General features: G+C 58.4%; 93 protein-coding genes, 4 tRNA genes and 1 pseudogene (1 of these 98 only partly in view). 69 read left to right on the top strand and 29 right to left on the bottom strand.

Annotated elements, in window-relative coordinates; all coding sequences use genetic code 11:
* Positions 1-184 (top strand): annotated as a pseudogene (locus tag WG915_RS05750) (UDP-glucose 4-epimerase); the annotation flags it as partial.
* Positions 185-190: 6 nt separating this feature from the next.
* Here the strand turns inward: WG915_RS05750 and WG915_RS05745 are convergent.
* From WG915_RS05745 to WG915_RS05700, 10 genes are all read right to left on the bottom strand, one after another.
* The gene (locus tag WG915_RS05745) at positions 191-1,366 is read right to left on the bottom strand and encodes an HNH endonuclease signature motif containing protein (protein WP_339564416.1); all 1,176 of its coding nucleotides are present in this window, start codon (positions 1,364-1,366) and stop codon (positions 191-193) included.
* Between the two features lie 161 nt (positions 1,367-1,527).
* On the bottom strand, positions 1,528-2,391 hold the full coding sequence (locus WG915_RS05740; RefSeq protein WP_339564415.1) for a DsbA family protein: 864 nt from the start codon (positions 2,389-2,391) through the stop codon (positions 1,528-1,530).
* On the bottom strand, positions 2,392-2,748 hold the full coding sequence (locus WG915_RS05735) for a DUF2304 domain-containing protein (protein WP_339564414.1): 357 nt from the start codon (positions 2,746-2,748) through the stop codon (positions 2,392-2,394).
* Positions 2,745-3,455: a glycosyltransferase family 2 protein gene (locus WG915_RS05730; protein WP_339564413.1), complete on the bottom strand. Its 711-nt coding sequence runs from the start codon at positions 3,453-3,455 to the stop codon at positions 2,745-2,747. The genes WG915_RS05735 and WG915_RS05730 overlap by 4 nt, the downstream gene beginning before the upstream one ends.
* Positions 3,456-3,481: 26 nt before the next feature.
* Positions 3,482-4,300: a glycosyltransferase gene (locus WG915_RS05725; RefSeq protein ID WP_339564412.1), complete on the bottom strand. Its 819-nt coding sequence runs from the start codon at positions 4,298-4,300 to the stop codon at positions 3,482-3,484.
* 20 nt (positions 4,301-4,320) lie between these two features.
* Entirely contained in the window at positions 4,321-5,514 is a 1,194-nt protein-coding gene (locus WG915_RS05720) for a hypothetical protein (protein ID WP_339564411.1), read from the bottom strand.
* Positions 5,511-6,899, bottom strand: a complete 1,389-nt coding sequence (locus tag WG915_RS05715; RefSeq protein WP_339564410.1) for a M1 family metallopeptidase — start codon at positions 6,897-6,899, stop codon at positions 5,511-5,513. Before WG915_RS05715 ends, WG915_RS05720 begins: the two co-directional genes overlap by 4 nt.
* Entirely contained in the window at positions 6,896-8,872 is a 1,977-nt protein-coding gene (locus WG915_RS05710; protein ID WP_339564424.1) for a prolyl oligopeptidase family serine peptidase, read from the bottom strand. Before WG915_RS05710 ends, WG915_RS05715 begins: the two co-directional genes overlap by 4 nt.
* A 73-nt stretch (positions 8,873-8,945) precedes the next feature.
* Positions 8,946-10,007 (bottom strand): alpha/beta hydrolase, encoded by a 1,062-nt coding sequence (locus WG915_RS05705; protein WP_339564409.1) that lies wholly within the window; start codon positions 10,005-10,007, stop codon positions 8,946-8,948.
* 97 nt (positions 10,008-10,104) lie between these two features.
* Complete coding sequence (locus WG915_RS05700) at positions 10,105-11,154, bottom strand: alpha/beta hydrolase (protein WP_339564408.1); 1,050 nt, start codon at positions 11,152-11,154, stop codon at positions 10,105-10,107.
* Positions 11,155-11,783: 629 nt separating this feature from the next.
* On the opposite strand from WG915_RS05700, the gene lpdA reads away from it, so the two are divergent.
* Entirely contained in the window at positions 11,784-13,178 is a 1,395-nt protein-coding gene (lpdA, locus tag WG915_RS05695; RefSeq protein ID WP_339564407.1) for a dihydrolipoyl dehydrogenase, read from the top strand.
* Positions 13,179-13,403: 225 nt separating this feature from the next.
* Complete coding sequence (locus WG915_RS11595) at positions 13,404-13,577, top strand: DUF6767 domain-containing protein (RefSeq protein ID WP_445227785.1); 174 nt, start codon at positions 13,404-13,406, stop codon at positions 13,575-13,577.
* On the opposite strand, the gene ramB is transcribed toward WG915_RS11595, so the two are convergent.
* A complete protein-coding gene (gene ramB, locus WG915_RS05690) occupies positions 13,574-15,001 on the bottom strand; it encodes an acetate metabolism transcriptional regulator RamB (protein WP_339564406.1) in 1,428 nt (475 codons plus the stop codon). The two genes, WG915_RS11595 and ramB, sit on opposite strands and share 4 nt — an antisense overlap.
* A gap of 414 nt (positions 15,002-15,415) precedes the next feature.
* On the opposite strand from ramB, the gene WG915_RS05685 reads away from it, so the two are divergent.
* The 6 genes from WG915_RS05685 (at position 15,416) to WG915_RS05660 (ending at position 21,210) form a co-directional block, all read left to right on the top strand.
* Positions 15,416-16,171, top strand: coding sequence for a succinate dehydrogenase cytochrome b subunit (locus WG915_RS05685; protein WP_339564405.1), 756 nt, complete (start codon positions 15,416-15,418; stop codon positions 16,169-16,171).
* An 18-nt stretch (positions 16,172-16,189) separates the two neighbouring features.
* Positions 16,190-18,196, top strand: a complete 2,007-nt coding sequence (locus WG915_RS05680; RefSeq protein ID WP_339564404.1) for a fumarate reductase/succinate dehydrogenase flavoprotein subunit — start codon at positions 16,190-16,192, stop codon at positions 18,194-18,196.
* Positions 18,196-18,945, top strand: a complete 750-nt coding sequence (locus WG915_RS05675; protein ID WP_339564403.1) for a succinate dehydrogenase/fumarate reductase iron-sulfur subunit — start codon at positions 18,196-18,198, stop codon at positions 18,943-18,945. Before WG915_RS05680 ends, WG915_RS05675 begins: the two co-directional genes overlap by 1 nt.
* Positions 18,946-18,986: 41 nt before the next feature.
* Positions 18,987-19,331 (top strand): hypothetical protein, encoded by a 345-nt coding sequence (locus tag WG915_RS05670; RefSeq protein ID WP_339564402.1) that lies wholly within the window; start codon positions 18,987-18,989, stop codon positions 19,329-19,331.
* Positions 19,332-19,586: 255 nt separating this feature from the next.
* Positions 19,587-20,870 carry a DUF445 domain-containing protein gene (locus tag WG915_RS05665; protein ID WP_445227784.1) on the top strand — a complete coding sequence of 428 codons (1,284 nt, stop codon included), beginning with the start codon at positions 19,587-19,589 and terminating at the stop codon, positions 20,868-20,870.
* 49 nt (positions 20,871-20,919) lie between these two features.
* Positions 20,920-21,210: a DUF2516 family protein gene (locus WG915_RS05660; RefSeq protein ID WP_445227783.1), complete on the top strand. Its 291-nt coding sequence runs from the start codon at positions 20,920-20,922 to the stop codon at positions 21,208-21,210.
* A 3-nt stretch (positions 21,211-21,213) separates the two neighbouring features.
* On the opposite strand, the gene purU is transcribed toward WG915_RS05660, so the two are convergent.
* On the bottom strand, positions 21,214-22,107 hold the full coding sequence (gene purU / locus WG915_RS05655; protein ID WP_339564400.1) for a formyltetrahydrofolate deformylase: 894 nt from the start codon (positions 22,105-22,107) through the stop codon (positions 21,214-21,216).
* 36 nt (positions 22,108-22,143) lie between these two features.
* Between purU and deoC the strand changes: the two genes are divergently transcribed.
* Positions 22,144-22,794 (top strand): deoxyribose-phosphate aldolase, encoded by a 651-nt coding sequence (gene deoC / locus WG915_RS05650; protein WP_339564399.1) that lies wholly within the window; start codon positions 22,144-22,146, stop codon positions 22,792-22,794.
* Here deoC and WG915_RS05645 read toward each other — a convergent pair.
* Genes WG915_RS05645 through WG915_RS05635 form a run of 3 tightly spaced genes read right to left on the bottom strand, consistent with a single transcriptional unit; the run spans position 22,791 to position 24,950 of the window.
* Complete coding sequence (locus tag WG915_RS05645; protein WP_339564398.1) at positions 22,791-23,603, bottom strand: LmeA family phospholipid-binding protein; 813 nt, start codon at positions 23,601-23,603, stop codon at positions 22,791-22,793. The two genes, deoC and WG915_RS05645, sit on opposite strands and share 4 nt — an antisense overlap.
* Positions 23,604-23,629: 26 nt before the next feature.
* On the bottom strand, positions 23,630-24,433 hold the full coding sequence (locus WG915_RS05640; RefSeq protein ID WP_339564397.1) for a class I SAM-dependent methyltransferase: 804 nt from the start codon (positions 24,431-24,433) through the stop codon (positions 23,630-23,632).
* 16 nt (positions 24,434-24,449) lie between these two features.
* Positions 24,450-24,950 carry a DUF2505 domain-containing protein gene (locus tag WG915_RS05635; RefSeq protein WP_339564396.1) on the bottom strand — a complete coding sequence of 167 codons (501 nt, stop codon included), beginning with the start codon at positions 24,948-24,950 and terminating at the stop codon, positions 24,450-24,452.
* A gap of 38 nt (positions 24,951-24,988) precedes the next feature.
* On the opposite strand from WG915_RS05635, the gene WG915_RS05630 reads away from it, so the two are divergent.
* Positions 24,989-26,098 carry a UDP-N-acetylmuramate dehydrogenase gene (locus WG915_RS05630; RefSeq protein ID WP_445227787.1) on the top strand — a complete coding sequence of 370 codons (1,110 nt, stop codon included), beginning with the start codon at positions 24,989-24,991 and terminating at the stop codon, positions 26,096-26,098.
* Positions 26,099-26,128: 30 nt separating this feature from the next.
* The gene (locus WG915_RS05625) at positions 26,129-26,818 is read left to right on the top strand and encodes a metal-dependent transcriptional regulator (RefSeq protein WP_339564394.1); all 690 of its coding nucleotides are present in this window, start codon (positions 26,129-26,131) and stop codon (positions 26,816-26,818) included.
* Here WG915_RS05625 and WG915_RS05620 read toward each other — a convergent pair.
* Positions 26,815-27,066 carry a hypothetical protein gene (locus WG915_RS05620; RefSeq protein WP_339564393.1) on the bottom strand — a complete coding sequence of 84 codons (252 nt, stop codon included), beginning with the start codon at positions 27,064-27,066 and terminating at the stop codon, positions 26,815-26,817. The genes WG915_RS05625 and WG915_RS05620 overlap by 4 nt on opposite strands.
* A 130-nt stretch (positions 27,067-27,196) precedes the next feature.
* On the opposite strand from WG915_RS05620, the gene nrdI reads away from it, so the two are divergent.
* Genes nrdI through WG915_RS05605 form a run of 3 tightly spaced genes read left to right on the top strand, consistent with a single transcriptional unit; the run spans position 27,197 to position 29,296 of the window.
* Positions 27,197-27,682, top strand: coding sequence for a class Ib ribonucleoside-diphosphate reductase assembly flavoprotein NrdI (nrdI, locus tag WG915_RS05615; RefSeq protein ID WP_339564392.1), 486 nt, complete (start codon positions 27,197-27,199; stop codon positions 27,680-27,682).
* A complete protein-coding gene (gene nrdF / locus WG915_RS05610) occupies positions 27,682-28,680 on the top strand; it encodes a class 1b ribonucleoside-diphosphate reductase subunit beta (RefSeq protein WP_339564391.1) in 999 nt (332 codons plus the stop codon). The genes nrdI and nrdF overlap by 1 nt, the downstream gene beginning before the upstream one ends.
* Positions 28,681-28,708: 28 nt before the next feature.
* A complete protein-coding gene (locus WG915_RS05605) occupies positions 28,709-29,296 on the top strand; it encodes an NADPH-dependent FMN reductase (RefSeq protein WP_339564390.1) in 588 nt (195 codons plus the stop codon).
* Here the strand turns inward: WG915_RS05605 and WG915_RS05600 are convergent.
* A complete protein-coding gene (locus WG915_RS05600; RefSeq protein WP_339564389.1) occupies positions 29,274-30,980 on the bottom strand; it encodes a long-chain-fatty-acid--CoA ligase in 1,707 nt (568 codons plus the stop codon). The genes WG915_RS05605 and WG915_RS05600 overlap by 23 nt on opposite strands.
* Before the next feature lie 109 nt (positions 30,981-31,089).
* The gene (locus WG915_RS05595; protein WP_339564388.1) at positions 31,090-32,799 is read right to left on the bottom strand and encodes a long-chain-fatty-acid--CoA ligase; all 1,710 of its coding nucleotides are present in this window, start codon (positions 32,797-32,799) and stop codon (positions 31,090-31,092) included.
* Between the two features lie 110 nt (positions 32,800-32,909).
* On the opposite strand from WG915_RS05595, the gene mshA reads away from it, so the two are divergent.
* The 4 genes from mshA to WG915_RS05575 all read left to right on the top strand — a co-directional run bounded on the left by mshA (position 32,910) and on the right by WG915_RS05575 (position 36,932).
* Positions 32,910-34,175, top strand: a complete 1,266-nt coding sequence (gene mshA, locus WG915_RS05590) for a D-inositol-3-phosphate glycosyltransferase (protein ID WP_339564387.1) — start codon at positions 32,910-32,912, stop codon at positions 34,173-34,175.
* A gap of 77 nt (positions 34,176-34,252) precedes the next feature.
* On the top strand, positions 34,253-34,999 hold the full coding sequence (locus tag WG915_RS05585; RefSeq protein WP_339564386.1) for a phosphoglyceromutase: 747 nt from the start codon (positions 34,253-34,255) through the stop codon (positions 34,997-34,999).
* Between the two features lie 10 nt (positions 35,000-35,009).
* Positions 35,010-36,242 carry a sensor histidine kinase gene (locus tag WG915_RS05580; protein ID WP_339564385.1) on the top strand — a complete coding sequence of 411 codons (1,233 nt, stop codon included), beginning with the start codon at positions 35,010-35,012 and terminating at the stop codon, positions 36,240-36,242.
* The gene (locus WG915_RS05575; RefSeq protein WP_339564384.1) at positions 36,243-36,932 is read left to right on the top strand and encodes a response regulator transcription factor; all 690 of its coding nucleotides are present in this window, start codon (positions 36,243-36,245) and stop codon (positions 36,930-36,932) included.
* Here WG915_RS05575 and WG915_RS05570 read toward each other — a convergent pair.
* A complete protein-coding gene (locus WG915_RS05570) occupies positions 36,914-37,777 on the bottom strand; it encodes a hypothetical protein (protein ID WP_339564383.1) in 864 nt (287 codons plus the stop codon). The genes WG915_RS05575 and WG915_RS05570 overlap by 19 nt on opposite strands.
* Positions 37,778-37,810: 33 nt before the next feature.
* On the opposite strand from WG915_RS05570, the gene WG915_RS05565 reads away from it, so the two are divergent.
* The 5 genes from WG915_RS05565 to WG915_RS05545 all read left to right on the top strand — a co-directional run bounded on the left by WG915_RS05565 (position 37,811) and on the right by WG915_RS05545 (position 41,291).
* Positions 37,811-38,740 carry a Ppx/GppA phosphatase family protein gene (locus tag WG915_RS05565; RefSeq protein ID WP_339564382.1) on the top strand — a complete coding sequence of 310 codons (930 nt, stop codon included), beginning with the start codon at positions 37,811-37,813 and terminating at the stop codon, positions 38,738-38,740.
* A gap of 5 nt (positions 38,741-38,745) precedes the next feature.
* Complete coding sequence (locus tag WG915_RS05560) at positions 38,746-39,555, top strand: hypothetical protein (RefSeq protein WP_339564381.1); 810 nt, start codon at positions 38,746-38,748, stop codon at positions 39,553-39,555.
* A 36-nt stretch (positions 39,556-39,591) separates the two neighbouring features.
* Positions 39,592-40,452 (top strand): pyrroline-5-carboxylate reductase, encoded by an 861-nt coding sequence (gene proC, locus WG915_RS05555; protein ID WP_339564380.1) that lies wholly within the window; start codon positions 39,592-39,594, stop codon positions 40,450-40,452.
* 225 nt (positions 40,453-40,677) lie between these two features.
* Entirely contained in the window at positions 40,678-40,869 is a 192-nt protein-coding gene (locus tag WG915_RS05550) for a helix-turn-helix domain-containing protein (protein WP_339564379.1), read from the top strand.
* 320 nt (positions 40,870-41,189) lie between these two features.
* Positions 41,190-41,291, top strand: a complete 102-nt coding sequence (locus WG915_RS05545) for a 30S ribosomal protein bS22 (RefSeq protein WP_003855542.1) — start codon at positions 41,190-41,192, stop codon at positions 41,289-41,291.
* A 183-nt stretch (positions 41,292-41,474) separates the two neighbouring features.
* On the opposite strand, the gene WG915_RS05540 is transcribed toward WG915_RS05545, so the two are convergent.
* A complete protein-coding gene (locus WG915_RS05540; RefSeq protein ID WP_339564378.1) occupies positions 41,475-42,521 on the bottom strand; it encodes an HAD-IB family hydrolase in 1,047 nt (348 codons plus the stop codon).
* Positions 42,522-42,634: 113 nt separating this feature from the next.
* Here WG915_RS05540 and WG915_RS05535 point away from each other — a divergent pair, with 113 nt between their 5' ends.
* From WG915_RS05535 to WG915_RS05490, 10 genes are all read left to right on the top strand, one after another.
* Positions 42,635-42,859 carry a glutaredoxin family protein gene (locus WG915_RS05535; protein ID WP_339564422.1) on the top strand — a complete coding sequence of 75 codons (225 nt, stop codon included), beginning with the start codon at positions 42,635-42,637 and terminating at the stop codon, positions 42,857-42,859.
* Between the two features lie 127 nt (positions 42,860-42,986).
* Entirely contained in the window at positions 42,987-44,351 is a 1,365-nt protein-coding gene (locus tag WG915_RS05530; protein WP_339564377.1) for a glutamyl-tRNA reductase, read from the top strand.
* Positions 44,348-45,250 (top strand): hydroxymethylbilane synthase, encoded by a 903-nt coding sequence (gene hemC / locus WG915_RS05525; protein WP_339564376.1) that lies wholly within the window; start codon positions 44,348-44,350, stop codon positions 45,248-45,250. Before WG915_RS05530 ends, hemC begins: the two co-directional genes overlap by 4 nt.
* 143 nt (positions 45,251-45,393) lie before the next feature.
* The gene (locus tag WG915_RS05520) at positions 45,394-47,091 is read left to right on the top strand and encodes a bifunctional uroporphyrinogen-III C-methyltransferase/uroporphyrinogen-III synthase (RefSeq protein ID WP_339564375.1); all 1,698 of its coding nucleotides are present in this window, start codon (positions 45,394-45,396) and stop codon (positions 47,089-47,091) included.
* A gap of 14 nt (positions 47,092-47,105) precedes the next feature.
* Positions 47,106-48,110 (top strand): porphobilinogen synthase, encoded by a 1,005-nt coding sequence (hemB, locus tag WG915_RS05515; RefSeq protein ID WP_339564374.1) that lies wholly within the window; start codon positions 47,106-47,108, stop codon positions 48,108-48,110.
* 10 nt (positions 48,111-48,120) lie between these two features.
* Entirely contained in the window at positions 48,121-48,666 is a 546-nt protein-coding gene (locus WG915_RS05510; protein ID WP_339564373.1) for a hypothetical protein, read from the top strand.
* A 19-nt stretch (positions 48,667-48,685) separates the two neighbouring features.
* The gene (locus tag WG915_RS05505) at positions 48,686-49,180 is read left to right on the top strand and encodes a hypothetical protein (RefSeq protein ID WP_339564372.1); all 495 of its coding nucleotides are present in this window, start codon (positions 48,686-48,688) and stop codon (positions 49,178-49,180) included.
* Positions 49,181-49,182: 2 nt separating this feature from the next.
* Entirely contained in the window at positions 49,183-51,822 is a 2,640-nt protein-coding gene (locus WG915_RS05500) for a heavy metal translocating P-type ATPase (protein WP_339564371.1), read from the top strand.
* 31 nt (positions 51,823-51,853) lie between these two features.
* Positions 51,854-52,912, top strand: a complete 1,059-nt coding sequence (gene hemE, locus WG915_RS05495; RefSeq protein WP_339564370.1) for a uroporphyrinogen decarboxylase — start codon at positions 51,854-51,856, stop codon at positions 52,910-52,912.
* 12 nt (positions 52,913-52,924) lie between these two features.
* On the top strand, positions 52,925-54,325 hold the full coding sequence (locus WG915_RS05490; protein ID WP_339564369.1) for a protoporphyrinogen oxidase: 1,401 nt from the start codon (positions 52,925-52,927) through the stop codon (positions 54,323-54,325).
* A gap of 405 nt (positions 54,326-54,730) precedes the next feature.
* Here WG915_RS05490 and WG915_RS05485 read toward each other — a convergent pair whose 3' ends face one another.
* On the bottom strand, positions 54,731-54,961 hold the full coding sequence (locus WG915_RS05485) for a hypothetical protein (protein ID WP_339564425.1): 231 nt from the start codon (positions 54,959-54,961) through the stop codon (positions 54,731-54,733).
* A gap of 1,225 nt (positions 54,962-56,186) precedes the next feature.
* Positions 56,187-56,678, bottom strand: coding sequence for a hypothetical protein (locus WG915_RS05480; RefSeq protein WP_339564368.1), 492 nt, complete (start codon positions 56,676-56,678; stop codon positions 56,187-56,189).
* 255 nt (positions 56,679-56,933) lie between these two features.
* Here WG915_RS05480 and WG915_RS05475 point away from each other — a divergent pair, with 255 nt between their 5' ends.
* From WG915_RS05475 to rfbA, 11 genes are all read left to right on the top strand, one after another.
* Positions 56,934-57,248 (top strand): DMT family transporter, encoded by a 315-nt coding sequence (locus WG915_RS05475; protein WP_339564367.1) that lies wholly within the window; start codon positions 56,934-56,936, stop codon positions 57,246-57,248.
* Between the two features lie 9 nt (positions 57,249-57,257).
* The gene (gene hemL / locus WG915_RS05470; RefSeq protein ID WP_339564366.1) at positions 57,258-58,574 is read left to right on the top strand and encodes a glutamate-1-semialdehyde 2,1-aminomutase; all 1,317 of its coding nucleotides are present in this window, start codon (positions 57,258-57,260) and stop codon (positions 58,572-58,574) included.
* A 3-nt stretch (positions 58,575-58,577) separates the two neighbouring features.
* Positions 58,578-59,186: a histidine phosphatase family protein gene (locus WG915_RS05465; protein ID WP_339564365.1), complete on the top strand. Its 609-nt coding sequence runs from the start codon at positions 58,578-58,580 to the stop codon at positions 59,184-59,186.
* Positions 59,187-59,774, top strand: a complete 588-nt coding sequence (locus WG915_RS05460) for a TlpA family protein disulfide reductase (RefSeq protein WP_339564364.1) — start codon at positions 59,187-59,189, stop codon at positions 59,772-59,774.
* Positions 59,775-60,560, top strand: coding sequence for a cytochrome c biogenesis CcdA family protein (locus WG915_RS05455; RefSeq protein ID WP_339564363.1), 786 nt, complete (start codon positions 59,775-59,777; stop codon positions 60,558-60,560).
* A 7-nt stretch (positions 60,561-60,567) separates the two neighbouring features.
* Complete coding sequence (locus WG915_RS05450; protein WP_339564362.1) at positions 60,568-62,145, top strand: cytochrome c biogenesis protein ResB; 1,578 nt, start codon at positions 60,568-60,570, stop codon at positions 62,143-62,145.
* 76 nt (positions 62,146-62,221) lie between these two features.
* On the top strand, positions 62,222-63,184 hold the full coding sequence (ccsB, locus tag WG915_RS05445; RefSeq protein WP_339564361.1) for a c-type cytochrome biogenesis protein CcsB: 963 nt from the start codon (positions 62,222-62,224) through the stop codon (positions 63,182-63,184).
* 468 nt (positions 63,185-63,652) lie between these two features.
* Positions 63,653-64,009 carry a CPBP family intramembrane glutamic endopeptidase gene (locus tag WG915_RS11590; RefSeq protein ID WP_445227782.1) on the top strand — a complete coding sequence of 119 codons (357 nt, stop codon included), beginning with the start codon at positions 63,653-63,655 and terminating at the stop codon, positions 64,007-64,009.
* Positions 64,010-64,038: 29 nt separating this feature from the next.
* Positions 64,039-65,025, top strand: a complete 987-nt coding sequence (gene rfbB / locus WG915_RS05440; RefSeq protein WP_339564360.1) for a dTDP-glucose 4,6-dehydratase — start codon at positions 64,039-64,041, stop codon at positions 65,023-65,025.
* 5 nt (positions 65,026-65,030) lie between these two features.
* Entirely contained in the window at positions 65,031-65,645 is a 615-nt protein-coding gene (rfbC, locus tag WG915_RS05435) for a dTDP-4-dehydrorhamnose 3,5-epimerase (RefSeq protein ID WP_339564359.1), read from the top strand.
* Positions 65,642-66,508 carry a glucose-1-phosphate thymidylyltransferase RfbA gene (gene rfbA, locus WG915_RS05430; RefSeq protein WP_339564358.1) on the top strand — a complete coding sequence of 289 codons (867 nt, stop codon included), beginning with the start codon at positions 65,642-65,644 and terminating at the stop codon, positions 66,506-66,508. Before rfbC ends, rfbA begins: the two co-directional genes overlap by 4 nt.
* Here the strand turns inward: rfbA and WG915_RS05425 are convergent.
* The 3 genes from WG915_RS05425 to WG915_RS05415 form a co-directional block, all read right to left on the bottom strand.
* Positions 66,495-67,640: an HNH endonuclease signature motif containing protein gene (locus WG915_RS05425; RefSeq protein ID WP_339564357.1), complete on the bottom strand. Its 1,146-nt coding sequence runs from the start codon at positions 67,638-67,640 to the stop codon at positions 66,495-66,497. The genes rfbA and WG915_RS05425 overlap by 14 nt on opposite strands.
* 119 nt (positions 67,641-67,759) lie before the next feature.
* The gene (locus WG915_RS05420; protein WP_339564356.1) at positions 67,760-68,116 is read right to left on the bottom strand and encodes an ArsR/SmtB family transcription factor; all 357 of its coding nucleotides are present in this window, start codon (positions 68,114-68,116) and stop codon (positions 67,760-67,762) included.
* 52 nt (positions 68,117-68,168) lie between these two features.
* Positions 68,169-68,405 carry a hypothetical protein gene (locus WG915_RS05415; RefSeq protein WP_339564355.1) on the bottom strand — a complete coding sequence of 79 codons (237 nt, stop codon included), beginning with the start codon at positions 68,403-68,405 and terminating at the stop codon, positions 68,169-68,171.
* A 39-nt stretch (positions 68,406-68,444) separates the two neighbouring features.
* Here WG915_RS05415 and WG915_RS05410 point away from each other — a divergent pair, with 39 nt between their 5' ends.
* Positions 68,445-68,771: a DUF4229 domain-containing protein gene (locus WG915_RS05410; protein WP_445227781.1), complete on the top strand. Its 327-nt coding sequence runs from the start codon at positions 68,445-68,447 to the stop codon at positions 68,769-68,771.
* Here the strand turns inward: WG915_RS05410 and WG915_RS05405 are convergent.
* Complete coding sequence (locus WG915_RS05405) at positions 68,757-69,644, bottom strand: 1,4-dihydroxy-2-naphthoate polyprenyltransferase (RefSeq protein WP_339564353.1); 888 nt, start codon at positions 69,642-69,644, stop codon at positions 68,757-68,759. The two genes, WG915_RS05410 and WG915_RS05405, sit on opposite strands and share 15 nt — an antisense overlap.
* Positions 69,645-69,766: 122 nt before the next feature.
* Between WG915_RS05405 and WG915_RS05400 the strand changes: the two genes are divergently transcribed.
* Positions 69,767-70,633 (top strand): glycosyltransferase, encoded by an 867-nt coding sequence (locus tag WG915_RS05400; protein WP_339564421.1) that lies wholly within the window; start codon positions 69,767-69,769, stop codon positions 70,631-70,633.
* Here WG915_RS05400 and menE read toward each other — a convergent pair.
* Positions 70,630-71,760 carry an o-succinylbenzoate--CoA ligase gene (menE, locus tag WG915_RS05395; RefSeq protein ID WP_339564352.1) on the bottom strand — a complete coding sequence of 377 codons (1,131 nt, stop codon included), beginning with the start codon at positions 71,758-71,760 and terminating at the stop codon, positions 70,630-70,632. The two genes, WG915_RS05400 and menE, sit on opposite strands and share 4 nt — an antisense overlap.
* A gap of 287 nt (positions 71,761-72,047) precedes the next feature.
* Between menE and WG915_RS05390 the strand changes: the two genes are divergently transcribed.
* Positions 72,048-73,439, top strand: a complete 1,392-nt coding sequence (locus tag WG915_RS05390; RefSeq protein WP_339564351.1) for a YkvI family membrane protein — start codon at positions 72,048-72,050, stop codon at positions 73,437-73,439.
* Here the strand turns inward: WG915_RS05390 and WG915_RS05385 are convergent.
* Positions 73,436-74,362: a 1,4-dihydroxy-2-naphthoyl-CoA synthase gene (locus tag WG915_RS05385; RefSeq protein WP_339564350.1), complete on the bottom strand. Its 927-nt coding sequence runs from the start codon at positions 74,360-74,362 to the stop codon at positions 73,436-73,438. The genes WG915_RS05390 and WG915_RS05385 overlap by 4 nt on opposite strands.
* 427 nt (positions 74,363-74,789) lie before the next feature.
* Between WG915_RS05385 and WG915_RS05380 the strand changes: the two genes are divergently transcribed.
* The 6 genes from WG915_RS05380 to WG915_RS05355 all read left to right on the top strand — a co-directional run bounded on the left by WG915_RS05380 (position 74,790) and on the right by WG915_RS05355 (position 82,185).
* Positions 74,790-77,048 (top strand): excinuclease ABC subunit UvrA, encoded by a 2,259-nt coding sequence (locus WG915_RS05380; RefSeq protein WP_339564349.1) that lies wholly within the window; start codon positions 74,790-74,792, stop codon positions 77,046-77,048.
* Positions 77,045-78,064 carry an o-succinylbenzoate synthase gene (locus WG915_RS05375; RefSeq protein ID WP_339564348.1) on the top strand — a complete coding sequence of 340 codons (1,020 nt, stop codon included), beginning with the start codon at positions 77,045-77,047 and terminating at the stop codon, positions 78,062-78,064. The genes WG915_RS05380 and WG915_RS05375 overlap by 4 nt, the downstream gene beginning before the upstream one ends.
* 11 nt (positions 78,065-78,075) lie before the next feature.
* Positions 78,076-79,692, top strand: a complete 1,617-nt coding sequence (gene menD / locus WG915_RS05370) for a 2-succinyl-5-enolpyruvyl-6-hydroxy-3-cyclohexene-1-carboxylic-acid synthase (RefSeq protein ID WP_339564347.1) — start codon at positions 78,076-78,078, stop codon at positions 79,690-79,692.
* Positions 79,693-79,699: 7 nt separating this feature from the next.
* Positions 79,700-80,122, top strand: coding sequence for a DUF3592 domain-containing protein (locus tag WG915_RS05365; protein ID WP_339564346.1), 423 nt, complete (start codon positions 79,700-79,702; stop codon positions 80,120-80,122).
* 135 nt (positions 80,123-80,257) lie between these two features.
* Positions 80,258-81,457 (top strand): glycosyltransferase family 4 protein, encoded by a 1,200-nt coding sequence (locus WG915_RS05360; protein ID WP_339564345.1) that lies wholly within the window; start codon positions 80,258-80,260, stop codon positions 81,455-81,457.
* 41 nt (positions 81,458-81,498) lie between these two features.
* Entirely contained in the window at positions 81,499-82,185 is a 687-nt protein-coding gene (locus WG915_RS05355) for a demethylmenaquinone methyltransferase (RefSeq protein ID WP_339564420.1), read from the top strand.
* On the opposite strand, the gene WG915_RS05350 is transcribed toward WG915_RS05355, so the two are convergent.
* A complete protein-coding gene (locus tag WG915_RS05350; protein WP_339564344.1) occupies positions 82,182-83,420 on the bottom strand; it encodes a geranylgeranyl reductase family protein in 1,239 nt (412 codons plus the stop codon). The genes WG915_RS05355 and WG915_RS05350 overlap by 4 nt on opposite strands.
* 143 nt (positions 83,421-83,563) lie before the next feature.
* On the opposite strand from WG915_RS05350, the gene WG915_RS05345 reads away from it, so the two are divergent.
* From WG915_RS05345 to rpoB, 15 genes are all read left to right on the top strand, one after another.
* Positions 83,564-84,634: a polyprenyl synthetase family protein gene (locus WG915_RS05345; RefSeq protein WP_339564343.1), complete on the top strand. Its 1,071-nt coding sequence runs from the start codon at positions 83,564-83,566 to the stop codon at positions 84,632-84,634.
* Positions 84,635-84,709: 75 nt separating this feature from the next.
* Positions 84,710-84,794: transfer RNA gene (locus WG915_RS05340), tRNA-Tyr, on the top strand.
* Positions 84,795-85,078: 284 nt separating this feature from the next.
* Positions 85,079-85,151, top strand: a tRNA-Thr gene (locus tag WG915_RS05335).
* A 41-nt stretch (positions 85,152-85,192) separates the two neighbouring features.
* A tRNA-Met gene (locus tag WG915_RS05330) sits at positions 85,193-85,264 on the top strand.
* A 155-nt stretch (positions 85,265-85,419) separates the two neighbouring features.
* Positions 85,420-85,492 (top strand) — tRNA-Trp (locus WG915_RS05325).
* A gap of 32 nt (positions 85,493-85,524) precedes the next feature.
* Positions 85,525-85,851, top strand: coding sequence for a preprotein translocase subunit SecE (gene secE / locus WG915_RS05320; RefSeq protein ID WP_339564342.1), 327 nt, complete (start codon positions 85,525-85,527; stop codon positions 85,849-85,851).
* 137 nt (positions 85,852-85,988) lie between these two features.
* Positions 85,989-86,789: a transcription termination/antitermination protein NusG gene (gene nusG, locus WG915_RS05315; RefSeq protein ID WP_339564341.1), complete on the top strand. Its 801-nt coding sequence runs from the start codon at positions 85,989-85,991 to the stop codon at positions 86,787-86,789.
* Between the two features lie 201 nt (positions 86,790-86,990).
* A complete protein-coding gene (rplK, locus tag WG915_RS05310; RefSeq protein ID WP_339564340.1) occupies positions 86,991-87,425 on the top strand; it encodes a 50S ribosomal protein L11 in 435 nt (144 codons plus the stop codon).
* A gap of 73 nt (positions 87,426-87,498) precedes the next feature.
* On the top strand, positions 87,499-88,203 hold the full coding sequence (gene rplA / locus WG915_RS05305) for a 50S ribosomal protein L1 (RefSeq protein WP_339564339.1): 705 nt from the start codon (positions 87,499-87,501) through the stop codon (positions 88,201-88,203).
* A 301-nt stretch (positions 88,204-88,504) separates the two neighbouring features.
* Positions 88,505-88,945, top strand: coding sequence for a CD225/dispanin family protein (locus WG915_RS05300; protein ID WP_339564338.1), 441 nt, complete (start codon positions 88,505-88,507; stop codon positions 88,943-88,945).
* Between the two features lie 55 nt (positions 88,946-89,000).
* Positions 89,001-89,357, top strand: coding sequence for a DUF2752 domain-containing protein (locus WG915_RS05295; protein ID WP_339564337.1), 357 nt, complete (start codon positions 89,001-89,003; stop codon positions 89,355-89,357).
* Between the two features lie 266 nt (positions 89,358-89,623).
* Complete coding sequence (rplJ, locus tag WG915_RS05290) at positions 89,624-90,142, top strand: 50S ribosomal protein L10 (RefSeq protein ID WP_339564336.1); 519 nt, start codon at positions 89,624-89,626, stop codon at positions 90,140-90,142.
* A gap of 86 nt (positions 90,143-90,228) precedes the next feature.
* Entirely contained in the window at positions 90,229-90,615 is a 387-nt protein-coding gene (gene rplL, locus WG915_RS05285; protein WP_339564335.1) for a 50S ribosomal protein L7/L12, read from the top strand.
* 347 nt (positions 90,616-90,962) lie between these two features.
* The gene (locus WG915_RS05280) at positions 90,963-91,904 is read left to right on the top strand and encodes a DUF3068 domain-containing protein (RefSeq protein ID WP_339564334.1); all 942 of its coding nucleotides are present in this window, start codon (positions 90,963-90,965) and stop codon (positions 91,902-91,904) included.
* Positions 91,905-92,243: 339 nt separating this feature from the next.
* Positions 92,244-94,672: the 5' portion of a DNA-directed RNA polymerase subunit beta gene (rpoB, locus tag WG915_RS05275; RefSeq protein WP_339564419.1), read on the top strand. Its footprint extends 1,072 nt past the window's final position; only the first 2,429 of its 3,501 coding nucleotides appear in the window; it begins with the start codon at positions 92,244-92,246; its stop codon lies beyond the right edge, outside the window.

Below are 94,672 nucleotides of genomic sequence, written 5' to 3'. Positions count from 1 at the left end.
GCACTCTTTGGTAGCAGCTGCTGCGGGTGCGGTTGACGATCCGGAGTTTGCGCCCGCGCGGCTTGGCGACGTTCCTCGCTCTGCCTTATCTTTCGAGCGGGCTAAGGACGTGTTGGGGTGGCAGCCGGAGGTTGCCATTGTTGATGGCGTCCAAAAGACTGTCGATTACTTCCGCGCGGTTTAGGTCGCGTTAGCCTGGGGGTTTGGTTCTGATTCGTTTCCCGGCGGCTTTCTTGGCTGCTGGTGAGGTGTTTTCTGCCATGCCGAGTCGGTCTATCCATCGGGCGTGACCGGCTCGCTTTTCCATGTGTGGGCCATCCCAGTCGTCGTGGTTGCGCCGGTGGTGATTGCGGCACATGAGTCCGAGGTTCTCGAGGGCTGTTTTATGGCACTGTGACCACGGGATAATGTGGTGGGCTTCGCATCTACCGGCGGGGACATCACATCCTGGGTATTGGCAGACTAGTTGCTCGGCCAGGAGCGCGATACGGAGATAGAAGCCAGCGGTTCGTCGTGCGCTAACCAGCTTCTTCACCGCTCCGGTGTGGGTGTGGACTGCAATGAAGTCGGTGATCCGAGAATGCCCTAGATTGGCGAGTTCGAGCAGGTTTAGCTCAAACGCAGTGTTGGTAGGAAAGCGCCGATAAAGGTCGAATTCATCATCCTCGGTCACCGATACTACGAGGCTGGCATGTCCAGTGGCTTCTACTCGATTGCTGCTGGCCCAACGCACTACGCGGGCGAAGGCATCATGCTGCCGTTGTCTTATGGTGCGAGTCTCATCGCCGTCTTTCGGAGTGGCACCGAAGGATTGGTCCAACATGGATTGGAGCAGTGCGCCGATTTCTGGGGTGACATAGCCGGAAAATTTTGCACCCCCATCTTCGTCTGGAGCATGCAGTGTGAATCGTCGTTGCGCACGTGCTTGGAGTGGATCTTTGGCTAGCCGCTGGTTTTCCGCAAGCACTTGGTCACGAGTAAACTTCCAGGTTTGGTCTGGGTGGGTCGGGCGGTTGTAGTTTCGCACTTCCTGTGCAGCGGCGTCGTAGATTTCCTCACGTCTTTTAGAGTCGGGAGATAGATTGCTGAGTGCCCGCAGAATCTCATCTTGATGGGCTACGGGGACGTCATCGTCCCAGAAGGAACTTGCGCGTCGAATAAGCGTTCGTGCTTCGCGTGGATTCACGTTGCATTCATGAAGAGATTTTGGGGTCATGTTGGCGGCCAGATTCGTCTCAAAGCGAGCCAGGAACTCTTTGAGTGCGGAAACCTCCGACATGGCAGATTCAACATCGAAGGGCCTGCTCATATCAATGTTTTCGGCGGCAACCCGCAATCTGTAATGGGCGACTTTAAGCTCGTTCACTGTACAGCACCCCCTAGTTCGCATCCCCAATACGACTGTTTCTTAACTACTATTCTAGCTCGAAGCCAGACCTAGTCAAGAGGAAATTCAAACACGTATGCGAATGGTAGGGTCTAAAAAATCCCAAGGCCGAAACCTTGGGATAGTGATGGGCGGAGCCGCTAAACCGTCATCGCCAGCTGCTCGTCGATAGTGGCTTTAAAAACTTCCCAGGGCTGCGCACCGGAGACAAACTTGGTGCCCACCAGGAACGCTGGGGTGCCATTGACACCTAGCCCGCTGCCGTACTGGACGGCCTGGGAAATCGCGCCGTCGTACTTGTCGGATGCAGCGTCAGCCTTGAACTTCGCCATGTCCGGGACTCCGGCTTCGGTGGCAAAACGCTCAAAGTCGGCTTCGCCAAAGTTCGGGTGACCGTCCTTTTTCGCGGCCTCTGCGAACAGTGCGTTCTTGAATTCATTGAACTTGCCTTGTTCGGCGGCGGCGCGGCCAGCCTTGGCGGCGGCCTCAGCGGCGGGGCCGTTGATCGGCAGGTCGTTCCATTCGATGCGCACGAGGCCCTTGTCCACGTATTCGGACATGATCTTGGGGTCGGTCTCAGTGGCGTAGCGGGCGCAGAATGGGCACTCGAAGTCGGAGAACTCGGAAATAACGACGGGTGCGTCAACTGCACCAATCGCGAAGGGGTCTTCGGCGTTGCGACGGTGCACATTAGTGATGTCTTCTTGCGACTGCAGCGGTCCACCAGAGCCTTGGATCTGGGCATTGTACGTTCCGTCGGCAAGCGGCTTAGCGGTCTTATCGCCGGTGCCTGCCTTGACGTCCTTTAGCTTTGCCTTGATTGCTGTGGCAGAGGAGGGGTTCTCGGCGATGAACTGCTTCGTCGCCGCGTTGCCGCCCATCATGTAGCCGAGGAGCCCGGCGATGGCCGCAATCAGTGCCACTATGACAACCAGGAGAGGCGTGCGGGAACGGGCAGCAGCTGGCTTATCGACGACAACAGCCGATGCTTCTGTTTCAGTCAACTAACTCAACTCATCTTCCGGTTTGATGGCGTTTCGCAATGCAATGGCACGCGCGAGGCGGGCATAGCGTAGCTCCTGCTCGCGGAAGCGAACATAAGAGCTGAGGGTGGTGAACATAAAGGCTACTACTAATGCGTATAGCAGCAGGTCGGTGCCCCGAGAGACCCCGAGCCAATTGGCCACTATGGTCAGGTCGTCGGGACGCAGCACTGCCCAGATACAGGCAAGTACAAACACGATGAATCCGAGCTTGACCCCTGCTTTTGCGCGGGCCTTGCGGCGGTTGCCCAAAAAGTAGACCACCAAGAATGCGGTGGCGATGAGCAGAAGAATCTGGATGAAAAGCTGTCCGCTCATGGCAGTTTCCTTGCGAGTAGTCCGTCGGCGAGGATGTTGACGCCATTGATGAGCGATTGTCCCTTGCTCAACGAATATTCGGTGTACAAGATGTCAACGGGGTGCTCAGAGACCCGCCATTTCTTCTCGTCCATCGTAGCGACGAACTCAGAAGCGTGGCTCATACCGTTCATGCGGAGGTTGAGCTCGGTGGCGACCTTCTTGTTGAATACGCGCAGGCCGTTGTGGGCGTCGCTCAGCCCCAGGCGACGGGTGCGTGAGGAGAGCAGCACCACGGTCTTCAAGACGATGCGCTTGATGAGCGGGACCTGATCGTCTTCCTTACGGGGCCGACCGAAGCGCGTGCCCACGATGATATCCACCGGCTCCGCACGCAGACGCTGCAGCATTGCCACTACATCTTTGACTTGGTGCTGGCCGTCAGCGTCGAAGGTAACAAAGTACTCCGCACCCGGCTGCATTCTGGCGTATTCGACACCAGTTTGAATCGCAGCGCCTTGGCCTAAATTCACAGGATGATTGACAAGATGCGCGCCAGCCGCGTGGATGCGGGCGGCAGAATCATCGGCAGAGCCATCGTTGACGGCGACGATGTTCGGGAAGGTTTTCCGGGCGTTTTCGATGACTTCTTGGATCACTGAGCCTTCGTTGTAACACGGAATCACCAGCCAGGTATCCAGGTTTGACTGTGAATTCGAGGTATCCATGATGGGAATTAGCCTAACCTATGGCCCTAGCCGCGGTGGAACAACTTGCCGTATGCCGCCTTGAGAGCATTACTAGGTAGGAGACGAAACGCGGTCCGCGCCAACAGGTTAAACGCCGCCCGAGGTTTGGATATCAGGCCGTAGTGCACGAGGTTGCGTTGCATCTGGCGCTCGGCTGCGAACATTCCCGAGCCGGTCCGCCTCTCGAATACATCGTCACTGGAGCGGAAATAGGTGAGTGGCTCCTGCAAGTTGTGGAAGCGCTTTCCGCTGGCCAATAGTCGCGCATAGAGATCGTAGTCCTCCATGTGGTGCACATTTTGATAACCGCCCGCATCCTTCACGGCCTGGGTTCGCATCATCACGCTCGGATTGTTGATAGGTGAATTGATCAGCGCATACTTAGCGAGCTTGGTGTGGGTCTCCGGGAGCGTCCGAACACCAACGATGTTGTCTGGTGTGCCGTGAAACTCTGCGAGGGCGGTTCCCAGCACATCTACGGCGGGGTGCTGCTCGAAGAAGGCCAGCTGTGTGGCGAAGCGTTCGGGGTAGGCGATGTCATCGGCGTCGAGACGCGCGATGAAGTCGGTAGAAATAGACTTCAGCCCAGCCTGGGATGCGGGTCCGGCCCCCTGGTTGCGGGCCAAAACGAGGGTGCGGGCGGAGGGAGTGTTGGCGACAAAGGTATCGATGACCTCGCGTAGCTCGGATCCTACTGGACCGTCCTCCACGATCACGATCTCATCCGCCGGTCGCGTTTGTGCAGTGAGCGACTCGAGTGCTTGGCGCAGCTCAGTGGCGTTGATGCGATGATAGACGGTCACGAGGGCAGAAAGCGTCGGCATGACTGTAGATCCTAGCGGTTTTAGGCCTTGAGCAACCCGACGACTTGAAGCACCGCACCACTAATCGGGCCTGCCAGCAATGCGGCGCACACCGCAACAGGCATACTCAGCGGCAGGAGCAGGATTCCGAACGCCACGATGGAGGCTAAAATCCAGCCGCCGATGTAAAGGCGGTACAACTCTGTTGCGAGGGCAGCCGTGCTGGTGATCATGAGGGAACCGGTGCATGCCGAGGCAAAGGTGAGGATCGCGAGGATGGAGCCGGGAACGAAGAAGTCCGGCTTAAAGAAGGTATGTAGGATCCATGGTCCGATCAACCACGCAGCCACTGCCCCGAGCATTCCGACACCGAGAACTGCAGCGACAGGTCGCGCCAAAGCGCTCAGTAGTGCTTCTCGACGCTCCACAAAGTTCACGATCAGCGCAGATTGGAATCGCTGGAGTGGCACCAATATCGGTGCCCTGGTCAGGGTAATGGAGAACATCAGACCGGCCATGGTCACACCGCTTTCCGGGGCATCGGCTAGCGTGAACTTCATGGCGGTGGGAAACCCGGTGATGAGTATCGCCGTGGCGCCGGTCGCCAGCATCGCCTGCATCGCGTTGACACGAAAGACACGCATGTCTACGTCCGTGTGAGCGCTCAGTGCTGCGCGTGCCCGGGGTGAGGAAAACAGGATGACAGCCCAGCTTAGTGCGCCAATCACGGTGATTACCAAGAACGCTGGTAGTCCCCAAGCAAACCACCAGGCAAGTCCCATCAGTACCATGCGGATGCCGGAATCTAGGGCTAGCAGTCCCGCGTATTGCTCCCATAGTTTCAAGCCGGAGAGCAAACCAGAGAGCAAAGCTTGAAACGCATAAGACAACAGTCCCGCGGTGAGCAGCGCCGTTGCGGACGCCGTGTGCCCCTCAACCAGCCGATCCATCCACAGCCAACTCGTGCCAACGATCAGTGCCGACACCACGATGCCGATCAATATCGCAAACCGCAACGGCTTGGCGTTGCCAACCTTTCCCGTCTCTTGGGAAGCGGACACCGCCCGGGTGGTTTCTTGGGTGAGGCCGTCGATAAGCCCGGTGCAGGCGAAGAACAGGCCCCAAATCGCCATGAACTGTGCGTTGACCTCGGTGCCGAGGAGGTGCGAAGCGCCGATGACGATCGCAAAGCCGGAGAGAGCTGCGAAGACGGTTGCTAGGGAGAGGGCTTTCATGGGTGGCCGCCGCAGTCCCCGGTTGAAACCCTGTGGGCGGGGAAACTCGGCAAAGCAGGAGCATGCAACCAGGCTTGCCATAGCTTCTCCAGTTCTGCGGCGGGCACATCCATAGTGGAGCAGGCCAGCAGCGCCTCCGCGCGGAGGTCGTGCGGCTCCACCACGCCGTGGCGGCCGGCCTCCACGTAGCGGCGGAGCATAGCGAAAAAGGCTTCATCACCCAACAGGGTGCGCAGGCAGTGGACGGTCAGCGCGCCCCGCTTGTACACCCGGTCATCGAACATGTCCTTCTTGCCAGGATCGGCGAGCAACAGATCTTCGTCCTTATGGGCAAGCTTCTCATAGTGTTCGCGAGCGGAGGCTTCCGCCGAGGTGCCGGAGGAGTGTTCGAACCACAACCATTCGGAGTAGCAAGCAAAGCCCTCGTTGAGCCAGATGTCATTCCACTGCGCTAGCCCCATGGAGTTGCCGAACCACTGGTGGGCAAGCTCGTGTGCGATGAGTCGCTCCCAACGGCCGTGCCCGCGGGCATGGTTAGCGCCAAATATGGACAGTCCCTGTGCCTCCAGGGGAATTTCCAGCTCGTCTTCGGTGACCACAACGGTGTAGGACGCGAAAGGGTAGTCGCCGAAAGTAGCGGCGTAGAACTGCAGCATTTCTACCTGCTGCGCGAAATCTTTCAGGAACCCGGCTTTCAGCGCGGGTGGCACGTAAGCCACCACTGGTACGGGGTCGGTGCCCAGTTCAATCCGCTCGAACTCGCCCACCATCACGGTAGCCAGGTAAGTGGCCATCGGATGCTCCATCCGGTAGGTCCATCGGGTGCGCGAACCTAGGCGTCGAGTAGCGCTCAGCGTGCCGTTGCACACCACGGTGAAGGGATTGTCCGCGGTGACGGTGATCTCGTAGACGGCCTTCTCATCCGGGGTGTCATCGCACGGATACCAGGTCGGGGCGCCACAAGGCTGCGAGGCCACGAGGGATCCGGAGGATAGTTCCTCCCAGCCGATCTCCCCCCAGGCAGTTCGCAAAGGGCGCGGTGACCCCGAGTAGCGGATAGTTAACCGGAACTCGGTATCGGCTGGTAGCTCTTCCGAAAACGTCAGGCGGAGCTTATTTCCAGACTGCTTGAACCGCGCAATCCGTGCCCCGTGGCCCTGTACTTTGCTCACGCGCAGCGAGTCGACCAAATCAAGGGTCATCGCAGCTAAGGGCTCATAGTTTTCTACGTGCAGGGTTGCTGTGGCGCTGAGATTGTTCGGTAGGACTCGGTAGTCCAAGTCCAACTCATACCGGCTGATATGAAAGCCGAGGTTGAAGTCAATCCCGGTGTAGCTATCGCGGGTGCCGGGAATGGGTGTTGAGCGCAGGCGTTGAGTGGTCATCGTTTCTTTAGGGTACTCCAGAGCCAGGAATGGATGAGCGCCTCCAAGTGCGCTACTTGACTATTGTCGGCGGCACCCGCATGACCGCCTTCTGTGTTTTCGTAGTAGTCGACGGGCTGCCCGGCCTCGCGCAGTGCAGCGGCGAAGAGGCGCGCGTGGGCGGGGTGGACGCGGTCGTCCCGGGTAGAGGTGGTCACCAGCGCCGGCGGGTATGCCGGTTGCTTATCGACGCCAGCAAGCGGCGACCACGTGGCAATAGCTTCCCTTTCCTCCGGATTGTCAGGGTCGCCGTACTCCGCCATCCAGGACGCACCGGCGCTCATCGTGTGATAGCGCAACATGTCAGTGAGAGGTACCTGGACCACCGCAGCTCCAAACAACTGCGGATAGCTTACAAGGGCGCCCGCGGTGAGCAAGCCACCGTTCGAGCCACCGCGGATAGCCAATAGCTCTGGGGTGGTGTAACCCCGGGCTACCAGGTCTTTGAGCACTGCCTCGTGATCTTCCCACACCTTATGGCGGTTCGACTTGGTCACCTGGGAGTGCCAGGAGGGGCCGAACTCGCCGCCGCCTCGCAGATTTGCCTCTACGAACAGTCCGCCACGTTCCAACCAGCCAATACCGCGGGTGGCGGAGTAGTAGGGGCGCAGGGACACCTCGAAACCGCCGTAGGCGTGCACCAAAGCTGGCTGTGGCTGCGTGTGAAAAATGCCGGTGATGAAGTAGGGAATCTGGGTGCCGTCTGCCGAGGTAGCCCAATGTTGGCGCGTGTCAAAGTCTGTAGTGCAGAACAACTCTGGAGCTCGTTTCACCGCTTCCATGGCGCCTCCTGCAAAGCCGTGCAGCAGGGTGGCGGGCTGATCAAAGCTGGTGGTGCTCAACCAGAGTTCGTCGTCGCGAAGCGGGCTGGTGCCGATGACGGTCGTCGTGGCTAGCGGATCGACAGCCAACTCCGTTGACTCCGCCCACTGTCCCAGCCGGATGAGCTGAATCTTGCTGGCCACATTATCGAGCAGCGTCAAAACCGCGTGATTCTTGGTGAAGGTTAGGCCCTGGAGCGAGGTAGCAGGCGAAGGGCTGAATACTAGCTGAAATTCGCGCGCCCCGGCGAGGAAGGCCTCGAAATCAATGACGCCTAATCCGCCTGCGGGTACGCCGGAAAACTCGGTGCGGGGAGCAATGAACATCCACTCTCGAAATGTGGAAAAGCCACAGTCACTAGGGATCTCAATCAGCTCCAACCCATCTCGATCCAAGTAGGTGTAGCTGTTGTAGAAGTCGAGGGAGCGAGTGACAAAGGTTCTTTCAAATCCCGGCATCGAGTCATGCCAGCCACCTACAGCGACATCCGAGGCCTCGCCGGCGAAAAACAACTCAGCCGCCGCCAGTTCTTGGCCGCGCTGCCAGCGGTAAACGTGGGCCGGATAGCCGGACGAGGTCAAAGAGCCCTCGCCCATGTCAGTGCCGACCAACAGAGTATCTAGATCCACCCAGGAAACGTCGGTCTTTGCCTCTGGGATGCTGAAACCGTCCGCAACGAAGCAGCCTCGTTCCAGATCGAACTCACGGATCTCGGTGGCATCAGCTCCACCACGGGAGAGCTTGATCAGGGCACGGTCATATTCGGGAGAGCGCACGTGAGCACCCTTCCACACCCAGTTTTCGCCCTCGGCGGCGGCAAGGGAATCGACGTCGATAAGCGTGCGCCACTGCGTATCGCCCAGGTAGCTATCTAGCGTGGTGCACCGCCAGATGCCGCGGGGATGCTCCGCATCGCGCCAGAAGTTGAAGAGCAGTTCGCCGCGGCGGCGAGGCAGCGGGATGCGAGCATCTGTGTTCAAGGCCGCCAGCATGCGCTCTTGCAGCTCTAAGCGGGAGCTGGGCAGCTGCGCGATCGTGCGATCAGACCACTCCCGCGCCCACTGCAGCGCCTCCGGGGAATCGATCTGCTCGAGGAAAGAATTATCAGCCACCATGACAACCAATGTTAGCTAGCGCCTGCTCGCTGCATGGATCGGGGATGAGATGTAAGCCCTTCGAGAGCTACTACATGCCGAATGCGTAGCGAAAGGTCTCCCAGGAAGCGTGCATGTCTTCCTCCCAGTAGGCCCAAGAGTGGGTGCCCACTGGGCGGAACACCCAGTCAGCGCCGATGCCCTGGGAATCGAGCTTAGCCTTGAGGTCGTGGGTGCACTTATTGCTGCCAGCTTCAATGGCGGCGCCCTCCGTGTTGAGTAGTGCGACGTTTGCAGAGTTGCCCTGGACGCGCTCGCCGCTCCACAGATCATCTGGGCCGGCGAGGCCGGAAGCGTTAGAGATGTACATCGGGGTGCCGCGCAGCTTCTCGGAATTGGTCAGCGCGTCGTTGTAGTGCCAGGTGCCAGTGCCCAGTGGGCCCCACATCTGTTCCCTGGTGGCTCCGCCTCGTTTCAGCGTCTGGTCGAGGCCGAACAGGCCGGCACCTTGGGAGGTCTGGGCGCAGCCGGAGAAGGAACCGATGGCGTCGTAGAAGCCCGGCTGGTGCTGCGCGTACAGCAGGGTGGTGGTTGCGGTCATGGACATGCCGAAGATGGCGCGCTGATCGTTGGCGTTGAGGTTGTCTTCGATAGCCTGTGGGAGTTCCTTGGTCATGAAGGTTTCCCACATCTGTTTGCCGCCGAGGTGGGGAACCTCCTGCTGCCAGTCGGTGTAATAGGAGAACTTGCCTGCCATCGGGATAACGAGGTTGACATCTTTGTCGGCGTAGAAGTCGAGGATGTCGGTCTGCATGACCCAGTTCGCGCGACCTTCGCCGCCGTCGCCACCGTTCAAGGCGTACACAGTTGGGCGGCCTGGGTTAGCAGCGCGCTTGACGACGAGCGGGATCCAGCGATCCATGGATGGGGAATAGGCCCACATTTCCTCCGCTTGTGGGTGTTCTTCCACCTTCTGGCGCCACTTTGGTGCGGTATCGCCCATCGGGCCTTCGTGGATCTGGGCAGGGGTGATACCTGCGGCAACCTCGGCGACAGGCGTGCCGGCGAAAGCGGCAGGCGCACCGAGTGTGAACAGGGCCGCAGCAGAGATCGTAGCGATGAGGTTTCGAGTGATATGCGGAGCTAGTTTCATATTAAGAGTTGCGCATCTTTCTCAGGAGACACATGTGCGGCCAATCCCTGGTGAGAGGAATTGGCCGCACAATGTTAGAACGATTTCTTAGAGCCGACTACATGCCGAATGCGTAGCGGAAGGTTTCCCAGGAGCCGCGCAGGTCTTCCTGCCAGTAGGCCCAAGAGTGGGTGCCCACTGGACGGAAGGCCCAGTCAGCGCCGATGCCCTGGGAATCGAGCTTAGCCTTGAGATCGTGGGTGCACTTGTTGGTAGCGGCCTCGATGGCGCCACCCTCAACGACCAAGACACCGACGTTTGCAGAGTTGCCCTGGACGCGCTCGCCGCTCCACAAGTCCTGCTGGCCGGCGAGGCCGGAAGCGTTAGAGATGTACATCGGGGTGCCGCGCAGCTTCTCGGAGTTGATCAGAGCGTCGTTGTAGTGCCAGGTGCCAGTGCCCAGTGGGCCCCACATCTGCTCCTTGGTTACGCCGCCACGCTGCAAGGTGAGATCGATGGCTGGCAGGCCAACGCCACCGGAAGTCTGGGCGCAACCGGAGAAGGAGCCAATGGCGTCGTAGAAGCCCGGCTGGTGCTGCGCGTACAGCAGGGTGGTGGTTGCGGTCATGGACATGCCGAAGATGGCGCGCTGATCGTTAGCAGCCAAGTGAGTCTCGATAGCCTGTGGGAGCTCCTTGGTCATGAAGGTTTCCCACATCTGCTTGCCGCCGAGGTTGGGGGCATCCTGCTGCCAGTCGGTGTAGTAAGAGAACTTGCCGGCCATTGGCATGACCATGTTGACATCTTTGTCGGCGTAGAAGTCGAGGATGTCGGTCTGCATGACCCAGTTCGCGCGACCTTCGCCGCCGTCGCCACCGTTCAAAGCGTAAACAGTTGGGCGGCCTGGGTTAGCAGCGCGCTTGACGACGAGCGGGATCCAGCGATCCATGGATGGGGAGTAAGCCCACATCTCTTCCGCCTGTGGGTGCTCTTCCACCTTCTGGCGCCACTTTGGTGCGGTATCGCCCATCGGGCCTTCGTGGATCTGGGCAGGGGCGATACCTGCGGCAACTTCGGCTTCTGGCGTGCCGGCGAAGGCTGCAGGCGCGCCAACGAGGATCATTGCGGCTGCTGCGGCAGACGCTGCAATGCGACGGAAGTTCTTCATAGATGCAGTCTTTCCTTGAAATTATGGATGCTGGGTGAAAGGACACAGCGAAACCGAATTGAATATCGAAATTAATTTAAGACTTCGATTGGGTTGTCGGGTTTTGGTGTCCAAACGTTAACACTCGGCCAATCTTTCCGTGAAAAGCCACAAGATTCAATAGCATGAAGCGTTTTTTCTATCGAAAAGCTAACCACTTAATAAAATAGCAGGAAACCTGTGGCGGATGTTACTCAATGTCACTATTGTTACAAATGGTGTTAATGTGGGCCGTGCTAATAAAGGTGGCTCGGGCGCCGCACACGTGTAACAGAACGAGGCGGAGCACCGCTTCAATATAGGTACAGCGCTTCCACGCGGCACCTTCAACAAGGAAAACGTAAAGGAAAAATTATGCAGATCCTCGAACAGATCATCCTCTTCATCAACAACGGTCTCGGCCCAGCTCTTCATGCAGGTTCCTCCGGATCCAGCCAGCTGGCACTGGCTCTCGGCCTGCTCTAATAAGGCTTTCAGCTTCACTTCTTCTGGGCGTCGAAAAGCGGCATTGACCGCCGTTCGGCGCCCTTTTTGTGCCTAACGGGGCCAAACACACGACATCGTGGGCGTAGGCACGTATCCTAGGAACCGTGACTGAACATTATGACGTAGTAGTACTCGGCGCTGGCCCTGGTGGCTATGTGTCCGCCATTCGCGCAGCCCAGCTCGGACTGAAGGTTGCTGTTATTGAAAAGCAGTACTGGGGAGGTGTCTGTCTCAACGTCGGTTGTATCCCGTCCAAGGCCCTGCTGAAGAACGCGGAAGTTGCCCACATCTTCAACCACGAAGCCAAGACCTTTGGTATTTCCGGTGATGTCTCCTTCGACTTCGGTACCGCGCATGCCCGCTCCCGTAAGGTTTCGGAGGGCATCGTCAAGGGTGTGCATTACCTGATGAAGAAGAACAAGATCACCGAGATCGATGGTTGGGGCTCCTTCAAGGACGCAAAGACCATCGAGGTAGATGGCAAGACCATCACCTTTGACAACTGCATCATCGCTTCCGGTTCCGTAGTGCGCTCCCTGCCAGGCGTGGAACTGTCCAAGAATGTCGTCTCCTACGAGGAGCAGATCCTCAACCCAGAGGCACCGAACTCCATGGTTATCGTGGGTGCGGGCGCCATTGGCATGGAATTCGCTTATGTCCTGGCCAACTATGGTGTTGACGTCACGATCGTCGAGTTCATGGATCGTGTGCTGCCTAACGAGGACGCAGACGTCTCTAAGGTCATTGAAAAGGAATACAAGAAGCTCGGCGTCAAGCTGCTCACCGGCTACAAGACCACCGCTGTGCGCGACAATGGCTCTTCCGTTGAGGTGGATGTCGAATCCAAGGACGGGTCTAAGAAGGACACCCTCACCGTCGACCGTGTCATGATCTCCATCGGCTTCGCACCTCGCGTAGAGGGCTTCGGCCTAGAGAACACCGGCGTCAAGCTCACCGAGCGCGGCGCCATCGATATCGATGACTTCATGCGCACGAATGTCGATGGCATTTACGCCATCGGCGACGTCACTGCGAAGCTACAGCTGGCGCACGTGGCTGAGGCTCAGGGCGTTGTCGCTGCTGAGACCATCGCCGGCGCTGAGACCATGGAGCTCGGCGACTACATGATGATGCCGCGCGCCACCTTCTGCAACCCGCAGGTCGCCTCCTTCGGCTACACCGAGGAACAGGCCAAGCAGAAGTTCGAAGGTCGCGAAATCAAAACCGCGATGTTCCCATTCTCCGCGAACGGCAAGGCTGCAGGCCTCGCCGAGACCGCAGGCTTTGTAAAGCTGGTGGCTGACGCTGAGTTTGGCGAGCTTCTCGGCGCCCACATGGTCGGTGCTGGTGTCTCCGAGATGCTCCCAGAGCTCACCTTGGCCCAGAAGTTCGACCTTACTGCTGAGGAAATCGGCCGTAACGTGCACACCCACCCGACGCTTTCTGAGGCAATGAAGGAAGCCGCAGAGGGCATCATGGGGCACATGATTAACCTCTAAGGGTTTGGCTTTCGCTCCCGTCTGGCAATGCGCCGGGCGGGAGCTTTTGCATGCCGCTTCTCGACGGCAATAGTGGCGGGGGCTGTGAGCTGGACGGACTTCGCGAACATCTCTTGCCGAACTTCCCAGGATGTCAGTCATTTTCAATAGTGGTCACCAGGGAAGTTCGGCAAAAGAAGTTCGGCGGAAAGGTGCGCTGAGTGTGGGCGTACCATCGAACCCGCAATGAAACACCACAATCCGAACCCCAAGTGCCCTATTCGGTATGGCGAGCCCTGCACTGCGTGCCAACCGGGGACGAACGGGCCCAATGACTGTCAGCTCGTACAGCTTGTTCGCGAGGACCCGGATCTCAAGGAGCTTATGGTCGAGATGATCAAGAAGGGGCGACAGACTTAGTAGGGTGCCACCGTCGATTCGTGTGCATCGATATGAATGTTGCGATGGACCGGAGGGAAGGCCCGCTGGGCGCAATTGTCGCGAGTACAGACGCGGCATCCTGCGCCGATCGGGGTTATGGCAGTCATGTCCTCTAGGTCCAGGCCTTCGGCGTAAATCGTGCGTTCTGCATGTCGCGCCTCGCAGCCGAGTCCAATGGCAAAGAGCTTTCCCGGTTCTCCATAGCGGCCCCGGTGATGGCGTACCGTGCGGGAGACCCACAGGTAATTGCGTCCGTCTGGCATCTGAGCTAGCTGACGCATGATCGTGCCGGGGTTGGTGAAAGTTTCGTAGACATTCCAGAGCGGGCAGGTGCCGCCGGAATGGGTGAAGTGAAAACCCGTGGCAGATTGGCGCTTTGACATGTTGCCAGCGCGGTCAACTCGCACGAAGGTGAAAGGGATGCCGCGCAGTTGCGGTCGCTGCAGCGTCGAAAGGCGGTGGCATGTTGTTTCGTAGCCAACGCCGTAGAGCTGACAGAGATATTCGATGTCGTATCGAGACTTTTCAGAGTCAGCATGGAAGCTGCGGTAAGGCAGCATGAGGGCCGCCGCGAAGTACTGGGCGACACCACGCAGTGCCAACTCATAGGACTCGGGTGAGGTGAAGTGTCCGTCGTCGACATACGAGCGGATCATCTCTGATGCTTCTAGCTGACCAAGCTCGGAAGCCATGCGGAATGCCCGCTGTCCTGGGTGGAGGCGCGTGGACAAGGTGAGCTCGCGGGTGTCGGGGTCGAAGCGGTGCAAAATGCCGCCGACTTCGTTCGAAGAGTTGATTTGGACGCCATGCAAGCTGGTCAATCGGCGTGCGATGGAGTCTTCGGTGGCCCGGATATCGTGCGGCCCGATGTGTAGCTCCGTTGCGATGCGCTCAGCCTGCGTATCGACGCCGTCGAGGTAGTTTTGACGTGCATAGAAGAAGTCGCGGACTTCCTCATGCGGCATGGAGAGGGCTTGGGCGCGGGGCGTGGGGGCGTCGGGAGTGGGGGAGTGTCGCGTATCGACGGCGAGATTGAGCTTGTCACGCACATTTCGGTAGCGCCGGTGCATATCCACCATTGCGCGGGCGAGAGTGGGGTGGTTGTAAACCATCTCGGATATTTCTTGTAGCTCAACCGCTGAGGGGCAGATTTCTTTATCAAGTACTACGTCTTGTACCTCGGCGAGAAGTCGGGAGTCGTCATCGCGTGAGAAGAACGTTGCATCGACCCCGAATGACTCCGTGATGCGAAGTAGCACTGGCACAGTGAGTGGGCGAACGTCATGTTCGATTTGGTTCACGTAGCTAGCGGAGAGGCCAAGGGTCGCTGCGAGTGAAGCTTGGCTGAGGTCGCGTTCACGGCGTAGTTGGCGGAGGCGTGAACCCACATATGTCTTACCCATGAACGCACTATAGCGTGATGGGAGTCACGTTTGCTGGAAAACTTCACAACATTTTACAAAGCTAAATTTGCAATTCGCTAAACTAACAAAATTCCAGCTAGAAACGCCATTTAGCGAGCACTTTTGTTGCCATATATGGAAAATGGCAGCTACAACTTTTGAATGAGTTGCATTGGGGGGTGCTGGTGTCCGTTTTTGGAATTTGTGACCAAGCGCACATTATGGCCACAACTGTTGGCAAAGTTCCAGTTGGGCAACGGTTGTTACGCGTGGGAATGGATGGCAGTGGCCAAAAAAGATGCTATTTCGGTGATATTTCCTCCGAAAACACCGGTGCCACAGATCACTTAGGCGGTCATTGAGTGGTTGATTAGCCCTGCTTGGCCGTAGAGTAATAGCGACACTGGAGGTGCCATGACTGTTAAATTTGATGACCGTGACGCAGTTGTTCACGGTAAAATTACTGAGAAGCCGCTTCGAGAGAAGCCAACTATCCCATCTTGGGCGCTTAAGCTGACCATGGCGGTCACGGGCGTTATCTTTGGTCTTTTCGTGCTGGTCCATATGATCGGCAACTTGAAGATCTACCTGCCTGACGTTGACGGCAAGAAGGATCTTGACGTTTACGCGGCATTCCTGCGCGAACTGCTCGTTCCGCTGCTGCCACACGGCTTGTTCCTGTGGATGTTCCGAATCGTATTGCTGCTCTGCCTCGTGCTGCACATCTATGGTGCTTTCGCACTGTCCGCTCGTGCGCGCCAGTCCCGCGGCAAGTTCCGCCGTACGGGCATGATTGGTGGACTGAACTCTTTCACCGCTCGCTCGATGATCGTCACCGGCATCGTGCTGCTGGCCTTCATCATCTTCCACATTTTGGACCTGACTGCAGGTGTGCAACCAGCAGCAGCTGACACCTTCGAACACGGCGCCGCATACGCAAACGTCGTCGCTTCCTTCAGCCGGCCAGGCGTAGCAATCTTCTACGTCATCGCAATGGTTGTCCTGTTCCTGCACCTGTCCCACGGCCTGTGGACTGCAGTGAGCGACCTCGGTATCACCGGCAAGCGCTGGCGTGCCATCCTGCTTTTCGTGTCCTACCTGATCCCAGCTGCAGTGCTGGTAGGTAACAGCACGATTCCGTTGGGCGTCATGTTCGGCTTGATCGGTTAAGGCTAAGGAAACTAAACAATGAGCATTAATTCTGAAACCGCAATCAAGCCGGAGTTCAACGCTCCCGCTTCCGTCGTCTCTGGCGTTGCCGTTGGCTCCGTGCTGGATTCCGCACTGCCTGAGGGCGTCTCTTACAAGGAGGCCTGGGAGTACCAGAAGGATCACTACAACCTGGTTTCCCCGCTGAACCGTCGTAAGTTCCGTATCCTCGTCGTCGGCACCGGCCTATCCGGCGGTGGCGCAGCTGCCGCTTTGGGTGAGCTGGGCTACGACGTCAAGGCCTTCACTTACCACGATGCCCCACGCCGTGCGCACTCCATTGCTGCACAGGGTGGCGTTAACTCCGCTCGTGGCAAGAAGGTCGACAACGACGGCTCTTACCGCCACGTTAAGGACACCGTCAAGGGTGGCGACTACCGCTCCCGTGAGGCTGACTGCTGGCGTCTTGCTGTCGAGTCTGTTCGCGTCATCGACCACATGAACGCCATCGGCGCACCATTCGCTCGTGAATACGGTGGCGCTCTGGCTACCCGTTCCTTCGGTGGTGTGCAGGTCTCCCGTACCTACTACACCCGTGGCCAAACCGGTCAGCAGCTGCAGCTTTCCTGTGCAGCAGCGCTGCAGCGTCAGATCCACAAGAAGACCGTGGAAATCTTCACCCACAACGAGATGGTCGACCTGATCATCAATGAAGTTGAGGGTAAGAAGGTCTGCCAGGGTGTCATTATGCGCAACCTGATCACCGGCGAGCTCACGGCCCACACCGGCCATGCTGTGATCCTGGCAACCGGCGGCTACGGCAACGTGTACTACATGTCCACGCTGGCTAAGAACTCCAACGCTTCCGCCATCATGCGTGCGTACGAGCGTGGCGCTTACCTCGCATCGCCTTCCTTCATTCAGTTCCACCCAACCGGCCTGCCGGTGAACGCTGAATGGCAGTCGAAGACGATTCTGATGTCTGAGTCCCTGCGTAACGACGGCCGCATTTGGTCCCCAGTGAAGCCAAAGGACGACCGCCCAGGCAACGACATCCCTGAGGAAGAGCGTGACTACTTCCTAGAGCGTCGTTACCCTGCATTCGGTAACCTGGTGCCTCGCGACGTTGCATCCCGTGGTATCTCCCAGCAGATCAACGCTGGTCTCGGTGTCGGCCCACTGCACAACTCCGTGTACTTGGACTTCCGCGATTCCATCCAGCGTCTCGGCGAGGATGTCATTCGCGAGCGCTACTCCAACCTCTTCGAGATGTATGAAGACGCTATTGGTGAAAACCCATACAAGGAGCCAATGCGTATTGCTCCAACCTGTCACTTCACCATGGGTGGCCTGTGGACCGACTTCGATGAGATGACTTCCATCCCAGGTCTGTTCGCAGCCGGCGAGTGCTCTTGGACCTACCACGGTGCGAACCGTCTGGGTGCAAACTCCCTGCTCTCCGCATCTGTCGACGGCTGGTTCACCCTGCCATTCTCCGTGCCTAACTACCTGGCACAGCACTTGAATGAGCCACGTCTGCCGGAAGACAGCCCAGCGGCTGTACAGGCGCTGAAGGAAGCTCAGGCTCGCATCGACAAGCTGATGAGCATCAACGGCGAGCACGGTCCTGAGTACTTCCACCGCCTGCTTGGCGATATCCTCTACTTCTCCTGTGGCGTTGCTCGTAACGTCGAGGACCTCAAGAAGGGCATCGAGGACATTCGCAAGCTGCGCAAGGACTTCTGGTCGAACCTGCGCATCACCGGTTCGCCAGAAGAGATGAACCAGGTTCTCGAGTACGCGAACCGCGTCGCTGACTACATTGACCTCGGCGAACTCATGTGCGTCGATGCTCTCGACCGCGACGAGTCCTGTGGTGCTCACTTCCGCGAGGATCACCTCTCCGAGGAAGGCGAAGCAGAGCGCGACGACGACAACTGGTGCTTCGTGTCCGCATGGGAGCCAGCCGGCGAGGACAAGTTCATTCGCCATGCTGAGCCTCTCTACTTCGAAGCCGTCCCGCTTCAGACAAGGAATTACAAGTAATGAAACTGACTCTTGAAATTTGGCGTCAGGCTGGACCAAACACCGAAGGACACTTCGAGACCGTCCAGGTCCCTGACGCAGTAGAGCAGATGTCCGTCTTGGAGCTGCTCGACCACGTCAATGAAGGCATGATCGAGGCTGGCAAAGAACCATTCGCTTTCGCCTCCGACTGCCGTGAAGGCATCTGTGGTACCTGTGGCGTCAACGTCAACGGGCGCCCACACGGTGCAGACAAGAACAAGCCTGCCTGCCAGCAGCGCATGTACAACTACAAGGATGGCGACACCCTTAAGATCGAGCCAATGCGCTCCGCTGCATTCCCTGTCATCAAGGACATGGTTGTGGACCGCTCCGCATTGGACCGTGTCATGCAGCAGGGCGGCTACGTCTCCGTCGATGCAGGTACTGCACCAGATGCAGATACTTTGCACATGAACCACCAGATGGCCGAGCTGGCCCTGGACCACGCAGCCTGCATCGGCTGTGGTGCTTGTGTCGCTGCTTGCCCTAACGGTGCGGCACACCTGTTCACCGGCGCAAAGCTCGTTCACCTCTCCCTCATGCCTATGGGTAAGGAAGAGCGTGGCAAGCGTGCTCGCCAAATGGTGGATGAGGTGGAAACCTCCTTCGGTCCATGCTCGCTCTACGGAGAGTGCAGCGATGTCTGTCCTGCTGGTATCCCATTGACCGCAGTTGCAGCGATCAACAAGGAGAGGGCACGTGCTTTCTTCTCCGCTAAGGACAACTAAGCTGTAAGCAACTGCAGCTTTTGAGAAAGGCGACTAGCACAATGAATGACAGCAAAGCTATTCAGGATTTCCGGGTTTACGAGGGTTCAATCGAGTCGAGCTACGTTGAGGGCTACACTCCAGTGAGCTACGAGGCACCACACTCCTCTTTGCTCAAGTCCATCACGTGGATTGGCATGGGCTTGCTCCTGGTTTCCCTCCTCGGCTTCGGCATCCTCATCTTTGCCATTGGGTCCAAGACAGTGGGCTCTCAGGCGAATTGGGATCTGTACGCTATGGTCGGTGGCATTCTTGCCGCAGTACTGGTTATTGCGGGCTTTGCAGCCATCTACGCTGGTCGAGCTGATCTCCGAAAGTGGCGCGCACGCACTGGTCGTAACGACTAACCCGCACGCGCAACTCGCTAAATAGCAGCGGCCTCGGCCCCCTTGGTTTTCCTTGGTGGCCCGAGGCCGCTGCTGCGTTCGTTTACAGTGGTGGCATGAACTCACGCAACCTCATTCTGGTCTTGATCACCCTCATCACCGTGCTCTCAGTGCTATTGATGGGTAAGTACTGGTGGGCGATGTACGGGGGCTAGTGCGTGCACTGTGTATTCGGCAAAATTTCACACAACGCGTAGATAGGCGATAATGGCAGGTATGTCTTTTCGACCTATGCCAGTCCCATCCGATGAAGCCGAGCGACGCGCCGCGCTTCGCCGGCACAAGCTCCTGGCTACGGCGTTGCTCGGAGTTGCCGCAGTCATTTTCCTGAGCATGCAATACCTGGAGATCAAATCCGGTTTAGATGCAGCATGGGTTGGATATGTGAGGGCTGCTGCTGAGGCTGGAATGGTCGGTGGCCTCGCAGACTGGTTCGCGGTGACGGCGCTGTTCAAATACCCGATGGGGCTGAAAATTCCGCACACCGCGATAGTAAAGAACAAGAAGGATCAAGTCGGCGTCGCTATGTCGGAGTTCGTGGGGGAGAACTTCCTCAACGCCGAACTCATCACCGATAAGGTTCGTCAGTATGGCATCCCGGATCGCCTGGCGGTGTGGCTATCCGAGCCCGATAATGCTCAGAAAGTCTCCGCAGAATCCGGCAAGCTGATCGCCAATGTAGTGCGGGCCCTTGACCCCGCAGACGCAGAGCACCTCATAAGGAAGGCGCTGATTGAAAAAGCAGCAGAGCCGACCTGGGGGCCACCAATTGGCCGAGTTTTAGAGCAGCTGATAGCCGATGGAAAAACTGAGCCCATGGTGGAAGAGGCGGTGCAGTGGATGCACCGCAAGGCCGTCACCTCCGAGGACTTTGTGGTTAACGTCATCGATGAACGGATGCCTACCTGGGCTCCCCGCTTCGTGCATGACCTCGTGGGTGAACGTGTGCACCGCGAGGTGGTGCAGTGGACAGCGACCGTAGCTGCGCAACCTAACCATGAGGCACGCCAGGCGATCCGTAAGTTCATCAACAACCTCGCACAGGACCTCCAATTCGACTCGGTGATGATCAGCCGTGTAGAAGAATGGAAAGCCGAGATCATGGGCTCGCGCCAGGTAGAAGCCGCTCCGGCGCTGCTGTGGGAATCTGCCGCGAAATCCATCATCGCTGCTGCGGAAGATGCGGATTCACTCCTGCGCGCCAAGATCGCTGAGCTCTCCCTGGTGTGGGGAAACAATTTGCGAGATGATTCCGCGCTCCGTGACTCCTTGGACCGCCGTATCACCGGCGCTACCCGATTCTTGGCTGACAACCTTGCCCCTGCGGTTTCTGAGATCATCTCGGAAACGGTGGAACGGTGGGACGCCGAGGAAGCTTCTGACAAGATCGAGCTGATGGTGGGGAAAGACCTACAGTACATTCGCTTGAACGGCACGATCGTCGGTGCGCTGGCAGGTCTGGCTATATACACTCTCTCTCAACTCATCTTCGCAGCCTAGCTGTTAGGATGAGCTTTCGAGCAACCGTCGTCGCAAAGGATTAGCCCTCGTGTTCCAGAACATCAGCATCATGACGAGCATCATCATGTACGTGCATTACGCCTTGACGCTGTGTGCGCTCTTTGGTGCGGTGCAAGTAGCCATGACGCGTGAGGACGCATTTCCGGCAGCTGATCGGCAGAGCAAGTGGATGTGGTTCGGCATCCTGATTGGTTGCGCGTTTGCTATTTTTGCCGGATTGCCAATCCTCAGCTGGATCGCCATCGTTGCGGTGGGCGTGTACTTCTTTGATGTTCGGCCCCAGATCAAGGACCTCATCAGCGGAAACTACCGCTGGTAGTTCCTACACCAGGATCACAGTGTGGTTGCCGTGGATCAGCACGCGATCCTCTAGGTGGAAGCGCAATCCACGCGCTAGTACTTGTTCCTCGGCATCGCGACCTATGCGTTGCATGTCCGCAGGGGTGTCCTTATGGGAAATTCGGATGACGTCTTGCTCGATGATCGGGCCGTCGTCTAGATCGCTGGTGGCGTAGTGACATGTCGCACCGATGAGCTTCACGCCACGCTGATACGCCTGGTGGTACGGGCGCGCACCCATAAATGACGGTAGGAAACTGTGGTGGATGTTGATCGCGCGACCAGCCCACATTTCGCACAAGTCGGCAGGCAGTATCTGCATGAAGCGGGCGAGCACGATGGCATCCGGTTCATGAGCATTAACGAGTGCCGCAACTTCGTCGAAAGCCTTGCGCTTGCCGACGGCATCCTTCGGGAACGGCACGTAGTGGAAATCGATCCCGTGTGCCTCCGCTAGCGGGCGAAGATTCTCGTGGTTGCCGATGACGGCGGCAATCTCCATCGGGTAGTCATTCTGCGCGACGCGACCAAGCAGGTCATGCAGGCAGTGACCTTCTTTAGACACCAGAATAACGGCCTTCTTCCGCTGTGCGTTGTCGTAGAGGCGCCACTGTGCGTTGTCACCGATGGTGTCTGCGATGGCGGCGAACTTGGCCTTGAACTCCTCGAAAGGGATGGAGATGGAGGAGGCCCGCACAGCTTGGCGAGTAAAGAACCAGCCTGAGTGAGCATCGGTGAAGTAGTCAGCCTCCACGATCCAGCCGCCGCATTCCTCTAGGAAGGCGGAGATGCGTGCCACGATGCCGGTGGTATCTTGGCAGCTCAGCGTGAGGATGTACTGGTGCTCGTCAGTTTCTGGCAGTGCTACAGGGGTCATGAGCGCATTTTACCCCGCCGTGTATAAGGTGAGAGCATGAGTCTCACCCCAGAATCTTTGGCACCGAAATTGGAGTACGAGCTGCTGGATCCGCTGGCCACGGCTGTGGACGTCGAGAAGCTGCTCGCCACGGCGCAGGACCTCAGTGTGCCGGCGATCTGCGTGGCCCCGCATCTACTTCCCGCAGTGCCGGAAACTGAGCTCCAGCTAGGCACGGTGTGTGGTTTCCCTACCGGGATGCACCACAGCCTACTCAAAGCCACGGAGGCACGGTTCGCTGTGCAGTGCGGTGCGATCCAAGTGGACTTGGTGCCGAACCTAGGTGCGGTGCAGGCGGGGGACTGGAACACCCTATTGGCGGAGATTGTTGCGGTGCGGGAAGCAATCACCGATCATGTGCAGCTTACGGTTGTGCTGGAAAACGCGGTGTTCTCGGAGGAACAGCTGGTGCAAGCAGCGCGAACTGCGGTGCAGGCAGGGGCAAACAATGTGAAAGCCGCCACCGGTTTCCATCCTGCTGGTGGTGCGACGGTGGCGGCAGTGCGGGCGCTCGCGGGTGCTGTCCCAGCCGGCATCGGCGTCAAGGCCGGGGGCGGGATCGAGACTTTTGAGCATGCCGCGGCGCTTATCGACGCCGGGGCAACTGCCCTCGCGGTTTCACGCGTACGCGAGATTCTCGCGGGTTAGGAGCGTGGCGTCCCAGATTGGGTTGCACCTTCAACTTGGCTCAACGGGACGTCATCGCCGGAAAAGCGTAGGTGAACTGCTTCGTCAGAGACGCTGATATCCTCAATCTTCAACTGGCCGGACATCTCGGTGGCTTGGCGTTCAAAGGCCTGTGTGATCGCAGTGGTGGCCGATTCCGGTAGATCCATGCCGAGCACGTTAGCTTTCTCTGCGGTGAACTTGACCTTGTCGCCCTCCATAGTTGGGCGCAGGGTCAGGGAAGCGGCACCGTCAGTGAACTCCACCTTGACGGCCTGTTCTGCCTCGATGGCATCGATCTTCGAGACCTTGATCAGGCCACTGAGTAGCTGCGAAGCGAGGCTATCGCCTGTTTTTCCGGCCTGCTCGGCCATCGAAGCTTGTGCTTGGGCAAGCAGATAGTCTTCTTTGATATCGGTGTTGACGAGCAGATGTCCCGCGATTGGGTTGTTCTTGTCTTTGATGTTGAGGTCTTTGACAGAAATGTCGGCAGCCGGAGCCCCCTCAATCACTGGGGCGCCGTCCTTGCCCTCGAAAACGGAGTAGGACGCTGGCATTGACATATCCAAAGACGGTATGGTGCCCGTCAACTGCGAAAGCAGGACCGGGGTTGGGCCGAAGGATATCAAGGGATCTTCCGCGGCCGGAGCCGTGCTGGCGAATTCCTTCTTCAAGTTGTCGCTGATCATCCAGCGCACGCCAAATTCTGCTGCTACGAGCAGCAGAAGCGCTAGCAGGATGAGGCTGACAAGGACTTTCCACACTATTGAACCGGTTCGTTTAGTAGTCACGGTGTACCAGTGTGGCAAAAGTAGCGTCAATTTGCCACGAATTCCCAAGGAACTGTGATCAGGTTGTCCCGAATCCGGCGCCGAATCGGCGCGAGCGGAACACCACTTGTGGCTAGTAAATCGCGAGCTTCGCGCCAGCGGATGCGGGGGCCGTGCGGTGCCCACCCGGCGGTGCGAATCCAGGCGTCATCCATGGTGTGGAGCAAATCATGAATGGCGGTTCCAGGGACATTGCGATGGATGAGCTTCTTGGGCAGCCGCTCAGCCATTTCGCTCGGCAGCGTCACATCGAGTGGATCCCAGGCGAGTGTGAGGGAGCGGGGGCCTGTGTCGTCGAGCAGCACCCAGCTGGAGCGTCGTCCAAGCTCATCGCAGGTACCTTCCACGAAGAGGCCACTCGGTGCTAGTCGGGAGCAGACCTCGGCCCAGGCGTCGTCGACTTGCTGGACATCGTATTGGCGCAGCACGTTGAAGGCGCGCACTAGGTTCGGGCGGTATCCGGCTAACTCGAAACCGCCCAACTCGAAGGTGACCCCACTGCGAGGTGGCAGGATCCGTTCTGGATTGATTTCCAGCCCTGTCACCTGGATATCCGGGCGAATACGTCGCAGCCAGCCGGCCCATTCGACGGTGGTGGTGTGGGAAGCCCCGTAACCCACGTCGAGCGCTAAAGGGTGTGGCACATTCAGGGCGGTCTGCACTTGTGGGTGGTAGCGCAACCATCGGTCACAGCGCCGAAGCCGGTTGATGTTGGTGGTGCCCCGGGTGATAACGCCAAGAGGCCGACCACGCGCAGCGCTGAAGCGCAGATTGTGAGCGTGATCGGCCATGATGAACTAGCGGAACTTAAAGGTTTTCAGCGATCCACTTTTCAGTGAGGGCTGCTTCGTTGTTGAAGAAGTCAACGAGGGCCTCGGCCACCTTTGGCTCGATAGCAGGTCCCATGAACGGGATGTCCACCTTGACCTCGTTGTTGTAAGCCAGGGTGGTGGAATCGGTGCCGGAGATGGTGATGTCGCCCTTGAAGTCGACCGGGGTGCCCTTGACGTCAGCAGCATAGGAAGCCTGGGCGGTGTCGCCGATCAGCTGGCCCACCTTGATGGTGCGCTTGACCTTCAGTGCCTGAGAGATCATGGCGCGAGCTGCTTCTGGCATGAGCTCTTGTGGCAAGACCTCGAACAGGACGACCTCGATGCCTTCATCGGTCTTGTTGAACTGGTTGACCTCACCAGGTTCGGTGGAGAAGTTAGCTACGTTGTACGCCCAGTAGTCGGCGCTGGAGTAAGCTTCCAGGACTTTTGCGGGTGGAAAATTAATAGTTGCGGTGTTCTCGCTACGCTTAGCCATGGTTACAGACTACCGTTATTGGTGTGCATGACCTACTGATGACCCAGAAACTCGCCGAAATCCGCCCAGAAATCGATCGAATTGCTGGTCTTGAGCTGCGCGAAATGGAATTGCGGGAGCTGACCACGCTGCATCTAGGTGGCCGCCCACTGCTCACGGCGCGCTGTCTTAGCCAGGATGCGGCCACCGCGCTGATCACGCTTCTCGACGCCCATTCCCTCCCGCTGCTCGTCATCGGTGGTGGATCCAACTTGGTGGTCGCCGACGGGGACCTCAACTTGGTGGCCGTGGTGTTGGCTTTCCAAGAGATCTCCAGCGAGCCAGAGACAGGGATGATCCGGGCAGAGGCAGGCGCGGTGTGGGATGACGTGGTCCTGCATGCTGTGGAAGCCGGGCTTGGCGGTATCGAGTGCCTTTCGGGGATCCCGGGTTCTGCCGGCGCCGTCCCGGTGCAGAATGTGGGTGCCTATGGCACCGAGATTTCCAGCGTGCTCACCCGAGTGAAGCTGCTCGAGCGCACCACCGGTGTGGTGGAGTGGGTTCCAGCCGAACAACTTGAGCTGGCTTACCGCTATTCCAACCTCAAGTTCACCGGCCGGGCGGTCGTGTTGGAAATCGAGCTGCGTTTGACCCCAGGCGGGATGTCCGCCCCACTGCGCTTTGGGGAGTTAGCACGCACGCTGGGTGCCAGTGAGAGTGGTGAGCGGCGTCCAGTGGCGGATGTGCGCGAAGCAGTGCTTCAGCTGCGGCGTGGCAAGGGCATGGTGTTTGAGGAAAGTGACCATGACACCTGGTCGGCGGGGTCCTTCTTTACTAACCCGGCCGTCGATAATCGCGTGGCCGATTATGTTCGTCGGGTAAGTGGCGAGGCCGACATGCCGTGTTTCCCCATCGCCAACACTGATCAGTCCAAGCTTTCGGCCGCCTGGCTTATCGAGCGCGCCGGGTTCCCCAAGGGATTTCCCGGCGGTGATGCTCCGGCCACGTTGTCCACGAAGCACACCCTGGCGCTGACTAACCGTGGCTCGGCATCGGCAGCGGACCTTGTCGACCTCGCGCGCACGATTCGCGCCGGAGTGTTGGACAAATTCGGGGTGCAATTGGAGCCGGAACCAGTGTGGATTGCTATGGAGATCGACGAAGACTAGCCCCGGGTAGTGCGGTGTTAACATACACCCATGGATAAGCCTGAAAGCGTCTCAGATCTTTCTGCGAGCAGCCAGAACTATCTGAAAGCAGTGTGGGGGCTCCAGGAATGGTCTGCGGAACCGGTGACCAAGTCTGCGCTAGCTGAGTGTGTGGGAGTGAAGCTTTCCACGGCTTCCGACGCGGTCCGCAAGCTGCGTGATCAGGGGTTGCTCAACGATACTCGTTATGGGGCGGTCACCCTCACCGAGACTGGAGCTGAATTGGCCGTTGCGATGGTGCGACGGCACCGGTTAATTGAGCTGTTCCTGTGCGAAGTGTTGGATTATGAGTGGCACGAAGTGCACGATGAAGCAGAGGCGCTGGAACATGCGGTATCTGATCTCTTTGTCACGCGTATTGCAGAGCGGTTGGGTTTCCCGGAAAGAGATCCGCATGGCGATCCGATCCCGCGCGCCGATGGCTCGGTGCCTACGTTGCGTGCGGTGAGATTAAGTGAACTGGGCCCGGGCGCCGGTGGCGTCATCGAGCGGATTAGCGATGGTGATCCGGAGCTGTTGCGGCACCTCGCGGCTAGTGGGATCGTGATCAACGCTGAGATTGAGGTGCTTGCGGGGGCGCCTTACAGTGGCACTTTTGCTATCCGGCTTGGCGACGCCTCGGAGGCTCAGCACCTCAGTGCCGGCGCAGCCAACGCGATTTGGGTGGGGGAGCGTTACTAGCGCGCGGGAGAATCCATGGGTGGCGGCCCCACGTTGAAGGCGACGTTGATGAAGTGATCAAGCTTTTCTTCCTCTTCAGCGTTGAGGAATACGTGCAGCATTCTTAGGAAACAGCGCAGGGTGGCGGCGGGATCAGGCGTGGAGGTGAGCAGGCGAAACGCTCCCACTTGATCGCCGTATCTGATCTGCTGGAACAGTGTGATGGATTCGAGCCAGGCGCTGTCTGGCGTGCCGGATGTTAGCTGCATATCTCAACCTTTTCTTTCGAAGTGGTGACGCTTGTCTTGCAAACTACGGTGCAACGTAGTTATAACTACGGTGTAGCGTAACATTGAAGTTCAACAAGCTCCAGCATGAAGAAAAGGTGGCCCACCTCAAATGAGCTCCCCCTCCTTGGTTGGTTTCCGGGATTTGACCCCAGACCAATCTCCCGAACTGGTGTATTTCTCCAGTGTCTCCGGCAATACCCACAGATTTATCCTTCGGCTCGGACGGCCCGCGGTCAGGATTCCACTGCGCCTCAAAAAGGAGCCGATGATTCGGGTCTGCCGTCCTTTCGTGCTCGTAGTCCCCACCTATGGCGGCGGAAAGCGGGCCAGTGCAGTGCCCAAGCAGGTGATCGCCTTTCTCAACGACCCTGTCAACCGCTCCTACCTGCGTGGCGTAATTACCGCCGGAAACACAAACTTCGGCGTGGACTATTGCATCGCCGGGCCGATCATCGCTGCCAAATGCCAGGTTCCCGAGCTATACCGCTTTGAACTATTAGGTACCCAGCGCGACCTTGCCCGTGTGAATCGCGGCCTCGAAGCCTTTTGGGAAAACTCCCCTAACACCCCTCAACGAGAAAGGACCCGTTCCTAATGCCCGTAACCGCAATATCACCCCCGGGATTTCGTACTACGCCGGAGGCTCGCCTGCGTCCCATCAATTGGAACCGGGTTGATGATGAAAAGGACCTCGAAGTATGGAACCGGCTCACCGCAAACTTTTGGCTCCCGGAGAAAGTTCCGTTGTCCAATGACCTTCAAGACTGGGCGCAGCTCAGCGACGTGGAGCGCAGGCAGACGATCCGGGTATTTACCGGGCTGACCATGTTGGATACCATCCAGGCGACCGTCGGTGAAGTTTCCCAAATCCAAGATGGTCTTACTGATCATGAGCAAGCGGTGTATACCAACATTGCGTTCATGCAGTCCGTGCATGCCCGGTCCTACTCTTCGGTGTTTTCCACACTCACCAGCACTCCAGAAATAGACAGCGCCTACCACTGGGCGGTGCACAATGATCTCCTGCAGCGCCGCGGCAAAATGCTCATGCAGTACTACTACGGTGCGGATTGTTTAAAGCGAAAGATCGCTACCACCTTGCTGTCTTCGCTCCTGCTCTACGCCGGCTTCTACTTGCCATTGCATTTTGCTGCGCACGGCAAGTTGATGAACACCGCCGACATGATACGGCTCATTCTGCGGGACAAGGCGGTCCATGGCTACTACTCCGGCTACAAGTTCCAGCGCGGATTGGAACAGCATGCCCCGCAGCGGCGCGCTGAACTGGAGGAATTCACCTTCGGCCTGCTGGAAGAGCTCTATGAGCTGGAGCTGAAGTATTCCGCTGAGCTGTACGAACCCCTCGGCTTAACCGCAGAGGTGGCGGTGTTTGTGCGCTATAACGCGAACAAAGCACTGATGAACCTCGGCTTCCGGGAGCGCTTCTCCGCGGAAGAAACCGAGGTGAGCCCGGAGGTGTTGGTTGCGCTTGCGCCAGGTGCCGACGAGAACCATGACTTCTTCTCTGGTTCCGGATCCTCCTACGTCATCGGTCAAGCCGAGACAACCTCCGACTCCGATTGGGACTTCTAGTACTACTGCACCAGGAAAGGTGATTAACATGCACGATTACCGGATTAGCATCGTGGTAGGAAGCCTGCGCAAGGCCTCCTATGCCCGTCGTATCGCAAGAAACGCGGTGGAGTTCTTTCCAACTAACTTCAACGCCGAGATCGTTGAGATCTCCCACTTGCCCCTTTACAACTTCGATTATGACGACCCCGAGGTGCGTGAAATCCAGCTCCCGCCGGCGTACACCGCGTTTCGGGAGACGATCAAGGCTTCTGACGGCATCCTCTTTGTCACCCCCGAGAACAACCGCACGATTCCCGCTTGCCTGAAGAACGCGGTGGATATTGGATCGAAGCCGAACGCGGACGTTGCCTGGCGGGGTAATCCGGCAGGAATCATCAGTCATTCCGTCGGTCGGATGGGTGGGTACAGTGCGCAGAAAAACCTGCGCCTGGCGCTGTCCTATTTTGACATGCCGCTGCCGGGGCAGCCTGAGGTATTCCTAGGCCGCTCCCCAGAGCTTTTCGACGCCGACGGCCGGCTTAGCGGTACCGGCACCGCCGATTTTGTGCGTGACTATATCGAACGCTTTGCGGCGGTGGTGGCTGAAGTGGTCACAAGCCGTAACGCTGAATAAGCTGCTCTCGTACTTCGCGACGGCGAATCTTGCCCATCTGATCCTGTGGCAGGTCCTCGAAGTGGTAGAACACGCGAGGTACCTTGTAGCGGGTCAGCTGGGTACGGCAGAAGGTCTTGAGAGCTTCTGGATCCATAGCTGCGCCCTCGACCAGGGTGATCGCTGCGCACACGTTTTCGGAGCCGTCCTTGCGGGGGATGCCGACAACGGCGCAACCAGCTACGTCTGGGTGACTGTTGAGTACTTCCTCCACCTCGACCGGGTAGACGTTGAAGCCGCCGGTGATGATGACTTCCTTGATGCGGGCAACGATCTTGATGAAGCCATCGGGTTCCATGACGCCGACATCGCCGGTGCGGTACCAGCCGTTGTGGAAGGACTCGGCAGTGGCCTCTGGCTGGTTGAGGTAGCCGGGGAAGACCTGCGGCCCCTTGACAAGCAGCTCGCCTTCTTGCCCATCGGGCCGGGTCTCATCCAGGTTATCGGGGTTGGCAATGCGAATGTCGGTATCCGGGAAAGGCAAACCGATGTAGCCGGGGCGGCGTCGGCCGTCCATCGGGTTGCCTACGAGGATGGGGGAACACTCGGTGAGTCCGTAGCCTTCTACCAGGCGACCGCCGGTGATCTTCTCCCAACGTTCCACAATGTCTGCCGGGAGGGCTGAAGCGCCGGAGAAGGAGTTGCGCACGCTGGTGATGTCCACCTGGGACTCCTCGGCGATTTCCGCGATCTTCTCATAGAGAGTTGGCACGCCGGGCAGGAAGGTAGGGGAGTTCTTGCGCATGTTCTTCATGATCAGCTTCATGTCTGGAGCTGGGAGCAGGATGAGTTCTGCGCCGCAGTGGATGCCGATCAAGATGCATGTGGTCAGGCCATAGGCATGGAACATCGGCAGTGCGGAGAGGAATCTCTCCTTGCCGTCGCCAAGCCCTGGAACCCACGCCATCGCTTGCTCGAGGTTCGCATGCAGATTCCCGTGTGTGAGCTGGGCACCCTTGGGTGCGCCAGTGGTGCCGGAGGTGTAGAGGATGAGGGCGATGGAATCCTTGGTCACAGTAGTGGAATGTTCCAAACCATGGCCATCTCCACCAATGGCGGTACCAATGAGCAGTTCCCAAGGCACGGTGTTTGGGGCCTCTCCACTCAGTTTGGCGCGGGCCTTGCGGATAGCAGGGAGGGGAAGACGCAACGCAGCCTGCTGTAGCGAAGGCATCGCCTCGATCATGTTGACCGAAATGATCGTCTCCAGGGCGGTCTTATCCCGCAGATCTTCGAGCATAGGGGAGGCCTTGTCCCAGCAGATCGCTATCCGGGCGCCGTGGTCATTGAAGGGGTGCTCCAACTCGTGCGCTGTGTAGAGCGGATTGTGCTCGACCACGGTTGCGCCCAACTTCAGAATGGCAAAGAACGCCGCGACATGCTGGGGGCAGTTGGGCAGCAGGATGGCGACGCGGTCGCCGGGGCGCACGCCGAAAGCTTTCAATCCGGCGGCGGCGCGGCGGACTTGACGGTCCAACTCCGCATAGGTCAGGGAACGGCCGAAGAAGTCAATGGCAACGCGGTCGGCGTGTTCTGCCAGCGTGTTGTCGTAGGAATCGAGCAGCGTTGCATCTCCGAAGTCGAGGTGTTTCGGGGTCCATTCTGCGTACTGCTCCAGCCAGGCCTTGGTCTCAAACGCTGACATTTCTTCGCTCCTAGAATCACAATGATACTTTTATGCTAAAAATTGTATCCTGTTTCAGGTTGGAGCTTAGTATCGGCCAGCGTCGTCGATAAGCGTGCGGCTGCGCAGGTTAGGCGTCGCCATGCCGGGAGATGAGCTGTTCCTGCACCTCACGGCGACGCACCTTGCCCATTTGATCCGTCGGAAGTTCCTCGAAGTGGTAGAAGCGCCGCGGAACCTTGTACCGGGTCAGCTGCTCGCGGCAGTACGTTTTCAGACCTTCCGGATCCAGAGCCGCGCCCTCCGCAAGAGTGATTGCGGCACACACCGATTCCGAGCCATCCTTGCGCGGCAAACCAACCACGGCGCATTCCTTTACGTCGGGGTGCTCCAAGAGGACTTCCTCAACTTCGCCCGGATAGACATTGAAACCACCCGTGATGATGACCTCCTTCAAGCGTGCGACGAGGCGAATGAAGCCATCTTCCTCCATGATGCCGATGTCGCCGGTGCGGTACCAGCCATTGTGAAAGGAAGCTGCGGTAGCCTCCGGCTGGTTCAAATAGCCCTGGAAGACCTGTGGGCCCTTTGCGAGCAACTCGCCTTCTTGGCCATCGGGCAGGGTCTCATCCAAATTGTCTGGGTTGGCGATGCGGATCTCAGTGTCAGGGAACGGCACGCCGATGTATCCCGGGCGACGGTTGCCGTCCATAGGATTGCCCACCAGAATCGGGGAACACTCGGTCAACCCGTAGCCTTCCACCAAGCGGCCCCCGGTAAGTTTCTCCCAACGCTCCACAGTAGCTACCGGCAGTGAAGAGGCCCCCGAGAAAGAGGCTCGCACACTGGAGATATCCACCCCATTTTCTTCTGCGGCCTCGATGATCTTCTCGTACAGCGCAGGAACACCCGGAATCCACGTTGGGCGGTTCTTCTTCAGAACCTTCATGATCAGGTTCATGTCTGGCGAAGGCAGCAGTATTATCTCGGCGCCGCAATAGACCCCTTCGAGTCCAACCATGGTCATACCGTAAGCGTGGAACATCGGAAGCGCCGCCAGGAAGACCTCCTTGTGATTGCCGAGTTCCGGAACCCATACCTTGCCCTGGCGCATGTTTGCCACCATGTTGCCGTGGCTCAGTTGCGCTCCCTTAGGTGCGCCCGTGGTTCCAGAGGTGTACAGAATCAGCGCAATAGTGTCTTTAGTTAGCTCGGGATCAGTCTCAAGGTCGGAACCATCGCCACCGATGGCGGAGCCGAGAAGCACTTCCCACGGCACGGTATTCGGTGCCTCACCACTGAGCTTGGCGCGCGATTTGCGCAGCATAGGGATAGGTAGCCGCAATGCCGCCTGCTGTAGCGTGGGCATCGCCTCGATCATGTTGACCGAGATTACGGTCTCCAGCGCGGTTGAAGCGCGCAGCTTTTCGAGCATCGGTGCTGCCTTGTCCCAGCAGATCGCCACCCGTGCGCCGTGATCCTGGAAAGGGTGCTCCAGCTCGTGTGCCGTGTACAGCGGATTGTGTTCCACCACAGTAGCGCCGAGCTTCAGAACCGCGTAGAAGGCGATGAGGTGTTGTGGACAGTTCGGCAGCAGGATGGCCACGCGGTCGCCAGGGCGGACCCCGAATGCGCGCAAACCAGCGGCTGCTCGACGCACCTGCCGGTCCATTTCAGCGTAAGTGTGACGGCGCCCAAAGAAGTTTAAAGCCGGGTCGTCTGCGTGGGCCTTCAAGTTATTGTCGTAGGCGTCGATGATGGTCATATCGCCGTAGTCAAGGTGGTGTGGGGTCCACTCGGGGTAGTGTTCGAGCCAAGCTTTGGTCTCGAAAGCAGACATGGTACCTCTCTTCATAGCCGTTAATCGCCAATTTGCTCACAGGATGGTTTAAGCCATCAGTCTAATCACTGCATCCAGTCACGGGACAGATGGGCGACTAAGATGGGGCCATGCGCATTGCGATGATTTCGATGCATACTTCTCCGCTGCAACAGCCTGGGCAGGGCGATGCTGGGGGCATGAATGTTTACGTGCTCAATTCCGCCTGCAAGCTCGCCGAACAGGGGATTGATGTGGACGTGTACACGCGTGCAACCCGTCCCAGCCAAGGGGAAGTTATCCAGGTCTCTGAGCGGCTGCGGGTGATCAATATCGTCGCTGGCCCCTATGAAGGACTCAGTAAGGAGGATCTGCCCACGCAGCTCGCTGCCTTCGCAGGTGGGATCCTTGTCTTCGCTCGCTGCAATGACGTGAGCTATGACTTGGTGCACTCCCACTATTGGCTCTCTGGTCAGGTGGGATGGTTGCTCCGCGATGTGTGGCGAATTCCACTGGTGCACACCTCGCATACCTTGGCTGCGGTGAAGAATGCTCATCGTAGTGCGCACGACTCTGTCGAATCCGAGTCTCGACGTATCTGCGAGCAACAGATAGCGGACAACGCTGACCGCTTGGTGGTCAACACCTTGGAGGAGAGCAAGGACCTCATCGTGCATTATGACGTCGATGAGGACAAGGTAGCGGTGGTCGCGCCGGGAGTGGATGTAGATCTGTTCAATCCAGGCAATGATCGGGCCACGGAACGTTCCCGCCGCCACCTGGGCATTCCGATCCATACCAAGGTCATTGCCTTCGTCGGTCGGCTGCAGGTGTTCAAGGGGCCAGATGTGCTGATTCGGGCCGTCGCAGAGCTGGTGCGCAGGGACCCGGACCGGGACTTCTTGGTGATTGTGTGCGGCGGGCCCTCCGGGGCATCGACCAGCACAAACACTTACCGCGACTTGGCGCAGGAGCAGGGGGTATCCCGCTTCGTGCGCTTCCTGCCTCCGCGGCCCCCGGAGGAACTTGTCAGCATTTATCGTGCGGCGGACGTGATTGCCATGCCCAGCTACAACGAGTCCTTCGGCTTGGTGGCGATGGAGGCCCAAGCTACTGGAACCCCCGTCGTTGCGGCGCGGGTCGGTGGGCTGCCGATCGCTGTCGCAGAGGGGGAGAGCGGCGTGCTTGTCGACGGCCATGATCCGGAAGACTGGGCGGACACCCTTGCCGCAGTGCTCGATGACGACGAAGCTCGCATCCGCATGTCCGAAGAAGCAGTAGACCACGCGGCGCAGTTCTCCTGGACGGCAACGGCGGAACGCCTCACCGGCGTATACAACGATGTGCTCACCGATTCGATCCATGGCTGTTATGACCGGCACCCAGAGGGCTCATAACCCTGCCTGTTCGCTGCAGCGCAACTAGGAGGGGTAATAGTCAGCGCAGCAGAGCGAACGCTGGCAAGATAGAACCCATGACTACTGGAAAGCTAATTTTGCTGCGACATGGCCAAAGTGAGTGGAACGCTTCTAACCAGTTCACTGGCTGGGTCGACGTCAACTTGACTGAAAAAGGCGAAGCCGAGGCTAAGCGTGGCGGCCAAATGCTCAAGGAGCAGGGCATTCTTCCCGACGTGCTGTACACCTCCCTGCTGCGTCGTGCGATCCGCACTGCCAATATCGCCCTCAACGAGGCCGACCGCCACTGGATCCCAGTGGTGCGCGACTGGCGCCTGAACGAGCGTCATTATGGTGCACTGCAGGGCTTGAATAAGGCAGAAACCAAGGAAAAGTACGGCGAGGAGCAGTTCATGGCGTGGCGTCGTTCTTACGACACTCCACCACCAGAGCTCGCCGAAGACTCCGAGTACTCCCAGGTCGGCGACGTTCGTTACGCAAACCTGGACAAGGTTCCTAACACCGAGTGCCTGCTCGATGTGGTCAAGCGCTTCGTCCCTTACTACGAGGAAGAAATCCTGCCACGCGCCAAGAAGGGCGAGAACGTACTGATTGCAGCACACGGAAACTCCCTGCGCGCACTGGTCAAGCACCTGGATGGCATTTCTGATGAGGACATCGCAGGCCTGAACATTCCAACCGGTATCCCGCTGGTCTACGAGTTGGATGAAAACGGCACCGTTCTCAATCCTGGTGGCACGTACCTGGATCCAGAGGCTGCGGCCGCGGGTGCTGCCGCTGTGGCAGCACAGGGTGGCAAGTAGCCCACTTTAAATGTTGGTTGTGCTGGGATTCATAGCGGGCGTGGCGTGTGCTGCGCTCGCTTTTCCTGCTGCCGATTTTCTGAAGCGGCGTTATCGTCGGCACAAGGTGGCCAGTACTTTGTCCACGAACCAGGTCACCACGGTCAGCCAGGTGCTGCACTTGGCAGTGCAGGGTGCCCCGACGGGCATCGTGGTGGTGGATCGACATGGCGAGGTCATCTTGTCCAATGGCAAGGCGCATGACATGGGCATTGTCCATGAGCGAACTGTCAATGAACAGGTGTGGTCGGTCACGCAAGAGGTCTTTGAGGATCAGGAGACTCGCACTCTGGATTTGAAAAGTCCGAAGCGACGCACCGGCTCACGGGTCACGGCCGTTCAGGCAGTGATCCAGCCACTCACCCTGGTTGACCTGCGCTACAACGTGATTTACTCCACCGATGAATCTGAAAACGTGCGCATGGAGTCCGCTCGCCGTGACTTCGTGGCTAACGTCTCGCACGAGCTGAAGACCCCCGTCGGTGGCATGGCGCTGCTGGCCGAGGCGCTGCTGGAATCCAGCGACGACCAAGAATCCGTTGAGTATTTTGGCACCCGCTTGCAACGCGAAGCGCACCGCATGGCCGACATGATCAATGAGCTGATCTCCCTATCGAAGCTGCAGGGCGCCGAAGCTCTGCCCGATATGGAGCCAGTGCTTGTCGACGACGTGGTTCGCGACGCGATTGCCCGTACTCAGCTCGCCGCCGATAACGCTGACATTCGGATTACCGCGGGCCGGCCGTCTGGAGTTTTTGTTAACGGCGATCAGTCACTTCTCGTTACCGCGGTGGCGAACCTGATCAGTAACGCCATCAATTACTCGCCCAATTCCACCCCGGTCACAGTGTCACAAAAGATTACGGGAGACGGCACAGTCCTGGTCAGGGTGACTGATCGGGGCATTGGCATCAGCAGCGAGGATCAGGCGCGCGTCTTTGAGCGCTTCTTCCGCGTGGATAAAGCACGTTCGCGTAGCACCGGTGGCACCGGCCTGGGCCTGGCTATTGTCAAGCATGTGGCTGCGAATCACGGTGGCGCGATCAAACTCTGGTCCAGGCTCGGAACTGGCTCAACGTTCACACTTGAATTACCCATCTATGATCCCAATTCTGAAGGTCCGCAGACTCCAGAATTAGCTCCGGAAATTCCCTCTGCACGGCATGGCCGCGTACTCGCACGCGGTGAAAGGACGAAAGCTTAAATGACTAGCATTTTGATCGTTGAAGACGAAGAGTCTTTGGCTGACCCACTTGCGTTTTTGCTTCGCAAAGAAGGCTTCGCCACCACTTGGGCACCGGATGGGCAGGCCGCTCTGGTGGAGTTCGAGCGGGGCGAGTTCGACATCGTCTTGCTGGACCTCATGCTTCCCGGCATGTCCGGCACCGATGTTTGCAAGCAGATCCGTAGCGTTTCTGCGGTGCCAATCATCATGGTCACTGCCCGCGACTCGGAGATCGACAAGGTAGTTGGTCTGGAACTCGGTGCGGATGACTACGTCACCAAGCCCTACTCCTCCCGCGAATTGATCGCCCGTATCCGTGCAGTGCTGCGTCGCGGTGGCGAGGCAGACTACAACGAGATTGACGAAAGCCAGATCCTCGAGGGCGGACGCGTACGCATGGATGTGGAACGCCACATCGTTACTGTTGCTGGCCAGCAGGTATCCATGCCACTGAAGGAATTCGATCTCTTGGAGTACCTGCTGCGCAACACCGGTCGGGTGCTGACCCGGGGCCAACTCATCGATCGCGTTTGGGGCGCTGACTATGTCGGAGACACCAAAACTCTCGACGTCCATGTGAAGCGCCTGCGCTCCAAAATTGAAGAGGAACCCTCGCGGCCACGCTACCTAGTGACGGTCCGTGGCTTGGGCTACAAGTTCGAAGCCTGAGCGGCAACCGACGCTGGGTGGGGTGCCAGCCGAGCGCCAACCTCCGCCCGGCGCTGACAATAGGCAGCGAGCTTCTCATAAGGAGCGTCGCCCATCAAGGCACGCAGCTCGGCTTCATTGGTGCGCCAGATCGGTTGCATTGCGGTGTGGCAACCAGGTGCGGTGGTGCAGTACCAATCAAAGTCTTCGCCACCATTGCCCCAGCCGCGCCGGTTGTACTCGGTGATGGTGGTGCGCAGAATCTCCACACCGTCAGGGCGGTCCTCGTAGGCCTCCAGCCTGCGTAATGGCAGCTGCCAGCACACTTCCGGCTTCACCACTGTCAGGTCTTCGCCTTCGGCGACGGACCATTGATGCAAAGCGCACCCGGCGCCGGTGGGCCAGCCGGGGCGATTGGCGAAGATGCATGCGCCGTCGACAAGCACCGTTTTGAGGGCGGGTTCTGGGGTGCCATCATCGCCGTCTAGTTCGTCCCATTCCAGCCAGGGTTCGAGATCGCCGCCGTCGATGTCGGCGGGGCGCAGTTGCCAGTATTTCGCAGGCATGCGGTTCACGGCGTCGACAAGCTGGGCCCGGTCGGTGTCGTCGGAGAGGAAGGCGCCGTGGCCGCAACAGCCGAGCGAGGGGTTTTCGGCGTCAATGCCCTTGCAGGCGGCGGTGCCGAAGCCACAATTCCAGTAGGACTCCAGCCACGTTAGATCGATGGTGAACTGGTGTAATGGGTCTTCCGGGCTGGTGAATTCGTACCATTCCCGCTCGAAGTCTGGGGGAAGCTCATCGCCGCGGTTGATGGCAGCGGCGGCGCAGGAGTCTTCAGGAAAACCGAGAAAAACGGGGGGATTCACACTTTTAGAGGGTAGACCGTCTAATCTATAAGGGTGCGATTAGGTGTATTAGACGTTGGTAGCAACACGGTGCATTTGGTGGCGGTTGATGCCCGCTCCGGTGGTCACCCCACCCCAATGTCAGACTGGAAGACGACGATGAAGCTCGTCGAACACCTCGATCCGGAAGGATTTATTGACGACAAGGGCATCCGCAAGCTGGTGAAAGCCGTCGGCGAGGCAGTCGAGCTGGCTGACACCCTCGGATGTTCCGAAATGATCCCTTTTGCTACCTCTGCCCTCCGTTCCGCCAGCAACGGGAAAGAAATCCTTAACCTGGTGGAAAAAGAGACCGGCGTGCGTCTCGAAGTGCTTTCCGGCGACGATGAAGCCAAGCTGACATTCCTGGCGGTTCGTCGCTGGTACGGCTGGTCTGCGGGCCGCATCACCAACCTGGATATTGGGGGCGGTTCCCTCGAGCTGTCTACTGGCACCGATGAAGAACCGGATGTGGCGTACTCCCTCGATCTGGGGGCAGGCCGACTCACCCATACTTGGTTTGATACGGACCCGCCGGAGCGGAAGAAGATTAATATTCTCCGGGATTTCATAGATGCCGAGCTGGCGGAACCTGCACGCGCCATTAGGGCGACCGGTGCCGCGGATCTGGCAGTGGCAACCTCGAAAACCTTCCGTACGCTGGCGCGACTCACTGGTGCCGCTCCCTCGTCGGCAGGCCCGCGGGTTACGCGGACTCTTACGACACCCGGTTTGCGGCAGCTCATTGCTTTCATTTCGCGCATGACTGCGGCTGATCGTGCAGAGCTGGAAGGTATCAGTTCCGATCGTTCGCATCAGATTGTCGCAGGCGCTCTAGTCGCGGAGGCTAGTATGCGTGCATTAGGTTTGGAACAGCTACAGATTTGTCCATGGGCCCTTCGCGAAGGTGTCATTTTGCGCCGCATCGATAAAGGTTTGGAATAACTAACATGTCTGAGAAACAGCTCACCGTTGCCGAATTGATGGCGCGTGCGGCCGCAGAAGGTCGTGGGGACGCGCCGAAGCGTCGTCGCCGTCGCAGCCTAGAAGACGGCGGTGTCTCTGTTGCTGAGCTCACGGGATCTCTTCCAAAGGTAGAGGTGAAGCCGGCGGAACCTCGGCACACCAGCCAGCCTATCGACGCCCCGGCTGCGGAATCGTCAGCAGCACCGGCAGCACCGGCAGAAGCTAAGCCGGAACCAAAGCTGGCCACGCCTAAACCAGCTCCGGTCAAGCCGGCTGCTGCGCCTAAGCCGGCTGCTGCAAAGGCTGCGGAAGTCGCGCCGGTTGTCAGTGTGGTGAAGGATGACGACCCAGTAAAGCTCACCACCGATGCTTTCCCAGCGCAGCGGGTTGAATCTAAGCCGGAGCCGGAGGTCAAACCGGCAGTTAAGCCTGTTTCGGAGTTTGACCAAGAAGAAACGGGTGTGTTGCCCGTTGTCGTCGATAAGCCGGCCGAGGCGGAGCTGGAACCTGTCGCCGAAGAGGATGAGGACGACGGCGGCAGCATTTCCATCGGCAGCGTCATCGTCATGGCTGTCCTCGGGATCGTGTTGGGTGCAGCAGTGTTCCTCGGTTTCAAGGCGCTGTGGATCAATTCGAATTCCTTGCTGGTTGGGGCGTTGGCAGGCGCTATGACGCTGGGCATCGTTGGCTTGGTGCATGCCCTGCGTACGGAACGCGATGGCCTCTCCATGACCCTGGCCGCCATTACTGGTTTGGCGCTTACTTTTGGGCCATTGCTGATCATCGGCCTGTAATCGCATCTGCAGGACATCCGCGTTATGGTGTTCTGCATGACAAAAATTGCTGTAATTGGTGGCGGTAAGATCGGCGAGGCTCTCATTTCGGGCCTCGTGGCGGGTGGTACGAACCCGAAAGACATCCACGTTGCTAATCGACGCCCCGAGCGCGGCAAGGAGCTCGTCGAAGCCTACGGCGTCACTGACTACACCGACGTGAATCAAGCCGTCGAGGACGTAGACGTTGTCTTCCTGTGTGTTAAGCCAAAGGACACCCTGTCGGTCCTTGCCTCGGTGACGGACACTTTGGATAACAACTCCCAGGACACCACAGTCATCTCCATGGCGGCGGGTATCGCCGTGAAGTCCCTGGAAGAAGTCGTGTCGGCGGGTACCCCAATCGTGCGGGTGATGCCGAATACCCCGATGCTGGTTCGTCGCGGTACTACTGCGATCAGTCCCGGTCGCTTTGTTATTGAGGAGCAACTAGAGCAGATCAAGGATCTGTTGGGCGCGCTGGGCGATGTCTTCGTGGTTGAAGAATCCCAGATGGATGCGGTGGTTGCTATGTCCGGCTCCTCTCCGGCCTATTTCTTCCTCTTCGTCGAGGCGATGATCGATGCCGGCATCAATTTGGGGTTGCCACGTGACTTGGCCAAGAATCTGGCTGTCAGTGCTGCTACGGGCGCCGCAGCGCTGATGCAAGAAACAGGCGAGGAGCCTGCCATGTTGCGGGCTAATGTGAGCTCTCCGGGAGGCACCACCATTAAGGCGATCCGCGAACTGGAGCAGTCTGGCTTGCGGGGCATGGTCTACCGTGCCACGGAAAAGTGTGCGGCTCGTTCTGAAGAATTGGGTGCGCCGAAGCTGAAGAAGGTTTCGAAGACGGTGCCGCAGGAAATGGACTCCGAATAACTGCATTTTGGTACACCCGTGGGAAAGATGTGACTGATTTGTTAAACCGGCAACTAGCTGGGCTGATGTGGTTAGCTCAGGAAGCTACTGCCGAATCTTTAAATATTTTCTGGCACTCATGTCGCAATAGTCACATGGTTCACGGTAAGCTGGCACAAGCACGTGCGTGACCGTACTGCGGGAGGGGAAGCCTGCAGCGCGCTGCGTGTGTGAAGGGTATTGATTATGGCTAATGAAGACAATGGCACTTTCTTGACTGTCGCCGAGGTTGCGGAAATCATGCGTGTTTCCAAGATGACGGTGTACCGCTTGGTTCACTCCGGTGAATTGCCTGCAGTTCGTGTGGGTCGTTCTTTCCGCGTGCACCAGAGCGCTGTCGATGAGTACCTGGATTCCTCTTTCTACAACGCTGGCTAATTTAGTCCTGCGCTGCAAGAGGCCTCTGCAAACGCTCCTTAGGAAGATTCACCGCCTATATTCTGGGCTGGCGAGTGTTCTTAAGGAGCGTTTTCTATTGTGTGGGCAATTTTTGAACCGAGCCCCCTGCGCGGTAGTATGAAGTCCATTCGTGTCAGCGAGCCATTTCGGTGACCGTAGCTGCGCCTGCTCAGGGTGCGGTGGCGGCTCGGCGGGCGAAAGTGCACTCGGACGTCGGTTCAATCTGGTTCACCCAGGATGCCGGTATGCACGTTGGCAGGTTATGTACGTACAACGACTATTAAAGCGAGGTAAACCCCATGGGTTCCGTCATCAAGAAGCGCCGCAAGCGTATGTCCAAGAAGAAGCACCGCAAGATGCTGCGCCGTACTCGCGTTCAGCGTCGTAAGCTCGGCAAGTAAGCCGCAATTAGCTTCCGCACACATTGGCGTCCCAGAGAAATCTGGGGCGCCTTTGTGCGTTGTAGGGGGGCAGGGGAGCGAAGTCTTCCCCGTCTAACCGTGTCTGGGTCTGGGGATTGAGCGTCGAATCCGCGTGTTGGCGGGGAAGATTTCCCCGAGCCAGCACATCGACAATCCCACAACCTAGTCTGTCGACTGTTTTCGCGATATTTTCCGCACTTGCCAGCGGTAAAGTCCTAGGGCTGCGGTCGCTAATGCTGGAACTCCAAAAGTTCGCACGGCCTTCCGCACTGAGCGGTAGTCTCGGATCTCCCATCCTTGGATCCTTGCGATCCGCAACAGCTCGCGATCCGGGTTGATCGCCACGGCCGTGCCCACCATGGACAGCATCGGTACATCGTTAATGGAATCGGAGTAGGCGGTGCAGCGCTCTAGTTCCAAACCCTCCACGGAGGCTAAGGCCGCAACCGCGTGCTTCTTGCCCGGGCCATGAAGGATATCGCCCACTAGGCGACCAGTGAACTTACCGTCCTTAACCTCTGCAACGGTGCCCAGGGCGCCGGTGAAGCCGAAGCGCCGGGCCAAGATCTGGGCTAGCTGCACGGGGGTTGCGGAGACAAGCCAGACTTGTTGGCCGGCGTCGATATGCATTTGGGCGAGGGCGCGGGTACCGGGCCAGATTTTCTCTAGCATGGTGCTGTCCACGATGTCCTCGCACAGCTCCACCAGTTCCTCCACGCTGCGCCCCTTGATGAACTCCAGGGCTTGCTGGCGCCCCTCCGCGACATCGGCGGCGTTTTCGGAGCCGGTGAGGCGGAATTTGAGCTGTTTCCACGCCACGGGCGCGATATCGCGCAGGGTGAAGTACTTGTGGCGGTAGAGGCCGATGGCGAAGGTGATGATGGAGGCACCTTGGATGAGGGTGTTGTCGACGTCGAAAAACGCGGCCGCCCCGGGATCCTGCGGCACGTCCGGGTCGGGGTCCGTGACGGCGCGAGAACCGGCCGCCTCGAATGCACCGGACACAGATTCGACGCCGGCGTGGAAGGAGTCGAGGTCGAGGTCGTACACAGTCCGGACGGCCTCTGATACCGCGGCCTCGCCGGCAGCCTTCTGGCTCGCCTCATCGACAGGCGGGAGGGCGCGATCCTCCAGGAAGCGGCGCAGGTTGCCTCGGGACGCGCTCCAGTTCGCGAGGAATTCCTCGGGGGTAAGCGCGAATCCGTCCATGATGTGTCCTCTCCACGGCCTTAAGTACGATAGTCAATCGTAGGCATTGAGTAGCGAACCTGTCGGAGTGGCAGGCCAAAAAGCAGGAGAACTTGACGGTGCTGGTGGAATTGATGGTTCGGGCAACCTGTGGCTCCTGCGAAAGGGTGCGATCCCAGATCGAGCCAGTGGTGGCGGCCGCTGGGGCGCGCCTCAAGGTTGTTGATGTGGACCAGTCTAACCTGGCGGCCGAGTTTGGTGACCGCGTGCCGGTCGTGCTTATCGACGGCGATGAATTCGCCTGCTGGGAAGTGGATAATGCCGAGCTCGCGGCCGAGCTATGTGGGGGAGCACACTAGTCGCGGTTGGCTTGACAACTCCATTAGGGCTACTGTGAAAGATCGAATATTCGACCAGCTGGGGTGAATCAAAAGTTCGATCTTTGCCCCTCGGCGGAAGAGCTGTTGAAAGCGGTGAGTAAAAAGCGTGAGCGTACTGGTAGTCGGTATGTCCCACCGGTCTGCGCCAGTAAAGGTACTGGAGCAGGTAAGTATGGATGACGCTGTCCGCGACGAGACCTCGATGGCGCTAGTCGACCAACCCTCCCTTTCAGAGGCCATGATCGTGTCCACCTGTAACCGGGTGGAGGTTTATGCCGTAACGAACAGCTTTCATACCGGAGTCAACGAGGTGGTACAGGTTTTGCACCAGCGCTCGGGCGTGGACATCGATGTGCTGCGAGACCATCTCTATGTTCGCTATGCCGACGCCGCCGCTGAGCACATGCTGACGGTGGCCTCCGGTCTTGATTCCATGGTCGTCGGCGAGCAACAGATCATTGGCCAGGTACGCACCGCCTACCAGCGCGCCGGGGAGATCGGCACTGTGGGCCAAGCCCTGCACTCTCTCACCCAAGTCGCGCTGCACACCGGTAAGCGCGTCCACACGGAAACTGACATCGATGATGCCGGCGCCTCCATGGTGAGCTTTGCCACCACCCGCGCCTTAGAGCTCATGGGCCTCCCTGATGGGGAATCTCCGTTGTTAGGAAAGCGTGCTCTCGTCCTAGGAGCTGGCGTGATGTCCTCCCTCGCAGCGTCCCACTTGGGGCGACTCGGCATTAGCGAGCTCGTGTTCGCCAACCGCACCAAGTCCCGCGCTGAAGTCCTCGCAGAACGCTCTCGCGACCTGGGTATTAGTGCGCGCACCGTAGACTTTGAGGAACGCAGCGTCGCGCTCAGCGAGGTTGACTTGGCGATTTCTGCCACCGGCGCCGATTCCTTCACTATCGAACCGCAGCACGTCCCTCGCACCGGCATGCCGCTGATGCTGGTAGACCTCTCTATGCCGCGGGACATCGATGACGAGGTGGCCGCGATCCCTGGGGTACAGCTAGTCAACATTGAGCGTCTCCACGAAGAACAAGATACGAATCCGAAGGGCGCCCAGAAGGAAGCCCGCGCGATCGTGGATAGCGAGCTGCAGCACTACATCTCCGAACAGCGGGTGCGCAACGTGGTGCCCGCTGTTGCGGCGCTGCGTCGCCACGCTAATGACATCATGTCCGTGGAGCTGGAAAGGCTGGGTACCAGGACGCCGACGATGGATGAGGCGGACCGCGAGGAAGTTGAGCGGGCGGTGCGACGGGTCGTCGATAAGCTGCTGCACCAGCCGACCGTCCGGGTCAAGGAACTCGCGGTCACCTCAGGCAGTGTTTCCTACGAAACTGCGCTGCAGGAACTGTTCGGGCTGGAGGCTACTCGCTCTGTTGATGTGCGAGCGAAGGATTTGCCGAAAGAGAACGTTCCCAAAATGGCAATGTCAATCAACCAAACCCAAGGGGAGAAGTGATGCTGAAAATCGGCACCCGAGGTTCGAGGCTGGCAACCACCCAGGCCGGCCACATGCGCGATGCGCTCATTGCCGCTGGCTACCCGGCTGAGCTCACCATCATCACCACGCCAGGTGACGTCAACATGTCCCCAGTCGAGCGGATTGGCGTAGGCGTATTCACCCAGGCGCTGCGCGATGCGATGGTAGCAGGGGAGTGCGACATTGCAGTGCACTCCTTTAAGGATCTGCCGACCGCGCCTGATGAGCGCTTCCACTTAGTGGTTCCGAAGCGTTCCTATCCTTTCGACGCGCTCATCTCCCGAGACCGCCTGACCCTGAAAGAGCTGCCGGAGGGCGCCCGCGTAGGTACTTCTGCGCCGCGTCGTGTCTCCCAGCTACGAGCACAGCGCCCAGACCTGGATATTCGACCGCTCCGTGGCAATATCGATACCCGCATGGGCAAAGTGACTTCCGGCGAGCTGGATGCCGTCATCCTCGCTGCCGCCGGACTGGCGCGTATCGACGTCCTAGACCGGGCAACTGAGGTGCTGGACGTCAACGTGTTGATGCCAGCCCCCGCCCAAGGCGCGCTTGCCGTGGAGTGTCGTGCCGAGGACGCGGAGATCGTCGCAGCGCTCAATACGCTTGCTGATCCGCAGGCCACCGCGGAGGCTACCGCCGAACGCGCAGTACTGCGCACCTTAGAAGCTGGCTGTACCGCCCCGGTGGCGGCCTATGCTTCGGCTGGCTCTGATTCCCTGCTCCTCGTGGCAGGAGTGTTCTCACTTGACGGCACCAAGGTGTTGCGGGAACAGATCTGCGGGCCTGTAGCAGAAGCCGAAGAACTGGGCCAGACCTTGGCACAGCGGCTGCTCGAATTAGGAGCGGCTGAGATTATGCAGGCGAAGGATTTTTAGAAAAACAGGCCGCATGCTTTAGGGTTGACCTAGCATACGAGAGCCGAGCCCAAATGCATTGGGGTCGGTTTAGATTTACAAGTTGTTTCGCGTAACTTGTCTGCCTACCCGGCACTGACAGCTGAGTATTAGAAAAGACATACATGAGCAAGGCCCCACAGGCTGAGAAGCAAGAAGTAGTAGGCACCGTCGTTTTCGTTGGTGCCGGCCCCGGCAACCCCGACTTGCTTACGGTACGCGCCCGCGAAGTCCTCGCCGGCGCCGAGCTTGCCGTCGTTGACCCCGCAGTATTAACAGGCGTTCGGGCGATCGTCGGCGAAGATCTGCCGATTCCGCCCGAGAAACAGAAAGCTTTTGACCAGGAATACGAGCGCATATGCGCTGAAGCCAAGGCTGCCGGCGCGCGCCGTCGACCGCCGAAACCACCGGGGCCGTCAGCTGCCGAGGTGTACGAGGTTGTCGCCGGTAGTGCAGCTGATCGTGCGGCGCAACTGGCACGGCTGGTGGCTGACGGGGCAAACGTTGTCCGTCTAGTCACTGGTAACCCGCTTTCTAGCGATACCGTTCTCGCCGAGATCAATGCCGTGTCCGCGGCTGGTCTGGAATTCCACGTGGTCCCAGGGATGTCGCTCCCGGCTACCGTGCCGACCTTCGCTGGCATCGCTCTCGGTTCTACCTACACCGAAACCGATGTCTCCCGCGGGGATGTGGATTGGGACAGCCTGGCCGCCGCGCCACAGCCGCTAGTCCTCCAAGCAGAGGCCGGCGACTTGCCGACCATCTCCGCAGAGCTCAAGAGCCGTGGCCTGTCCGCAGACCTTCCGGCGACGGTCACCGTCAATGGCACCACCCGCCTGCAGCGCACCTACGACACCCGCCTGGGAACTTTGGGCAAGATCGACGGTGAGCTCCCGGGCCGCATCGTGATCACCCTGGGCAAGGGTGTCGACGACCGCTCCAAGTACTCCTGGTGGGAGAATCGTTCCCTCTATGGCTGGCGAGTCCTAGTGCCGCGTTCCAAGGAACAGGCCGGTCCGATGTCGACCCGGCTTGCTTCGCATGGGGCGATCCCGCAAGAAGTGCCGACGATTTCGGTGGAGCCACCACGCAATCCCGCCCAGATGGAGCGGGCCATCAAGGGGATCGTGGAGGGTCGCTACCAGTGGATCGCGCTCACCAGCGTGAACGCAGTGCACGCACTGTGGGAAAAAGTCACCCAGTTCGGCTTGGATGCTCGGTCTTTCGCGGGTGTCCACATCGCGTGTGTTGGGCATAAGACGGCCGAAGCCGTGAGCGCTTTGGGGATCACCCCAGAGCTGCTGCCGAAGCCTAGCGAGCAAAATGCAGCTGGTTTGGTCAGCGTGTTCCCCGAATTTGATGAAGACCTTGATCCCGTCGGCCGGGTGCTGCTGCCCCGCGCAGATATTGCCACTGACGTGCTTGTCGACGGCCTGATCGGTCTTGGCTGGGAAGTCGATGACATCGTGGCCTATCGCACGGTCCGGGCGGCGCCACCATCTGCGGAAATCCGCGACATGATCAAGTCGGGTGGCTTCGACGCAGTGTGCTTCACCTCCTCCTCGACCGTCGCGAACCTGGTAGGTATCGCAGGTAAGCCGCACCAGCGCACGATTATCGCTTGCATCGGTCCGATGGCTGCCACCACGGCGAAGGAACTCGGGCTTAGAGTAGATGTAGTGCCAGAGGTTGCGGGAGTGACTGAACTGGTGGATGCGCTCGCTGAACATGTAGCCGGGCTTCGCGCCGCCGGGCAGCTCCCGCCGCCACGAAAGAAGCGCCGGGCGCGTCGTAAGGTTGTGGACGCGCCCGAATCCAACTAGGAAGGTTCATCTACATGTCCCAGCACATTTCTCGCCGACCACGCAGGCTGCGTACGAATCCTGCGATGCGGGCCTTCGTGGCTGAGACCACGCTGCGCCCAGCGGACTTGATCCTGCCAATGTTCATTGCAGATGGCATCGATGCGCCAAACCCCATCGCATCGATGCCCGGTGTAGTCCAGCACACCCTTGACTCGCTCCTTGCGGCGATCGCCGAAGCCAAGGAAGCCGGGATTAAGTGCATCGACCTGTTTGGTGTGCCACTGGATTCTGATAAGGACGAAGTAGGCTCCCCGGCGTGGGCGGAATCTGGCGTGCTCAACCGGGCAATCGCAGCCGTCCGTGCCGAGTTTGGCGACGATATCCTCGTGATGGCAGACACCTGCTTGGACGAGTTCACCTCCCATGGACATTGTGGCGTCCTCACAACTGACCGTTTCGGCAGCACCGTGGTGGACAATGATGCCACGCTGCAGCGCTATCAACAGATGGCGGTGGCCCAGGCCAAAGCAGGTGCTCACATTGTTTCCCCGTCCGGCATGATGGACGGCCAGATCGAGGCGATCCGCGAGGCCCTAGATGAGGCTGGCTTTAAAGACGTGGCGATCATGGCCTACTCCGCAAAGTACGCGTCCGCCTTCTACGGCCCTTTCCGCGATGCCGTCGGATCCTCGTTGGAAGGAGATCGACGCACCTATCAGCAGGATCCCGCGAATATTCGTGAGTCCCTGCTGGAAGTGGAACTGGATCTTGCCGAAGGCGCGGACTTTGTGATGGTCAAGCCTGGCCTGCCCTACCTCGACGTACTGCGCGCCGTTGCTGAGGCATCCCCCGTGCCCGTCGCGGCATACCAAGTTTCCGGTGAGTACGCGATGATCAAAGCCGCCGCGGCTAACGGCTGGCTGGACGGCGATGCCTGCCTGATGGAGGCCTTGGTGTCCCTCAAGCGCGCCGGGGCTGATCAGATCCTGACCTATTTCGCGGTGGACGCAGCACGCATCCTGCGCGCCAACTATTAAGAAGGTGTCTGTGCCTGAGAAGCTGCTTGCTGCGCAACCCGCAGCTAACCGAGAACGTCCCGAGTCTGTCCAGCTTGCCTTCAAGACCTGGCTCGTGGTGGTTGCTTTTGAAACTGTGCACCAGTTGCTCAACGTGGTGATGAGTCTGCTCAATACCTCTGAGCTCAAGGCCGCCGCGCGGGAATCGCTAACACCGGAGCAGCTCAGTCAGGTTTCGGATACCACGCTCAGTCTGATGGCATCCTTGGCGGCGATCATGGCCGGAGTGTTGGCTATCGGCATCGTGGCTGTCATCGGGTGGACGGCCAAGGTGTTCCACAATGGCAACAAGTCTGCGGAAGGAGCACGTCGCTTCCTCACCGTTTTTGGGGTCTACCTAGCAATCCGCGCCCTGTTCGTGTTTGAAATGGCACAAGGTAGTGGGGTTGCGGTGGCACTGTTGCTGTGTGACGGCTACGTTCAAATCTTAGTCGCGGTATGCGCCGTGCTGGCCGCCATCTTCGGTGGCAAGAAGGAATCCGTGGACTGGGCGCGGGCCGGTATCCCTGAGAAGTGATAGGACTTAAAGATCAACCATGACTAACATGTTCCCGTCGATGCACCGGGGAGGCGAGCAACCGCACGCACCAGTTTCTTCTGCCCCGAGCGCAAACCTGGGGACGGAGCCTACGGCGCTGCGCGTTGGATATTGGTGGCTGGTCGTGGTGTCTGCCTTTGCTATCTTCTTTGGCCTCGTGGTGGCTACCTCGGGTTATACCGGTGACCCGAACGTCGAGCCACAGTTTAAAGCGGCGGTGGAAGCGAATCAGCGCGTCATCGGAATCTGGAACATATTCGCCGGCTTCATCATCACTGTTTTGCTGACTCAGGTGCGAAAGGGTGCGAAATACTCGCGGCGTTGGACGGTAGGCGTTGTGGTGATCACCGTATTCGTGGATTTGATCGCGTTCACGGTGAAGGCTGCCGGAGTGGGGATCTCGCTGATTCCCATTCTGCTCACGATCGGTGCACTATTGCTGTACCGTCCGAGTGTCAATGATTTTGTCGCCTACCGCAACGATGAGTTGTAGCCATGCCTGAACGTGAAGTAGATCATCCTGATTGCCCAGTAGAGTTGCGTTCCTCGCAACAGCAGATGGATTCCGCCATTGCGGAAGCCAAGAAGGCTGCCGCCGAGGTCGGCATTGGTGGCGGCCACGATCTCGAGGAGTCGCCACATGTACGCCTAGCGCGGCGACAGGCCTCTGCTTCGACCTCTTTTGCCCTGGAACTGGAAGGGCTGGAGTCTGCCTTGCATGTGGCGGATATCGAGGAAGCCTTGGAGCACATCCCTGGCGTGCGCGCTTCGGTGGTCTATGAGTCCGCCACTGCCTGGATCACGGCCGCGGATGACATTATGCCCGACCGAATCATTCAGGTTTTTGCTGAATTCGGGGTGCAAGCTAACCTCACCAACGCTTCGCTTCGCCGCCGCGCGGAGCGCCTCAACCAGAAAAACCGCCGACCTGTTCCGCTGCGAAGCGGTCAGACGAAGCTAGCACTGCGGGCGGCGCGGCTTCCACGCAAGAGGCGTCGTAAAGCGGAGGAGCGTACGGACCTTGCCGCACGACGCGCCGGAAATCTGCGCGATACCCAGCTGGTGCGGGTGCACGAGGAAGAACCAACCGAGGTCCTGTTTACGGCCAAGGAGCTGCTGACCAAGCGACGCTTGCTGCTGAGCGCGCTGCTGAGCCTGCCAGTCTTTCTGCTTTCCTACATTTCTGAACTGCAGTTCCCATACTGGCAATGGGCATGTCTTGCCTTTGCGACGCCGGTGGTTACGTGGGGCGCGTGGCCCTTCCACCGCGCTACCGCCGGTGGGTTGCGCCGCGGCATGTCTGCTCTCGACGCCGCTAGCTCCGCCGCCGTGCTCGCCGCCTATGTGTGGTCCGTGGTGCTCTTGATTTTTACCCCGGCCGGTGATCCGGGCTGGCGCTTCCAGCCACAATGGTTAGCGCTGAACTACAACCGGATGGCGCAGGGCGAGTTCTTCCTCGATGTTTCCTGCGGTGTGACAGTGTTTATGCTGCTCGGAAGCCTGTTTATCCGTCGTTCCCGCCCAGATCTGATGGATGAGTACAACGCGAACCTGCGGGGTGAGCTGAAAACCGTCACTGTGGTGCGCAAGGACCCGGCGACCTCGAAGTCAGTACACGTGGATATCCCATTGCAGGAGATCCGGGTTGGCGATGACATCATCGTCCCCGGCGGCTCCACCATTCCGGTAGACGGCCGCGTGATTGGTGGCGCAGCTGAGATCCAGCCGGGGATGTTCTCGAACTTCAAGGGCATCATTGAGCGCGTGAAGGTGAACTCCAACGTGCATGCCGGCAGCTTTTTGCTAGGCGGTCCGCTGAAGATCCGAGTGCAGAAGACAGGCTCGCAGACTCGTCTTGCGGCGATCCACCGGTGGGTCAAAGAGGCCTCCCATTATCAGAACCGCTCGGCGCAGCTAGCCACGCGTACTGCCTCGCTGCTGGTGCCGTGGGCGCTAGGAATCGCCCTGGTGGACTTTCTACTGTGGTGGTTGATCGGTGCAAACATCAATGCTGCGGTAGCTTCTGCGCTGGCAATCCTCGCTGGTGTGGCTCCGATGGCGCTCGCACTATCCACGAACGTAGCCATGAAACTTGGTATCGAACAGACCGCCCGGCACGGCATCCTCGTCCGTAATGCCGAGGTGATTCGTGAGCTAGACGAGGTGAACGCGGTGGTCTTCAACCGCGTGGGCATCCTCACCAAGCAAGACATGTTCGTGGAGACGATCTCCGTAGCAAAGGGCGAGAATCCGGAGCTAGTGCTGCGCGTTGCTGGCGCACTGTCGATGGAAAGCGACCACCCCTCGGCTAAAGCACTGGTACGTGCGGCCCGTGAGGCTCGCGATGCTGGCACTGGTGGCGAGGATATTCCGCACTGGATCGAGGTGAGTCACCCACACTTGCGGGAGGACGGCAACTTTGCTGGCGGCATCGAAATCCCGATGAAGAACTCCGACGGTGAAGTAGAACTCCGCCAAGTAGAGGCCACTCTGGTACGACCCCACGACCTTTCGGGGCTATCTAGCAGGCTCTCCAATGTGGCGGTGAGCGGCGGCATCCCGATCGTGGTCAGTTGGAAGGGACAGGCGCGTGGCGTAATCACCCTGCGGCAAGACAACAAAGAGGATGCGGTTGATGCCATTGGCTCCCTCGAGGACATGGGCATTGAAACCATCATGATCACGCGTGACATGTACCCAGTTGCTCGTCGGCTAGCAGATACCCTCGGCATGTCCCGCGTGCTGGCGGGCATCGCGCTGAAGAAGAAAGTCCTTGCGGTGCGCAACGTGCATACGCAAGGTAACAACGTGGCCATGGTCGGCGACCTAGGAGTTCGCGAATGCTTGCATGTCGCCGATGTGGGCGTGCTGATGGATCCAAATATCAGCCTGGATGTGCCCGAGGCTGATGTCGTGCTGCTGCGCGAGGACGTTAGCGTGGTCTCTGAGATGATGGTGCTTTCACGTCGGATCTCTGCCCTCGTCGACCGCAACCTGATGGTTGCGTGGGCATACAACGCAGTGGTCATCACCGCAGCAGTCGCCGGCCTATTGCACCCCATGGCAGCTACCTTGTTTACCATCGGCTTCACCTTCATGATTGAAGCTCGCTCAAACCAGGTGCGGAAGTTTTAGAATTACAACTTTTGGTTGATATTCGGGCACAATGGAAGCCATGACTCGACGCTCTTTGAAGAACGCCCCGCTGCTCGACGCCATCGCTGGCAAGACCCCATCCCGCACGCCAGTGTGGTTCATGCGCCAGGCCGGCCGCTCCCTCCCGGAGTACCGCCAGGTGCGCGAGGGGATTCCGATGCTGGATTCTTGTTTCATGCCGGAGTTGCTCGCGGAGATTACGCTGCAGCCGGTGCGTCGCCACGATGTGGATGCGGCGATCCTGTTCTCCGATATTGTGGTGCCGCTGAAGGCGGCGGGCCTGGATATCGATATTGTTCCTGGTAGAGGTCCGGTGTTAAAGGACCCGATTCGCACGGCAGCGGACGTCGATAAGCTGCCGATCTTGGACCGTGAGGTGACCGAGGTGCGCGAGGGCATCCAGATCATCCTGGACGAGCTGACTGACAGTCAAGCCCTGATCGGTTTCGCGGGAGCGCCATTCACCTTGGCGAGCTACCTGATTGAGGGCGGGCCGAGCAAGAATCATGAGAGGACTAAGGCGATGATGCACGCCGAGCCGGAGGTCTGGCACAAGCTGATGCAGCGCCTTACCCCGACGATCATCGGGTGGCTACAGTCGCAGGTGGATGCCGGTATTGACGCGATGCAGCTGTTCGACTCGTGGGCGGGCTACCTCACTGAGCGCGATTACCGCGAGTTTGTGCTGCCGTACTCCACCGAGATCCTGGCATCTATTAAGGAGATTCCACGCATCCACTTCGGCGTCGGCACCGGAGAGTTGCTGGCTGCGATGGGCTCTGCTGGCACTGAAGTCATGGGTGTAGATTGGCGCGTGCCGCTGGATCAGGCCGCTGAGCGCATCCGCCGTGAGAATGGTGCGAAGGTGCTGCAGGGCAATCTTGATCCGGCGATCCTGTTCGCGGGCACCAGCGTGCTCACTAAGGAGATCCAGCGGATCAAGGATGAAGCTGCCCGCGCGATTGCCGTCGGGGACGCCACTGGGCACATCTTTAATCTGGGGCATGGCGTGTTGCCGAACACCGCGCCGGAAGCCATCACCGAAGCTGTTTCGATTATTCACTCTTAGGAGATCATTTCCATGAAGTACGCGATCATCGGCGCAGGTCTTGCCGGACTCACCGCCGCTTATGAGCTGCGCCAGCTTGATCCAGACGCCGAGATCGACGTCTTCGAGGCCGACGAGCGCATCGGCGGCAAGCTCTACACTGTCCCCTTTGAATCCGGTCGCACTGATATGGGGGCCGAGGCGTTCCTGGCCTTCCGCAAGGACGCCGTGGACTTCTTCACGCAGCTCGGTCTTGGCGACGCCATCGTTAGCCCCTCCGGTCTGAAATCCCTCGTCTATTGCGGGGGATCCCTGCATCCGATCCCGATGGGCGGTGCCATGGGCATCCCCGCCACTTCAGAGGGCCTCGACGGTTTGATCTCTGCTGAGACTGCCGCGCGTATCGACGCCGAGAGCGACCAGCCGGGCATCGACTGGCAGCCGGGTGGCGATATGTCCGTAGGTCAGCTGGTGCGGGAGCGTTACGGCGATGACGTGGTCGATCACGTGGTGTCTTCCCTGCTGGGCGGGGTGTATTCCTGCAGCGCGGATGACCTGGGCATCCGGGCGACCGTGCCACAGTTGGCGGTGACTTTTGACAAGATGGTGGCGGCTGGGGAGAAGGTGACTCTTTCCGGGGCCGTCGCCAAGCTGGACGAGGCGCGTGCCGCCATGCGTAAGGCTGCCGATACTGCTGCGCCGAAGCCTGTATTCGGGGCATTCCAGGACGGCTACGCCCAGATGTACGAGGAACTGGCCGAGCAGTCCGGTGCGCGGATTCACCTGGATGCGTTCATCTCTGAGATTAAGCGTGTATCCGGTGGGTTCTCCTTGGTGAAGGCCGAGGGCGCGTTTGATCGCGTCTTAGTGGCTACCCCGGCACCGACCGCAGCAGCGCAGCTGCGCACCGTGGCTCCGGAGGCTTCTGCCGAGTTGAAGAAGGTGAAGCTCGCATCTTCTGCCGTGGTGGGCATGAAGTTCGACTCCGCAGAAGGATTGCCAGACAACTCCGGCATCCTCATTGCGCTGGATGAGCCGGGAGTGCATGCTAAGGCGTTTACGTTGTCCTCCAAGAAGTGGCCGCACCTAGCCGAGCGGGGTGGCGCCCTCGTGCGGGCTTCATTCGGACGATTCGGGGACGATGCCATCGTGCGTGCCTCCGAGGATGACCTTGTGGACTATGCCTTGGATGACCTGCAGGCGATCACAGGATTCGATGGTCGCGCAGCAGGCCTATCGGAGATCTTTGTGCAGCGTTGGTTCGGTGGGCTGCCATGTTATGACGAAACCCACTTGGCCACGGTGGCGGCCGTACGCGAGGTACTGTCAGGCGTTGACGGTATCGAGGTTGCCGGTGCCTGGGCCGATGGCGTGGGTGTGCCGGCCGTCATTGCGGGGGCCAGGGCGGCCGCGGGGCGGTTGATTAGTGTCTAACTGGACAGGGCCGTTGTCTCGGAAGTTAATCCATCTCCCAAACCCTTTCAAGTGGAATTTAAGAGCCTTGAATCCATTGAATTCATGAATGTACGTTGAGACATAGTGGCAGTGATGCATTGGCCCTTAGAACGCGCCCGTCAGTGTTTTCCTCGCACTATGTCTCACGGCATGGCGGGCCGGTGCAATCCATTACTGAGGTTAGATCTAACAGCACGGTGCCATAGGACGGATGGCTCACCGGGCTGATGGGTGTGTCGCCACACATGTTCATCGATCCCGAGTACCCTTAACCTCGCTTGAAGTGACTGGGGCTGTCATCGAGAGCCTCACTGCAGACATCAACATTGGCTCTTGTCGACCAATTCCCAACCCTGTCCCAGGGCTTTGTGGTGGCGGGTACACTCATTCGATCTCTTGCCACGCGTTGGAGCAAGTGAACCGTGAGACGCGTAGGCGCAGGCGGGTGAGGAATCCCACCACAGGCAGATCGTCAAGTTCATCGGTGATGTGAGCACGAAGCTTGCCCTTCGCGAAGCGTAAGGGACAGGTAACAGGCACTGGGACGGCTTCAGCCTGGAAGATGGTGACATCGAGTTTGATGGTGCGGCACATGGTAGCAGCGTTGACACTCATTAGTAGTTCGTCCGTAAGGTCTTGGTTCGCGGAAGATAATGTTCCGCAGCTTACATTTTGTACCAGCCAGGCCTCTAGAGCCTGTACCGAGACTAGTTGCGCACCCAAAATACGAACAGGCGGATTACTGTGCTCCTACGTCGATCTATCCAACATTACGGCTGCGTGCGCGGGGGTGGTGTCCGTGTGGCCGGACTCGTTGGCGTCGACGGCGTCGTTGCCGGCTGCTTGGGCAATCGGACGTCCTATGGCAGGTCGAATTGCCAGTATTTTTGCTATTCAGATTTCACTACGCCTGGTCGATTTGGTGCTTAGCGTCCCGAGACGGCAAAGCGCTTCATCGGAGGCTTTACTTTATTCACGGTTAATCGAATGCTCCGGAATTTAGCTAGTCCGCGTCAAAGGAGTACCAAGATCCAGTTATGTGATTAACACGAAATGACTCCAATGGTAGGACGTCCGCTTCTTCGTTGTAGATCCATCCAGAAATTGAAAATAAGGCAGATTGATCGGCATCGATAAATATAATTTGCCCTTCTCGTGTATATTCAATCGAAAATATCTCAAGACGGCCGATGTTTCTTGGTGATTCGAAACCGTACACTTCGCGCCACCCTGTTCCTCTACTTTGTATGTCACTAATAGCTTGAACGAGCTCGTTCTGTGAGTTGTTAAAGTCTCGAGAATGCCACATGCAAGAAAGTATGGTGCAGATTAAACCGGCGATACAGGTCAAAATGGTCAATCGTGACAGTGCGGGTGGTTGGTGCCTAGCATTGGAAAAATTTCGCAGCACACAGTAGCCAACTCCTGGAATTAGAAATAAACCCGCCCCAATGAAGGCTATTACCCTATGAGAATCATCAATATTGTGTCCGAATAGATTCCAGTCTCCTGCAAGTAGCGTGAGTACGGTTGAAAGCAGCACAAACAAGGCCAGCGTTCCCCAGTCGAGGATGTTCAGTAGCCTGAGAAACGAAGAACTGTGTTGTTTGGATATCCGGTTTTTCCCGGAAGGAAATGGGGGGTGCGGAAGGGAATTCATTCGTGCAAAATTATTAGGCTATTGGCGGTGGAGTTCGGAAATTCAGCAGCAGGATCAACAGTGACTTTTGCAGTTTGAGCGTACCCGAGGCAGACAGACTGGATTTCGGATGGGTTGCCATCGTTGCGAAGTCCGGTGTGAATTCCGGTAATGTTATTGAACTCGTCCATCAGCTTCGATTCAGTTGGGTTGTTGGGAGTCTTTTCGTGAGCTGCTGCCAGTTTTGTTGCAAAATCGGATGGCTCCGCAGACCTGGTGGGTGGTGGGCCAGTAGGATCGGCAGTTATCGGCGGCCAAGGTGTTAACGCGGGGTTGTTCGCCTGCTGGGTAGATGCCTAATTCGTGTGCTTCTTGTATTTCTGCTTCGTCGGCTTCTTTTTTGTCCACTTCGCCTGGAATGTCCATGCGATCCGAGCGCATTTGTCCTTCGATAATCTCCGGCTTTGGATCGTCGGTGGGGAGTTTGTCTTCGTAGTAGTGGTTGTCGATGCTGTTTTTGTTCATGCCGGGCTCTGTGAAGTCCCAGTTAGAGGTGTCGACATCGTAGATGTCCCGTTCGGAAGGATGTCGCAACTGGGATATCTGAGGTGCTAACTCGTCCTCGGTGGTGGTCTCAGGAGCTTGTGCGCCTGCGGGGACGGGGCTCATTGCTGCGGTGGCAGTAACGGCCATTGCTGCCGCGATTTTTTAGGGTGGTCTTCACTTGTGCGTCCTTGGGGTATCGCGTGTGATGTGGGACAGCCTTACGGCTGGGTGTGTTATATATCTATCGTCAAATTTAAATTATTGGCTGCAAAAGTTCCTAGCGAATGAGAATTTAATCACTGATGTTGTCTCGTGGATGCGCACGGCTGCCCCGCGTTTGCCCGCGTCTACAACTTTTGGATAGGGTAGGGCGCTATAAGCTGCGCGAACTTGGAGGACGTCATGCCTTGGCTCATTCTGATTCTTTCCGGCTGTTTTGAGGCAGTGTGGGCTGTGGCGTTGTCGCGTTCTGAGGGGTTTACGCGGTTGCTTCCGAGCATCGTTTTTGTGCTGGCCTGCGCCTTTTCGATGGGTGGGTTGGCGTGGTCGATGAAGCAGCTTCCGGTCGGCACGTCCTATGCGGTGTGGGTCGGAATGGGCGCTACGCTCACCGTTGCTTACGCCTTCGTCGCCGGCGAGGAGGCGGTATCGCCGCTCAAGGTACTGTTTATTGCGATGATCCTCGGTGGCGTCATCGGCCTGAAATTTTCACATTAAGGAATCGATATGTCTGTGCCTACCTCAGCAAACACCGCGAAGTCGGCCGAATGGTTTGACCGCGCTCTAGCCCTCACCCCGGGAGGAGTGAACTCGCCGGTCCGTGCGTTCGGCTCCGTCGGCGGTCAAGCCCGCTTCATCAAGCAGGCGAAGGGCAGCACGCTTATCGACGTCGACGGCAACGAATACGTCGACCTCTTCTGCTCCTGGGGACCGATGCTCATGGGTAACGCACACCCGGAGATCGTGCAGGCCGTTCAGGACGCCGCCGTCAACGGCCTTTCCTATGGCGCTCCGACCGTCGGTGAGGTAGAACTCGCGGAGATGGTCGTGGCCCGTACCAGCGTGGATGAAGTGCGCTTCGTTAACTCCGGCACCGAGGCCACCATGTCTGCAGTGCGCTTGGCACGTGGTTTTACTGGTCGCCCGAAAATCATCAAGTTCGACGGCTGCTACCACGGTCACGTGGATGCACTCTTGGCGTCGGCAGGCAGTGGCGTGGCCACCTTTGGCCTGCCGGACTCCCCGGGCGTGACGGGTGCCGCCGCGGGTGACACCATCGTCGTGGAGTACAACAATCTCGAGGCTGTCCGCGCAGCCTTCGCGCAGCACCCCGGCGAGATTGCTGCTGTGATCACCGAAGCCGCTGCAGGGAACATGGGCACTGTCGCCCCGAAGCCGGGCTTCAACCAGGGTCTGAAGGACATCGCTCATGAGCACGGTGCGCTGCTGATCATGGATGAGGTTATGACAGGCTTCCGCACCTCATACTCCGGTTGGTTTGGCGTCGATAAGGTTGCCGGTGACCTCACCACCTTCGGCAAGGTCATCTCTGGTGGTCTTCCTGCTGCTGCGTTCGGTGGACGCAAGGACATCATGGAATACCTCGCGCCGAACGGTCCCGTGTACCAGGCGGGTACGCTGTCGGGAAACCCGGTCGCCATGGCTTCCGGAATGAAGTCCCTGCAGCTGGCTACCCCGGAGGTGTATGAGACTGTGAACGCTAACGCGGACCGTCTTGCCGGCCTATTTACTGAGGCGCTGACCCGCGAGGGCGTGGCTCACCACATCCAGCGCGCCTCCAACATGCTGTCCATTCGCTTCGCCGAGGGCGAGGGCCATAATTTCGCCGACATGAAGGCAGCGGACACCTTCCGCTTCCCGGGCTTCTTCCACGCCCTGCTGGATAACGGTGTGTTCGGATCCCCAAGTGCCTTTGAGACTTGGTTCGTTTCTAGCGCGCTGACTGACAATGACTTCGAGCGCATCGAAGCCGCCCTCATCCCGGCAGCTCAGGCAGCTGCCGCAGCAAAGAAGGACTCTTAATTCATGAGCACCACTATCGTTCACTTGCTGCGGCACGGTGAGGTCTACAACCCGGATCGCATCTTGTACGGGCGGCTGCCCGGCTACCACTTAAGCTCCCGCGGTCATGACATGGCGGCTGCTGCAGCCGAGGCCCTGAAGGATCATGACATTACCTACCTTGCGGCTTCTCCGCTGCAGCGTGCCCAGGAAACTGCAGCTCCGCTCTCCCGCGAGCTGGGGCTAGATGTGGACATTGATAAGGCATTGCTCGAGGCGGGCAACCGCTACGAAGGGCTGCGGGTGAAGTCCTGGAAATCGCAGCTCTGGAACCCAGTGCGCTGGCCATTGATGAAGAACCCATCCTTGCCCAGCTGGGGAGAACACTACGATGTCATCGAAGCCCGCATGATGGACGCCATTGAGCGAGGTCGCGTAGCCGCCGAAGGGCACGAAGCCGTCATGGTGACGCACCAGCTGCCGATCGTGATGATCCAGCGCAGTATCCAAGGCCTCTCCCTGGCACACAACCCGGCGATGCGCCAGTGTGAACTCGCCTCCCTGACTTCCCTGGTCTTCCAGGACGATCAGATCACCGACATGTACTATTCCGAGCCGGCGCAGGGGATCTAAATGAAGCGCGCAGTTATCGCAGCCTGCCTGGCGCTGTCCCTGGCGGGCTGCTCAAGTAGTGACACCGCCGGACAAGACGCTGTTGCTATTGGCGGTACTTTCACCTTCATCGCGCCGGGAGGTCAGACTGACATTACTTATCCGCAGGATGAGCGTAAGCCGGTCAAGGAATTCTCCGGCGAGGGGGTTGCGGACGGCCAGTCCATCAATCTCAAGGACTATGAAGGCCAGGTCGTGGTGCTGAACGCCTGGGGGCAATGGTGTGGACCATGTCGCTCCGAGTCGGATGATATGCAAGAAGTGCATGAGAAACTGCAGGAAACCGGTAAAGGTACTGTCCTCGGCGTGAACGTGAAGGATTACCAGCGGGAAATTTCTCGCGACTTCATGGTGGACAACGGCATGACCTATCCGTCGCTGTACGATCCACCGTTCAAGACCGCCGCCGCATTGGGTGGAATGCCTGCCTCGGTTATTCCGACCACTATCGTGCTTGACAAGCACCATCGCCCAGCCGCGGTGTTCCTCCGCGAGGTCACGGCCAAGGATGTCTTAGAAGTCACCCTGCCGCTTATCGACGAGGCGTAGATGGGTTCACAATTTGCCGAAGTCGCTGCTAGTGGGCCTCTTCTGCTCGGTATGCTTGTTGCGGCAATAGCAGGATTGGTTTCCTTTGCCAGTCCTTGCGTGGTGCCCTTGGTCCCGGGCTACATGTCCTATCTTGCCGGTGTTGTGGGCAGCGATATGGAACTGGATGAGAAGCAGGGGCCGGTCGTCGCGAAGCGGGGGCGGTGGCGTGTTGCTGGCGCTGCCAGCTTGTTCGTCCTCGGTTTCACCGTGGTGTTTGTCCTGGCCACAGCTACTGTGTTCGGTGCGATATCTGCGTTGACTTTGAATCAGGATTTGCTGCAGCGTATCGGTGGCATCGTCACCATCGTGATGGGGCTCGCATTCATGGGAATGGTTCCGGCGCTGGATAGGGATACCCGTATGCAGCCGAAGCGCCTATCCACGTGGATCGGCGCCCCGCTGCTCGGCGGAGTGTTTGCGCTTGGCTGGACCCCCTGCCTGGGTCCCACTCTTGCAGCGATTATCTCGGTGTCGGCGGGCACTGCTGGGATGACGGCGGCCCGAGGCGTGCTCCTCATCATCGCGTATTGTCTGGGGCTTGGGCTGCCGTTTCTAGTGGTTGCCCTGGGGTCGGCGAAGGCGATGCACGGTGTTGGGTGGCTGCGGCGGCACTCGCGCACTATCCAACTCATTGGCGGGGTAGCACTCATCATCGTGGGGCTGGCGCTGGTTAGTGGTCAGTGGAGCGTGTTCATTAATGTTGTTCGACAGTGGACCGTCAACTTCGGTTACACACCGATCTAGGAGTCACATGTTCAAGAGAATTCCGTTGCTGGCGTGGCGCTGGCTGACCAGCATGCGCACCGCGCTGACGTTGCTGTTCGTCCTCGCCATCGGCGCCATCCCCGGCGCCTTGTTGCCGCAGCGTTCCCTGAACGAATCCAAGGTCAATGACTACATCCAGGCCAACGGCCAGCTCGCACAGTGGTATGACAAGCTACAGCTCTTCGACGTTTTCTCCTCCACCTGGTTCACGGCCATCTATGTGCTGCTATTTGTCTCTCTGATCGGCTGTATCTTGCCGCGCTCTTGGGAGCATTACAAGGCGTGGAAAACGCAGCCGATTCGCGCGCCGAAGAATTTGGAGCGGCTACCGCATCATGGGGCAGGCGTCGTCGATAAGTCGCTAGCGCAGGTATCGGACGAGGTCCGTGCCACGCTCAAGGGTTGGCGAGTGGCCGAGTACTCCGCCGCGGAAGATCGCGACGGCAAGCGTTCCTTCGCCGCAGAACGGGGCTACGCGCGCGAGCTATTCAACCTGGTTTTCCACCTCGGCCTCGTGGGAGTTTTGGCCACGATCGGTGCAGGCAAAATGGTGTACTACGAAGGCCAGGCCATCGTGGTGGCGGGCGCGGAAAACTCCGAGTTCTGCAACACTGCCGTCGCGAACTTTGACTCCTTCCGTGCCGGCACGCTTGTCGACGGCACCAAGCTCAACCCCTACTGCGTAAACGTTAAGGATTTCACGGCAGACTATCTGCCGAACGGCCAAGCCAAGATGTTCACCTCCAACGTGGACTATGCGGTGGGCGATGACATGTTCAAACCCCATTCCGAATGGGATGAATACACCATGCGGGTGAACCATCCCCTGCGCATCGGCGGCGACCGCGTTTACCTGCAGGGTCACGGTTTTGCTCCTAAATTCACCGTCACCTGGCCCAATGGTGAAACCCGCACCCAGATGATCCAGTTCCGGCCAGATGATCCGACGTTCTTCCTGTCCTCCGGCGTCATGCGCTTCGACCCGCCGGCGGGTATGTACCCAGATCTGCAGGAGCGTCGCAACAAGGGCATCGCGATCCAGGGCTTGTTCGCCCCTACCGCACAGTGGACAGGGGAGACCGGACAACTATTGTCCTCGGCGTACCCAGCGATGAAGGACCCAGCCGTTGCCATCGACATCTACCGTGGCGATGCAGGCCTCGACTCCGGCCGTGGGCAGTCCCTATTTTCCCTCGACCCGACGCTGCTGCACACCGGTGCGCTGCAGAAAATTGAACGCGTCAATATGGCGGTCGGCGAGACTGTGACGCTTGACGACGGCACCGTGGTGAAGTTCGAAGGCGCCAACGAGTTTGCCAACCTGCAGATCAGCCACGATCCCACCCAACTTTGGGTGCTGGTGACCACCCTGATTACGCTCGGCGGATTGGTCGGCTCGCTGTTCGTGAAGCGCCGTCGCATCTGGGTGCGCCTGTCCGAGTCTGGTTCGGGCACCTTGATTGAGACCGCCGGCCTAGCCCGCACCGACCGCGCAGGTTGGGGCGACGAGTATGACCGTATTCATCGCACATTGCTGGGATTGCCGGAGCCGGATGTGGAATAGAACTTGAACCGCCGCCATGCTGACCTGTATGGTTTGCGTATCCATCGAAAGTTGGATTAGGGAGAAAGAAGACGACATGCCGGTCAATCAGACGTTCGCCAATTTTTCAAACATGAGCTTCAGGACAGCCTTCGTTGTCTATGTGTTTGCCCTGCTCATGTCTATCGTCTACTACGTGAAGCAGTCCCAGGTACTGCTTAGAGATGAGCCTGCGCGTGAGCTGGTTGGCTCCGGTGGGCCCAATGTGGCCACGGGCGTCGAAAAGCAGCAGCCTAATCCTTCGGCTGAGAAGTTTGCGGGTATGACCCAGTCCCTGATCTGGCTGGCTATTATTATCCACGCTGCCTCGGTGGTGCTGCGCGGGATGTCCGCCTCCCGTTTCCCTTTCGGCAACCTGTATGAGTACGTCGCGATGGTGACCCTCGTTGCCATGTCCATCGCTGCCTGGGTGATTCAACGGCGCGAGCTACGAGCTATGTGGCCGTGGGTGCTCACCCCGGTCATTGCATTGCTGTTCTACGGTGGCATGAAGCTCTACGCGGAATCTGCGCCAGTTGTCCCCGCACTACAATCCTTCTGGTTCCCGATCCACGTCTCCACAGTGTCCATCGGCGCTGGTGTGGGCATGATCTCCGGCATGGCGTCCTTGCTTTACGTGCTGCGTATGTATCAGCCGAAAGGCTCGGAAAAGGGTTTCTTCGGTGCGATTGTGCGTCCGCTGCCATCGGCGAAGACTCTTGACGGCCTCGCCTACAAAGCCGCAGTCTGGGCGCTTCCGATATTCGGCCTTGGTGTCTGCCTGGGTGCCATCTGGGCGGAATCTGCCTGGGGGCGTTTCTGGGGCTGGGACCCCAAGGAGACCATCTCCCTGGTCACCTGGATCCTCTATGCCGCCTACCTCCACGCCCGTGCGACCTCCGGCTGGAAGAACACTGCCGTAGCGTGGATCAACATCGTGGCCTTCGGCATGATGGTGTTCAATCTCTTCTTCATCAACATGGTCGTGTCCGGCCTGCACTCCTACGCAGGGCTAAACTAGCGACACAGCCGGGGCGGCGGGACTGGTGCACCGCTGCTAAAATTCGTACCCATGTCTACTGACTGACTAGTTTTCACCTACTTGCACGGCGGTCCACGGATTCCCCGCGCCGAAGAAGCATCGCTGAAGGCGCGATTTTAGTTTTCAGTTTCCTGATTTTCTTTTTTGGCTTGATGATCACGCTTGATCTATAGAGGCGCAATGGTCTGACCAGGTCAGTGCATGGACGGCCTTCATCGCTTTCCTTCCTGCACTCTACTTAGCCACACGTCTCGGTGGCGGTAGGAAAGTTCGGCAGCTCCTCGACATCACCGGTCGCTTCAACTGGCGAGCAGCGCTCCGCGCTCTTACAGTGACTCTGCCGGTCGCAGTGCTCGTTTATGTTGGGTGCGCAATTGCTTTTGATCCTTCCGAAACTCCGGAGGTAGGTTTACTTGCGCTGACCCTGTTATCTGCCCCAGTGATGGCATGGGCGGAGGAGCTAGTCTTCAGGTCATCGGATACTGGACATCTAACCGGTGGGTGGCGTTCCTTCTTCCTGTGCCACTCTTTGCCCTTATCCACGCGCCAAGCAACGTCGTACCTTGGCTGGGCTATCTAACTTCGGGTTTGTGCTTTGCGCTGGTAGCGATGTTCTCGCAAGGAATTGCTGCTTCTACTGTGCTCCATTTTGTTTCTAAAATGACGTTGATCTTGTTAAGCACAGTCATGGATCTGGAAAATCAGGGGAACGTCTCCCTGATTCTTATCAAGAGTCTGCTGCTTGTCAGCGTTACTGCGCTATTCTGTTGGCGCGAAGTCCAAAGCCGCGGCGCAGACCGCTGAACATTGATGGTTCATTACACTAGGTAGCCATGCGCATAGTGGTTACCGGCGGCGCCGGCTTCATCGGATCCAATTTTGTTCACCGCACTCTGGCCCAGCGCCCAGACGCGAACGTTACGGTCCTGGATGCCTTTACCTATGCAGCCAATCCTGCGAACCTGGACGGTCTGGATATTGAGGTTGTGAAAGGGGACATCACTTCGGACGTCGATAAGCTACTTGCTCGCGCCGACCTAGTGGTGCACTTCGCTGCCGAAAGCCACAACGACAATTCCCTGCGGGACCCGATGAAGTTCATCAAGACCAACGTCGAAGGCACCGCGAACCTGCTGCAGGCCGCCGCGCGTTACGACGTCCGTTTCCACCACATCTCCACGGATGAAGTCTTCGGCGACCTGGCTCTCGACGATCCAGCCCGCTTCACCCCGACCACACCCTATAACCCGAGTAGCCCTTATTCGGCTTCGAAGGCTGCCAGCGATCACCTGGTGCGGGCGTTCGTGCGGTCGTTTGGGCTGGCGGCGACGATTTCCAACTGCTCCAATAACTATGGCCCGCGTCAGCACCCGGAGAAGTTCATTCCGCGGCAGATCCTTGGACTATTGGCCGGAGAAAAGCCTCGGCTGTATGGCGACGGCTGCAACGTCCGGGACTGGATCCATGTGGATGACCACAACGATGCCGTGTGGCACATCATTGAGCAGGGTGAAATCGGCTCGACATATCTCATTGGTGCTGATGGGGAACGCTCCAACAGGCAGGTCGTAGAAGCATTGAATGCAGCTTTCGGGCGGGAATCCGGCGATTTTGTACACGTGAGTGACCGGCCGGGGCATGACCGACGATATGCAATTGATCCTTCTTCTACGCGGGCTCTCGGGTGGCGAGCGGAGCGGTCTTTCGCGGAAGGCCTAGCGGAGACCATTGATTGGTACCGGGATAACCCGACCTGGTGGGCCGGTTCGCGTGCGGAGGCAGAGCAGGCCTACGCGAAGATTGAGCGCGTATTAGACTAAGACCCATGTTGCGCGCGATTGCAGATATCCCCGGCCTATTCGTCTCCGAGCCGAAGGTCATCGTCGATGAGCGGGGCGCCTTTAACGAATGGTTCAAGGCGTCGGAGTTCGAGGAAGCGTTGGGATTCCCCTTTGATCTACAACAGTCCAACATCTCCACCTCCAAGAAGGGCGTGCTGCGCGGGTTCCACTTCGCCGACGTACCGCCGGGGCAGGCGAAGTTTGTCTCCTGCCTGAGCGGCGCGATCCTCGACGTGGCGGTGGACGTGCGTGTCGGCTCGCCCACCTACCTGAAGTGGGCGGCCGTGGAGCTGACCGCTGCGAACCGCAAGAGCCTTTACCTGCCGGTCGGCATCGCCCACGGCTTCTTGGCACTGGAGGATTCCACCGTCGCGTACCTGACCTCGGCGGAGTACCGCCCGAACACGGAGCACGGTTTCGATCCCTTCGACCCGACCGTCGGGGTTGAGTGGCCGGAGGCGGACTATATCCTTTCCGAGAAAGACAAGACCGCGCCCGCCCTTGCGGATGCTCCGCTGCCGTCCTTTGAGGCATGCGAGGAATACGAAAACATGCTGCGTGACGGTTGGGCGCTCGCCAACATGGAAGCCGGCGCGTGAAGGGCATAATTCTCGCCGGCGGCACTGGCTCCCGGTTGCGCCCGATTACCCTCGGGGTTTCTAAGCAACTGGTTCCCGTCTACGACAAGCCGATGATCTACTATCCCTTGTCCACACTGATGCTGGCCGGCATCCAGGACATTTTGATCATCACCACGCCGGAGGATCTCCCCCAGTTTGAGCGCTTGCTTGGCGACGGCTCCCAGTTCGGCATCCGCTTGACCTTCAAAACACAGGATGCTCCGCGTGGCTTGGCGGAAGCTTTCATCTTGGGCGCTGAACACGTCGGTGATGATTCAGTGGCGCTGGTGCTTGGGGACAACATCTTCTATGGGCCGGGCCTGGGCACGCAGTTGCGACGCTTCGAACACATCGATGGTGGGGCAATCTTTGCTTATTGGGTCGCAGACCCAAGCGCCTATGGCGTGGTGTCCTTTGATGAGCACGGTCGGGCGACTGGCTTGGAGGAAAAACCAGCTGATCCGAAATCCAACTATGCGGTTCCAGGTCTGTATTTCTATGACAATGACGTGGTGGAGATCGCGCGGACACTGGAACCGAGCGCGCGCGGGGAACTAGAGATCACGGACATCAACAATGTCTACTTGGAACGGGGCAAGCTGCAGGTGCAGGTGCTGCCGCGTGGTACGGCGTGGTTGGACACCGGAACGGTGGATATGCTGATGGCTGCGGGGGACTATGTTCGGGCCATTGAACAGCGACAGGGACTTAAGATCAGCGCACCAGAAGAAGTGGCGTGGCACATGGGGTACATCACCGATGCGCAGCTGCAGGAGCGGGCACGGGAACTCCAGTCCTCAGGGTATGGGGACTATCTGCTACAGGTGCTCAATCGCTCCTGATTCGGCTGCCGGCGGCGCGGTTCGCCGCAGGGGAATTGTTCCGGTTCCACTGGCCGTTTTCATCCACCCAGTGTGATTGGCCGCTCCATTTTTCAATATGGGCTCCGAACCAGTCGTCGTCGACAAGGCGGTGGTGTTTGCGGCAGAGCAGGGCAAGGTTGTTGAGGTCGGTACGCCGGTTCTTCGACCAAGGGTGAACATGGTGGACATCGCATCTACCGGCGTGCACATCGCAGCCGGGGTATTGGCAGACCAACTCTTGGGCGATCAGCGCGATCCGCTGCCAGAAATTTGCGTGCCGGCCACAGTAGTAGAGGGTGCCTGCGGCTCCCTTAGCGTCATGGACAACGATGTAATCGGAGACCCGGTCGCCAGCGAGCATTTCGATGTCGAAGAGCGAGAGATCAATGTCAGTGTTCGTGGCGAACTTGGTACGCCAATCCATCTCGTCCGAAGTGGTCGCCGAAATAATGAGGGAAGCGTGCCCAGTGTCGGAGATTCGCTTGCTGCTGGCCATCTTGAGTACTTCGGCGAAAGCATCAGCGTTGCGTTGATCTATAGTACGTAGATCATCCGCGTCACTGTGGTCGGCGGCATGCTTGAAAGCGATGTCCATCAGCGAGCGCATCAAGGCCGCGGGAGCTGCAGGCAGGTAGCCGTTCAACCGGCATCCCCCGTGCTCGTCCTGTGAATGGAGCCGCAGCTTGCGTTGCCGAACTGCCTCAAAGGGATCCTTGGACAGGCGTTCATTTTCCCGGCGGACGAGCTCACGCGTGTATTTGAGTGTTTGCCACGGGCTGTAGTCTTCTGCCGCATCGGCTGCCAACTCGTAGATGGCATCTCTGCGGGTGGAGGCTGCAGATAGCTGCTGGAGGGCGCCGAGGATGTTGTCCTGGTGGGCTACTGGAACGCTGTCTCGCCAATCATGCTCCGAGCGCAGCACAATTACCCGGGCTTGATCTCTCGGGACTCCCGCGCTGCAGAGCTCGTGCACCTCATGACCCCGTGCTAACTGTGTTTCCAGTCGTGCAATTTTTTCCTTCAGGTCAATGAGATCAGGGAAGTTGGAAAGGTCGGTGGCGTCGTTAAGCGCTGCATCAATAGCCGCTGCTGCCGAAACGATATGGCTCATGCTTTCCCCCTGTTCTACCTCCTATTTTACCTCAAAAAATATAGAACACAAGAGCTAAAACAGATTTGGTGGAAAGCGGTAAACGCACTCGAATAGAACACTCGAACTAGTGAAGTGGCCTACTTGATAATGTCTGAGGCAAGGGTCTCAATGCACGTGAATAGTCGCTCGTTGACGCTGTATTGCGCCCACTTGCCCTGTTGTTCACGCTTGACCAAATTGACCGCGATGAGCTTCTTCATGTGATGCGTGACGGTCGGTGCGGATACCCCGAGAGCCTCGGAAAGCTCCAGGCCGCACACGTTTTCACACCCCTTTTGGGCCACCAGGTGGAGGAGTCGGAGTCGAGTGGGGTCAGCCAGCGCCTTAAACACGTCCACGATGTGGTCGAAGTCAGGGTTATCAGACACTGGGCGAAGCTCACCAACATTGTTAGTGGTATTGAGCGGATTCATGGCGGTAGCCAGTGTTGTCATATTTAGATCCTACTGTGGAAATGTCTGCGAAAAAGAATCGATCAAGCAGGATCTAAGGTTCGCGCTCATCTTCCGGGCGTTGTTCCTTTTCACGCCGACGCTCTTCTTCGCGGCGCTGCTTAAAGCGCTCCTTTTCCAAACGCCATAGGAAGTCTTCATCGTCGTCCGGGCCCTTAATCATCGGAGGCTGCGGACGCTGCTGCGCACCACCCAAAGCGGTAGGAGCGAAGGCCTTCCATAGCAGCACGACGGCAGCCACGATCAAAAGGAAAAGTAACAGACGTCCCATCGGATAACTCCCTACCGCGCCTCTAGTATGGTCAAAGCTGTGACTGCAGAAGAAAGATCCACAACCGGAGAGCCAACTCTCGACAGGGATTTGCGCAACCGAGCCTGGCGAGACATCGCACTATATGGGCTTGCACGCCTGGCGCTGTTCGTCGTGCTCACCCTTATTATTCAATACACGGCCTACTTTATCGGAGCGCCTGTCCCGCTGCTAATTTCCTCCCTGCTGGGCCTCTTGCTGGCATTTCCGCTGTCCATGTTCGTATTCAAGAACCTGCGACTACGTGTCAACGATGAAATCGCGCAGTGGGATACCCAGCGGAAAGCGCACAAAGCTTGGGTGAAAAAGGAACTATCCGAACGCTAACGCCAACCCGGTCAACACTGACCAAGCCAGCATTGCCCGGCCCGTGAGGCCTAAAACGGGAATCAAGGCGGGGCCCGTTGCTCCCGAGCGGATGGGCTGCGAGGCCGGGATCAATAGGGCAAATGCCAACACTCCGGCCAATGCCCACGGGGTGGCTAATGCGGCCAGAACTACCGAAGCGAGCAAAGGCAAGCTCGCGAGAAAGAGCCACAGCCTCCGCGTTCCCGCATCCCCGAGGCGGACGGCGAGCGTAATCTTGCCGGCCTCGGTGTCCGAAGGGATGTCGCGCAGATTGTTGGCCAAGTTGACGGCCGCAGAGATGGCTCCGACGGCAATCGACGTCGCAAAGCCAGCCCAACTGACGCGGCCCGCCTGGGTGAACTCCGTACCGCACACCGCCACCAGACCGAAGAACGTAAACACCGCCACCTCGCCGAGGCCCCGGTAACCATAGGGGTTCTTCCCGCCGGTGTAGAACCAGGCAGCCACAATGCACAGCGCGCCGATAAGGATGAACCACCATGCTGAAGCCAGCGACAACGCAATTCCAGCAACCGCGGCGACGCCGAAGGAGAGAAAAGCCGCGCGCTTAACGGAGGCCGGCGCCGCTAGCCCGGAACCTGTCAGCCGTAACGGGCCAGTGCGGTCTTCATCGGTGCCTTTGATGCCATCAGAGTAATCATTGGCGTAATTCACACCGATGATAAGCGCCCAGGACACCACAGCTGCGAGCAGCGCCCGCCACCAACTGAAACCCCCATGGTAGGCAGCAGCGCCGGAACCGGCGATGACCGGCGCAAACGCATTAGCCCACGTGTGCGGGCGGGCGGCTTCCCACCAGTCGGAAGCGGTTGCGGAATGAGAATCATGCATGGCTTCTATCATGCCTGCCCCCTGGCAGCCAGGCAGCGTTGAGGGGTGGGTTTCGAGTCAAAGCGGTAGGGTGAGAAAAATATCAGCACTAAAAACAGTTAAAGGACGTGGCGCCAGTAATGATGTGGGTTGGATACGTAGTTGGGCAGATTGCCAGCTTTTTCCTGACGTGTTTCCGCATCATTCCGCTGTGGCTCGCGAATCATCTTTCCCGCACTAGGATCCCGCAGGAAGGCGAGGTCATCATTTCTTTGACCACGCATGGCAGGCGACTCAGCAAGGTGTATCTGACGCTGGAGTCGATCGCTCGGGGCTATGTGAAAGCCCCGATAGTGCTGTGGCTCGACGAGCCTGACTTTCATAGCGAGTACCCCGAATCCCTGCAGCGCCTGATTAAGCGTGGACTGCAGGTCAAGTGCTCGGATGGGCGTTATGGGCCGCACACTAAGTACTGGGGGCAGTTTCGCGAAGTAGTCGGTAGTGGCAAGCTCGTCGCGACAGTCGACGACGACATGATCTACCCCGAATGGTTTTTGCAAAACCTGCTGTTCATCGGCGAGCTGCGCAATGACGTGGTGATCGCTTACCGGGCGCACCGCATTGAACTGCGAGATGGCGCAATGATGCCCTACGCAAAATGGAGTGCTGTAGACACGTGCAACGCTAGCTACCTGCATTTTGCTACCGGAGTGTCGGGTGTGCTCTATCCGCCGACGTTCATCTCTTATGTCGTCGACAAGGGCGATGAGTTCATGAAGCTCACCCCACGCGCTGATGATGTGTGGCTGCATGTTTGCGCGCTACGCTCAGGGCACCCAATTCGTCAGGTGTACGCCCAGCCGCGCCACTTCGCAGTCATCCCGTCCACACAGGTTGGGGCGCTAGTAGTGGGAAACACCCTGATGGGTGGCAATGATGAGCAGATCAAAAAGGTGTACACGGAGCAAGACGTACAGCAGCTGCGCGAAAGCTCTGCGCAGGAGGACTAACCCAGCAGGCGTTCGACCTTCTTTCGGTCCACCTTGCCAGGCCCGATCAGTGGCATCTCATCGAGGTGGAGCAGCTGCCGTGGCAGTTGCCAGCGCTGTAAGTCATCGAGTCCCTCAATCACCCCGGCTGGGGAGAGGTCGCCTGTATAAGCTGCCACGATTTGCTGACCAAGTCGCGCATCCGGCACGCCCACCACACACGCGCCAGTTACTCCAGCAACGTTGAGCAGAGCTTCCTCCACAACCTCGGGGTGGATCTTGAGTCCGCCGGTGATGATGGCATTATCGAGCCGCCCGGTCACTTTCAGAATGCCATTGTCCAGTACTCCGGAGTCCGAGGTGGAAAACCAGCCTGGTTCGGCGAAGGCTTCATGATCCGGGGCGTTCCGGTAACCTGCTGCGATCATCGGCCCACCGAGGTGAATCCTTTCGCCAACGAGGCGGATGTGCGCGCCGGGGATCGCGCGCCCGTTGTATACGCAGCCCCCGGCAGTCTCGGAGGATCCGTAGGTAGTCACCACGTTGATTCCCAGCTCGCGAGCCGCGCGCAGCGTATCTTTGGTCACCGGCGCGCCCCCTACCAGCACCGCGTCGAAAAGCCGCAGTGCCTCGATGCCCTGGAGGTGCTCCATTGCTTTGGTGAGCTGATTCGGGACCAGAGAGGTATAGCTACGGTCCCCGGTCCGTGCGAGTTCATCAGCTGCAACGGCGAAGTCGGTGAGGTCAAAACCTTGGCTGACATCCTGGTAAGAGGGTTCGATCCCAGCGATCAGGCTGCGTACCAGTACCTGAATGCCCGCGATGTGGTGTGCCGGCAAAGCTAGGTGCCACTGTCCCGCGCCCCCGAGGAACTGGTGGGTCGCATCGGCCGAACTGACAAGGTTCACCGGGGTCAGCTGGGCACCCTTGGGCACGCCTGTGCTGCCGGAGGTGGCCATGACCAGTGCGGTAGCTGTGATCGCTTCGCCAGCGCGTTGCGACGCCCGGAGCGTCGCCTGCCTGCCAAGATCCTTCTCCGGCAGCGGCAGCAGCGATCGCTCACCCGCGATGGCGCTTTCCAGGGCATCAAGAACAGGGAGAGGATTGTCTGCCGGGATGACGAGGGGCTCGAGGATCTGGGTGCTCACCGCTCCAAGTTTAGGCTGTGGCTGTATTGTCCTTCGCAGCTACCTAGGGACTGTTTCGGTTAACGTTGGGTAACATTTGTGAATTTGACCTATAAAGGCAGGAAATTTCCAGCGTTGGCCCAGCTAATGGAACTGGCGGTTCGAGCTAAAACCCCAGGTACGTTACCTGTTTGTGACGTATCAAATGTGCGTGAGGAAATAGCTAATCCTATTGTGGAATGTGATCTGTGGCGCAATGTCCGGATAAGTCCGGAACATCTGTACGTCACCCTACAAAAGGAATAGTTGTGCTTAAGAAGTCCATTAGTATTGCAATGGCATTCGTTGGAGTGGTGGTCGGTGCCGGCTTCGCGTCGGGGCAGGAAGCCATCCAGTTCTTCGCGGCTTTCGGAGGCTACGGCATTGCTGGCGCAGTGATCGCAGCGATCCTGCTGTCCATCACCGGCATGATCGTGCTGAAGTTCGGTTCCTTCTTCTTGGCGAACGAGCACACGGCGGTCTTTAACAAGGTGACCTATCCGGTTTTGGCTCGGCTTCTCGACGTCGGCATCATGCTCACTCTCTTCTCGGTCGGATTTGTCATGTTCGCAGGTGCAGGTGCCAACTTGGAGCAGCAATTTGGACTGCCGATGTGGGCGGGCGCGCTCATCATGTTGGTATTGGTGATTGCTACCGGATTCCTCGACGTAGACAAGGTGAGCCAAGTAATTGGCGCCTTCACGCCCTTCATCATTATCTTCTTGGCCTTGGCCATGTTCTTCGCGCTCCGCGACGCTCCGGCGGACCTCAGTACTCTCCAGCCGTACTCCGCGCAGGTGGAAACCGCCTTGCCGAACTGGTGGGTCTCCTTCGCGAACTACGTCGGCTTCACCATCATCGTGGGTGCCTCTATGTGCATCGTTATCGGCGGCGCACACTACGACACCAAAGCGGCTGGTTGGGGCGGACTCATCGGCGGCGTGATCTACGGCGTCCTCCTGGTTGGGCTGGTTGTCTCCCTGTGGGTTTCCCTGCCGATCGTGGGTAAAGAGGACATGCCGACCCTCGCGTTGGTTGACCACGTCAACCCGATGCTCGGCAACATCATGGCAGTGGTCATCTACGGCATGATCTACAACACCGCTATCGGAATGTTCTACTCCATGTCGCGTCGCATCACCGCCAACAAGCCAGAGAACTTCCTCAAGGTGTACATCGCGATGAGCTTGATCGGCTTCGTCCTCAGCTTCGTCGGCTTTAAGACTCTGGTCTCCTTCCTCTACCCGCTCCTCGGCTACCTGGGCATACTGCTTATTGTGGTGCTGCTGGCAGCCTATGCACGCGGGCGCTCGCGCATCGACGCTGAAATCGAGCGTCGTGACACCATGCGCTCCCTTGTGGCGCGCAAGCTGCATCCAGGAAAAGTGTTCACCAAGAAGCATGCCCGCAAGCTGAAGAAGGTGGTGGCAGAATCCCCTGCGGAGGAAGACTCCCTGCGGGAGACCATCGTCCTGGATGTTGCGCAGGAACTGGTCGAGGATGAGTCGGTCGATTTCACTGAAGAGCAGGCCGAAGAAATCCGGGAGCAGCTGGCTGATGAAACCTCAAAGGAAGTTGTAGTTGAGATTGCGGAGGGGGACTTGCCGTCGAAAAGCACGGAGCCCCCAGCAGGTTCGCACCGTCCGCTCGCCAAGCACTAATAGTAGTAAGGGAACTCTGACCAGTCCGGATCCCGCTTCTCCAGGAAGCTGTTCTTTCCTTCCACGGCCTCATCGGTCATGTAGGCAAGGCGGGTGGCCTCACCTGCGAACACCTGCTGACCCATGAGCCCGTCATCGGTGAGGTTGAAAGCAAACTTCAGCATGCGCTGGGCGGTAGGGGACTTGCCATTGATTTCGCGGGCAACTTGGATTGCCTCAGCTTCCAGTTCGGCGTGATCGGCAACGATGTTGACCGCGCCCATGCGCTGCATCGTCTCAGCATCGTAGGTCCGGCCGAGGAAGAAGATCTCGCGGGCGAACTTCTGCCCGACCATCTTTGCCAAGTAGGCGGATCCATAGCCGGCATCGAAGGATCCGACATCAGCGTCGGTTTGCTTGAACTTTGCATACTCACGGGACGCGATGGTGAGGTCACACACTACGTGGAGTGAATGTCCACCGCCGGCCGCCCAGCCATTGACCACTGCGATAACCACCTTCGGCATCGTGCGGATGAGTCGTTGCACTTCAAGGATGTGCAGTCGGCCGCCTTCGGCCTTGGTACGCATCTCATCTACAGTTTCAGCGGTCTCGCCACTAGCGTAGCGGTAGCCGGAGCGGCCGCGAATGCGCTGGTCACCACCGGAACAAAATGCCCAGCCGCCATCCTTTTCAGAAGGTCCATTGCCGGTGAGGAGAATGCTGCCAATATCGGGTGTGCACCGGGCGTGGTCAAGTGCGCGGTAGAGCTCGTCCACGGTGTGGGGGCGGAAAGCATTGCGCACTTCGGGACGGTCAAAAGCAATGCGGACGATGCCGTCGGCACGCTTCGTGCCAACATGGCGATGATACGTGATGTCGGTGAGGTCCTCGAAGCCCGCTACGGGCTGCCATTGGGTCGGGTCAAAAGGATTGCTTGTCATGGTGTCCACTTTAGGTCAGGGAGGTTCCTGGCTTGCCGCGGGAGCATCCCTGCCATCGTGACCCCCTCTATCCGAGGCGGGGATGCTCCCGCGGGTAGTGTGTGTCAACCGGCGAATCCCCCAATCTCGCCTGCCGGCCGACGATGCAGCAACGCGAAACCCCCGTTTTTCGCGTGGCATCGGCTCGGCGGATATCTGCGCTGAACGCTGCGTGATGCCTGTAACCAGTATCACCGGGCTATTACTTTCAGATCGGGGCTGCCTGAATAGTTCCAACGATGTTATTTAAAAAAGGATTGTGGAGCTGCGCAGATCTTGACCACTAGACTGTATTGTTCAACAATGTCCCCAGGTTGGTGTTGGAGTTCATTCCCCTTAACGGGTGTGGTGCGGGGTGTGAAGTTGAAAACATGTGAAAATGGTGGACATGACAATAGATGCGCATCCAGCCGACCAACACGACATCATCAAAGTGCGTGGTGCCAGGGTAAACAACCTGAAAGATGTGGACGTAGACATCCCGAAGCGTCGCCTGAACGTGTTCACCGGTGTCTCCGGTTCCGGCAAATCGAGCTTGGTGTTCGGGACTGTAGCGGCGGAGTCGCGCCGGCTAATCGACGAAACTTACTCCACTTTCATCCAGGGATTTATGCCGACCCTGCCGCGTCCTGAGGTTGATTCCCTGGAAAACCTCAGCCCAGCGATAGTTATCGATCAAGAGCGCATGGGGGCAAATTCGCGTTCGACGGTCGGCACTGCGACCGACGCTCATGCGATCTTGCGACTGCTGTTTTCTCGCCTCAGTGAGCCGCATGTGGGAACCTCGAGTGCGTTTTCTTTCAACCTGCCCGATGGTTGGTGCCCAAGCTGTGAAGGCTCCGGTCAGGCGGCAACGCTTGATGAATCAAAGATCATCGATGAAGCTAAGTCCTTGCAGGACGGTGCTATCAGCGCCCCGGGCCACAGTGTGGGGGAGTGGTACTGGAAGACCTATGGTGAGACCGGACTTTTCAAGACTGATCTCCCCATCAGGGACTTTAGCGAGCAGGACCGAGACCTGTTGCTCTATGCCCCGCAACAGAAGATCAAGGTAGAGGGAAAGAATGTCACTTACGAAGGGTTGATCACTCGCGTCCGCCGGTTGTGGATCGACCGACCGGATCCGCCAAAGGCGAAACAGATTGTGAATTTTGTGGCCGATATTGCCACCACGAGCACCTGCCCAGATTGTGCCGGTTCCCGCCTGAAGCTAGCGGCGCGCACCGCAACCGTGCACGGCAAGACCATCGCCGAGCTTTCCGCGATGCAGGTAGACGAGCTGACCGGATTCGTTGCGGGCCTTGATCTCGCCGTGGGACCAGCCCGCGATAACCTGCTCGGGATTTTGCGCTCCATGGTTGAGATCGGTTTGGGGTACCTATCGCTAGATCGAGAGGCGGGCACCCTCTCTGGAGGCGAAGCTCAGCGGGTGAAGATGATTAGGCATTTGGGTAGCCCGCTTTCCGACGTCACTTACGTCTTCGACGAACCCACCATCGGGCTGCACCCGCACGACATTGCTCGGATGAATTCCCTGCTGCATAACATCCGAGACAAAGGAAACACTGTCCTTGTGGTGGAGCATAAGCCTGAGGTGATCAAAGCTGCTGACAATATTATTGACATCGGCCCTGGCTCCGGTACCGATGGTGGCAACGTCGTGTTTTATGGCACTCCCGCAGAACTGGCTACGTCTGATTCCCTCACTGCGCAGTACCTCAATACCTCCCTCGAACTGGCGCAGCCACGAGTTGCTGCCGGAGAGCTCACAGTGGAGCATGTCTCCCGAAACAATGTGCGCGATGTTGACGTGACGTTCCCACTCGAAGTCCTCACCGCGGTTACCGGTGTCGCGGGTTCCGGAAAATCATCGCTCGTAACCGCCGCCCTGGCGGGGAGAAATGATGTGCTTGTGGTGGATCAATCCGCGATCCGCGGTTCGCGACGCTCCAACCCTGCCACCTACACCGGAATTCTGGACAAGATTCGGACCAAGTTTGCTAAGGACAACGGTGTCAAACCTGCGCTGTTTTCCGCTAACTCGGAGGGCGCTTGCCCAACTTGTAAGGGGTTGGGTGTGGTGTATGTGGACTTGAGCTTTACAGCAGGCGTTTCCACTACCTGTGAGGAATGCGGGGGAAAGCGTTTCAAGGAAGAAGTGCTCCAGTACAAGGTTGCCGGACGAGACATTTCGGAAGTGCTTGACATGTCGGTAGCTCAGGCCGTGGAGATGTTTCGCGCCGGTGAGGTGAACAAGGTTCTCAAGAGGCTCATTTCTGTTGGTCTGCCCTATCTTAAGCTTGGTCAACCATTGACAACCCTGTCTGGTGGGGAACGCCAACGCCTCAAGCTTGCGGCTAAAATGACTGAAAAGGCCCCGATCATCGTTCTCGACGAACCTACTTCGGGACTGCACCTTGCAGATACCGAAACCCTTATAACGATGATGCATGACTTGGTCGCATCCGGACGAACCGTGATCGCGATTGAACACAACCTGGCCGTCATGGCTGCAGCTGACCACATCATCGATGTTGGCCCCTCGGCAGGCCATGACGGCGGCAGCATCGTGTTCTCCGGCAGTCCAGCGGATATGGTGAAGGCGGATACCATCACTGCGGAGTACCTAAGGAAAGCGACACTATGATTCCGGACCTGTCCGAGCTGCTCGATCGCGTGCACGTCGTGTCACTGCCCATGCGTGTGCCGTTCCGTGGAATCACTACCCGCGAAGCTTTGCTGATTGAAGGGCCCGCGGGCTGGGGCGAATTTAGCCCCTTTAAGGAGTACGCCGCAGCGGAAGCGAAAAGCTGGTTGGCCTGTGGCCTTGAGATGGCCTACCAGGGGCCGCCACCAGCCCTAAGGGATCAGGTAGAAGTCAATGCCACGATCCCGGCTATCCCGCCTGAGCAAGTCGCCGAGCTGTTGGAGCGTTACCCCGGCTGCATGACCGTGAAAGTGAAGGTCGCCGACCAAGGACAGGCATTGGCGGAGGATTGCGCGCGAGTGCAGGCAGTGCGTGATGCTCGCCCCGGAGCTCGGATTCGAGTCGACGCGAACATGGGGTGGACGGTTGCTGAGGCAGAAGAAGCCGCTAAGACCCTCGGCCCGCTGGACTACCTGGAACAACCGTGTGCGAGTCTGGGGGAATTGGCGGAGCTGCGCAGCAGGCTCACCCGACAAGGGATTTTCCAACGCATCGCGGCGGACGAATCTATCCGCAAGGCGGAGGATCCTTATCGGGTTCTTGAAGCCCGGGCCGCCGACGTCGGCGTGGTTAAAGCTGCCCCCTTAGGAGGAGTGCGTCGCCTCCTCGAAATCGCGGCGCATCTGAAACGCCACGGAATGGATGTCACCGTTTCCAGCGCCCTAGATACAGCGGTAGGCATGAACGCTGGCATTGCGGCCGTCGCGGCGCTCCCGCTTCACGACGACGATGACTTCATTCATGTCCCACCTGCGCCAGCGGGCCTCGGTACATCCACATTGTTCCTAGAAGACGTGGCAGCGCCGCGCGACATCATCGAGGGATTCGTGAGCGCCACACCGGTAGCCCCAGATCCGGATCGGATTGCTGCGCTGGCGGCCGACCCAGCGACTAGGGACTGGTGGTTGAGGCGCTTGATCGACGTGCATGCGGAGCTTAGCCGACTGAGCAATTAGGATTGGCAGCTATGAACGCTGTGGATGTTGCATCTCGAGTTGTCGCCGAACTAGTTGCCTCCGGCATGACGGATGTAGTGGCCAGCCCTGGCTCAAGAAACGCGCCACTGCTCATGGCTTTGGCTGATTCTCCCTTGCGGCTGCATATGCGTATCGACGAGCGCAGTGCCGCCTTCTTGGCGCTGGGCATGGCTCGCGTCCAGCGCAGACAGGTTGCGGTAGTGATGACCTCTGGCACTGCAGTGGCAAACACATTGCCGGCTCTCATTGAAGCGCGGCTATCTGGCACCCCGCTGTTGATCCTTTCCGCAGATCGGCCTCGCTATTTCGTAGGTACTGGTGCCAGCCAAACCATCGAACAATTCGGGCTATTTGAGCCATATGCGAAGACCTTTGGGGTGGACGTCGATACGCGCGCGGAAACTGCGGCCGCGACGCTGCGACGCGCCTTGGCCTACCCGCAGGCCCACGTCAACATTGCTTTCCGCAATCCACTGGTTGGGCCAGCGGTGACAACGGAGGCGGGGGAGCATGCCATCGAGCTACGTGCCGCGGATTGGGGAGTAGCGGACATCGATGTGAGCGAAGATACGCTTGTGATCGCCGGTGACGGAGCCTGGGCGGTGCCGGGTCTGGAAGACGTGCCCACCATTGCGGAGCCGACCGCTCCGGCACCCTATAACCCGATCCATCCGCTCGCGGCCACCGTGTTTTCAAAGGAACAGATTTCCGGCGAAGGGCACGTTGTCAGCACTCGGCCCAAGCAGATCATCCTGGTGGGCCATCCGACGCTGCATCGTGGGGTGCTGCAGCTCGCGCAGGATGCAGATGTGGATATCACCGTGTTGACGCGGACCAAGGACTACCACGATCCCACCGGTGTAGCCCGCCGAGTCGCGTCGCGTCTCAACGTGACGGGTGAGCCAACAAAGCAATGGCTGAAGATCGCTGCTGCGGCTTCCGAACTGGCGGCGGATGCAGTTCGGGATGGGCTGGAAAAGTCCGAAGAATTCACCGGCCTTCATGTCGCTGCCGCCGTAGCCGATACGCTAGCCGTCGGCGACAGCATCCTGATCGGCGCATCAAACCCGATCCGCGACCTCAGCTGGGTCGGAATGCCTTTCGACGGCGTGGCTGCCTACGCCCCGCGCGGCGCTGCGGGTATCGACGGCACAGTGAGCCAAGCCGTAGGTGTGGCATTGGCAACTCAGGCTGCACACCCCACGGAGATTCGAGCCCCGCGTACCGTGGCGCTGATGGGAGATGTGACTTTCCTGCATGACATCGGTGGCTTGCTCATTGGTCCTGAGGAGCCACGCCCAGAAAACCTCACCATCGTGGTGGCCAATGATAACGGCTGCGGCATTTTTGAAACGCTCGAGCAGGGGGCCCCGGATTATCGCGATCGATTCGAGCGCGTCTTCGGTACCCCACATGATGCTCAGCTGGCTGAGCTATGTGCCGGCTACGGTGTGGCCCATACCCAAGTGGAGAGTGTGCCGGAGCTAATAGCTGCGCTCGTCGATGCCACGGACGGTCCGCCGTGCTTCCAAGTGATTGAAGCGAAAACCGGGCGATCCTCGCGTCGTGAACTCCACGAAGCGATCACCGCTGCGGTGGCGTGGTAGTAGCCGTATGAATGTGCATCGTCGGGTGACCCAATTAGTACTTGCGCTGTATATCTGCGCGGTGATTGGTTGCGCCGCCATGGTGCTTGGGCCGCTACTCAACGATCGGGATATCGCGGAGAATCGCGGGCGCGCCCTAGCTCGTGTGACTTCAGTCTCTAGTTTCCGGACTACGGTGGATTACCAAGACGAATCCGGTATCTTTCATACACCCCGCGCTGGCGTGCTCTATCCAGGCGGCCTGGGGGCGGGACAGCGCGTCTGGGTGGAATATTCCAAAAGTAACCCTGAACTGGTCAAAGTGGAAGGGCGTGCCTGGACCTTGGCATTGCTGCCAGCCTTGAGTATTTGGGCGGTTGCAACGGGGATTTTCGCCGCGCTGCTCGCCCTACTCAGCTGGTGGCGTCGCCGCCTTGGGATCACAGTTTAAGCCTGCGCTCAGTGCGAGTCGTTTGCGGGAGGTCTAGGATCTCACACAGTGAGGTGCGAAACGTTCGCTTGAATGTTTCCTAACCTTAACCTTGCGACAAGGTATTGGTGGTTTTCAAAGGAGAGTATTGCTCACATGCGAGTAGCGATTGTGGCGGAGTCCTTTCTTCCAAACGTCAACGGCGTAACCAATTCCGTGCTGAGGGTGTTGGAACACCTTAAGCGTGAGGGGCATGAGGCGCTGGTTGTTGCCCCGGGCGCACGAGACTTTGAAGAAGAAATTCCGGATTACCTAGGTTTTGAAATCTTCCGCGTACCCACCATCATGGTGCCTCTGATCAACTCCCTGCCGATCGGCATTCCGATACCGGCAGTTACCCAGGTACTGCGGAACTTCCAGCCGGACATCATTCACTTGGCATCCCCATTCGTCCTGGGTGGGGCAGGAGCGCTCGCTGCACGACAGCTCCGCATACCTGCCATCGCGATCTACCAGACCGATGTCGCCGGCTTTGCCACCAAATACAAGCTCACCCCGTTGGCGGCAGCTAGCTGGGAATGGACCCGCACTTTGCACAACATGTGCCAACGCACCCTCGCCCCATCCTCAGTGACAATCGCCGAGTTGGAGTCACACGGCATCAACGAGATTTACCACTGGGGCCGTGGCGTGGATACAGAGCGCTTCCACCCTGGGAAGCGCTCCGAAGAGCTGCGTACCGCGTGGGATCCCACGCGCTCAAAGCGTATCGTCGGCTTCGTGGGGCGCTTGGCTGCAGAGAAAGGCGTGGATCGGCTGGTCTCTCTGGCGCATCGGGAAGACCTGCAGCTAGTGATAGTCGGCGATGGCCCCGAGCGTTCCAATTTGGAGAGGTTGCTTCCCACCGCAGTGTTCATGGGGGCACTCGGCGGCGAAGAACTATCCAGGGCTTATGCCAGCCTTGATCTGTTTGTGCACACCGGCGAGTTTGAGACCTTTTGTCAGGCTATTCAGGAGGCGCATGCTTCCGGGGTGCCCACCATTGGGCCTCGTGCTGGCGGGCCGATCGACTTGATCACACCAGGCGTCGATGGTGATCTGCTAGAGGTAGCAACATTCTCCACAGATCTTCCGGCTGCTGTGGACACTATCCTGGATCCGCGACGCTATGACCGCTACGCTGCGGCCTCTCTCAACAGTGTGCGCTCGAAGAGCTGGGAGAGCCTGTGTGAGCAGCTCCTCAAGCACTACGACGAAGTTATCGAGCTTTCCAAACGCGTACCGCTGACCTTCTTTGGGCCACGGCCAGAGCTGCCGCTGTGGGCTGCGAAAGCACTAGGCGCACGCATTCACTAGGAGCGCGTTCCGCTAGTCTGAAGAGCGTGGCTAAAAAAGGAATCAAGGCAACGCTGGACAAGCAACCAATCGACGTCGCGCGGATGTTTGACCAGGTGGGCAAAAACTACGATGTGACAAACACGGTGCTTACCCTGGGGATTGACTCTTATTGGCGTCGCCGTACCCGGGAGCGTCTCGCGCTTAAGCCGGGCGAGCTGGTCTTGGACTTGGCCGCCGGCACCGCGGTGTCCACGGTTGAACTGGCAAAGTCGGGTGCGGACTGTATTGCTTGTGATTTTTCTCTCGGTATGCTGGCAGCTGGCCAGCATCGCGACGTGCCGAAGGTCGCGGGTGATGGCATGCAGCTGCCCTTCCCGGACAACACTTTCGATGCCGTCACCATCTCCTACGGTCTCCGCAACATACATGATCATGAAGCCGCAATCCGGGAACTGGCTCGAGTTACTAAACCAGGGGGCCGCCTGGCTATTGCCGAGTTTTCCACGCCAATCGTGCCAGTATTCTCGCAGGCCTATCGACTCGTATTGCGGGTGCTGCCAGCGATTGCGCGGGCTGTTAGCTCGAATCCAACGGCCTACGAATACTTAGCGGATTCCATCCGCGCTTGGCCCGAACAAGCAGCCCTGGCGCGCAAGATCAATGCCAACGGCTGGGAGAACGCAGGCTGGCAGAATCTCACCTTCGGTATCGTTGCTCTGCACTCAGCGAAGAAACCCGCCGCTTAGCTCCATAACGGCGCCGCGCCCCGCGTGCCTGTGAGGACGTGCCCGGCCCCTCGCCATACCCGGGCCACTACATCGCGGTCGGCCTCCGTGACGAGATTGCCCATCAGGCGCGCCGCTGAACGCATGATGATCGGGGTGCGCAGCCCCAGTGGGCCCACCAGCGGCAGGAACTGTGGGTACGTTAGCGCGCGCGCCAAGGTGCGCGCGAGGAGGAATGCCTCGCCGTAGCGTTCCCGCAACTGAAATGGCCACAGCAGGGTGAAATCCTTCTCTGTGCTGCATAGCTGCGCTGCCATGGCGGCGGTTTCAAGCGCATAGTCGATGCCTTCCCCGTTGAGCGGATTCACGCAGGCTGCGGCATCGCCGATGAGGAGCCAGTTGGGGCCGGAAACCTGTGACACGGCACCTCCCATCGGGAGCAACGCGGAAGCTACCTTTGTGGGCTCGCCCAGCTGCCACTGTGTTCGCACTGAGCTGGCGTAGGAGTGTAGAAGCTTCTTAGTGTTGACCTTTGCTGGTCGCTTGTCTGTGGACAGCGCGCCACAGCCCACGTTTGCTTCTCCTGTGCCGAGTGGGAAGATCCAGCCGTATCCAGGCTGGGCCACGCCGCTGTCATCGCGCAGCTCCAGGTGAGAGTGAATCCACGGTTCTTCAGAGAATGGCGTGGAGCAGTAGGACCTAGCGGCGATGCCGTATACCTCTCCGCGGTGCCACTGGCGTCCAAGCAGCTTGCCGAAGGTGGAGCGGACGCCGTCTGCGACAATGACGTGGCGGGGCCGCACCTGCTTCTCGACGCCCTCGTGCAACACCGTCACGGAACTAATACGGCCGCCTTTGAGCACCGGAGCCTCCGCCTGTGCCCCCAGCCACGCGGTGACGGATTCTTGGGCGAGCGCATGTTGCAGCAACAGGTGGTCGAAGTCAGTGCGTTTGCAGGCGGAACCGATCTGCCCGAACTCTGAGTCTGGCCAGGGCGCGGCCACTGAACCACCGAAACCATGCAGCTTGAGACCATGCGAGGTGTAAGTGGCGGCGAGTTGCTCCGCCAGGTGCATTTGGCTTAGCTGGTGCATAGCGCGCGGAGTGAGGCCATCGCCGCAGGTTTTGTCGCGCGGGAACTCTTGGGCGTCGATAAGCAGGACGCTCAGGCCGCGTTGGGCCGCGAAGAACGCTGCGGCGGAGCCAGCGGGGCCGGCGCCGATGATCAACACATCCGGGGTGAGGGAAGAAGTCACACACCCATTGTGGCAAGGAGCGCGAAGAAACACTCACCCGGGGTGTGTATGCGAGAATTGTTTGAGCTACCGTATAGAGCTAACTAGTCATTTTCTGACCCCACACCGTTAGGGGCAGCGACCAAGATCGAGGACAGCGACCAATGAGCAACGGCCAGGCCTCCGCGCCGACCTCTGGCTATCAGCCAGAACAGCTAGTCACTCAGGTGACCGCGGCGGATGGAAACGTCCCACAGATATCGCTAGGGGATCCAGAGCTTAGTGAAGCTGTGTCGAAGGGCCTTGCCCAGGTTGAACAGCTGCTTCAGGATGAGCTCTCCCGTGGCGAAGACTTCGTTATTGACAAGGTGCTCCACCTTACCGAGGCCGGTGGCAAGCGTTTTCGCCCCATGTTCGCCCTAATTGCGTCCCAATACGGTGTGCGCCCCGGCTCCGATGATGTTATCCAGGCTGCCACCGTGGTGGAAATGACCCACCTGGCGACCCTCTATCACGACGACGTGATGGATGAAGCCGACAAGCGTCGTGGTGTGGATTCCGCAAACGCCCGCTGGAACAACTCGGTAGCAATCCTCGCCGGCGACATTCTGCTGGCCAACATTTCGCGCATCATGGCCAACCTGGGTGTGGAAACCGTTGCGCACTTCGCGGAGACGTTCCACGACCTAGTAACTGGGCAAATGCGGGAGACCGTGGGGGCGGGTGGTGGCGATGAAATCGAGCACTACATGGCCGTTATTCGCGAAAAGACGGGCGTCCTCATCGCATCCGCTGGCTACCTCGGGGCATTGCACTCTGGGGCACCTGATGAGATTCGGGATGCGCTGTATCGCTACGGCTATGACATCGGCATGGTGTTCCAGATTGTGGATGACATCATCGATATTTTTTCCGACTACACCCAGTCTGGCAAGAACCCCGGCACCGACCTGCGCGAAGGCGTGTTCACCCTGCCAGTGCTCTACGCACTTGCGGAGCAAACCTCGGTCGGCCAGCAGCTGCGAGCCAAACTCACCGGGCCCATCGGTGAAGACGATGCTTTGCTCACTGAGGTGCTGGCGCTGCTGGAGCAGTCCACCGGCCGCGAGCGGGCGCTTGCCGACGTCCATGCGCTCCTCAACAATGCTGAAGAGCAACTCGCACTGTTGCCGGCTGGCCCGGCCACAGAAGCATTAGCGACATTGGCGCGTATGACCGTGGCTCGTGTCGGCTAGTTTAAGGCTGTTGACCAGCTGATTTGCTCTTTGGTGTGGGGTTCATAGTAATGTATCTATCGCACCTTGGTGCATGCCAGATTGCCCGAGCGGCCAAAGGGAGCGGATTGTAAATCCGTCGGCATTGCCTACGTTGGTTCGAATCCATCATCTGGCACCAAGTAAGAACCCGCCTGACTCACGTGTGAGGGAGGCGGGTTTTGTGTTTCACGCGCTCGGTGATCATGATTTCACCATCATGATTAACTGAGTGGCGGCGTGTTTGGGATCGAGGTAGCACGACTGCCACTCTCACAATCATCATCGTGAAATCATATTCGCCGAGTGATGTGAAAAACTAACCCTGACCACCTGATTTGTGTTAGCGCAAACAATGCGGTTATTCTACTCAAGGCTTCAACGAGAGCAGGCAGGTAATACTGCCACGGCACAAGAAGAAGCTGTGCCCCCTTAGCTCAGTCGGCAGAGCGTTTCCATGGTAAGGAAAAGGTCGACAGTTCGATTCTGTCAGGGGGCTCTGTTCTTTTTCTAGGCTTCAGGCCTTAGGAAGATGAACGTGGCGGTGTAGCTCAGTGGTAGAGCAAACGACTCATAATCGTTGTGTCGCGAGTTCAATTCTCGCCATCGCTACCGAGACTGGAAAGAATCTGTCCTTGCGCCCAGCGCAGGGACTATTTTTGCAAGGTCTCAACGCTAAGTCACCTTGGTGGCTGCACCTGATGGTTTGAAATCGGGGCGGCGTAAGCTAAAGTGGTTCCGTACTGCTCATCAAGAGTGGTGCATGAAGGGGCGTAGCTCAATTGGCAGAGCAACGGTCTCCAAAACCGTAGGTTGCAGGTTCGATTCCTGTCGCCCCTGCAAGGAAACCTTCATTGGATCAAGGAGCTTAAGTGACTGAAGATCGTCAGCCAGACAATGTGGCGGCAGCTGCTCGCCCAACTGGTAAGCGTCAGCTCACTGGGGCATCCACCTCTTCCACGCAGGTTGCGGCTAAGAAAGCTGCGCGCAAGGAAGCGGATAATGAGAAACTTGGCGGTGGCGTCGTAGCTTTCATGCCTGAAGTAGGCACGGAGCTGAAAAAGGTCATTTGGCCGACCGCCAAGCAAATGGCCGTGTACACCGCTGTGGTGTTTGTGTTCCTGATCCTGATGACTGCCCTCGTATCAGGGGTAGATTTCCTCGCAGGCCTCGGAGTTGAGAAAGTCCTCGTTCCGTAGTTAGAATCTAAAAAGACTTAAAACATCCCGCCGATATCCCGCAAGGGTACGGCGGGATAATTTTATTGCATGAAGCCGCGCGGTAGGATGGTTGGAAGGCCAGACCCGCTGAACTTAACTTGGAGCGAAAGTACACAATGAGCGACGAATTTACGCCTGAGGCTGACGTCAACACGGACCTGAACGAGGCAGCCCAGGTTGCCGACGAGAAGGAGCTGGCTGCCGACGCCCAGCTCGCACAAGCCGCTGAGGCTCTGGGTGACACTGAAGGCTCTGCAGAGGACATCGCGCTGGCAGAATACAAAACCCGCTTGCGTGCCTATGTGCGCGAGCTGAAGAAGCTGCCCGGCCAGTGGTACATCATCCAGTGCTACTCCGGTTATGAAAACAAGGTGAAGACGAACCTCGACATGCGTGCTCAGACGCTTGAGGTAGAAGACTCCATCTACGACGTTGTTGTTCCTATCGAAGAAGCAACCGAAATTCGCGATGGCAAGCGCAAGCTGGTCAAGCGCAAGCTTCTTCCGGGCTACGTATTGGTGCGCATGGACATCAATGACCGCTCTTGGTCTGTAGTGCGCGATACCCCAGGTGTTACCTCCTTCGTTGGCAACGAAGGCAATGCGACCCCTGTGAAGCACCGCGACGTGGCTAAGTTCCTTATGCCGCAGACCGCACCGGCCGAGGGCGACGCCGAGGCTAACAACGCCGAAGGCGAAAAGGTCATCGCGCAGCCGATCTCCGATTCCGCCAAGGCTCCACAGGTTGACTTCCAGGTGGGCGAAGCTGTCACCATTCTCACAGGTGCCCTCGCATCGGTTTCCGCGACCATCTCTGAGATCGACGCTGAAAATGGCAAGCTCCAGGCATTGGTCTCCATCTTTGGTCGCGAGACCCCAGTCGAGCTCACATTTGACCAGGTGGAGAAGATCTCCTAGCACTGGATTTCTTGCAGCCCGCCGTCGAAAAGCGCAATTTGTTTCGAGGGCGGGCTGTGGCGTAGGGTAGTACCTCGCGCGTCTATTCTGATGCGCTCACATTCATCTCCCCGGTGGCTTGGTAAGGCCAGGCATCCGGACGCAATCACAGCAAGCATCGAAGGCTGTGATTATGCGGTACCACGGAAAGTAGGTAATTCGATGGCTCCGAAGAAGAAGGTCACTGGCCTCATCAAGCTCCAGATCCAGGCGGGCGCTGCTAACCCAGCTCCTCCAGTTGGCCCAGCACTTGGTGCGCAGGGTGTCAACATCATGGAATTCTGCAAGGCTTATAATGCTGCAACTGAATCCCAGCGTGGCAACGTTGTCCCTGTTGAGATCACCGTTTATGAAGACCGCTCCTTCACCTTCAAGCTGAAGACCCCTCCTGCTGCAAAGCTGCTGCTGAAGGCTGCTGGCCTGCAGAAGGGCTCCGGCGTCCCGCACACCCAGAAGGTTGGCAAGGTCACCATGGATCAGTGCCGCGAGATCGCCACCACCAAGAAGGAAGACCTCAACGCTAATGACGTCGAGGCAGGCGCAAAGATCATCGCCGGCACCGCCCGCTCCATGGGCATCACCGTCGAAGGCGCTTAATTCACAGCACTAACCGTGGAAGGGCCAGCTTACGGCCCGTTTCACCACAATTTTTCGCAAAGGAAAAATCCAAATGAGCAAGAACTCTAAGGCATTCAAGGCTGCTGCCGAGCTTATCGACGCCGGCCGCATCTACTCCCCAATCGACGCTGCAAAGCTCGTCAAGGAGACCTCCTCTAAGAACTACGACGCTTCTGTCGACGTTGCTATCCGCCTGGGCGTAGACCCACGCAAGGCTGACCAGCTGGTCCGCGGCACCGTAAACCTGCCACACGGCACCGGTAAGTCCGTTCGCGTTGCAGTCTTCGCTGCAGGCGAAAAGGCTACCGAAGCTGAGGCAGCAGGCGCAGACATCGTTGGCACCGACGAGCTGATCGAGCAGATCAACGCAGGCACCATCGACTTTGACGTCGCAATCGCCACCCCAGATCAGATGGCAAAGGTCGGCCGCGTAGCTCGCGTCCTCGGCCCACGTGGTCTGATGCCTAACCCTAAGACCGGCACCGTCACCAACGACGTAGCTAAGGCTATCGAAGAAGTCAAGGGCGGCAAGATCTCTTTCCGCGTTGACAAGGCTTCCAACCTGCACGCTTTGATTGGCAAGGCTTCCTTCGATGCTGAGAAGCTGGCTGAGAACTACGGCGCTCTCATCGACGAGATCCAGCGCCTCAAGCCTTCTTCCGCAAAGGGCATCTACATTCAGAAGATCACCCTTTCTTCCACCTCGGGCCCTGGCATCCCAGTTGACCCATCGGTTCAGAAGAACTACGCAGGCTAGTCTTTAGCTGATCCGCGCTACCGCCATTCCCTTACTGGGGGAGGCGGTAGTTTTCGTTTTGGGCAAAAGTGGTTTTCCTTGCCTTGCGGCGAATTTGCGTAGATTTGCTCATAGGCAATGGACGTTCTGCAAATGTTTCCGATTTGTTACTCACTGTTTTGAGGTGCAGAAACATGTCGAACCTACATCGAAATACTTAGTCCCGCCTAAAAGATACGAGGACACGGGTTAGCAACCTTGCTAATGTGTCGCTTGCGTGAAAAGTTAAATGACTGACGTTTCAACTATTTAGGATTAACCAATGACCACACCGCAGAACCCGTTCAATGGCGACAACAACAACTCGGGCCAGGGAGACGCAACGCCATATGGTGGCGCCTCCTACGGTCAGGATGCAACAGGCGCGGCTAACAACAACGCCTATGGCACCGCAGGTAGCTACCCAAATGCTAGCTACGCAAACCAGCAGCCAGCGGGCGAGCGTCCCCAGAATTACCTGGTGTGGGCGATTCTCTCCACCGTCTTGTGCTGTCTGCCAGCGGGCATCGTGTCCATCATTTTTGCCACCCAGGTGAACAGCAAATACGACCAGGGGGATTATGCAGGCGCTCTTGCATCCTCTAAGAAGGCCAAGAATTGGGCCATCATCTCCGCTGTAATCGGCGTCATTCTGATCATCATCAGCATCATCTTGCAGGTTGTTGCAGGCGGCCTCGCCGGTTACGATACATCTTCGATGTAATTTGAGATCTCTCGCAGCTCATCCAGTAGCGCCGCTGTTAGTAGGGGGTGTTGCGGTGTGTAGCTGCATGGCCATCGCGGCTGCAGACCCCGCCACTCCAGGCGGGGTCATTCCTGTTTGCCCTACCAAAGCCCTCCTGGGTATCAACTGTCCTGGATGCGGTTCAATGCGCATGATCCAGTGCATCTCACAGCTGAGGTTTAATGATGCGCTGCGGTACAACGCACTCGGTTTTCTGTTCGTCCTGCTTCTGGCCTGGAGCTGGGGAGCGTGGATGCTGAGAACCCGCGGCTTTATGGTCGCAGACTGGTTGAACTGGCGTTTTGCGCCACAATTCGTGCTCGTGTTGACCATTGCCTGGTTTGTCATTCGGTTGCTCCCATTCGAGCCGTTCCTGCATCTCAGGGTCTGAATTTGTTTTTGCAGTATTGGGAAGATAAAGTATCCCAAGAAGTTTGAAACGTCGCGATGCGGCGTATCTCAAGTTTCACCGAAGACCGTCGGTCACCTTCCAACAGGAAGGTCGAAGGAGTTCTTAACCGGAACCGGCCCACGCAGGAGTAACTAGAGTCCATCCTCAAGTAATTGAGTGTTGTGCCCTGTGCTCTTGCACGGGGCTTTTCTTATGGGAAAGCCTCGGCGGACAACGTTCATATACATGAGGAAGGAGGCGAAGTAATGGCAAACGCAAAGAACACTGCTGCTCTGGCAGAGCTGAAGGAGAAGTTCGAAGGTGCTAACTCGATCGTTTTGACCGAGTACCGCGGTCTAACCGTGGCACAGACTACCGAACTGCGTCGTGCTCTGGGCTCTGATGTTCAGTACTCCGTCGCCAAGAACACCATGATCAAGCTGGCTGCTAAAGAAGCCGGCGTTGAAGGTCTTGATGATCTCCTTACCGGTCCTACCGCTGTTGCCTTTATCAAGGGCGAGGCTGTAGATGCTGCTAAGGCACTGAAGAAGTTCGGTGGCGACAACAAGGCATTCGTGGTCAAGGGTGGCTACATGGATGGTAACGCTCTGAGCGCAGCTCAGGTCGATGCTATCGCCGAGCTGGACAACCGAGAGACCACTCTCGCGAAGCTGGCAGGCGCCATGAAGGGCAACTTGGCAAAGGCTGCAGGCCTGTTCAACGCTCCTGCTTCCCAGGTCGCACGCCTCGGCGCTGCGCTGCAGGAAAAGAAGCAGGGCGAATAATCTGCTCCGGCAGATTCGCATTTAAACCACATACTTCACCACCGGCCCTTCACTACTAGGGCTGACAAACGAAAGGACTTGCCATCATGGCTAAGCTCACCAAGGACGAGCTCATTGAAGCTTTCAAGGAAATGACCCTCATCGAGCTCTCTGAGTTCGTTAAGGAATTCGAAGAGGTCTTCGAAGTTACCGCTGCTGCTCCAGTTGCAGTTGCTGCTGCAGGCGCTGCAGGCGGCGAAGCTGCTGCTGCAGAAGAGAAGGACGAGTTCGACGTCGTTCTCGAGGACGCTGGCGCAAAGAAGATCGGCGTTATTAAGGCTGTCCGCGAGCTCGTCTCCGGCCTGGGCCTGAAGGAAGCTAAGGAGCTCGTTGAGGGCGCACCTAAGGCTATCATCGAGGGCGCAAACAAGGACGACGCTGAGGCTGCAAAGGCTAAGCTCGAAGAGGCTGGCGCAAAGGTTACCCTCAAGTAATCTCGCTTTAACTTCGCATTACCCGCTGTCCCTGGTTTCAGGGCGGCGGGTTTTGTCTTGCCTTTTGGTTTTGTGGACTATTGCTTCCTCGGGAATCGCGTGAGGCGGGGAGTGGGGCCCTGCCAAGATCCGACTTTCATATTTCGACCACAGCACTTCACACTCCGCACTGTCCTGGGCAAATGCAAACGCTCCCAGCTGAAAGTCGGATCATGAAAGTCGGAATTCGGCGAAAACCAAGGCCAGCCCGTCTTTGTGGAATCAAGGGCCGCGCTGTCAGCATTCCATTGCGCAAACCCCGCCACGTGTGGTTCGACATCCCAAGTAGCCCAGGTAACATGTTCAGCATGCTTCCTAAGTCCCGAATTTTTTCCGCGCTTCTAGTGGGCCTGGGTGCCATGCTGCTTGCGTGGGGACTGCTCTCTCCCTTTTTCCTGCATTTTGACGGCAGGATGCCACTTGACCTGCGAAACACCACTTTCACGTTGCAGGATGAACAGGCAAAGACTCGCATCCCGCAGCAGGAGCGGACGGTGACAGCACCTGTTACTCGTCAGTATCACGCGGAGTTTATGGATCCGGTGGATACGAATTCGGTTACGGCGCGGATCGGCGTGAGTACGCTGCGCGAAAGCAATCAGGCGGATCTGGATCGACTCATTGAGGCGAGCGTGTGGAGCTACCGGCTGGATCGCTACACCGGTGATGCTATGACGGAGGCCACGATGTCGGACCAGCCGGCGAGTGCCGCTAAGCAGGTGCCGGTTGATTCGTTGTGGGTGAAGTTTCCGGTGAAGTCCCAGCAGACCACATATCAGGTTTTTGACGTCACCTTGCGCAAGCCGGTTGCGGCTGAGTTTGCTGAGGAGATGGAGATTGACGGGCGCACTGTCTATCGCTATCGGCAGAATATCGAGCCGACTAACGTCGCGATGAGCTATGCGGGCCCGTTTAATACCATCACGCTCCCGGACGGGGAAAAGGCCTACCTGTTCCATTCGGGTACCCGAGACTATTTTGTGGACCAGAAGTCTGGCCTCGTGGTGGACATCCATGAGCAAATCGACGACTTCTACGGTTCGCGCTCCGGCGAGAAGAAAGAGCAGCAGTTGCTTTTCGACGGCCAACTGAGCGAAGAATCCCGTAGTCAGATGCTCGCTCAGGCAGCGGACATCAAAGATGGATCGGTTGCGAGAATGCTGAATTGGGTGGCGATTGGGGTCGGCATGCTATTCCTTGTCATTGGTTTGGCAGGGGTGTTTGGCATCTTTAAACGCCGGAAAACGTGACGGGCAGAGCCTGACTTGAGGCGTGTCTGATGTGCGTGCTTGGATGCTGTGTTACAGTGCCCGCAACGCATTCGGATTGCAGCACCACAAAGGTTGAGCGTTCGCCTTTACTTCCAACGGTTTCTGATATAGGCTGTTTCTTTGCACTGGAATCTTTGGCCAGTTTTTTAGAAAGACCTTGACAAGCGGAACTAAAAAGCCGATTTGACAAGGTCATTCCGTGCTATCTGGATGCGAGTTGCGTTCAGGGCTCGAACTGGCTGATTCCTTAAGCAGACCGAATGCTCAAAGTAAGTGATTAGCGCCCTTTACCCACTTTAGGGGTGCTAGTTGCGTGAGGTGCTGGAAGGACGCATCTTGGCAGTCTCCCGCCAGACCAAGTCTATGGCCGAAATCCCTGGAGCTCCGAAGCGATACTCGTTCGCTAAAGTTACGGAGCCAATCGAGGTCCCTGGTCTTTTGGACCTTCAGCTCGAATCTTTTGCATGGCTCGTCGGCACGCCGGAATGGCGTGAGCGTATGCAAGCAGAAGTCGGCGAAGGCCAAAAAGTAACCAGCGGTCTCGAAGACATTCTTGATGAGTTGTCCCCGATTCAGGACTACTCCGGAAATATGTCGCTTTCCTTGTCTGAGCCTCGTTTTGAAGAGGTTAAGCACTCTATTGATGAGTCCAAGGACAAGGACATTAATTACTCCGCGCCGCTGTACGTCACCGCGGAATTCGTCAACAACGAAACCGGTGAGATTAAGTCTCAGACCGTTTTCATTGGCGATTTCCCGATGATGACGAACAAGGGCACGTTCATCGTCAACGGCACCGAGCGTGTCGTTGTCTCCCAGCTGGTGCGCTCCCCAGGCGTGTACTTCGATGAGTCCATCGATAAGTCCACCGAGCGTCCGCTGCATGCTGTGAAGGTGATTCCTTCTCGTGGTGCATGGCTGGAATTTGACGTCGATAAGCGCGACACCGTTGGTGTGCGTATTGACCGCAAGCGTCGCCAGCCGGTGACCGTCCTGCTGAAGGCTTTCGGCTGGACCACCGAGCAGATCAAGGAGCGCTTCGGCTTCTCCGAGATCATGATGTCCACCCTGGAGTCCGACGGTGTGAGCAACACCGACGAGGCACTCCTGGAGATCTACCGCAAGCAGCGCCCAGGCGAACAGCCTACCCGCGACCTTGCGCAATCTCTGCTGGACAACTCCTTCTTCCGTGCGAAGCGCTACGACCTGGCGAAGGTTGGTCGCTACAAGATCAACCGCAAGCTAGGACTTGGCGGCGACCACGACGGTCTGATGACGCTGACCGAAGAGGACATCGCCACCACCATCGAGTACCTGGTGCGTCTGCACGCCGGTGAAACCTCCATGACCAGCCCAAACGGCGAAGTCATTCCGGTGGAAACCGACGACATCGATCACTTTGGTAACCGTCGCCTGCGCACCGTTGGCGAACTGATTCAGAACCAGGTTCGTGTTGGCCTGTCCCGCATGGAGCGCGTCGTTCGCGAGCGCATGACCACGCAGGACGCTGAGTCCATCACGCCTACCTCCTTGATCAACGTTCGCCCGGTTTCTGCTGCGATTCGTGAGTTCTTCGGAACTTCGCAGCTGTCTCAGTTCATGGACCAGAACAACTCCCTGTCGGGCCTGACGCACAAGCGTCGTCTGTCCGCACTGGGCCCAGGTGGTCTGTCCCGTGAGCGTGCTGGCATCGAAGTGCGAGACGTGCACCCATCTCACTACGGCCGCATGTGCCCAATTGAGACTCCAGAAGGCCCGAACATTGGTCTGATCGGCTCGCTGTCTTCCTACGCCAAGGTCAACCCATTCGGTTTCATCGAGACGCCATACCGCAAGGTAGAAAACGGCGTGCTGACTGATCACATCGATTACCTGACCGCGGACGAAGAAGACCGCTTCGTGGTGGCGCAGGCCTCCACGTTGTATGACGAGAACGGCAAGATCACTGAAGATCGCGTCGCAGTTCGTCTGAAGAACGGCGATATCGAGGTCGTACAGTCCACTGATATCGACTACATGGACGTTTCTCCTCGTCAGATGGTTTCCGTGGCAACCGCCATGATTCCATTCCTCGAGCACGACGACGCTAACCGTGCCCTCATGGGTGCGAACATGCAGCGTCAGGCTGTGCCACTGGTTCGTTCCGAGGCCCCATATGTGGGCACCGGTATGGAAAAGCGCGCCGCTTATGACGCAGGCGACCTGGTCATCTCCAAGAAGGCCGGCATTGTAGAGAACATGGCTGCGGACTTCATCACCATTATGGGTGATGACGGCATCCGTGACACCTACATGCTCCGCAAGTTCCAGCGCACTAACCAGGGCACCTCTTACAACCAGAAGCCTCTCGTTGACATGGGTCAGCGTGTAGAAGCTGGCCAGGTGCTCGCAGACGGTCCTGGTACCGCCAATGGTGAAATGGCCCTCGGTCGCAACCTGCTCGTGGCATTCATGCCATGGGAAGGCCACAACTACGAGGACGCTATCATCCTGAACCAGCGCCTGGTGGAAGATGACATCCTGACCTCGATCCACATCGAGGAGCACGAGATCGATGCTCGCGACACCAAGCTTGGTGCCGAAGAGATCACCCGTGAGATCCCAAATGTTTCTGAAGACGTGCTCAAGGATCTCGACGAGCGTGGCATCGTCCGCATCGGCGCCGACGTCCGTGACGGCGATATCCTCGTGGGTAAGGTTACGCCGAAGGGCGAGACCGAGCTGACCCCTGAAGAGCGCCTCCTGCG

The organism is Corynebacterium sp. H128 (genome assembly GCF_037482625.1).
In the GTDB taxonomy this organism is placed as follows: domain Bacteria; phylum Actinomycetota; class Actinomycetes; order Mycobacteriales; family Mycobacteriaceae; genus Corynebacterium.
The sequence above is the reverse complement of the archived record's forward strand: the minus strand, read 5'-3'. Positions and strand labels throughout refer to the sequence as shown.

Excerpts from the sequence above, each read along its gene's own strand:
- WG915_RS05560 (WP_339564381.1), top strand. The coding sequence starts at position 38,746 with ATGTCTGAGAAACAGCTCACCGTTGCCGAATTGATGGCGCGTGCGGCC.
- WG915_RS05360 (WP_339564345.1), top strand. The coding sequence starts at position 80,258 with ATGCGAGTAGCGATTGTGGCGGAGTCCTTTCTTCCAAACGTCAACGGC.
- WG915_RS05490 (WP_339564369.1), top strand. The coding sequence starts at position 52,925 with ATGAAGTACGCGATCATCGGCGCAGGTCTTGCCGGACTCACCGCCGCT.
- rfbB (WP_339564360.1), top strand. The coding sequence starts at position 64,039 with ATGCGCATAGTGGTTACCGGCGGCGCCGGCTTCATCGGATCCAATTTT.
- WG915_RS05715 (WP_339564410.1), bottom strand. The coding sequence starts at position 6,899 with ATGACCACTCAACGCCTGCGCTCAACACCCATTCCCGGCACCCGCGAT.
- nrdF (WP_339564391.1), top strand. The coding sequence starts at position 27,682 with ATGCCCGTAACCGCAATATCACCCCCGGGATTTCGTACTACGCCGGAG.
- nusG (WP_339564341.1), top strand. The coding sequence starts at position 85,989 with ATGAGCGACGAATTTACGCCTGAGGCTGACGTCAACACGGACCTGAAC.
- WG915_RS05675 (WP_339564403.1), top strand. The coding sequence starts at position 18,196 with ATGAAACTGACTCTTGAAATTTGGCGTCAGGCTGGACCAAACACCGAA.
- WG915_RS05450 (WP_339564362.1), top strand. The coding sequence starts at position 60,568 with ATGTTCAAGAGAATTCCGTTGCTGGCGTGGCGCTGGCTGACCAGCATG.
- WG915_RS05550 (WP_339564379.1), top strand. The coding sequence starts at position 40,678 with ATGGCTAATGAAGACAATGGCACTTTCTTGACTGTCGCCGAGGTTGCG.
- WG915_RS05730 (WP_339564413.1), bottom strand. The coding sequence starts at position 3,455 with ATGGATACCTCGAATTCACAGTCAAACCTGGATACCTGGCTGGTGATT.
- WG915_RS05405 (WP_339564353.1), bottom strand. The coding sequence starts at position 69,644 with ATGCATGATTCTCATTCCGCAACCGCTTCCGACTGGTGGGAAGCCGCC.
- WG915_RS05480 (WP_339564368.1), bottom strand. The coding sequence starts at position 56,678 with ATGGCCGTTACTGCCACCGCAGCAATGAGCCCCGTCCCCGCAGGCGCA.
- WG915_RS05620 (WP_339564393.1), bottom strand. The coding sequence starts at position 27,066 with ATGCAGCTAACATCCGGCACGCCAGACAGCGCCTGGCTCGAATCCATC.
- ramB (WP_339564406.1), bottom strand. The coding sequence starts at position 15,001 with ATGGGTAAGACATATGTGGGTTCACGCCTCCGCCAACTACGCCGTGAA.
- WG915_RS05375 (WP_339564348.1), top strand. The coding sequence starts at position 77,045 with ATGATTCCGGACCTGTCCGAGCTGCTCGATCGCGTGCACGTCGTGTCA.
- WG915_RS05400 (WP_339564421.1), top strand. The coding sequence starts at position 69,767 with ATGTGGGTTGGATACGTAGTTGGGCAGATTGCCAGCTTTTTCCTGACG.
- WG915_RS05380 (WP_339564349.1), top strand. The coding sequence starts at position 74,790 with ATGACAATAGATGCGCATCCAGCCGACCAACACGACATCATCAAAGTG.
- WG915_RS05640 (WP_339564397.1), bottom strand. The coding sequence starts at position 24,433 with ATGGCCGATCACGCTCACAATCTGCGCTTCAGCGCTGCGCGTGGTCGG.
- WG915_RS05580 (WP_339564385.1), top strand. The coding sequence starts at position 35,010 with ATGTTGGTTGTGCTGGGATTCATAGCGGGCGTGGCGTGTGCTGCGCTC.
- rplK (WP_339564340.1), top strand. The coding sequence starts at position 86,991 with ATGGCTCCGAAGAAGAAGGTCACTGGCCTCATCAAGCTCCAGATCCAG.
- WG915_RS05460 (WP_339564364.1), top strand. The coding sequence starts at position 59,187 with ATGAAGCGCGCAGTTATCGCAGCCTGCCTGGCGCTGTCCCTGGCGGGC.
- WG915_RS05575 (WP_339564384.1), top strand. The coding sequence starts at position 36,243 with ATGACTAGCATTTTGATCGTTGAAGACGAAGAGTCTTTGGCTGACCCA.
- rplA (WP_339564339.1), top strand. The coding sequence starts at position 87,499 with ATGAGCAAGAACTCTAAGGCATTCAAGGCTGCTGCCGAGCTTATCGAC.
- menD (WP_339564347.1), top strand. The coding sequence starts at position 78,076 with ATGAACGCTGTGGATGTTGCATCTCGAGTTGTCGCCGAACTAGTTGCC.
- WG915_RS05670 (WP_339564402.1), top strand. The coding sequence starts at position 18,987 with ATGAATGACAGCAAAGCTATTCAGGATTTCCGGGTTTACGAGGGTTCA.
- WG915_RS11590 (WP_445227782.1), top strand. The coding sequence starts at position 63,653 with ATGGGCGGAGGAGCTAGTCTTCAGGTCATCGGATACTGGACATCTAAC.
- WG915_RS05630 (WP_445227787.1), top strand. The coding sequence starts at position 24,989 with ATGACCCAGAAACTCGCCGAAATCCGCCCAGAAATCGATCGAATTGCT.
- mshA (WP_339564387.1), top strand. The coding sequence starts at position 32,910 with ATGCGCATTGCGATGATTTCGATGCATACTTCTCCGCTGCAACAGCCT.
- WG915_RS05280 (WP_339564334.1), top strand. The coding sequence starts at position 90,963 with ATGCTTCCTAAGTCCCGAATTTTTTCCGCGCTTCTAGTGGGCCTGGGT.
- hemB (WP_339564374.1), top strand. The coding sequence starts at position 47,106 with ATGTCCCAGCACATTTCTCGCCGACCACGCAGGCTGCGTACGAATCCT.
- WG915_RS05415 (WP_339564355.1), bottom strand. The coding sequence starts at position 68,405 with ATGGGACGTCTGTTACTTTTCCTTTTGATCGTGGCTGCCGTCGTGCTG.
- WG915_RS05465 (WP_339564365.1), top strand. The coding sequence starts at position 58,578 with ATGAGCACCACTATCGTTCACTTGCTGCGGCACGGTGAGGTCTACAAC.
- WG915_RS05585 (WP_339564386.1), top strand. The coding sequence starts at position 34,253 with ATGACTACTGGAAAGCTAATTTTGCTGCGACATGGCCAAAGTGAGTGG.
- WG915_RS11595 (WP_445227785.1), top strand. The coding sequence starts at position 13,404 with ATGAAACACCACAATCCGAACCCCAAGTGCCCTATTCGGTATGGCGAG.
- WG915_RS05520 (WP_339564375.1), top strand. The coding sequence starts at position 45,394 with ATGAGCAAGGCCCCACAGGCTGAGAAGCAAGAAGTAGTAGGCACCGTC.
- WG915_RS05425 (WP_339564357.1), bottom strand. The coding sequence starts at position 67,640 with ATGAGCCATATCGTTTCGGCAGCAGCGGCTATTGATGCAGCGCTTAAC.
- deoC (WP_339564399.1), top strand. The coding sequence starts at position 22,144 with ATGAGTCTCACCCCAGAATCTTTGGCACCGAAATTGGAGTACGAGCTG.
- WG915_RS05420 (WP_339564356.1), bottom strand. The coding sequence starts at position 68,116 with ATGACAACACTGGCTACCGCCATGAATCCGCTCAATACCACTAACAAT.
- hemL (WP_339564366.1), top strand. The coding sequence starts at position 57,258 with ATGTCTGTGCCTACCTCAGCAAACACCGCGAAGTCGGCCGAATGGTTT.
- WG915_RS05680 (WP_339564404.1), top strand. The coding sequence starts at position 16,190 with ATGAGCATTAATTCTGAAACCGCAATCAAGCCGGAGTTCAACGCTCCC.
- WG915_RS05455 (WP_339564363.1), top strand. The coding sequence starts at position 59,775 with ATGGGTTCACAATTTGCCGAAGTCGCTGCTAGTGGGCCTCTTCTGCTC.
- WG915_RS05600 (WP_339564389.1), bottom strand. The coding sequence starts at position 30,980 with ATGTCAGCGTTTGAGACCAAGGCCTGGCTGGAGCAGTACGCAGAATGG.
- WG915_RS05535 (WP_339564422.1), top strand. The coding sequence starts at position 42,635 with ATGGTTCGGGCAACCTGTGGCTCCTGCGAAAGGGTGCGATCCCAGATC.
- WG915_RS05725 (WP_339564412.1), bottom strand. The coding sequence starts at position 4,300 with ATGCCGACGCTTTCTGCCCTCGTGACCGTCTATCATCGCATCAACGCC.
- WG915_RS05385 (WP_339564350.1), bottom strand. The coding sequence starts at position 74,362 with ATGACAAGCAATCCTTTTGACCCGACCCAATGGCAGCCCGTAGCGGGC.
- WG915_RS05595 (WP_339564388.1), bottom strand. The coding sequence starts at position 32,799 with ATGTCTGCTTTCGAGACCAAAGCTTGGCTCGAACACTACCCCGAGTGG.
- WG915_RS05635 (WP_339564396.1), bottom strand. The coding sequence starts at position 24,950 with ATGGCTAAGCGTAGCGAGAACACCGCAACTATTAATTTTCCACCCGCA.
- ccsB (WP_339564361.1), top strand. The coding sequence starts at position 62,222 with ATGCCGGTCAATCAGACGTTCGCCAATTTTTCAAACATGAGCTTCAGG.
- WG915_RS05685 (WP_339564405.1), top strand. The coding sequence starts at position 15,416 with ATGACTGTTAAATTTGATGACCGTGACGCAGTTGTTCACGGTAAAATT.
- WG915_RS05300 (WP_339564338.1), top strand. The coding sequence starts at position 88,505 with ATGACCACACCGCAGAACCCGTTCAATGGCGACAACAACAACTCGGGC.
- WG915_RS05485 (WP_339564425.1), bottom strand. The coding sequence starts at position 54,961 with ATGAGTGTCAACGCTGCTACCATGTGCCGCACCATCAAACTCGATGTC.
- WG915_RS05345 (WP_339564343.1), top strand. The coding sequence starts at position 83,564 with ATGAGCAACGGCCAGGCCTCCGCGCCGACCTCTGGCTATCAGCCAGAA.
- WG915_RS05720 (WP_339564411.1), bottom strand. The coding sequence starts at position 5,514 with ATGAAAGCCCTCTCCCTAGCAACCGTCTTCGCAGCTCTCTCCGGCTTT.
- WG915_RS05540 (WP_339564378.1), bottom strand. The coding sequence starts at position 42,521 with ATGGACGGATTCGCGCTTACCCCCGAGGAATTCCTCGCGAACTGGAGC.
- WG915_RS05475 (WP_339564367.1), top strand. The coding sequence starts at position 56,934 with ATGCCTTGGCTCATTCTGATTCTTTCCGGCTGTTTTGAGGCAGTGTGG.
- WG915_RS05705 (WP_339564409.1), bottom strand. The coding sequence starts at position 10,007 with ATGAAACTAGCTCCGCATATCACTCGAAACCTCATCGCTACGATCTCT.
- WG915_RS05735 (WP_339564414.1), bottom strand. The coding sequence starts at position 2,748 with ATGAGCGGACAGCTTTTCATCCAGATTCTTCTGCTCATCGCCACCGCA.
- hemE (WP_339564370.1), top strand. The coding sequence starts at position 51,854 with ATGGAAGCCATGACTCGACGCTCTTTGAAGAACGCCCCGCTGCTCGAC.
- rplJ (WP_339564336.1), top strand. The coding sequence starts at position 89,624 with ATGGCAAACGCAAAGAACACTGCTGCTCTGGCAGAGCTGAAGGAGAAG.
- WG915_RS05605 (WP_339564390.1), top strand. The coding sequence starts at position 28,709 with ATGCACGATTACCGGATTAGCATCGTGGTAGGAAGCCTGCGCAAGGCC.
- purU (WP_339564400.1), bottom strand. The coding sequence starts at position 22,107 with ATGACCCCTGTAGCACTGCCAGAAACTGACGAGCACCAGTACATCCTC.
- WG915_RS05505 (WP_339564372.1), top strand. The coding sequence starts at position 48,686 with ATGACTAACATGTTCCCGTCGATGCACCGGGGAGGCGAGCAACCGCAC.
- WG915_RS05625 (WP_339564394.1), top strand. The coding sequence starts at position 26,129 with ATGGATAAGCCTGAAAGCGTCTCAGATCTTTCTGCGAGCAGCCAGAAC.
- WG915_RS05700 (WP_339564408.1), bottom strand. The coding sequence starts at position 11,154 with ATGAAGAACTTCCGTCGCATTGCAGCGTCTGCCGCAGCAGCCGCAATG.
- rplL (WP_339564335.1), top strand. The coding sequence starts at position 90,229 with ATGGCTAAGCTCACCAAGGACGAGCTCATTGAAGCTTTCAAGGAAATG.
- WG915_RS05665 (WP_445227784.1), top strand. The coding sequence starts at position 19,587 with ATGTCTTTTCGACCTATGCCAGTCCCATCCGATGAAGCCGAGCGACGC.
- WG915_RS05365 (WP_339564346.1), top strand. The coding sequence starts at position 79,700 with ATGAATGTGCATCGTCGGGTGACCCAATTAGTACTTGCGCTGTATATC.
- proC (WP_339564380.1), top strand. The coding sequence starts at position 39,592 with ATGACAAAAATTGCTGTAATTGGTGGCGGTAAGATCGGCGAGGCTCTC.
- WG915_RS05500 (WP_339564371.1), top strand. The coding sequence starts at position 49,183 with ATGCCTGAACGTGAAGTAGATCATCCTGATTGCCCAGTAGAGTTGCGT.
- rfbC (WP_339564359.1), top strand. The coding sequence starts at position 65,031 with ATGTTGCGCGCGATTGCAGATATCCCCGGCCTATTCGTCTCCGAGCCG.
- WG915_RS05545 (WP_003855542.1), top strand. The coding sequence starts at position 41,190 with ATGGGTTCCGTCATCAAGAAGCGCCGCAAGCGTATGTCCAAGAAGAAG.
- nrdI (WP_339564392.1), top strand. The coding sequence starts at position 27,197 with ATGAGCTCCCCCTCCTTGGTTGGTTTCCGGGATTTGACCCCAGACCAA.